At 62.7% G+C, this 97403-nt stretch carries 88 protein-coding genes, 2 tRNA genes and 2 pseudogenes; 41 read left to right on the top strand and 51 right to left on the bottom strand.

All coding sequences use genetic code 11. From position 1 onward, the window contains the following. Nucleotides 1-97: 97 nt before the first annotated feature. The gene (locus ACWTU7_RS21315) at nucleotides 98-967 is read left to right on the top strand and encodes an endonuclease/exonuclease/phosphatase family protein (protein ID WP_455840139.1); all 870 of its coding nucleotides are present in this window, start codon (nucleotides 98-100) and stop codon (nucleotides 965-967) included. A 10-nt stretch (nucleotides 968-977) separates the two neighbouring features. Here ACWTU7_RS21315 and ACWTU7_RS21320 read toward each other — a convergent pair whose 3' ends face one another. From ACWTU7_RS21320 to ACWTU7_RS21330, 3 genes are all read right to left on the bottom strand, one after another. Then, complete coding sequence (locus ACWTU7_RS21320) at nucleotides 978-1565, bottom strand: GNAT family N-acetyltransferase (RefSeq protein WP_065011195.1); 588 nt, start codon at nucleotides 1563-1565, stop codon at nucleotides 978-980. Between the two features lie 118 nt (nucleotides 1566-1683). Then, nucleotides 1684-1950 (bottom strand): 50S ribosomal protein L27, encoded by a 267-nt coding sequence (gene rpmA, locus ACWTU7_RS21325; protein WP_455840138.1) that lies wholly within the window; start codon nucleotides 1948-1950, stop codon nucleotides 1684-1686. A gap of 100 nt (nucleotides 1951-2050) precedes the next feature. Further along, entirely contained in the window at nucleotides 2051-2704 is a 654-nt protein-coding gene (locus tag ACWTU7_RS21330) for a 50S ribosomal protein L21 (RefSeq protein WP_455840137.1), read from the bottom strand. A 321-nt stretch (nucleotides 2705-3025) separates the two neighbouring features. Between ACWTU7_RS21330 and ACWTU7_RS21335 the strand changes: the two genes are divergently transcribed. Next, nucleotides 3026-3115, top strand: a tRNA-Ser gene (locus ACWTU7_RS21335). Nucleotides 3116-3762: 647 nt separating this feature from the next. On the opposite strand, the gene ACWTU7_RS21340 is transcribed toward ACWTU7_RS21335, so the two are convergent. From ACWTU7_RS21340 to ACWTU7_RS21365, 6 genes are read right to left on the bottom strand one after another with little or no spacing between them, the layout of a single operon-like run. Continuing rightward, complete coding sequence (locus ACWTU7_RS21340; RefSeq protein ID WP_455840136.1) at nucleotides 3763-5661, bottom strand: ATP-binding protein; 1899 nt, start codon at nucleotides 5659-5661, stop codon at nucleotides 3763-3765. Between the two features lie 11 nt (nucleotides 5662-5672). Then, complete coding sequence (locus ACWTU7_RS21345) at nucleotides 5673-6893, bottom strand: hypothetical protein (protein WP_455840135.1); 1221 nt, start codon at nucleotides 6891-6893, stop codon at nucleotides 5673-5675. 9 nt (nucleotides 6894-6902) lie between these two features. Further along, nucleotides 6903-7679, bottom strand: coding sequence for an ImmA/IrrE family metallo-endopeptidase (locus ACWTU7_RS21350; protein ID WP_455840134.1), 777 nt, complete (start codon nucleotides 7677-7679; stop codon nucleotides 6903-6905). Beyond that, nucleotides 7676-8056, bottom strand: coding sequence for a hypothetical protein (locus tag ACWTU7_RS21355; RefSeq protein ID WP_455840133.1), 381 nt, complete (start codon nucleotides 8054-8056; stop codon nucleotides 7676-7678). The genes ACWTU7_RS21350 and ACWTU7_RS21355 overlap by 4 nt, the downstream gene beginning before the upstream one ends. Then, the gene (locus ACWTU7_RS21360; RefSeq protein WP_455840132.1) at nucleotides 8056-8649 is read right to left on the bottom strand and encodes a hypothetical protein; all 594 of its coding nucleotides are present in this window, start codon (nucleotides 8647-8649) and stop codon (nucleotides 8056-8058) included. Before ACWTU7_RS21360 ends, ACWTU7_RS21355 begins: the two co-directional genes overlap by 1 nt. Continuing rightward, nucleotides 8646-10289: a DNA methyltransferase gene (locus ACWTU7_RS21365; protein WP_455846540.1), complete on the bottom strand. Its 1644-nt coding sequence runs from the start codon at nucleotides 10287-10289 to the stop codon at nucleotides 8646-8648. Before ACWTU7_RS21365 ends, ACWTU7_RS21360 begins: the two co-directional genes overlap by 4 nt. A gap of 225 nt (nucleotides 10290-10514) precedes the next feature. Here ACWTU7_RS21365 and ACWTU7_RS21370 point away from each other — a divergent pair, with 225 nt between their 5' ends. Further along, nucleotides 10515-11294 carry a LysR substrate-binding domain-containing protein gene (locus tag ACWTU7_RS21370; RefSeq protein WP_455840130.1) on the top strand — a complete coding sequence of 260 codons (780 nt, stop codon included), beginning with the start codon at nucleotides 10515-10517 and terminating at the stop codon, nucleotides 11292-11294. 191 nt (nucleotides 11295-11485) lie between these two features. On the opposite strand, the gene ACWTU7_RS21375 is transcribed toward ACWTU7_RS21370, so the two are convergent. Beyond that, nucleotides 11486-12460 (bottom strand): Tim44 domain-containing protein, encoded by a 975-nt coding sequence (locus ACWTU7_RS21375; RefSeq protein ID WP_455840184.1) that lies wholly within the window; start codon nucleotides 12458-12460, stop codon nucleotides 11486-11488. 180 nt (nucleotides 12461-12640) lie between these two features. Between ACWTU7_RS21375 and ACWTU7_RS21380 the strand changes: the two genes are divergently transcribed. Further along, the gene (locus ACWTU7_RS21380; RefSeq protein WP_455840129.1) at nucleotides 12641-13564 is read left to right on the top strand and encodes an alpha/beta fold hydrolase; all 924 of its coding nucleotides are present in this window, start codon (nucleotides 12641-12643) and stop codon (nucleotides 13562-13564) included. 90 nt (nucleotides 13565-13654) lie between these two features. Further along, a complete protein-coding gene (locus ACWTU7_RS21385; RefSeq protein WP_029349021.1) occupies nucleotides 13655-13978 on the top strand; it encodes a hypothetical protein in 324 nt (107 codons plus the stop codon). Between the two features lie 59 nt (nucleotides 13979-14037). Here ACWTU7_RS21385 and recQ read toward each other — a convergent pair whose 3' ends face one another. The 9 genes from recQ to uxaC all read right to left on the bottom strand — a co-directional run bounded on the left by recQ (nucleotide 14038) and on the right by uxaC (nucleotide 23428). Continuing rightward, nucleotides 14038-15876, bottom strand: coding sequence for a DNA helicase RecQ (gene recQ, locus ACWTU7_RS21390; RefSeq protein WP_455840128.1), 1839 nt, complete (start codon nucleotides 15874-15876; stop codon nucleotides 14038-14040). Nucleotides 15877-16294: 418 nt separating this feature from the next. Beyond that, complete coding sequence (locus ACWTU7_RS21395; RefSeq protein ID WP_455840127.1) at nucleotides 16295-16633, bottom strand: cupin domain-containing protein; 339 nt, start codon at nucleotides 16631-16633, stop codon at nucleotides 16295-16297. A 20-nt stretch (nucleotides 16634-16653) separates the two neighbouring features. Next, complete coding sequence (gene kduD / locus ACWTU7_RS21400; protein ID WP_455840126.1) at nucleotides 16654-17421, bottom strand: 2-dehydro-3-deoxy-D-gluconate 5-dehydrogenase KduD; 768 nt, start codon at nucleotides 17419-17421, stop codon at nucleotides 16654-16656. After that, complete coding sequence (gene kduI, locus ACWTU7_RS21405) at nucleotides 17418-18275, bottom strand: 5-dehydro-4-deoxy-D-glucuronate isomerase (RefSeq protein ID WP_455840125.1); 858 nt, start codon at nucleotides 18273-18275, stop codon at nucleotides 17418-17420. Before kduI ends, kduD begins: the two co-directional genes overlap by 4 nt. Nucleotides 18276-18302: 27 nt before the next feature. After that, on the bottom strand, nucleotides 18303-19079 hold the full coding sequence (locus ACWTU7_RS21410; RefSeq protein WP_455840124.1) for a FadR/GntR family transcriptional regulator: 777 nt from the start codon (nucleotides 19077-19079) through the stop codon (nucleotides 18303-18305). 9 nt (nucleotides 19080-19088) lie between these two features. Next, nucleotides 19089-20369 (bottom strand): TRAP transporter large permease, encoded by a 1281-nt coding sequence (locus ACWTU7_RS21415; RefSeq protein WP_127209765.1) that lies wholly within the window; start codon nucleotides 20367-20369, stop codon nucleotides 19089-19091. A gap of 4 nt (nucleotides 20370-20373) precedes the next feature. Next, complete coding sequence (locus tag ACWTU7_RS21420) at nucleotides 20374-20901, bottom strand: TRAP transporter small permease (RefSeq protein ID WP_029349033.1); 528 nt, start codon at nucleotides 20899-20901, stop codon at nucleotides 20374-20376. Nucleotides 20902-21004: 103 nt separating this feature from the next. Beyond that, nucleotides 21005-21982, bottom strand: coding sequence for a TRAP transporter substrate-binding protein (locus ACWTU7_RS21425; protein WP_029349035.1), 978 nt, complete (start codon nucleotides 21980-21982; stop codon nucleotides 21005-21007). Nucleotides 21983-22018: 36 nt separating this feature from the next. Next, nucleotides 22019-23428, bottom strand: a complete 1410-nt coding sequence (gene uxaC / locus ACWTU7_RS21430; protein WP_455840123.1) for a glucuronate isomerase — start codon at nucleotides 23426-23428, stop codon at nucleotides 22019-22021. Between the two features lie 175 nt (nucleotides 23429-23603). On the opposite strand from uxaC, the gene ACWTU7_RS21435 reads away from it, so the two are divergent. Continuing rightward, nucleotides 23604-25088, top strand: a complete 1485-nt coding sequence (locus ACWTU7_RS21435; RefSeq protein WP_455840122.1) for a mannitol dehydrogenase family protein — start codon at nucleotides 23604-23606, stop codon at nucleotides 25086-25088. 51 nt (nucleotides 25089-25139) lie between these two features. Here the strand turns inward: ACWTU7_RS21435 and lepB are convergent, their stop codons facing one another. The 9 genes from lepB to ACWTU7_RS21480 all read right to left on the bottom strand — a co-directional run bounded on the left by lepB (nucleotide 25140) and on the right by ACWTU7_RS21480 (nucleotide 34443). Beyond that, on the bottom strand, nucleotides 25140-26102 hold the full coding sequence (gene lepB / locus ACWTU7_RS21440) for a signal peptidase I (RefSeq protein ID WP_455840121.1): 963 nt from the start codon (nucleotides 26100-26102) through the stop codon (nucleotides 25140-25142). 94 nt (nucleotides 26103-26196) lie between these two features. Further along, entirely contained in the window at nucleotides 26197-26604 is a 408-nt protein-coding gene (locus ACWTU7_RS21445; RefSeq protein WP_455840120.1) for a F0F1 ATP synthase subunit epsilon, read from the bottom strand. Beyond that, complete coding sequence (locus ACWTU7_RS21450) at nucleotides 26604-26843, bottom strand: hypothetical protein (RefSeq protein WP_455840119.1); 240 nt, start codon at nucleotides 26841-26843, stop codon at nucleotides 26604-26606. Before ACWTU7_RS21450 ends, ACWTU7_RS21445 begins: the two co-directional genes overlap by 1 nt. After that, a complete protein-coding gene (gene atpD / locus ACWTU7_RS21455) occupies nucleotides 26843-28426 on the bottom strand; it encodes a F0F1 ATP synthase subunit beta (RefSeq protein WP_455840118.1) in 1584 nt (527 codons plus the stop codon). Before atpD ends, ACWTU7_RS21450 begins: the two co-directional genes overlap by 1 nt. A 73-nt stretch (nucleotides 28427-28499) precedes the next feature. Further along, nucleotides 28500-29384: a F0F1 ATP synthase subunit gamma gene (locus ACWTU7_RS21460; RefSeq protein WP_029349044.1), complete on the bottom strand. Its 885-nt coding sequence runs from the start codon at nucleotides 29382-29384 to the stop codon at nucleotides 28500-28502. Between the two features lie 33 nt (nucleotides 29385-29417). Further along, nucleotides 29418-30947: a F0F1 ATP synthase subunit alpha gene (atpA, locus tag ACWTU7_RS21465; protein WP_029349046.1), complete on the bottom strand. Its 1530-nt coding sequence runs from the start codon at nucleotides 30945-30947 to the stop codon at nucleotides 29418-29420. Next, a complete protein-coding gene (locus tag ACWTU7_RS21470; protein WP_455840117.1) occupies nucleotides 30947-31507 on the bottom strand; it encodes a F0F1 ATP synthase subunit delta in 561 nt (186 codons plus the stop codon). Before ACWTU7_RS21470 ends, atpA begins: the two co-directional genes overlap by 1 nt. 246 nt (nucleotides 31508-31753) lie before the next feature. After that, the gene (locus tag ACWTU7_RS21475) at nucleotides 31754-32149 is read right to left on the bottom strand and encodes an AGROH133_08824 family phage infection protein (RefSeq protein WP_065011182.1); all 396 of its coding nucleotides are present in this window, start codon (nucleotides 32147-32149) and stop codon (nucleotides 31754-31756) included. Between the two features lie 110 nt (nucleotides 32150-32259). Further along, nucleotides 32260-34443, bottom strand: coding sequence for a primosomal protein N' (locus ACWTU7_RS21480; RefSeq protein WP_455840116.1), 2184 nt, complete (start codon nucleotides 34441-34443; stop codon nucleotides 32260-32262). Nucleotides 34444-34534: 91 nt separating this feature from the next. On the opposite strand from ACWTU7_RS21480, the gene fsa reads away from it, so the two are divergent. Continuing rightward, nucleotides 34535-35188 carry a fructose-6-phosphate aldolase gene (gene fsa, locus ACWTU7_RS21485; RefSeq protein WP_029349054.1) on the top strand — a complete coding sequence of 218 codons (654 nt, stop codon included), beginning with the start codon at nucleotides 34535-34537 and terminating at the stop codon, nucleotides 35186-35188. Between the two features lie 125 nt (nucleotides 35189-35313). On the opposite strand, the gene lptE is transcribed toward fsa, so the two are convergent. Continuing rightward, nucleotides 35314-35901: an LPS assembly lipoprotein LptE gene (gene lptE / locus ACWTU7_RS21490; RefSeq protein ID WP_455840115.1), complete on the bottom strand. Its 588-nt coding sequence runs from the start codon at nucleotides 35899-35901 to the stop codon at nucleotides 35314-35316. Then, nucleotides 35888-38512, bottom strand: a complete 2625-nt coding sequence (leuS, locus tag ACWTU7_RS21495; protein ID WP_455840114.1) for a leucine--tRNA ligase — start codon at nucleotides 38510-38512, stop codon at nucleotides 35888-35890. Before leuS ends, lptE begins: the two co-directional genes overlap by 14 nt. Before the next feature lie 146 nt (nucleotides 38513-38658). On the opposite strand from leuS, the gene ACWTU7_RS21500 reads away from it, so the two are divergent. The 4 genes and pseudogenes from ACWTU7_RS21500 to ACWTU7_RS21515 all read left to right on the top strand — a co-directional run bounded on the left by ACWTU7_RS21500 (nucleotide 38659) and on the right by ACWTU7_RS21515 (nucleotide 41225). Beyond that, nucleotides 38659-39321 carry a YggS family pyridoxal phosphate-dependent enzyme gene (locus ACWTU7_RS21500; RefSeq protein WP_065011178.1) on the top strand — a complete coding sequence of 221 codons (663 nt, stop codon included), beginning with the start codon at nucleotides 38659-38661 and terminating at the stop codon, nucleotides 39319-39321. A gap of 68 nt (nucleotides 39322-39389) precedes the next feature. Next, nucleotides 39390-39644, top strand: coding sequence for a type II toxin-antitoxin system Phd/YefM family antitoxin (locus ACWTU7_RS21505; RefSeq protein ID WP_455840113.1), 255 nt, complete (start codon nucleotides 39390-39392; stop codon nucleotides 39642-39644). Beyond that, nucleotides 39644-40044 (top strand): annotated as a pseudogene (locus tag ACWTU7_RS21510) (PIN domain-containing protein). The gene ACWTU7_RS21505 and the pseudogene ACWTU7_RS21510 overlap by 1 nt, the downstream one beginning before the upstream one ends. Nucleotides 40045-40175: 131 nt before the next feature. Further along, nucleotides 40176-41225 carry an aldo/keto reductase gene (locus ACWTU7_RS21515; protein WP_455840112.1) on the top strand — a complete coding sequence of 350 codons (1050 nt, stop codon included), beginning with the start codon at nucleotides 40176-40178 and terminating at the stop codon, nucleotides 41223-41225. Nucleotides 41226-41296: 71 nt separating this feature from the next. Here ACWTU7_RS21515 and ACWTU7_RS21520 read toward each other — a convergent pair whose 3' ends face one another. After that, complete coding sequence (locus ACWTU7_RS21520) at nucleotides 41297-42205, bottom strand: LysR family transcriptional regulator (protein ID WP_455840111.1); 909 nt, start codon at nucleotides 42203-42205, stop codon at nucleotides 41297-41299. A 137-nt stretch (nucleotides 42206-42342) separates the two neighbouring features. Between ACWTU7_RS21520 and ACWTU7_RS21525 the strand changes: the two genes are divergently transcribed. Continuing rightward, a complete protein-coding gene (locus ACWTU7_RS21525) occupies nucleotides 42343-43518 on the top strand; it encodes an MFS transporter (protein ID WP_455840110.1) in 1176 nt (391 codons plus the stop codon). 56 nt (nucleotides 43519-43574) lie between these two features. Then, the gene (locus ACWTU7_RS21530) at nucleotides 43575-44609 is read left to right on the top strand and encodes an aldo/keto reductase (RefSeq protein WP_455840109.1); all 1035 of its coding nucleotides are present in this window, start codon (nucleotides 43575-43577) and stop codon (nucleotides 44607-44609) included. A 456-nt stretch (nucleotides 44610-45065) separates the two neighbouring features. Here the strand turns inward: ACWTU7_RS21530 and ACWTU7_RS21535 are convergent, their stop codons facing one another. Next, nucleotides 45066-45338, bottom strand: coding sequence for an usg protein (locus ACWTU7_RS21535; RefSeq protein ID WP_065011174.1), 273 nt, complete (start codon nucleotides 45336-45338; stop codon nucleotides 45066-45068). A gap of 304 nt (nucleotides 45339-45642) precedes the next feature. Between ACWTU7_RS21535 and acs the strand changes: the two genes are divergently transcribed. Beyond that, nucleotides 45643-47598, top strand: coding sequence for an acetate--CoA ligase (acs, locus tag ACWTU7_RS21540; RefSeq protein ID WP_455840108.1), 1956 nt, complete (start codon nucleotides 45643-45645; stop codon nucleotides 47596-47598). Between the two features lie 323 nt (nucleotides 47599-47921). Here acs and ACWTU7_RS21545 read toward each other — a convergent pair whose 3' ends face one another. The 3 genes from ACWTU7_RS21545 to ACWTU7_RS21555 form a co-directional block, all read right to left on the bottom strand. Continuing rightward, nucleotides 47922-49190 carry a class I SAM-dependent methyltransferase gene (locus ACWTU7_RS21545; protein WP_455840107.1) on the bottom strand — a complete coding sequence of 423 codons (1269 nt, stop codon included), beginning with the start codon at nucleotides 49188-49190 and terminating at the stop codon, nucleotides 47922-47924. Nucleotides 49191-49577: 387 nt separating this feature from the next. Then, nucleotides 49578-50996, bottom strand: coding sequence for a pilus assembly protein TadG-related protein (locus ACWTU7_RS21550; protein WP_455840106.1), 1419 nt, complete (start codon nucleotides 50994-50996; stop codon nucleotides 49578-49580). A gap of 343 nt (nucleotides 50997-51339) precedes the next feature. Then, nucleotides 51340-52209 (bottom strand): transglutaminase-like domain-containing protein, encoded by an 870-nt coding sequence (locus ACWTU7_RS21555; RefSeq protein ID WP_455840105.1) that lies wholly within the window; start codon nucleotides 52207-52209, stop codon nucleotides 51340-51342. Nucleotides 52210-52385: 176 nt separating this feature from the next. Between ACWTU7_RS21555 and ACWTU7_RS21560 the strand changes: the two genes are divergently transcribed. Then, nucleotides 52386-53057 (top strand): HAD-IA family hydrolase, encoded by a 672-nt coding sequence (locus tag ACWTU7_RS21560; RefSeq protein ID WP_455840104.1) that lies wholly within the window; start codon nucleotides 52386-52388, stop codon nucleotides 53055-53057. Between the two features lie 21 nt (nucleotides 53058-53078). On the opposite strand, the gene ACWTU7_RS21565 is transcribed toward ACWTU7_RS21560, so the two are convergent. Further along, entirely contained in the window at nucleotides 53079-53318 is a 240-nt protein-coding gene (locus ACWTU7_RS21565) for a DUF1674 domain-containing protein (protein ID WP_455840103.1), read from the bottom strand. Between the two features lie 108 nt (nucleotides 53319-53426). On the opposite strand from ACWTU7_RS21565, the gene htpX reads away from it, so the two are divergent. The 4 genes from htpX to purH all read left to right on the top strand — a co-directional run bounded on the left by htpX (nucleotide 53427) and on the right by purH (nucleotide 59540). Further along, nucleotides 53427-54443 (top strand): zinc metalloprotease HtpX, encoded by a 1017-nt coding sequence (gene htpX / locus ACWTU7_RS21570; protein ID WP_455840102.1) that lies wholly within the window; start codon nucleotides 53427-53429, stop codon nucleotides 54441-54443. Further along, nucleotides 54434-55828, top strand: a complete 1395-nt coding sequence (locus ACWTU7_RS21575; protein ID WP_455840101.1) for an RsmB/NOP family class I SAM-dependent RNA methyltransferase — start codon at nucleotides 54434-54436, stop codon at nucleotides 55826-55828. The genes htpX and ACWTU7_RS21575 overlap by 10 nt, the downstream gene beginning before the upstream one ends. A gap of 138 nt (nucleotides 55829-55966) precedes the next feature. Continuing rightward, nucleotides 55967-57691: a heparinase II/III family protein gene (locus ACWTU7_RS21580; protein ID WP_455840100.1), complete on the top strand. Its 1725-nt coding sequence runs from the start codon at nucleotides 55967-55969 to the stop codon at nucleotides 57689-57691. 232 nt (nucleotides 57692-57923) lie between these two features. Beyond that, nucleotides 57924-59540 carry a bifunctional phosphoribosylaminoimidazolecarboxamide formyltransferase/IMP cyclohydrolase gene (purH, locus tag ACWTU7_RS21585; protein WP_455840099.1) on the top strand — a complete coding sequence of 539 codons (1617 nt, stop codon included), beginning with the start codon at nucleotides 57924-57926 and terminating at the stop codon, nucleotides 59538-59540. A 203-nt stretch (nucleotides 59541-59743) separates the two neighbouring features. Here the strand turns inward: purH and ACWTU7_RS21590 are convergent, their stop codons facing one another. Both ACWTU7_RS21590 and ACWTU7_RS21595 read right to left on the bottom strand, forming a co-directional pair. Next, complete coding sequence (locus tag ACWTU7_RS21590; protein ID WP_455840098.1) at nucleotides 59744-61120, bottom strand: MFS transporter; 1377 nt, start codon at nucleotides 61118-61120, stop codon at nucleotides 59744-59746. A 93-nt stretch (nucleotides 61121-61213) separates the two neighbouring features. Next, a complete protein-coding gene (locus tag ACWTU7_RS21595) occupies nucleotides 61214-65998 on the bottom strand; it encodes an NAD-glutamate dehydrogenase (RefSeq protein ID WP_455840097.1) in 4785 nt (1594 codons plus the stop codon). 134 nt (nucleotides 65999-66132) lie between these two features. Between ACWTU7_RS21595 and ACWTU7_RS21600 the strand changes: the two genes are divergently transcribed. From ACWTU7_RS21600 to ACWTU7_RS21610, 3 genes are all read left to right on the top strand, one after another. Further along, a complete protein-coding gene (locus tag ACWTU7_RS21600) occupies nucleotides 66133-66696 on the top strand; it encodes a peroxidase-related enzyme (protein ID WP_029349094.1) in 564 nt (187 codons plus the stop codon). Between the two features lie 293 nt (nucleotides 66697-66989). Beyond that, on the top strand, nucleotides 66990-67658 hold the full coding sequence (locus tag ACWTU7_RS21605) for a hypothetical protein (RefSeq protein WP_455840096.1): 669 nt from the start codon (nucleotides 66990-66992) through the stop codon (nucleotides 67656-67658). 143 nt (nucleotides 67659-67801) lie between these two features. After that, nucleotides 67802-68125 carry a hypothetical protein gene (locus ACWTU7_RS21610; RefSeq protein ID WP_455840095.1) on the top strand — a complete coding sequence of 108 codons (324 nt, stop codon included), beginning with the start codon at nucleotides 67802-67804 and terminating at the stop codon, nucleotides 68123-68125. A 60-nt stretch (nucleotides 68126-68185) separates the two neighbouring features. On the opposite strand, the gene ACWTU7_RS21615 is transcribed toward ACWTU7_RS21610, so the two are convergent. Then, nucleotides 68186-68800: a LysE family translocator gene (locus tag ACWTU7_RS21615; protein WP_029349097.1), complete on the bottom strand. Its 615-nt coding sequence runs from the start codon at nucleotides 68798-68800 to the stop codon at nucleotides 68186-68188. A gap of 398 nt (nucleotides 68801-69198) precedes the next feature. On the opposite strand from ACWTU7_RS21615, the gene ACWTU7_RS21620 reads away from it, so the two are divergent. Continuing rightward, nucleotides 69199-69825 (top strand): DUF1062 domain-containing protein, encoded by a 627-nt coding sequence (locus ACWTU7_RS21620; protein WP_455840094.1) that lies wholly within the window; start codon nucleotides 69199-69201, stop codon nucleotides 69823-69825. A 23-nt stretch (nucleotides 69826-69848) separates the two neighbouring features. Here ACWTU7_RS21620 and ACWTU7_RS21625 read toward each other — a convergent pair whose 3' ends face one another. Then, nucleotides 69849-70055 (bottom strand): hypothetical protein, encoded by a 207-nt coding sequence (locus ACWTU7_RS21625; protein ID WP_455840093.1) that lies wholly within the window; start codon nucleotides 70053-70055, stop codon nucleotides 69849-69851. Between the two features lie 15 nt (nucleotides 70056-70070). Continuing rightward, nucleotides 70071-71900, bottom strand: a complete 1830-nt coding sequence (gene typA, locus ACWTU7_RS21630; RefSeq protein WP_455840092.1) for a translational GTPase TypA — start codon at nucleotides 71898-71900, stop codon at nucleotides 70071-70073. A 200-nt stretch (nucleotides 71901-72100) separates the two neighbouring features. Between typA and ACWTU7_RS21635 the strand changes: the two genes are divergently transcribed. Further along, entirely contained in the window at nucleotides 72101-72382 is a 282-nt protein-coding gene (locus tag ACWTU7_RS21635) for a hypothetical protein (RefSeq protein WP_455840091.1), read from the top strand. Nucleotides 72383-72519: 137 nt separating this feature from the next. Here ACWTU7_RS21635 and ACWTU7_RS21640 read toward each other — a convergent pair whose 3' ends face one another. Then, nucleotides 72520-74094 (bottom strand): alkaline phosphatase D family protein, encoded by a 1575-nt coding sequence (locus ACWTU7_RS21640; protein ID WP_455840090.1) that lies wholly within the window; start codon nucleotides 74092-74094, stop codon nucleotides 72520-72522. Nucleotides 74095-74383: 289 nt separating this feature from the next. Then, entirely contained in the window at nucleotides 74384-75667 is a 1284-nt protein-coding gene (locus ACWTU7_RS21645) for an MFS transporter (protein WP_455840089.1), read from the bottom strand. 82 nt (nucleotides 75668-75749) lie between these two features. On the opposite strand from ACWTU7_RS21645, the gene ACWTU7_RS21650 reads away from it, so the two are divergent. Together ACWTU7_RS21650 and ACWTU7_RS21655 are read left to right on the top strand one after the other, a co-directional pair. Continuing rightward, a complete protein-coding gene (locus tag ACWTU7_RS21650; protein WP_029349107.1) occupies nucleotides 75750-76355 on the top strand; it encodes a TetR/AcrR family transcriptional regulator in 606 nt (201 codons plus the stop codon). Between the two features lie 44 nt (nucleotides 76356-76399). After that, nucleotides 76400-76993 (top strand): hypothetical protein, encoded by a 594-nt coding sequence (locus tag ACWTU7_RS21655; RefSeq protein ID WP_455840088.1) that lies wholly within the window; start codon nucleotides 76400-76402, stop codon nucleotides 76991-76993. Between the two features lie 122 nt (nucleotides 76994-77115). On the opposite strand, the gene ppa is transcribed toward ACWTU7_RS21655, so the two are convergent. From ppa to ACWTU7_RS21680, 5 genes are all read right to left on the bottom strand, one after another. Beyond that, entirely contained in the window at nucleotides 77116-77649 is a 534-nt protein-coding gene (gene ppa / locus ACWTU7_RS21660) for an inorganic diphosphatase (protein WP_029349108.1), read from the bottom strand. Nucleotides 77650-77762: 113 nt separating this feature from the next. Further along, nucleotides 77763-78269, bottom strand: coding sequence for an N-acetyltransferase family protein (locus ACWTU7_RS21665; protein WP_455840087.1), 507 nt, complete (start codon nucleotides 78267-78269; stop codon nucleotides 77763-77765). 240 nt (nucleotides 78270-78509) lie between these two features. After that, nucleotides 78510-79148 carry a TPM domain-containing protein gene (locus tag ACWTU7_RS21670; RefSeq protein WP_065011158.1) on the bottom strand — a complete coding sequence of 213 codons (639 nt, stop codon included), beginning with the start codon at nucleotides 79146-79148 and terminating at the stop codon, nucleotides 78510-78512. An 8-nt stretch (nucleotides 79149-79156) separates the two neighbouring features. Further along, nucleotides 79157-79972 (bottom strand): TPM domain-containing protein, encoded by an 816-nt coding sequence (locus tag ACWTU7_RS21675; protein ID WP_455840086.1) that lies wholly within the window; start codon nucleotides 79970-79972, stop codon nucleotides 79157-79159. A gap of 89 nt (nucleotides 79973-80061) precedes the next feature. Continuing rightward, complete coding sequence (locus ACWTU7_RS21680) at nucleotides 80062-80706, bottom strand: LemA family protein (RefSeq protein ID WP_455840085.1); 645 nt, start codon at nucleotides 80704-80706, stop codon at nucleotides 80062-80064. 163 nt (nucleotides 80707-80869) lie between these two features. Here ACWTU7_RS21680 and ACWTU7_RS21685 point away from each other — a divergent pair, with 163 nt between their 5' ends. The 6 genes from ACWTU7_RS21685 (at nucleotide 80870) to ACWTU7_RS21710 (ending at nucleotide 86150) form a co-directional block, all read left to right on the top strand. Next, nucleotides 80870-81118: a hypothetical protein gene (locus ACWTU7_RS21685; RefSeq protein WP_455840084.1), complete on the top strand. Its 249-nt coding sequence runs from the start codon at nucleotides 80870-80872 to the stop codon at nucleotides 81116-81118. 7 nt (nucleotides 81119-81125) lie between these two features. After that, nucleotides 81126-82010: a pyridoxal kinase PdxY gene (gene pdxY, locus ACWTU7_RS21690; protein WP_455840083.1), complete on the top strand. Its 885-nt coding sequence runs from the start codon at nucleotides 81126-81128 to the stop codon at nucleotides 82008-82010. Continuing rightward, nucleotides 82007-82759: a DUF429 domain-containing protein gene (locus tag ACWTU7_RS21695; protein WP_455840082.1), complete on the top strand. Its 753-nt coding sequence runs from the start codon at nucleotides 82007-82009 to the stop codon at nucleotides 82757-82759. Before pdxY ends, ACWTU7_RS21695 begins: the two co-directional genes overlap by 4 nt. A 169-nt stretch (nucleotides 82760-82928) precedes the next feature. Continuing rightward, a complete protein-coding gene (locus ACWTU7_RS21700; protein ID WP_455840081.1) occupies nucleotides 82929-83573 on the top strand; it encodes a carbonic anhydrase in 645 nt (214 codons plus the stop codon). A gap of 9 nt (nucleotides 83574-83582) precedes the next feature. Then, entirely contained in the window at nucleotides 83583-83993 is a 411-nt protein-coding gene (locus ACWTU7_RS21705) for a nuclear transport factor 2 family protein (protein WP_455840080.1), read from the top strand. Nucleotides 83994-84095: 102 nt separating this feature from the next. Further along, complete coding sequence (locus ACWTU7_RS21710) at nucleotides 84096-86150, top strand: M3 family metallopeptidase (protein WP_455840079.1); 2055 nt, start codon at nucleotides 84096-84098, stop codon at nucleotides 86148-86150. A 215-nt stretch (nucleotides 86151-86365) separates the two neighbouring features. Here ACWTU7_RS21710 and ACWTU7_RS21715 read toward each other — a convergent pair whose 3' ends face one another. Further along, complete coding sequence (locus ACWTU7_RS21715) at nucleotides 86366-86680, bottom strand: DUF167 family protein (RefSeq protein WP_455840078.1); 315 nt, start codon at nucleotides 86678-86680, stop codon at nucleotides 86366-86368. Between the two features lie 12 nt (nucleotides 86681-86692). After that, entirely contained in the window at nucleotides 86693-86983 is a 291-nt protein-coding gene (locus ACWTU7_RS21720; protein ID WP_023800489.1) for a YggT family protein, read from the bottom strand. Nucleotides 86984-87145: 162 nt separating this feature from the next. Between ACWTU7_RS21720 and ACWTU7_RS21725 the strand changes: the two genes are divergently transcribed. Both ACWTU7_RS21725 and ACWTU7_RS21730 read left to right on the top strand, forming a co-directional pair. Then, nucleotides 87146-87221 (top strand) — tRNA-Ala (locus tag ACWTU7_RS21725). A 695-nt stretch (nucleotides 87222-87916) separates the two neighbouring features. After that, nucleotides 87917-89245, top strand: a complete 1329-nt coding sequence (locus ACWTU7_RS21730; RefSeq protein ID WP_455840077.1) for a hypothetical protein — start codon at nucleotides 87917-87919, stop codon at nucleotides 89243-89245. Between the two features lie 811 nt (nucleotides 89246-90056). Here ACWTU7_RS21730 and ACWTU7_RS21735 read toward each other — a convergent pair. Further along, a pseudogene (locus tag ACWTU7_RS21735) lies at nucleotides 90057-90189 on the bottom strand (gfo/Idh/MocA family oxidoreductase); the annotation flags it as partial. Nucleotides 90190-90300: 111 nt separating this feature from the next. Here ACWTU7_RS21735 and ACWTU7_RS21740 point away from each other — a divergent pair. The 7 genes from ACWTU7_RS21740 to ACWTU7_RS21770 all read left to right on the top strand — a co-directional run bounded on the left by ACWTU7_RS21740 (nucleotide 90301) and on the right by ACWTU7_RS21770 (nucleotide 97041). After that, nucleotides 90301-91083 (top strand): SDR family oxidoreductase, encoded by a 783-nt coding sequence (locus ACWTU7_RS21740; RefSeq protein WP_455840076.1) that lies wholly within the window; start codon nucleotides 90301-90303, stop codon nucleotides 91081-91083. Nucleotides 91084-91372: 289 nt separating this feature from the next. After that, nucleotides 91373-92287, top strand: coding sequence for a sugar phosphate isomerase/epimerase family protein (locus ACWTU7_RS21745; protein ID WP_455840075.1), 915 nt, complete (start codon nucleotides 91373-91375; stop codon nucleotides 92285-92287). Nucleotides 92288-92332: 45 nt separating this feature from the next. Beyond that, nucleotides 92333-92473, top strand: coding sequence for a hypothetical protein (locus tag ACWTU7_RS21750; RefSeq protein WP_455840074.1), 141 nt, complete (start codon nucleotides 92333-92335; stop codon nucleotides 92471-92473). A 20-nt stretch (nucleotides 92474-92493) separates the two neighbouring features. Then, the gene (locus tag ACWTU7_RS21755; protein ID WP_455846541.1) at nucleotides 92494-93261 is read left to right on the top strand and encodes a substrate-binding domain-containing protein; all 768 of its coding nucleotides are present in this window, start codon (nucleotides 92494-92496) and stop codon (nucleotides 93259-93261) included. Between the two features lie 290 nt (nucleotides 93262-93551). Further along, complete coding sequence (locus ACWTU7_RS21760) at nucleotides 93552-95090, top strand: sugar ABC transporter ATP-binding protein (protein WP_455840073.1); 1539 nt, start codon at nucleotides 93552-93554, stop codon at nucleotides 95088-95090. Next, complete coding sequence (locus tag ACWTU7_RS21765) at nucleotides 95087-96058, top strand: ABC transporter permease (protein ID WP_029349144.1); 972 nt, start codon at nucleotides 95087-95089, stop codon at nucleotides 96056-96058. Before ACWTU7_RS21760 ends, ACWTU7_RS21765 begins: the two co-directional genes overlap by 4 nt. Then, nucleotides 96055-97041, top strand: a complete 987-nt coding sequence (locus tag ACWTU7_RS21770) for an ABC transporter permease (RefSeq protein WP_065006571.1) — start codon at nucleotides 96055-96057, stop codon at nucleotides 97039-97041. The genes ACWTU7_RS21765 and ACWTU7_RS21770 overlap by 4 nt, the downstream gene beginning before the upstream one ends. Nucleotides 97042-97403: the final 362 nt, after the last annotated feature.

A 97403-nucleotide genomic window follows, 5' to 3' on the forward strand; every position in this document is an offset into this window, starting at 1 on the left:
CTAGGGGCCTTGCGGCATTGCTCTAAAACGTTCGGCACTGCTCTAAACCAAGGCGGGGCGAAGGGCGAGGCTGTTTATGAACATGGCCGGAGTCGCAATGAAGCTCGTAACCTACAACATTCACTACGGCGTCGGCCTCGACGGCCGCTACGATGTCGGCCGCATCGCCGATGCCGTGCGCGGCGCCGACGTGATCGCGCTGCAGGAGGTCTCGCGCAACAACCCCAACAATGGCGGCCGCGACATGGTGGCCGAGCTCGGCGAGGCGCTGCCCGAATACTTCGCCGTCTATGGCAGCAATTTCGAGGCCAATGTCGGCTCGCGCCTGGAAAACGGCCGCGCCATCACCACCACCTTTCAGCTCGGCAACATGGTGCTGTCGAAAACGCCCGTTCATCTGTCGCGCAATCTCCTCTTGCCGCGCAGCCGCAGTTTGGAAGTGATGAATTTCCAGCGCGGCGCGCTGGAGGCGCTGATCGAGACGCCGCTTGGTTTCATCCGCTTCTATTCCACGCATCTCGACCATCGCAGCCCGGTCGAACGCGCCAGCCAGATCCGGTTTCTGCGCCAGCGCCTGTTGAACTATGCGATCGAGGGGGGCGCGCTGTCGGGGCTTGCCGAGGTCGGCCTGCCGGACCTGCCCTGTCCCGAAGCCTTCGTCGTCATGGGCGACTTCAACATGCTGGCCGGATCGCCGGAATATGTCGAACTCGCCGGCCGCCTGGATCACGAATTCGGCATACCCATGACCGCCGACCTTGCCGTAGATGTGGCCCTGCGCCTTGCCGCCGCAGGCGCCGATCTCGTCTCCTGGATCGACCCCAAGCGACCTGACGACGCCAGCCGCTACAAGCGCATCGACTATGTCTTCACCAGCGCCTCGCTCGCCAAATCGCTGAAGCGCCTTTGGGTCGACCGGCAAGCGGTCGGCTCGGACCACCTGCCGGTCTGGGTCGAGATGGCCTGACCGGCGTCCATCAGAAATGCACCCAGTTTCGCAGGCTCGTCCAGGTCCTGCGATCGAGGCGGTAGCGCTCGACCGGCACCTGGCCGGCGACGATCGAGTTCAGCATGCCTTGGCCGGCATATTGGAAGCCGCATTTGTGGATGACCCGGCGTGAGGCCGGATTGATGACCCGCGTCGAGGCATGCAGCACCTGAATCGCCGTCTTCTGAAAGGCGAGGTCGACGAGCGCATGTGCGGCCTCCGTCGCATAGCCGCGCTTCCAGTAGGGCTCGCCGATCCAGTAGCCGAGCTCCAGCCCGCGATCAGTGGTGTTGAGGCCGGCGCAGCCGACGAAGGTTTCGGTACCGGCCAGCGTTAAGGCATAGGCAATCCCGGCCCGGCGCGATGCCGTCATCGCCAGGAAGGCGCGTGCCTCGGCCTCGCCATAGGGGTGGGGCATGCGGGCCAGCATTTCGGCGACGTGGCGGTTGTCGGCGAGCACCACCAGTTGCTCGATATCGCTTTCGCGCGGCGCCCGCAGGACCAGCCGCTCGGTCACCAGGACCGGGCAATCTATCGCGTAACTTTCACCGTCTGTGTCTTCCGCTTCGGCAACCATGTCAGTCCTCCAGGCACAAGAAAAAGGGGAGATGGAAACCCATCTCCCCTGATCCATTTCCTGGCTTGGCCAGACACCGGTTCCCGAGATGGGTGCCGGTGTTCTCGTACGGAACCGGCTACTCCGCGGCCTTCATCGGGTTCACCGATACGTAGGTTCGGCCATTGGCTTTTTTGTTGAAGGTGACTGCGCCAGCTTCGAGCGCAAACAGCGTGTGATCCGTGCCAATGCCGACATTGGTGCCGGGATGCCACGTCGTGCCGCGCTGACGAATGATGATGTTGCCCGGAATCACGGCTTCGCCGCCGAACTTCTTCACGCCGAGCCGCTTGGAATGGGAGTCGCGACCATTGCGCGACGAACCGCCAGCTTTCTTGTGTGCCATCTAACTAACTCCGATGCGCCGCAAGGGCGCTTAAAAGGTCTTATGAACGCGTTCGCGTTCCGTTTCAAGTCCGATCCGGCGACGATTGCGCCGGCTCGCTTTACTTCTTCGCCAATTCCTTGGCCTGCTCGCGCCAGTCCGTGATCTGGTCGGTGCTGAACGGCATATGCTCATCGATCCTGGCGACATCCTTGTCGGACAGCTTGGCGAGCTGGGCGAAGGTCGTGATGCCCTGCTCGTTCAACTGGCCGGCAGCAACCGGGCCGATGCCCTTGATCACGGTCAGATCGTCCGGCTCGCCTTTCGGCGCCTTGAACAGCGGAGCCGCGGTTTCGCTTGCCTTGGCTTCGGTTTCCTTCGGCGCAGCCTCTGCCTTGGCTTCCTTCTTCGGAGCAGCCTTTGCCTCGGTCTTGGCCGCAGCCTTCTTCGTCGGCTTGGCACCATCCAGCAGGATCTCGGCGATCCGCACGGTGGTCAAAAGCTGGCGATGGCCTATCTTGCGGCGCGAATTCTGCCGACGGCGCTTCTTGAAGGCGATGACCGTGCGGTTCTTGCCCTGTTCGACGACCTCGGCGGTGACCAAGGCGCCGTCGACGAACGGCGCGCCGAACGTGACATTCTCGCCCTCGCCATGCGCGAGCACGTGGCCGATCTCGACGATATCGCCGACCTGGCCTTCGACTTTTTCGATCTTCAGGAGATCGTTGGCGGCGACGCGATACTGCTTGCCGCCCGTTTTGATGACTGCGAACATTTTTTGCCTTTCGCTGTTCGGTCGGCCTTGATGAACCGCGTCAGGCGGTTCGGCCGTCTTTTTGTCAGTCTGCGGGTTCAAAAAGCAAGCGGCGCGGAAGAACCCTCCACGCCGATTGCGCGCTGTCCCTAACCGAAGGTTGGCCGCAAGTCAAGGCAAGCGGCCAGCGAGCAGCCGAACGTTCGGGCCAAGCGCGCGGCAACACAGAGAGCCGGGCGGCAGCCTGACAAGAAGCCGGTTCGCCGGGCAGATTGGCCCTTGTAACCTGTTCGCCCAGCCGTTATCTAGTGCGCCGCGCCGGCAACGGCGGACCATGACCGCGGAGAGGTGGCAGAGTGGTCGAATGCACCGCACTCGAAATGCGGCATGGGTGCAAGCCCATCGGGGGTTCGAATCCCTCCCTCTCCGCCATAAGCCCCGAAAAGCCCAGCTTTCTGCGGTTCTTACTTCTGCGGCACATCCTTCCCACCAGTTTTCCCACCAGCGCGTCAGTAGGGAGTGTCGCGCACGCTATTCCTTGCTAGGTGAAGCGCGTCAGCCACGCTCTCCAATTCGGACATTTTGATCGCTAGCTTGCCAGTCGCCGTTCGGCAAACGACATGTGGTTCGCGGCCGCTACGCGGGTCCGCCTTTGCGCCGCATAGCCCGTGCGCAAGGCAATTCCTGATATCAACCAGCGTCTCGATGTTGCTCCGGACCCGCAGCCAGACCTCTGGCTCAATTGCGCGCCAGTGCGCCCATATTGATCCCTTAGACAACAGGCGATCTGGCTCGATCGCCTTAATGCGCCCACGAACTCTTCCTCTAGCCATCCCCAATGCATGAGCACATATGCGACTGCGGCCATAAGATCGCGCATGTTCGGATTGGGTCGTCAGTCATGGTTGTTACTCCACCTACGTCGTGCCGCCAACATTCAGTAGCGTCGCGGCCAGCCCGACCCCGCCCCCCGGCCTGCCCCGCCGCGCGCTGGGAAGCCCATATATGCCGCACGAACAAAGCGGCGCTATTTTCGAACTTTCTGACAGGTCAGGCAGACGAGGCGCCACAGTGGTTTCCTAGTCCGTCATCCGTAGCATACCTGGAGACGGGTCCATCGCGGCAATCACTGGTCGTCGCATATGGGTGAAGCTCGCCAATGCCTGACCTTGGCCAAGGCTGCGCACCATATGCCATAGGCTTTCATCCGCATTCGGAACAAAACTGCGAAGGCGACGAGCTATCGGATCGTCGATCTTGTAGATGAGCCAGTTGTTCACGAGACCAAGTACCTCATCTGGCAGATCGTTCGGCGACTGCGTAACGAAGGTTAATCCGAGATGGCGCTTCCGACCACGCTTGGCGATGCGTACGAGTTGATCGCGTAGCGTCGGCATTTTCGTCACGCGCTTCGCGGAAAGGAACTCGTGCGCCTCCTCAATGATGACGTTCGTCGCGAGCGGCTTTTCCCCAGCGGCGGTTGCCTTGTCGTAGGCCTCTTGCTGGAAGATCAAAATTCCGCGAAGGATTTCAGCGATGGCCAAGTTACGAACGTCCATGTTCTCCAAGTCTGAGAGATCGATGACGTTCACTCGTCCAGGAGCGAGCATGTCGGCGTATCGCAGCGGCGAGGCGTTCCCGTTATCAAACACGCCTAGTCGGCGGAGCCGGCTCAGCCTGCTGGCAACTACCTTCCAGCTTCGAGTGTCCCCAAATTTTGGCCCGCCCTTGCGGCCTTTCTTGTCGTCATCCTCATCGTCGTGGACGCCGCCGATCTGTGCCATAATAGTTCGCTTGATCTGCGCCCAGTTACCTGTGAAACCCCGTGCACGATAGACCGGCTCGTCGTTTTGCCCTTCTGCCAGCCCGATGATACCGCTAACGAGATACCCAAGGTGATAAAGCGTCATGAAAGGCCAGCCGCGCTCGAACTCGTCGATTTCGAGCACAAGTTCTTGGTCGCGCTTCTCCCCCTCACGTGGAAAAATCTTTAGATCGCGCATCAGACCTTTGGCGATCTCGTAGACTTTTAGTAGCCGGTCCTCCTGGGCCTGACTGAGATCCATGATCTCGGTAAACGCAAAAGGAGAAATCTCAGACAACCGCAGCGAAAAGGCCGTCCGGTTCGGGTGACCAGGGTTTGCGCAGTCACGTCCCACCAAATGGTATAGATGGGTATTCTCGACACCATGGGCCTTTAGACCGCGTTCCGCCAATGCAGCCAAGAGATGCGGACTGTCCGTGGGCTCATTGAGCTTCGCGTATTCCCCTTCTACGTCGAACAAAAATGTGCACACGCCATTTTCCTGGAGGCCTGCGGTATAGCGTCCAACGCCTGTACTCTTACCGCCGCCCGTGGTGCCGACGACGGCAGTGTGACGAGGCAGGACCGACTTCTCGTGGCTCGGGACTTTTACTTCAACAGTGTCGTGCCCGTAGACGAGACCGAGGCGAATGTTGCCGTTCAGGCTGAGAATGTCCGCCATCTCAGCATCGGGAACCGAATGCACTGGCGAGTTCGGTTTTGGGCGATGTCGCGCTGCTGTTAGCCCGCTCCCCACCCGTTGGCCGATGATGGTTGCCTGTACCCGACCATGGTGGCGGGGCATAATCATGGCCCGATTTACGACAGACGCGATCAGGGCAGGAGCGTCGGCGCGCAGGCCATCTGGCTCGCAAAACGGACCAGCCGTCACGGTGGCAATGTATTCGCGCTGATCTGCGATGCTGCGAATTTTCAACAAACTTTGCGACGGGACAACGTCAACGTTCTCCGGCGGCAGCACCACCGTGACCGTGCCATCAGAACTCGACCTATCGTCGAAAGTCGTGCGGCCGATCGAGCCTTGGTATTCAGCGGGCTCTTCGTAGGCCCCACCGTTTGCTTCAGCGTCGCGCGCCAACGAGTTGCGCGCCTCTGCTGGCGATGGCGCAATGGTTGGCTCAGGCTTCGCAGTGTTATTTTGTTCGTTCAACATGTTCACTCCGATCATGCTCTAGTCGTGCGCTCGTCCAAATACCGGTAGGGCTGCCCGGCGTTGCTCAGCGCTGTAAGGCTTGGCCGGTTCAGGGTCTCAGCCCCGAAGTACGTGCCGCAGATCCCATCCGCCATATCGATCAACATCGGGAAGCCGCGATGTTCTTGAAGGACGCTATCGGCCATAGCGATGTGCGCCGCCTCGTGTGCATAGTCTCTGTGCGCGTAGAACATCCGCGCAGGTGCCATGGCCGAGGCGCGGTAGACGCCGGCGACCACCGCTGGTCCCGCCTCTCGACAGAATGGTGTTAGCTCATTGTCAGCGACCGACTTCCATTCGCCGCGATAGTTGCCTTCGAGAATGCGATCTAGGTCCGCGGTGGCGTCGTCGATGATTGCGTATTCAAGGGGATCGAGCGCGTCGCCTATCGTAAGGAAGTGTTCTTTCTTCGTTGTGCTAGGGATGAAAAGGAAGCGCTTATGTTGAAGGATCAGTCGATCGAGGACGGGAATGGACTTCTGGATCAATTCGGCGATGCCCGCGCCGCTCAAGAGCTCATAGGCCAGGGGGTTTCCGTGACCGACGCGCCACGGGGCTTGGGCCTTATCAGCCAGAACCACTCTTTCCATGTAAGTCATGACGCCCCGCCGCATCATGTCAGTAATCTTGCGACGCCCGCCGTTGTTTTCGGGTCCACCGGATCGGCGGCGCAGGATTTCAAGGGTCTCATCCAACACGGATGGTCCTCCCTTTAACGGGATGTCGCGCCGGTAAATCCGGTGCGCCCACATTTCCTCTTGACCGTAGTAGGAGGTTGTCGCGACGGCGATCTGGATGATTTGGATCGACAATGTATGAAAGAGGTGGCTATTTGCGTCGCACGCCTCGACAAGCCCATTAAAAAGCACGTTGTTTTGGGCCGCCTTTACGTCGGCGAGGGTGGCGCGAAAGACACCGGCACATAGAGGTGCGCCAGGAGAACGGATATGCGGGAAGATGTTTTCGCGGATCGACTTCCGCAGGCCACCGCTCAACTGCTCCGCTTGTTCAATCTCTTGCTCCAGGCGGTCGAATGCCTGGATCGCCCGGACCCCCGATTGCCAGGTATTGATATCGAGCGTATCACCCAGGCTTTCACCCGTTATTGCCTTGTACTCGGCCGGCTCGACTGCGATCTCGCCGACGGGTTCGAGGCCGTCGTCAGACAAATTGTTTGGGTTCAAATCCGACATCGGGGTTCCTTAAGGACGTTTGCTAGCGTTCTTCCGGCACAACCCGCTTGTTTCGACAGGCAGTTCAATTTTTTTGGCGGCGAGTTGTAGACGATCAAGAAACCGATCGGTGGTCCGACGAGCATCGATCCAGCGCGCCCACGCCAAGGCGCTTTCTGGCGGGAAGCCGTAGGCCAACTCTAAGAGCTCTCGACAGTCCTGGCCCGGCGCGGACGAACTCGCGATACGTCGGCTAGGCGCCAACAGCTCGTAACCAAGGAGGTCGGCCTCCGCCTCTAGCGTCAGGGTGTATTCATCGGGCCTTCCAACTTCATCCCTGCCGAGAGCATGGCGGTACGGACCCAAGGGCACGTCGCGGAGGATGCCAGCTACGCGTTCCGAGGCCGCTAATGGTCGATTTCCGTCTAAAGCTGCAGTCACCTCCGGCCCCAGCTTTCGAACCGCCATAAGGCGGGGGCGCTCATAGTGTCGGAGGAAATGAGCGACCTCATGCGCAAGCGTCACCCGCTCTTCGTCCGGGTCCATGGCTCCGTCGAGGAAGATAAATCCGTGCCCCCCGTGTGCCACTAAACATCCACGGAGGTCGCGGTCTGCCGCTGGAAAGGCGTCCTCTACTCCATGACGCGAAAGCCAGTCTTGGGCCTCACGGACACTCAGGCGAGGCAGATGGATTACGGCAAGAGAGAGTGTTCGTGTTGCGGCTCTCCTCAACTGTCTGGGAAATGGCTCGGCCTCGCCAACGCGGCGCCAAAATGCGGCGGCTTCTGGTCGGGGATCGAAGATCATCCGCGATCCGAACCCGGAACGTCTTCTTGCTTCCGATCGCGAGCAGCGGCAAGCAGGCCGTTTGTTGAGAGGCCGGCTCGGAAAGCTCTCAGGGCTTCCGCCTCCCGCAGGAACGCCAGCAGTGTGTCAAATTCCAACCCTGAGTGGCTGGCGATCTTGGCAACATCGCTCATGAAGCTTGGTTTCGATGACCATGGGCGGCGACACAGGCCCGCCTGAATGACGGCGTCCACGGTTGCCACTAGCTTCTCGGCAATCACGGTTAGGTCAACACGCGAGCCCGCCCAGTCCTGATAGGCAGACGCAATATAGTCGTCATCATGTTGTAATCGGTCGACTGCCCGCCGCAGCCCACTAGTATCTGCTGCCCAAACCATTAGAGCTTCAATCCAAGCCGCTGCAAGCGCTTCTCAATCTTATCGCGTCGTTGCTTAACGCAACGCCCTTGCTCGCTCTCGTCTAGTTTATCGAGGCCGAGCGCTCGGGCATATTCCTCAGTGGCGTCTTCTCCAGACAGGAAAAGGCGCAACACCGCTTCGTCCCCATCGTCGCGGATTATCTCGTGCCCGTGCTCTCTCATAATCCGCTCCGCATCAAGCCGGGCTAGGCTGCCCTCAACATGATCATTCCGGTCTACAACGGTCAGTTCGACAAAGCGGATATGTTTTTTTTTCGAGTTGGCTCGCGACACCGCCAAGTTGCGGGCGTCCCCTTTCGCGATCATTGCCAGATAGGTCGCCAGGCCGGACAGCTTGACGTCGTAGCGAGACGGATTTCTCACGTGCTCCACAATTGCGTCGGTCGCAAGATCGATCGCATCTTCCCACGTAATACCCATGGCTCGATGCTGCCGGTATACCGTCGCGGCAAGAGGGCGTTGAGCGATCCGAAATAGATCAGCCGAAGCGGTCGGTTCATTTGCGAGAAGTCGCTCGTGCGCCCGGATAAGTTGCTCGGCCCGGTCGGTCATTTGCCAGCCTTGCGAAGGGCGACATACAGTTCGCAAGTCATCCGTTTGTGGATGCTGGCAACGCGTTGGTTTCTATTCGGCGGCGGGAGCGACCGGTTTGTCGAACTTAGATCGCGCCGATCATGGCCCAAGGTTTCTAGACCTGCGACGCGAGCAATCTCGGTAAGAACTCGTGCCCCATCGTATTCGCGCCGGCTAAGAATGGAGGGCCCGACCACGAAGAGCGCTTGGCCCCCCGGTCGGAGTACCCTGGCCATCTCTTGAAGAACAGAAAGCATGTCATGCACATACCGGCGTAACAAGGGTTTTCGCCTCTCATCGGATACGCCGGCATCAACCATTAGCTCCAACTTGTCCGGCAATTCTCCGATCGCCAAGCCCCGTTCAGTCCCGACGGAAGCCGATCGAATTGCTCGCAAATCAATGAGTTCATGACCGAAGAAAATAAGGGTGAACTTGGAGGTCCGTAAGTAATCGATTGCGTTGACATAAGGCGGCGACGTTATCACGGCATCAACGCTCTCATCGCCCAGATCCAGGTCCCTTGCATCTCCCAGGCATATGTTTGCCGAGAATTTCTGTTCGCTCACGCTTTCAAGGTATTTTGCAACGTTCGCGCTGTTCCGAACCCAAAGTTCGAACGGTGGCTTCGGGGCTCTCGTAGGCACCCGGTGTGGTCGAGAGCGTGAGAGGTCCATTGCCATGGAAGCGCCACCCTCACGTGAGATGATGCATGCAGAAAACGTGACAGCCGCGAAGAGAAGCATGGGGGAGGGAGGCAGATCGTCGAGTGCTTCGGCAAGGGCAAACAACTCTGTCGCCGCACGCTCCTTGAACCAATAGCAAACGAATGCCTGGTCCTCTGCGGGTAAGGTGGAGAGCTTTTTAGCAAGGTAGCCCGTGCCTTCGGCGAGCACATGGGCCCGAGCGAGAACCTCATCTGAGAATGCCAGAAATTCTCTCGGAGGCGCCGCAGCGCACAGTCCCCGTGAAAGATAGATCGCGAGCGGATCAACGTCGCGAGCGATGGCCTTCCGGCCCTCAAGCTGTGCGGCCCTTGCAACCACGCCTGAGCCACACATGGGGTCCAGAATTGTGTCTCCGGGCTTGCTGAACTGTGTTACGGCTGCCCTCGCTACTTCGAGCGGCATTCGGGCCGGGAAAGGATGAGGAAACGGGCGCCGACCTCTTGTCGCTACACCCTTGGTTGCGACCACCGCCGCAAGTGACCTCTCTGCCGCGCTGAGATCGCCATCGTGGGATGGCCCGATAGTCTGAGGGAGCAGAGGAGGCGCAATAGTCAGTTCATCAACGATCGCCCACGCTGACACTTCAGCATCGGTCTCCAATCTGCGCATGATCCCCCCAGCAAAGTAAGGGCCGCACCTTAGGCGACCCAATTGGAACTGGTAACTCGTAGTTGAGAAAAGGCCAAATACTTCTCTAACGAGTGCCCTTGGCAGGCGCGTCGGCAGCCGCCAAATCCGCAGGGCGGCGCGTTTCAGCCGACGTAGAAGCGAATTTCGTGTGCATGTCTTATCGCGGCGGCCGCCGCAATGAAGCTCTTGTGGCGCGCAGGCCACCGTTCTTTCTGAGCCCTCAGCTTTGATCGCTTGGCCAGCGCATCTGACTGCTGCCATGTTCCCTTGCTGACTGCGATTGCGCCGCCATGCGCCTCGCGGTCGTCGCGCAGAACTGGCGTCTACTTAATCGTTTGGGGCTTTAAAGCAATTTTCAAGCGGGTCGTTGAACGGCGGTGAGGGTCCAACTTTGGGGGGGGGAACTCGCCCTCACTTTTAGGTGTGACTAGATCGGGCAGAGCCCCGGCGGCGCATGCCGGGGCTGTGCTCTGCGGTGACTTCCGCGTGGTCGGATGGCGCGTTGACGGACGTTACAATCACCTCGCCGAAGGTGGCGGGAGCGTAAGCCTCCAAATCAACGCGGCAGAGCTTTTGGAGCGGATTGGGCCTCACTTTGACCAGATCGAAGTCGAGGTCGATGCATTGAACGAATTGAGAGAAAAGCCCGCCGGAACCATCCGGCTCTCAGCGCCTGACTATGCAATCAGCAGCATCCTTTGGCCCAAGCTGAAACGCTTTCTCCCGAAATATCCCGACATCAAGGTCGAACTCCTGCTCGACAACGGCCTCACCGACATCGTGACAGAGCGCTATGACGCCGGGGTCCGCATGGGCGAGCAGCTTGCGAAAGACATGATCTCCCGCTCGCATCGGGCCGGATTTCCGGTTCGCGGTCGTCGGCGCCAAGTCCTACTTTGCCGAGCATCCCGAGCCGGAGACGCCGCAGGATCTCGTGCAGCACGATTGCATCAACTACCGTTTTCCAACGTCCGGGCTCTTTATGTATCGGAGTTCGAGGAGAACGGCCGCGAGATCAAAATTCGCGTCGATGGGCAGCTCGTCTTCAATAACATCTTTCATGTCCTGGACGCTGCGCTGGCCGGCCGCGGCCTCGGGTATGTTCCGGAAGAAATTGCCCTTCCTCACATCGCGAAAGGTCGGCTGGCCCGGATACTGGAAGGTTGGTCGCCATATTGGGATGGCTACCATCTCTATTATCCGAGCCGCCGGCAGTCCTCATTTTCTTTCGTGGCCCTGGTCGATGCGCTGCGCCATCGCGAGTAACGCAACGAAGGACGACGACAACCGTCTTTACATCACGGCTGGCAAGAGGACGTGAACGGCCGAGGCTGCGTCGAAACCCAGTCCTGTCCTGCTTTTTGGCGAAAGCCCGAGTGCAACAGCCGGTTGCAACCGGCGCCAATTCGCGTGCAGATCCGCGCTGTCAGATCTCGCTGTCAGATCTAATCCATCAGTCAGGGTTGCTGTATTGCTGCGAGCTTCCAGTCGCCACCGTTCTGGCGCGTGAAGGTCCACAGTTCGGTTGTTTCCGTGGGTCGATCGGCTTCGCCCGCGACGATCTTGCCGCTGGCGCGATCGCGCATCACGTCGTGAGACTCGTAGCGCAAGGCAGCCGTCGCGTAGTCGCGATCATCTTCCCGCCAGCTCTCCGCAATGTCGGCCTCCAACAGGCTGACATTCGAGGCATCATTCCTGATGCCCTTTTTGGCATTGTCGGCAAGTTCTTCGGACAGGTACGACACCATCTCGGGGGTTGCCAGCCGGCGCAAACCAGCATGATCTTCGCGCCCGAATGCTTCCTGAACCTCCGTCAACCGCTGCTGGAATATATCGAGGTCGGCCTGCGTCATTGTAATTTTATCGGAGGCTTGCGCCGTCCGGCCAAATCCGGATCCGATGCCTGGAATGGGGAAAGATGAGACGTTGTCCGACTCGGGCTGAGCTGCCGCGTTTCGCCCAAAGTTCCCCATGCTGCGCGGAACGCCGGCCATGGCGGGCGCTTGGTTGCGTGCCGATTGCGACCGGAAAAAGCGGATGGCCAACATGATCGCGCCGCCGATCAGCAGCCCTTGAAGCAGCAGGCCCAACATGCCGGCCAAGCCGCCGAACCCTTGGCCCAAAAGAAGTCCGATCAGACCACCGAGCAGCAGGCCGCGCATCATCGAACCGCCGAGGCCGCTGAAGATCCCTGGTCGTTGGGGTGCCTGTGACTGGCGGGCCGCATTGTTCGTTGCGGGCGTCATCGAGCGCTCCACCGGCGCGGCCGGCTGTGGCGCCGTCCTGGTCGGCGGGACCGACTGGAACGTGCGCGTGCCGCGGCTGCCGAAGCTGCCGCCACGCCGCGCCTCAGCGTAATCGGCCGTGACCATGGACAATGCCAGGAACAGTCCTGCAAACAAAACTGCAAACCGGCTCGAACGCGAAATCATCATGGCAAATCCCTAGGCGATACTCTTCGCGCTCATATGGGGTGCGCCGATCGAAATATCAGTGGGCCCACCTTCGATATTCAGAATTCCGGGGCCGCCTCGACTCCAGACACGGCAGCCGACCGTGATCCTTCTGCCACCTTGCGCGTTGTCGCCTGAGGCACAACGAGGAGACGAACGGTGTTTGCAGGTTTCAGAGCCACCAGCTTGCAACTGGACGACACGACCATTTTCGCAAGGGTCGGCGGAACCGGTCCGCCGCTGCTGCTGCTTCATGGTTTTCCCGAAACGCATCTGATGTGGAGGGATATCGCCGTGGCCTTGGCGCCCGACTTTACGGTGATCGCCGCCGATCTTCGAGGCTATGGGCAAAGCGGGTGCCCGGTCTCCTCTGCCGATCATAGCCCATACGCCAAGCGCGCCATGGCCGGCGACATGGTTCAAGTGATGAAACAGCTGGGATTTAAGCAGTTCATGGTTGCTGGACATGATCGTGGCGGGCGGGTCGCCTATCGCCTGGCGCTCGATCACCCCGATGAAATCTCCAAGATCGCGGTCCTCGACGTCATCCCCACCGCCGCCGCGTGGGATAGGGCGGACGCCAGACTGGCTCTCGGCTTCTGGCCCTGGAGCCTTCTTGCGCAACCGGAGCCTCTGCCGGAGCGACTGATAGGCGCCGCGCCGGATGCCATCGTCGACAATGCGATTGTGCAGTGGGGGTCGCCGGCAGAAATGTTCTCTACGGAGGTCAGGGACGCCTATGTCGAGGCGCTTCGCGATCCCGTTCATATTCATGCGATTTGCGAAGAGTATCGGGCCGCTGCCACGATCGATCGTGAGCATGACGCGGCGGACCAGGCAAATGGTCGTCGCATTGAGTGCCCGCTACTGGCACTGTGGAGTAGCGAAGGCGGCCTTGAGACCTGGTATGCAAGGGAAGGCGGACCGCTGGCTATTTGGAGAAAATGGGCCGACAGGGTTGAAGGAAGCCCTGTTCCGGGCGGGCACTTCTTTCCCGAAGAGCACCCTCACCAGACCGGAGCGGCTCTCTCGAAGTTCTTCGAGGACAATAGGGGGAATGACGCGTCGAACAGAGTATTGTAGAGGTCACATGCTTCCGTTACGCAAAACCTCGGGAACAATCGAGAACCCTCTGATATTCGCCCGGTCGGCGTCAAACCTGCTTGATAAAAAATGAAGGCGATCACTGCAGCCACGCCCCTGATTTGCAGCTTCGTATTTATCGGAGGTTGCGCATCGCCCTTCCACGCATCCTTTGATGCCGCGAAATACGACAAGATGAGCTGCGTCGAACTCAACGTGGCCATGGGCGAAGTCGCCAAGGAGATGTCGGCGACAGCGATCACTCGGGGCAAAGTCGCGAAAAGCAATATTCCGGACTGGCTATGGGGCGCCCGGCGTGTCGCCTCTGCCGTCACTGCCCGCCAGAGCGCAAAAATCGAGCAGCTGCGGCAGCAGGAGGCTGCGATCGCGGCGGTGAGACGAAGCAAGTGCTGATTGCGCCGCCGCAGTGGTCTAAGTGGCTACCCGTCGGCGCGATCGCCTTGATGCAATCTTCAGACCGACACCCCGGACTGGTGCGCGGCGATTGCGCCAAGGAATATCTGGCCGAATTCCCTGAGCTTCGCGGCGCCGACGCCATTGACTGCGGCGAAGGCGTCGAGGTCGCGCGGGCAGCGTTCGGCCATATCGATCAGTGTACGATCGGAGAAGATCACGAACGCCGGCACCTGGCGCTCCCGGGCAAGACGCAGCCGTACCGCCTTGAGCGTGGCCAAGAGGGCGGTATCCAGGTCTTCCGTACCCGCAGCAGCAGCGGGACGCGTCTTACCACGCGACGCGCGGCTCCGCACCTCGACGCGATAGCGGAACGAGACGTCGCCACGGGCCAGCTCAAGACCTTTTTCGGCGATGGCGAGGCCGCCATGGCCGCCTGAGTCCAGTGTCAGGAATCCTCCCGCGACGAGTTGGCGGACCAAGGACAGCCAGACATCCTTCTTGTGCGCCACACCGGTCCCGAAGCTGGCAAGCCTGTGGTGGTTCCTGGCCAGGACCTTCTCGGTTTCATGGCCGAGCAGAACGTCGACGATATGGGCAGCGCCAAAGCGCTCGCCGGTCTGCGCGATGGCCGCGAAGACGATCCGCGCCTCCGCCTCGCCATCCGCTTGCGGCGTCTGGTCAAGGCAGTTGTCGCAATTGCCGCAAGGCGTTGCTGTTTCGCCGAAGTAGCCAAGCAGGATCTGGCGACGGCACTGGGCCGTTTCGCAATAACCGATCAGCGTGTCGAGCCGGCCATGCGCGCGTCTTTTATGCTCCGCCGGTGCGTCCTCGTCGTCGATGAAAAGCCGCCGCATGCGGATATCGCCGAGACCGAAGAGCATATGTGCCTCGGCAGCCCGCCCGTCGCGGCCAGCACGGCCGATTTCCTGATAATAGGCTTCGAGGCTGCCCGGCAGATCGGTATGGAAGACATAGGCGACGTCAGACTTGTCGATCCCCATGCCGAAGGCGATGGTCGCCACCATCACGACGCCGGACAAGGTCATGAATGCGTTTTGATTCGCTTCACGCGCGTCCTTGCTCATGCCGGCATGATAGGCGAGCGCGCGCACGCCGTTCTTCTCGAGGAACGCCGCCATCTCTTCCGTCTTCTTGCGCGACAGGCAATAGACGATGCCGCTGCGGCCGGCATGACGCTGTACGAAGCTCAGCAATTGGCGCTTGCCGTCCTGCTTGGCCTCGATGCCAAGCTTGATGTTCGGCCGGTCGAAGCCCAGCACCAGGGTTTCGACGCAGCCAGCGAACAGCTGTGCGGCGATGTCGGTGCGCGTCGTCTCGTCCGCTGTCGCCGTCAGCGCAATGATCGGCACATCAGGAAAGATGCCGCGCAGCCGCGACAACTCTTCATATTCGCGCCGGAACGCCGGACCCCATTGGGAGATGCAATGCGCCTCGTCGACAGCGATCAGCCGGATGTCGAGCCTGGCCAGCGCCTCAAGCATCCGCGGGGTCATGAGCCGCTCCGGCGCCAGATAGAGCAGGCGAGTTTGGCCAGCCGCGACACGGCGCCATGCGGCGACATTGGCATCGCGATCGAGCGAGGAATTAATCGTATCGGCCGCCACGCCGGCAAGGCGCAATGCGGCGACCTGGTCCTGCATCAGCGCCACCAGCGGCGAAACGACAATGGTGAGCCCGCCAAGGACCAGCGCCGGGACCTGGTAGCAGAGCGATTTGCCAGCGCCGGTCGGCATCACAGCCAGCACATGACGCCCGGCCAGCAGTGCCTCCGTCACAGCATCCTGGCCGGGACGAAAATTATCGAAGCCGAACACATCCTTCAGGACACGCCGCTTGGGATCCTCCGCCCGGACGCTCGCCGTCGATACCTGCATCAGGGAATTTCTACGATCGGCGCCGCCTGAAAAGGTAGCGTGGGAGCGGCCACTTGCGATGTGACCTACCACAGCTCCCCCGCGAATCTGCAGATGCCTGCCTTGACCGCAGATTCGAATGCTCGATCACCCCTCAAGTCCCGTCTCCGTCGGCGCCGTCTGAAAGATCTCCCTCATTGGCGGATATGGGATCATGATTCCAGCCCCTATTCGCTTTGCCTGTGAATATCGCGTCGGCTCTGGCCGGGTTAATCCTATCTTCATCATAATTCGGCAGGTTCAGGTTCTGCGGTGATGTTTTGAGTACCGCGGCGCCACAAGCGCCCAGGCAACACGCCCGCGTCTCTCCGGAGGCGCGGGCTTTTCGTTTGCGAAGATAGCTGCCGCTGCGTAGTGACTTGCGTTCGTTCTTGTAGCGTCAGGCGAGGAAATCGGCGCGGTGCGGCGTAAAGCTGTCGACCAGGCGCCCGGCCTCGAGCGCCTTGACGCCATGGACCAAATTGGAAGGGACAATGAAGCTGCTTCCAGCTTCCAAGATCTCGGTCCTGCCGTCGATGGTGACCTCGAAGCGACCTTCGGCGACGTAGCTCGCCTGGACATGCGGGTGCGAATGCAGCGCACCGACACCGCCCTTGTCGAAACCGAACTCGACCATCATCAGTTCGTCCGTGTGCAGCAGCACGCGCCTGCGATTGCCATCCGGGGTCGGCGTCCATGCGCCCTCGCCGGCGTGCGAAAATATCTTGGTTCCAGTCATCGCCAAATCCTCATCTGGCCTCATCGCGCCAACCAGCCGCCGTCCACCGGCACCACTGCGCCATGCATGTAGTTTGACGCTGGCGCCAGCAGGAAGACGGCCGCGTCGCCGATGTCTTCCGGCCCGCCCCAACGCCCGGCTGGAATGCGCGCCAGAATGGCGGCGCTGCGGTCTGGATCGGCACGCAGCGCCTCGGTATTGTTGGTTTCGATGTAGCCGGGCGCAATGCTGTTGACGTTGATGCCTTTCGACGCCCATTCGCAGGCGAGCAACCGGGTGATGCCGAGCACGCCATGCTTCGACGCCGTATAGGAGGCGACGCGGATGCCGCCCTGGAAGCTCAGCACCGACGCGATGTTGACGATTTTGCCGCGCCGTTCCGGATCGGCAAGCACGCGCGTGGCGAAGCTCTGGCTGAGAAAAAAGACTGTCTTCAGGTTGACGTCCATGACGTCGTCCCAATCGGCTTGCGTCAGATCGACGGCGTCGGCGCGCCGGATGATGCCAGCATTGTTGACCAGCCCGTCGAGCGGCCCGGATTCGTCCCAGATGCGATCGAGTACCGCCTGGGCGGCTGCATGGTCGACAAGATCGCAGCGCACCGCCTCGAAGCGTCCGCCCGCCGCAGCGACCTTTTCCGCCGTCTCGTCCATCGCCGAACGGCCGACGCCGACCACCGCACCACCGGCGCGCGCGATCGACAGGGCGATGCCTTGGCCGATGCCGGTGTTGGCGCCAGTGACGAGGATGCGTTTGCCGGCCAGGCTGAATGCGGAGAGGTCGCTCACCGCAGCTCTTCCATCGCTATCGGATCGACGTCGGTATAGTCGACATTGTCGCCAGCCATCGCCCAGATGAAGGCGTAGTTGGAGGTGCCGGCGCCCGAATGGATCGACCATCCCGGCGACAGCACCGCTTCTTCATTGCGCATGACGAGATGGCGTGTCTCATCCGGTTCGCCCATGAAATGGAACACGCGCGCCGCTTCCGGCAGATCGAAGTAGAGGTAAGCCTCCATGCGCCGATCATGCACATGGCACGGCATGGTGTTCCAGACCGAGCCTGACGCAAGCTGGGTCATGCCGACGACGAGTTGGCAGGTTTTGACGCCTTCGGCATGGATGAACTGGAAGATCGAGCGTTCGTTGCAGGTCGCCTGGCTGCCGAGATCGAGCCGCTTGGCATCGCCGATGCGGATCAGCTGGCTGGGATGGCTCTGATGCGCCGGCGCGCTGAGCAGATAGAATTTAGCCGGCTCGGCTGGGTTGACTGAGGCGAACGACAGCTCGTTGGCGCCCATGCCGAGATATAGCATGTCGCGCGGCTGCAGCTCGTAGGATCGGCCGCCAGCTTTCACGATGCCGCTGCCGCCGATGTTGACGGCGATCAGTTCGCGGCGATCGAGAAAATTCTTTGTCCCGGTCGGCTTGATCGCTTCCAGCGGCAGCGGGATGCCCGCGGGCATGGCGCCGCCGACGATCATGCGGTCGTAATGAGTGTAGGTCAGGCCGATGCGGCCGAGCTGGAACAGGCCTTCGATCAGGAAATTATGACGGAGCTCGTCCGTCCCCATCGCCGCGGCAGTAACAGGGTCGATGGCGAAGCGCGAGGTGAAGTCAGTGTGATTGTCAGTGTGATTCATTGCTGTCCCATTGGGCTGCCTCATTGGTCATTCGGTTGCCGCGGCCTTGACAGACTCGGCATAAAAACTCTGACGCGCGTGCAAGCGCTCACGATAGCGCTGCTGGCTCGCGGTGAGATGCGCGCGCATGGCCTCGCGCGCGGCCTCGGCATCGCCTGATATAATGGCGTTCAGGATCACCAGATGCTCGCCTTGCAGCCCACGCTGGTAGAGGTCGGATTGGGCGAGCTCGGTGGACCACGGTGACGTCACGTCGCAAGGAATGGCACGCCGGCCGAGCACATCGAGCATCTCGACATAGAACGGATTGTTGGTGGCGCTGGCGATCGCGCGGTGGAAGGCAAGGTCGGCCGGACCTGTCGGCTCGCTGTTCAAGAGCAGCCGCTCGAACTCGAAGAACGCCTCCTGGATCGCTGCTTCCTGCGCGGCATTGCGACGGATAGCGGCGAGCCCGGCGGACTCGATCTCGATCGCCAGGCGCACCTCGAGCACGTTGAGGGCGATCGAATCCTTGCTGCCCATATCCGCGGCCAGCGTGCCGAACATCGTCGAGATATGCTCGGTGACGAAGACCCCGGCGCCTTGCCGCGGCTCGACCAGACCGTCGGCGGCAAGCTTGGCCAGCGCTTCGCGGATGACGGTGCGGCTGACCCCGAAAGTTTCGGTCAGCTGGCCCTCGGTCGGCAGCTTTTGGCCCGGCTGGATCTCGCCCGCCTGCAACTGCTTGCGGATCGACGCGACCACGGTCTCCGACAGCTTGGGCTTGCGTTCGACCTTCAGGCTGATCGCCGTATCCGATGCCATTGCCAACCCCTATTTGAAGACGCTCGGCAGCCATAGCGAGATGGCCGGAATGTAAGTGACGAGCCCCAGCACCACGAGGCCTGCGCCATAGAATGGCCAGATCGAGCGCATCGCTTCCCAGACGGATATCTTGCCCACTGCGCACGCCACGAACTGCACCGCGCCCACCGGCGGCGTGTTCAGCCCGATGCCGAAGTTGAGGATCATGATGACGCCGAAATGCACCGGATCGACGCCGTAGGCCTGCGCCACGGGCAGGAAGATCGGCGTGCAGATGATGATCGTCGGCCCCATGTCCATGAACGTGCCGAGGAACAGCATCAAGAGATTGAGCAGGAGAAGCACGACCAGCGGATCCTCTGAGATCGCGTTCATCGAGGCTATCAGCGCTGCCGGCACTTTCAGGAAGGCCATCAACCACGAGAACGCCGCCGCCATGCCGATGATAAGCAGCACCATGGCCGTGGTGCGCACCGCGCCATGGGTGGCATGAACGAAACCTTCCCAGGTCATCTGCCGGTAAACCAGGACCGTCACGAGCAACGCATAGATGACGGCGATGCAGGAACTCTCGGTGGCCGTGAAAACGCCCGATCGCACGCCGCCGAAGATGATCGCGATCAGCAGCAGGCCGGGCACCGCGATAGCGAGGAGATGCGCGACGGCGGCGAAGCCCGGAAACGGCTCGGTCGGATAACCGCGGGAGCGCGCCACGAAATAGGCGGTGATCATCAGTGCGAGAGCCAATAGCAGCCCCGGGATAATGCCGGCGGTGAACAGGTCGGCGATCGAAATCTTTCCGCCTGCCGAGATCGAGTAGATGATCATGTTGTGCGACGGCGGCAGGAGCAGCGCGATCAGCGCCGCCATCGAGGTGACGTTGACGGCGTAATCGGCTCCATATCCACGCGCCTTCATCTGCGGGATCATCAAGCCGCCTACCGCCGCTGCCTCCGCCACCGCGGAGCCCGAAATGCCGCCGAACAGTGTAGCGGTCGCGATGTTGACCTGCCCGAGGCCGCCGCGCATGTGGCCGACGAGCGAGCCGGCGAAGGCAACGATCTTGCTGGCGATGCCGCCGCGCACCATCAAGTCGCCGGCGTAGATGAAAAACGGAATGGCCAGCAGCGAAAAGACGCTCATGCCGGAATTCAGGCGCTGGAACACGATGAGCGGCGGCAGGCCCATGTAGAGGACGGTGGCAAAGCTTGCGACGCCGAGGCAGAAAGCGATCGGCGTGCCGATGAGCATCAGAACGGTGAAGACGCCGAAGAGTATCCAGAGTTCCATGGCGTCAGACCTTCACGTTCGCTGTGTCGAGTTCGGCTGCGACTTCCGCAGGCGGCAGTTCATCGAGCGCATCGTCGATCGGCGCACCGGAAAGGCGAAGCACGATGCGCTCCAGCGTGAAGAGCACGATGAGCGCGCCTCCCGCGACAAGCGGGACGTAGTCCCAGCCTCCTGATATGCCGAGCGACGGCAAGGTGGCACCCCAGGTCAATGCAACCAGCTGGCTGCCATACCAGATCATGCCGATGCCGAAGGCGAGCGCGACGAGGTCCGAGATCATCCTCAGCCAACGCTTGCCGCCCTTCGGCAGGACGTAGAGCAGGACGTCGAAGCCGAGGTGATAGTTCTCGCGCACCCCGACGGCCGCGCCGAGGAAAATGAACCAGCTCATCAGCATCACCGAGCCCTGCTCGGTCCAGCTCGGCGACCGGTTCAGAACATAGCGGCCGAACACCTGCCAGGCGACGAAGGCGGTCATCAGCACCAGCCCGACGCCGGCAATCCACAGCGCCGCCGTGCTGACACGCGACATCACCCGCGCGATGCCGGGCAGGGGCAGTCTCTGTTCTGAGCTGGAGGTCACCGGTTCTCTCCGCAAGAGGATGGCGGCGCGGAATGCCCGCGCCGCCGCTTGATCACTGCACGGCCTTGATGGCCTCGACCATCGCCTTCAGCTTGTCGTCCTTGACGTGCTTTTCGTAGACCGGACCCATCGCGTCGATGAAGGGCTGCTTGTCCGGTGTCGTGATCTGCGAACCGGCCGCCTCGACCTTGGCACGCGATTCCTTGACCTTGGCGGCCCACAGCTCACGCTGCTTGGCGACGCTTTCCTTGGCGGCCGCCTTGAAGATCGCCTGGTCTTCCGGCGTCAGTTTGTCCCAGCTCGACTTCGCCATGACGAAGGCTTCCGGCACCATCGTGTGCTCGTCGAGCGAATAGAACTTGGCGACTTCCGCATGCTTGGCGGTGTCGTAGCTCGGAAAATTGTTCTCCGCGCCGTCGATGACCCCGGTCTCGATCGCCGAATACACTTCGCCATACGGCATCGGCGTCGCGTTGGCGCCGAGTGCAGCCACCATGTCGACGAAGATGTCGGACTGGATAACGCGGAACTTCATGCCGGCCAGATCGGCTACAGTGTTGATCGGCTTCTTCGAATTGTAGAAGGAGCGCGCGCCGCCGTCATAAAAAGCGAGCAGCACCAGCCCGACCTGTTCGAACGCCGCCGCAATCTGGTCGCCGACCGGCCCGTCCATGACCTTGTGCATATGGTCTTCCGAGCGGAAGATGTAGGGCAGCGAGGGCACGGTGGTTTCCGGGATGAGTCCGTTGAACGGCGCCATCGAGACGCGGTTGAGGTCGATCACGCCGGAGCGCACCTGCTCGATCGTGTCCTTTTCCTCGCCGAGCTGCGCGGAATGATAGACATCGACCGAATAGCGGCCGGCCGTGCGCTCTTTGACAAGCTCGCCAAAATATTTGACCGCCTCGACCGTCGGATAGCCGTCCGGGTGCGTGTCGGACGAGCGCAGAACCGTCTGGGCGCTTGCCGTTCCGGCCATCAGTGCGGCGGCCAGTAGCGTAGCTCCCGCCAGTCTAGAAAAATGCAGCATTGGTTTCCTCCCGTTGAACGATGGCGGCAATCGCCCTTAGAGCCGGTACGCCTTTTTTGCGAGCGTATAGGCAAGTTCCTGCGCCAGCTCGTGCGCCTCGTCTTCGCGGAGCCGATGCTCGGCGACGAGACGCGCAAGAAAGGCGCAATCGACCCGACGCGCCACCTCGTGGCGAGCCGGGATGGATGGAAAGGCGCGGGTGTCGTCGTTGAAGCCGACGGTGTTGTAGAAGCCGGCCGTCTCGGTGGTCATCTCGCGAAACCGGCGCATGCCCTCAGGGCTGTCGTGGAACCACCAGGCCGGCCCGAGCTTCAGCGCCGGGTAGACGCCGGCGAGCGGCGCCAGTTCGCGCGCATAGCTGGTCTCGTCGAGCGTGAAGAGGATGATGGTGAGGTCGCGCTCCAGCCCGACGCAGTCGAGCAGCGGCCTCAGCGCCGTCACATAGTCGGTTCGGATCGGGATATCGAACCCCTTGTCCCTGCCGAACCTCCGGAAGACGGCAGGCGAATGATTGCGCCAGGAGCCGGGATGGATCTGCAGGACCAACCCATCGTCGCGGCTCATCTTGGCCATTTCGGTCAGCATCTGGGCACGAAACAACTTTCGCTCGCGCTCGTCGTCCGAGCCCCGGCGGATGCGGTTGAACAGCTCCTGTGCGGCGGCATCCGACAGATTGGCGGTCTCCGCTGTCGGATGGCCGTGATCCGACGCGGTGGCGCCAAAACTTTTGAAGAAGGCCCTTCTCTGGCGATGCGCATCGAGATAGCCGGCCCAGGTGCCGGTGTCGCAGCCGGTGATGTCGCCGAGCCGATCGAGATTGGCCGAAAAGCCTTCGAAGTCGGGATCGACGACTGCATCCGGCCGGTAGGCGGTGACGACGCGGCCCTCCCAGCCGCTGTCGCGGATCATCTGGTGCCATCTGAGATCGTCGAGCGCGCCTTCGGTCGTCGCGATGACCTCGATGTTGAAGCGCTCGAACAGTGCGCGTGGGCGAAAATTCTCCCACTGCAGCAGGGTCGCAATTATATCGTAGTGGCGGTCGGCCGTCGCCGCGTTCAGCGGCTCTTCAATGCCGAACAGATGGGCAAGCACATAGTCGAACCACAGGCGCGTCGGCGTGCCGCGGAACAGATAATAGTGCTCGGCGAAGCGCCGCCAGATCGTCCTGCCGTCGGTCTCCACCGGTGAGCCGTCGAGCGTCGGCACACCAAGGTCCTCGAGCCGGACGCCCTGGCTGAACAGCATGCGGAAGATATAATGGTCCGGCACGATCAACAATTGCGCCGGATCGGGAAATGCCTCGTTGAGCGCATACCAGCGCGGATCGGTGTGACCGTGCGGGCTGACGATCGGCAGATCCTTCACCCCGGCATAAAGCTCGCGGGCAACCGAACGCGGACGCGCCTCCGAGGGAAACAGCAAATCCGGATCGGTCAATGCGGCCACGTCGTTCCTCCCAACCCGGCCATCGGTAGGATCGGAAATAAATTATGTCAACATACAAAAAATAGATTGTTGTATGATGACTTTTACGCAACGTCAGCCCATTGTGCGGGAAAGAAACGGATGTTACGCCGCATGCTGGCCAACCCGGCACCAGCTCGATCAGACCCATCGCACGATGACACACAGTCGCCTTTCCAACACTACGCGGCAGGCATTGCCGGCCTCGGTCGCGGTCCCAGGATACGACCGCAACCGTGTCCTACCCGGCATCGTCCATCTCGGCGTCGGCGCATTCCACCGCGCCCATCAGGCAGCCTATGTCGACGATTGCCTGGCGGCGGGAGAGATGGATTGGGGCATTATCGGCGTCTCGCTGCGCAGCACCGAGACACGCGACGCGCTGGCGCCGCAGGACGGGCTCTACACGCTGGCGGTCAGGAGCAGCGACAGCGAAAGCCTGCGCGTCGTAGGCTCGATCGTGTCGATGCTGGTGGCCCCGGAAAATCCGGGTGCGGTGCTGGCCGCGCTGACTGACCCGCGCACCTCCATCGTCACGCTTACGATCACCGAAAAGGCCTATCTCAGGGCGGCGGGTGGCGGACTGGACACAGCCCATCCCGACATTGTCCACGATCTGGCCAACCCGCGCACGCCGCGAACGGCGCATGGTTTTCTCGCCGAATCGCTTGCGCGCCGGCGCGCCGCCGGTATCCAGCCATTCACCGTGCTGTGCTGCGACAATCTCCCGGCCAATGGCGCCACGCTGCACCGGCTGCTGGTCGAATTCGCCGCGTTGCGCGGCACCGATCTCGCCCGCCATATCGCCGACGAGGTGGCGTTTCCGTCGACCATGGTGGATCGCATCGTGCCGGCGACCACCGATGCCGACCGGGCACGGATATCAGGCCAGCTCGGCATCGAGGACGCCTGGCCTGTGATGACCGAGCCGTTCTGCCAATGGGTGGTCGAAGATGATTTCCCGGCGGGCAGGCCGGACTGGGAAAAGTTCGGCGTTACCATGGTCGGTGATGTCGGGCCGTTCGAGGACATGAAGTTGCGCCTGCTCAACGGCTCGCATTCGGCCATCGCCTATCTCGGCCTGCTCAGCGGCTATGAGACGGTCGACCGCGCCTTCGCCGATCCGGCGATCCGGCAATTCGTCGACGGATTGTGGGCCGAAGCCATCACAACGCTACCGAAAGACGCCGGGCTCGACACGGCCGACTACACCGCCCAGCTTGCCAAGCGCTATTCGAACACCGCGCTCGCCCATCGGACGGCGCAGATCGCCAATGACGGCAGCCAAAAACTGCCGCAGCGCATCGTTGCCTCGGCCATGGAGCGGATGAGTGCCGGTGCGCCGCCCGCGCATCTGATGCTGGTGGTAGCCGCCTGGATCGCTGCTTGCGAGGCGCGCGGCGAAGCATTGCCGGAAAGCCATTTCACCGACCCGCTCGACTTGGCCCTGGCTGCACTCGACACTCGGCATCTGTCGGCGGGCGAAACGGTGGCGGCGGTGTTCGACCTGGCCGGCTTCGCCAAGGGCGGTGCTGAGCGCCTGACGCTGATCGACCTCGCGGCCGCCCATCTCGAACGCTTGCGCCAGGGCGGCGTGGCTGCCGCTTTCACAGCGCTGGGCATACAGGGTGCGAAAACATGAGGCAGAACCGCGCGCCGTCGTGCGTGCGGTGGAGGCGGCGACGACTTGAAGCTATTTGCCTGTCAGACCGTCCAAGGTGTGCCGTGACGAGTAGTCGACACCTCTGGAGTTCCAAAACAGGCGAACGCCCTTGCCGACCAAATTCTCATACGGAATAGTGCCCATATCAAAACGGCTATCGGCGGAACTGTCGCGATTGTCGCCAAGCATGAAGTAGCGGCCGGCCGGAACGACAACAGGCTGGGTGTTGTCGCCCGTCGATCCGCCGATCACGTCGAGGACCGAGTAGGAGACGCCGTTCTGCAATGTTTCGCGCTGCACTTTGGCTGACCGGATTTCATCGGAGGAGTAAGAACCGGTCTCTTCAAGCTTCACCGCATGGTCGTTGATGTGAAGGACGCCGTCGATCATCTGGATCTTGTCGCCAGGAAGGCCGACAATGCGCTTGATGTAGTCGGTGCTGGGATCAGACGGCCGCCTGAAGACTGCGATATCGCCTAGCGCCGGCGCCGTGTCGAACGTCCGCCCTTCGATCGGCAGCAAGCCAAAGGGGACGCTGTGGCGGCTGTAGCCGTAAGCAAATTTGGACGCGAACAGATAGTCGCCGACCTCAAGCGTTGGCACCATGCTGCTGGCCGGTATTGAGAATGGCTGAAACAGGAACGACCGGATCGCAAACGCAGCCAGAGACGAGGCCAGAAAGGCCAGCACCAGAACCGAAAGTCCATGCGCGTACCACTTGTCCGGCTTGAATCGATGCGCAAAGGGAACAACGAGCACCACCGAAAATATCGCTATGCCGATACTTGAAAGATTGGCCAATCCGGAAAGATCGATGCCCGGCAAAACCGGGAACCCGATGTAGCAAAGGGCGATGCTTGCGGCACTGATCGCGACCAGACTTATGACCGCCAGCTTGCCGCTGCCGATCCAAAGAAATCCGCCGAACGGGCCGCCAAAGGCCGACACCAGGGCCGCCGACCATCCGGATCTCGACCTTGTGTCTTCAGTCACCGGGTACCGCCCCCAAGGCAAGCAAAGTCGGACTGTCCCTCAAACAAAAAAGCGAGGCAAGCCTCGCTTAGCAATTGCCGGACTGATCTTCGCTTCAAGCAGGCAGGATGGCGCCTTCGAGTGTGGTGAGTTGGCTAAGAAACTGCTCGGCCTTGCTGCGCGTCTGGTCGTCCTTGGCGTCGGCGACGTCTTCCCTGGCTTCCTGGATACGGCGGGTCAGGTCGGCGCGATCGATGTCGCCGACGGCTACTGCCGATTCGGCGAGCAGCGTGCAGCCGGCCGGAACGATGTCGGCAAAGCCGCCGAACACGACGTAGCGTTCTTCCTTGCCTGCCGCGGTCTTCACCGTGACGACGCCCGGCTTGATCGTGGTCATGACCGGCGCGTGATGGGCCATGACGGTCATTTCGCCTTCGGCGCCCGGAATGACGACGGACTCGACCTGCTCGGAAACCAGCAGGCGCTCCGGCGAGACCAGTTCGAATTGAAAGCTGTCGGCCATTATTGAATCTTCTCTTTGGCTAAGGCTTCCACGTCCTGAATGTGGGTGCCGCAGAATGGACAGTACGCCATTGCTTGGTCCATGTACGCCAGACCGTTTTCTGTCTCAATAATTCCCACGACCATCATCAATACCCCGTTTTCGGTAAGGTATATTGACGGCGACGCGGGCTCCGGAATATCTGCTGTCACTTCTCTCAGCGTGTGACAGCAGAAGTCCGGATCTACATCTTCGACCATTAAGCCGCTTCGGCCGCCAGGCGCTGTGCCTTCTCGACGGCTTCCTCGATGCCGCCGACCATGTAGAAGGCGGCTTCCGGCAGGTGATCATAGTCGCCATTGCAGAGGCCCTTGAAGCCCTTGATGGTGTCGGCGAGATCGACCAGCTTGCCCGGCGCGCCGGTGAACACTTCGGCGACGAAGAAGGGCTGCGACAGGAAGCGCTCGATCTTGCGGGCGCGGGCCACCGTCTGCTTGTCCTCTTCGGACAGCTCGTCCATGCCCAGGATGGCGATGATGTCCTGCAGCGACTTGTAGCGCTGCAGGATCGACTGCACCTGGCGCGCGACCTGGTAGTGCTCTTCGCCGACGACCATCGGGTCGAGCATGCGCGAGGTCGAATCGAGCGGATCGACGGCCGGATAGATGCCCTTTTCCGAAATCGCGCGGTTGAGCACGGTCGTCGCGTCCAGGTGGGCGAACGAAGTCGCCGGCGCGGGGTCGGTCAGATCGTCGGCCGGCACGTAGATCGCCTGCACCGAGGTGATCGAGCCCTTGGTCGTCGTCGTGATGCGCTCCTGCAGCGCACCCATGTCGGTGGCCAGCGTCGGCTGGTAGCCCACGGCCGAAGGAATACGGCCGAGCAGCGCCGACACTTCGGAGCCAGCCTGCGTGAAGCGGAAGATGTTGTCGACGAAGAACAGCACGTCCTGGCCCTGGTCGCGGAAATATTCGGCAACCGTCAAGCCGGTCAGGCCGACGCGGGCGCGCGCACCCGGTGGCTCGTTCATCTGGCCGTAGACGAGCGCCGCCTTGGATCCTTCGCCGCCGCCCTTCTTGTTGACGCCGGACTCGATGAACTCGTGATAGAGGTCGTTGCCTTCGCGGGTGCGCTCACCGACGCCGGCGAACACCGAGAAGCCGCCATGCGCCTTGGCAACGTTGTTGATCAGTTCCTGGATCAGCACCGTCTTGCCGACGCCGGCGCCGCCGAACAGGCCGATCTTGCCGCCGCGGGCATAGGGCGCAAGCAGGTCGAGGACCTTGATCCCGGTGACCAGGATCTGCGCTTCCGTCGACTGCTCGACATAGGCCGGAGCCGGCTGGTGGATGGAGCGCATCTCGATGCCGTCGACCGGGCCTGCCTCGTCGACCGGCTCGCCGATGACGTTGATGATTCGACCGAGCATGCCGGGGCCGACCGGCACGGTGATCGGTGCGCCGGTGTCATAGACGTCCTGGCCGCGAACCAGACCTTCGGTCGAATCCATGGCGATGCAGCGCACGGTGTTTTCGCCGAGATGCTGGGCCACCTCGAGCACGAGGCGATTGCCGACATTGGACGTTTCCAGCGCGTTCAGGATCGCCGGCAGATGTTCGCCGAACTGCACGTCGACCACGGCGCCGATGACCTGGCGAACCTTGCCGGCCAAGCCAGTCTTGTTGATGGCAACGGTCGGCGCCTTCGCCGCGGCAGCCTTGGCGGGCGCCGCCGCTTTCTTGGCCGGAGCGGCCTTCGCTGCCGCTGCCGGAGCCTTTGCCGGTGCTGCCGCCGTCGCGGCAGCCTTCGGGGCCGCCTTCTGGGGGGTCGCTGCTTTCGCCATCGTCTTTACCCTTTTCGTCTCTTTGTTTCTCACGCAATCCGCCTGAAGGTCGCTGACCTTCATCGGAGCGCGCCTAGAGCGCCTCGGCGCCCGAAATGATTTCGATCAATTCCTTGGTGATCTGCGCCTGCCGCTGGCGGTTGTAGGTGATCGACAATTTGTTGATCATGTCGCCAGCGTTGCGCGTCGCATTGTCCATGGCGCTCATCTTGGCGCCCATCTCGCCGGCCGCGTTTTCGAGCAGCGCACGGAAGACCTGTACGGAAATGTTGCGCGGAATGAGGTCGGAGAGGATTTCGCCCGGCTCCGGCTCGTATTCATAGACGGCATTGCCGCCACCGGCCACCTCGGCGGGGGCGGAAGCCACGCCTGCCGGAATGATCTGCTGCGTCGTTGGAACCTGGCTGATAACCGACTTGAACTGAGAATAGAACAGCGTGCAGATGTCGAAGCCGCCCTCGTTGAAGAGCTGGATGACTTTTTTGGCAATGGCATCGGCGTTGATGAAGCCGAGCGTCTTCACTTCGCGCAGGTCGACGCGCTCGAGGATCAGCGCCGCGTAGTCGCGGCGCAGGATGTCGAACCCCTTCTTGCCGACGCAGATGATCTTGACCTGCTTGCCATCGGCCAGAAGCTTGCGGATGTGGTCGCGGGCAAGGCGTGCGATCTGCGAATTGAAGCCGCCGCACAGACCACGCTCAGCGGTGCAGACGACGAGCAGATGCACGTCGTCCTTGCCGGTGCCGGTCATCAGCGCCGGGGCCTCGCCACCGCCGCCAATCGCCTGGGTGATGTTGGCCAGCACAGCGCCCATGCGCTCCGAATAGGGGCGCGCCGCTTCCGCCGCTTCCTGCGCGCGACGCAGCTTCGCCGCGGCGACCATCTGCATCGCCTTGGTGATCTTCTGCGTCGCCTTGACCGAGGCGATACGGTTACGAAGGTCTTTTAGTGAAGGCATGCTTCAAACCTGATCCCGTCCGTCCGGCTTCGTTCAAGCAAAGGTCTTGGCAAAGGTGTCGATCTCCGCCTTCAGCTTGGCACGCAGATCGTCCGACAGCGCCTTCTCCTTGCGGATGCCGTCGAGCACCTCTTTGCCGGCCGAGCGCATGTGGCTGAGCAAGCCATGCTCGAATTTGCTGACCTGGTCGATTGCCAGCTTGTCGAGATAGCCGTTCACGCCGGCGAAGATCACCGCGACCTGCTCCTCGACCTTGAGCGGCGAGAATTGCGGCTGCTTCAGGAGTTCGGTCAGGCGCGCCCCGCGATTGAGCAGGCGCTGCGTGGCGGCGTCGAGGTCGGAGCCGAACTGGGCGAAGGCCGCCATTTCGCGATATTGCGCGAGCTCGCCCTTGATCGAGCCGGCGACCTGCTTCATCGCCTTGATCTGCGCCGAGGAGCCGACGCGCGACACCGACAGGCCGACATTGACCGCCGGGCGGACGCCCTGGAAGAACAGATTGGTTTCCAGGAAGATCTGGCCGTCGGTGATCGAGATGACGTTGGTCGGGATGTAGGCCGACACGTCGTTGGCCTGGGTCTCGATGATCGGCAGCGCCGTCAGCGAACCGCCGCCATTGTCGTCATTTAGCTTGGCGGCCCGCTCCAGCAGGCGCGAATGCAGGTAGAAGACGTCGCCCGGATAGGCTTCGCGGCCGGGCGGGCGGCGCAGCAGCAGCGACATCTGGCGGTAGGCGACGGCCTGCTTCGACAGGTCGTCGTAGCTGATCAGCGCATGCATGCCGTTGTCGCGGAAATATTCGCCCATGGTGCAGGCGGTGAACGGCGCCAGGAACTGCATCGGCGCCGGATCGGAAGCGGTGGCGGCGATGATGATCGAATAGTCGAGCGCGCCGCGCTCTTCGAGAACTTTCACGAACTGCGCGACGGTCGAGCGCTTCTGGCCGACGGCGACGTAGACGCAGTAGAGCTTTTCCTTCTCCGGCCCGTGTTCGTGTACCGATTTCTGGTTGAGCATCGTGTCGAGGATGATCGCGGTCTTGCCGGTCTGGCGGTCGCCGATGACCAGCTCGCGCTGGCCGCGGCCGACCGGGATCAGCGCGTCGATGGCCTTGAGGCCGGTCGACATCGGCTCGTTCACCGATTTGCGCGGAATGATGCCGGGCGCCTTGACGTCGACGCGCTTGCGCTCGGTCGCCTGGATCGGGCCCTTGCCGTCGATCGGGTTGCCGAGCGCGTCGACGACACGGCCGAGCAGGCCCATGCCGACAGGCGTGTCGACGATAGCGCCGGTGCGCTTGACGATGTCGCCTTCCTTGATGTCGCGGTCGGCGCCGAAGATGACGACGCCGACATTGTCGGCTTCGAGGTTGAGCGCCATGCCGCGGATGCCGCCGGGGAACTCGACCATCTCGCCGGCCTGAACATTGTCGAGGCCATAGACGCGGGCGATGCCGTCACCGACGGACAGAACCTGGCCGACTTCGGAGACCTCGGCCTCCTTGCCGAAATTCTTGATCTGGTCTTTCAGAATTGCGGAAATTTCCGCGGCGCGGATGTCCATCAGCCGACCTCTTTCAGTGCAAGCTTGAGCGAATTGAGTTTGGTTTTAAGCGACGTGTCGATCTGGCGCGAGCCAATCTTGACCACCAGCCCACCGAGCAGCGACGGATCGACGGTCACGGTGATCGCGACATCCTTGCCGGCAACGCTTTTCAGCGCCGCCTTCAGCTCGGTTTGCTGGGCGTCGGTCAGCGCATGCGCCGAGGTAACTTCAGCGGCGGTCTCGCCACGGTGCTCGGCGGCGACCCGGCGGAATGCCTTGATCATGCCGGGAATGGCGAACAGACGGCGGTTCTGGGCGACGACGCGCAGGAAATTGCCGGTGAGGCCGGTGATCCCTGCCTTGTCGGCGATCGCCGCAATGGCCTTGGCCTGGTCCTCGCTGGAGAACACCGGGCTGTTGATCAGACGGGCAAGTTCCGCACTGCCTTCGAGCATTGCCGCGAAACTGTTGAGGTCGGCCTCGACCTGGGCCACCGAATTCGCCTGGAGCGCGAGCTCGAACAGCGAACCCGCATAGCGCTCTGCGACACCTGAGATTGGCGATGACGATTGGGCCACGGACCGTCTTTTCTCTTGTCTGACAGGCCGCAGATTGTTGGCGCGAGCGAAAACTCTAGCTAAATCTTTGACCTTACTGCGTTTTTCCAAGCACGGAGGCGCGGCTTCCGCTATCCCCGGCCGAAAGTCGATTGCCGTCTAGCACAGGCATTTTAAGACCGCAATGCGTCGTCCCGCATGGTTTTCAGGCACTATTGTCGCATCCGGCGGTGCGGTTCGACCGTCGGTCCCGAATTAGCCTTTGATTCAAGGCACAAAGCCGAAGGCGAAGGCAAGCGGCAGCGCCGCCAGCACCAGTTCCACCACGATGGACGCCCAGTTGAAAGGCGTGTTGGCGCCGTCCGACATCATCGACAGCAGGCGGCCGAAGGCGGTGAACAGCCAGGAAAAGCCAAGCGCCATGTAAAGCAGCGGTTGCGCCAGCAGAATGCAGCACAGGCTGACGCCAAGATAAAAACCCGACATCCGGCCGCGCCCTTCGGCGATCGCTGCCGCCTTCTCAGGCTTGACCTGCAGCCGCAGAATCCGGAAGGCCAGCCCCGGCGCCAGGAACAGCAGCAGGCCGAACAGCAAGGTCACAACGGCGCTCGACCACGCCAGCCACTCGCCCTGGCTCATCGGCCACGGAAACGCAAATTCCATACTGCCCCCTCGAAAATGGCTGGTTCGAAATTTCGGGCATTCTAGCGAAGGAAGAGACATGCGCCAGATGGCGTCGGCAAATTACGGAAAACCTGTGAGCTGACGGCCTCTCACAAAAAGCTCTGCGGGTCGATGTCGACCTGCACCCGCACCGAGCCCCGTATCTTCGGTCCCTCGGCCAGCATGGTGCGAATGAACCCCTGCATGTCGGCGCGCCGCTCGCCCTGGATCAGCAGGCGAAAGCGATGGCGGCCGCCGATCAGCGACAGCGGCGCCTCGGCCGGGCCGAGCACGAACAGGTCGGAGGCCTGGCGCGCCGCCCGCCGCAGGCCGCGGGCGTGCCCTTCGGCTTCCGCCCGCGTCGCCGCACTGACGATGACGCCGGCGAGCCGGCCGAAGGGCGGCAGCGCCGCCCGCTCGCGCTCGGCAATCTCGCGTTCGTAGAAGGCCTCGGCATCGCCGGAGACGATCGCCCGCATCACCGGATGGTCGGGCTGGAAGGTCTGCAGCAGGCCAAGGCTCTTCTTGCCGGTACGGCCGGCGCGGCCGGTCACCTGGCTGAGCAGCTGGAAGGTGCGCTCGGCGGCACGCGGATCGCCATTGGCCAGGCCAAGATCGGCGTCGACCACGCCGACCAGGGTCATGTTTGGGAAATTGTGGCCCTTGGCGACGAGCTGCGTGCCGATGACTATGTCGGCCTCGCCGTTGGCGATGGCTTCAAGCTCTAACCTCAGCCGCCGCACGCCGCCCATCAGGTCGGACGACAAGACGATGGTTCGGGCGTCGGGGAAATGCGCGACGACCTCTTCGGCGATGCGTTCGACGCCCGGCCCGCAGGCGACCAGATGATCAAGCGTGCCGCATTCCGGGCAGGCCTCGGGCCGTCGCTCATTGTGTCCGCAATGGTGGCAGACGAGCTGGCCGCGAAAGCGGTGCTCGACCAGCCAGGCCGAGCAGACCGGGCAGCCGAAGCGATGGCCGCAGACCCGGCACAGCGTCAGCGGCGCATAGCCGCGCCGGTTGAGGAACAGCAGCGACTGTTCCTTTTTCTCCAACGTCTGCCGCATATGGCCAAGCAGCACCGGCGACAGGAAACCGCCGCGCGCCGGCGGAGCGCGGCGCATGTCGATCGTCTTCAGGTCGGGAAGCGCCGCCTCGGCGAAGCGCGCCGAAAGCACCGCCCTGCTATAGCGGCCTTGGCTCGCATTGACCCGGCTTTCGACCGACGGCGTGGCTGAGGCGAGCACCACCGGAAAGCCGCCGATATGGCCGCGTACCACCGCCATGTCGCGCGCATTGTAGAAGACGCGGTCTTCCTGCTTGTAGGCCGGGTCGTGCTCCTCGTCGACGACGATCAGCCCGAGTTCCCTGAACGGCAGGAACAGCGCCGAACGCGCGCCGGCAACGACGCGGACGCCACCTTCCGCCACTTGCCGCCAGACGCGCTCGCGCATCCTTGGCGGCAGGTCCGAGTGCCATTCCGCCGGCTTGGCGCCGAACCGTTCCTGGAAGCGCTCGAGGAAGGCATGGGTCAGCGCGATCTCCGGCAGCAGGATCAGCACCTGCATGCCACGGTCGAGCGCCGCCGCAACCGCCTCGAAATAGACCTCCGTCTTGCCCGATCCGGTTACCCCGTCGAGCAGCGTGACGCCGAATGCGCCGGCGGCGACATTGGTGCGCAGCATCTCGGCCGCATCGCTCTGGTCCGGCATCAGCGAAGGCTGGGCGTAATTCGGATCGGGTGCTGCGACCACCGGTCGCGGCGGGATCATAACCGTATCGAACACGCCTTGCGCTTTCAGCCCGTCGATAACGGTCGACGAGACGCCGGCGGCATGCGCCAGACCGGACCGCGTCCAGGCGAGCCCGCCTTCGGCTGTTTCCAGCACGCGCATCCTCGCACCCGTCATCCGGTCGGGTTTAGCGAAGGTGCGTTGCAGCCCTTCGATCCACGGTTCCGGGTCGAAGGCCTCCGGCGCCCGCAGCAGCATGCGCGCCACCATACCGGGCGGCGACAGCGTGTATTGCGCGATCCAGTCGACGAAGCGGCGCATGGCGCGGTCGATCGGGGGGCAGTCGAAGACCTGCTCGATCGGGCGCAGCTTCTTGGCATCGACCTTTTCGACGGCGCCGTCCCAAACGATACCGGCGACCTGGCGCGGACCGAGCGGAACGCGCACGATCGAGCCCGGCACCACGCGCATGCCGGCGGGCACGGCATAGGTGTAAGGCCGCTCGGCGGGCATCGGCACCAACACCGGTGCGGCCGCGACAAAGGGCGAATCTTCGATCATGAGGCGTGACCTTGCCCCGACTTTGGTCTAGATCAAAGTCCGACCCCAAATGTGCGTGACATGCACATGAAAAAATCTTCAGGAGACCGTCATGAAATTTTTTGTCGACACCGCCGATGTCAAGGAAATCCGTGAGCTGAACGATTTGGGGCTGCTCGACGGCGTCACCACCAATCCCTCGCTGATCCTCAAATCCGGCGGCAAGATCGCCGACGTCACCAGAGAGATCTGCGAGATCGTCAAGGGCCCGGTCTCGGCCGAAGTCGTCGCCACCGAATACACGGACATGATGGCGGAGGCCAAGATCCTGGCCAGGATCGCCGATAATGTCTGCATCAAGGTGCCGCTGACGCTCGACGGCCTGAGGGCCTGCAAGGACATCCGGTCGGAGGGCCGCATGGTCAATGTTACTTTGTGCTTCTCGGCCACCCAGGCGTTGCTCGCCGCCAAGGCCGGCGCCTCCTTCATCTCGCCCTTCGTCGGCCGCATCGACGATTCCGGCTGGGACGGCATGGAACTGATTGCTGACATCCGCACCATCTACGACAATTATGATTTCCAGACCGAGATCCTGACCGCCTCGGTGCGCACGGTGAACCATGTCAAGCAGGCCGCACTGATCGGCGCCGACGTCATCACCGCCCCGCCGGCGACGCTGAAGGCGCTGGTCAAGCACCCGCTGACCGACAAGGGCCTGGAGCAGTTCCTCGCAGACTGGGCCAAGACCGGCCAGAAGATCGGCTGAAATCCAGAAGATCGGCTGAAATTAAGACGCCGCGTTCCCGTAAAAAGGCGAGCAATCGGCCTTTTTTGTGCGCGAGCAACTAGACCTCGGCGTAGCCGGAACGCCTCGATCCACGCCGAAAAGTTTTAACCCGCCACTGTCTTGCCGTGCTTGACCAGATCCTGGGCGATCGACAGGCGCACCAGGTCCGCTAGTTCGCGCGCCGCGCGGTTTTCGGCGTCGATTTGCGCCCGGTAGGAGGCAAATTCCTGACGGGGCCTGTCGAAGGACGACGCTATCGAGCGCCTGCCGGTCGCGATGGTCTTGCCGGTCTTGGCGTCGGTCAGCACATAATTCGCGGTCAGTGTCACCGTGCCCGCTGTCGGCTCGTCGTCATCGGTCGTGACCTGCACGGTCGCAGCGGATTCAACAAGTTCGGTAACGCCGAGATCGAGCGAATAGGCTGGCGACGCCGGCTCGCCCGCGCCCTGGCCAAGCGCGAAGATCAGATTGTTGCGGACCTGCTGGGCGTAGCGGGTGTTGACCGGCTTGACAGAGATGGACCCGAGTTCGGCGGCAGCCCGGACTTGCGAACCGGCCGACAGCGGCGCGCTCGAATAGAGCGGGCGCACCGTGCAGGCCGAAACCAGCGCAACCGAAGCGACCAGGCCATACAGCGCGGTACGGCGCAGCAAATGCGCCACTTCTGTCTTCCTCGGATCAGGCAACGACATTGACGATCCTCTGCGGGACGATGATCACCTTGCGCGGTGCCTTACCTTCGAGCGCTTTCTGCACGAAGTCGAGAGCCAGAACCGCTTTTTCGACGGCACCTTGGTCCGCGTCGCGGGCAATTGTCAAATCGCCGCGTTTCTTGCCGTTGACCTGGACCGGCAGCACGATCTCGCTGTCGACGACAAGCGACGGATCATAGACAGGCCAGGGCCGTTCGGCGACCAGATCGGTGCCGCCGAGCGTCTGCCAGCATTCCTCGGCCAGATGCGGCATGACCGGCGCAATCAGATGCACGAGGATGTCGACGGCTTGCCGGCACGCAGCCTTGAGCGCCGGATCGGCCTTGCCTTCGGCCGCCTCGTTGAGCGGCGTGGTGAGCGCGTTGGCGAGCTCGTAGATGCGGGCGATGGCGCGATTGAAGGCGAGCTTTTCGATATCCTCGCCGACCGATTTCAACGCCTTGTGCGCGGCCTTGGAAACAGTTCCTGCCTCGCTCTCCTTCGCCGCTGCCGGCTGGACTGCAGCGAGCGATTCGGCAGCTGTCGACACCAAGCGCCAGATACGCTGGATGAAGCGGTGCGCGCCGGCAGCACCCTCGTCGGTCCATTCCACGTCACGCTCGGGCGGCGAGTCCGACAGCATGAACCAGCGGGCGGTGTCGGCGCCGTAGCCGTCGGTGATCTCTTCCGGGCTCACCGTGTTCTTCTTCGACTTCGACATTTTTTCGAGCGGGCCGATCACCGCCTCTTCACCGGTGGCGATTTCGATGGCCCGGCGTTTGCCGTCGACGTCCTCCAGCCGAACCTCGCTGGGCGCAAGCCAGCGGCTGTTGGAGCCACTGCCGACCCGATAAGTCTCGTGCACCACCATACCTTGCGTGAACAGGCCCTTGAATGGCTCGGCCAGATCGACATGTCCGGTCTCGCGCATGGCGCGGGTGAAGAAGCGTGAATAGAGAAGGTGCAAAATGGCGTGCTCGATGCCGCCGATATACTGGTCGACCGGCAGCCATTCGGTAGCTGCCTTGGGATCGGTCGGGTCGTTCGCCCAGGGCGCGGTGAAGCGCGCGAAATACCAGGACGAATCGACGAAGGTGTCCATCGTGTCGGTTTCGCGGCGTGCATCCTTGCCGCATTGCGGGCATTTCACATGCCGCCATGTCGGATGGCGGTCGAGCGGATTGCCCGGCCGGTCAAACTCGATATCGTCAGGCAGCCTGACCGGCAGGTCCGCCTTCGGCACCGGCACCACGCCGCAATCCTCGCAGTGGATCATCGGGATCGGACAGCCCCAGTAGCGCTGGCGCGAAATTCCCCAGTCGCGCAGGCGGAAGTTGACCTTGCGCTCGGCCATCGGCCGATTGCCGATGGTCTTTTGTTCCAGCAGCTTCGCCACCTCGTCGAACGCCTGATCAGGTTTCATGCCGTCGAGGAAGCGCGAATTGATCATCACGCCGTCGCCGACATAGGCCTCGTCGATGATCTGGAAGTTTCCCTGGTTCTCGCCTTCCGGCATCACCACCGGAATGACCGGCAGGCCGTATCTGTTAGCGAAGTCGAGGTCGCGCTGGTCACCGGACGGGCAGCCGAAGATGGCGCCGGTGCCGTACTCCATCAGCACGAAATTGGCGACATAGACAGGCAGCGTCCACGCCTCGTCGATCGGATGGACGACGCGGATGCCGGTATCGAAACCCCTCTTCTCGGCTGTCTCCAGTGCCGCCACTGAAGTGCCCATATGGCGAACCTCGTCGATGAACTTGGCCAGCGCCGGATTGCTTTCGGCCGCCTTCTTTGCCAGCGGATGATCAGCTGCGACCGCCATGAAGGAGGCGCCGAAGATGGTGTCGGGCCGCGTCGTGTAGACTTCCAGCTCATCTTCGCCGTCGACTGGAGTGGCCAGCGGCCAGCGGATCAGCAGGCCTTCCGAACGGCCGATCCAGTTCGCCTGCATCAGCTTCACTTTTTCCGGCCATTCGTCGAGGCCTTCCAGCGAGTCCAGCAGATCCTGCGCATAATCGGTGATCTTGAAGAACCACTGCGTCAGCTCGCGCTGTTCGACCAGCGCGCCCGAGCGCCAGCCGCGTCCGTCGATGACCTGCTCGTTGGCAAGCACCGTCATGTCCTCCGGATCCCAATTGACCTTGGAGGATTTGCGCGTCACCAGCCGCTTCTCGACGAAATCGAGGAACAGCATCTGCTGGCGGTGGTAGTAGTCGACATCGCAGGTGGCGAATTCGCGTGCCCAGTCGAGCGACAGACCCATGACCTTGAGCTGCTCGCGCATGGCGGCGATGTTCTGGTAGGTCCAGTCCTTGGGATGGACCTTGTTCTGCATCGCCGCGTTCTCGGCCGGCATGCCGAAGGCATCCCAGCCCATCGGGTGCAGCACGTTGAAACCCTTGGCTCGCTTGTAGCGCGCCACCACGTCGCCCATCGTGTAGTTGCGGGTATGGCCGATATGGATGCGCCCCGACGGATAAGGGAACATCTCGAGCACGTAGTATTTCGGGCGCGGGTCGTCGTTGTCAGCCTCGAACAGCTTCTTGGCGTCCCAGGCCTTCTGCCATTTGGGCTCTGATGCGCGCGGATTGTATCGTTCGGTTGCCATCGGATGTTTTTCACTTAAAAAGCAGGCGCGAACGGCCGGACAATGCCCGGCGGCTCAGGAAATGACGTCGCGGTGTTCACCATGGATTGCCGGACCCGTCAACTGCGGCGATCCGGTGAGGATAGAAACTAGGGGCAGATATAGGCATGGCGAGCGCCGTCGAACAGTTTTTCACGGTCAAGGCGAAGATCACCGCCGCCGAGCGCGAGGCAGGACGGCAAGCCGGCGCGGTGACGCTGGTCGCGGTCTCGAAGACCTTCGACGCCGCCGATATCAGCCCGGTCATCGAAGCCGGCCAGCGTATCTTCGGCGAGAACCGCGTCCAGGAAGCACAAGCCAAATGGCCGGCGCTGAAGGAAGCCTTCCCCGACATCGAACTGCATCTGATCGGTCCACTGCAATCCAATAAGGCGAAGGAAGCCGTCGCGCTGTTCGACGTCATCGAGACGGTCGATCGCGAGAAGATCGCTGCCGAACTCGCCAAGGAAATCGCCAGACAAGGCCGATCACCAAGGCTCTACGTTCAGGTTAACACCGGCTCGGAACCGCAAAAGGCCGGCATCGAACCCCGCGAAGCCGTCGCCTTCGTCACCCGCTGCCGCGACGTCCACGGCCTCGCCATCGAAGGTCTGATGTGCATTCCGCCGGCCGATGAGAATCCCGGTCCGCACTTCGCGCTGCTGGAAAAGCTCAGCACGGAGGCAGGTGTGGAGGAGCTTTCGATGGGTATGTCCGGCGACTACGAAACCGCGATCGCCTTCGGCGCGACAAGCGTCAGGGTGGGATCGGCGATTTTCGGCAGCCGCTAGCGGGCATTTGGCTTAGAGATCCATTTTGGCTCCCGCCTTGATATCCAGGCGTGTCGAGTTCACCGTCCATGAACTGGCACCTTCAGGATGCGAAAAACAACTTTTCCAAAGTGGTTCAGCGCGCCCGCAGCGAGGGACCGCAGACGGTGACCCTGCGTGGCGAGCGCTCGGCGGTGGTGCTTTCTGCCGAAGACTGTGACCGCTTGCCGGGAAAAAAGAAGTCACTGGCGGAATATCTTCTGACCGGTCCGGTCTGGGATGGTGATTTTGCCGAGGAGGTCAACCGTCGCTCGGATACGATGATCCGCGACATCGACCTCTAATGTACCTGCTTGATACGAACATCGTTTCGGATGTGCAGAGGCGTCTGCCCAAGCCGACCGCCTGGCTAGCTTCAGTGGATCCGGCCACGATCAATCTCAGTGTTATTACCCTCGGCGAGATCGAACGGGGGATCGTCAAGCTGCGCAAGGTCGATCCCGAACGGGAAACACGGCTCGACCTCTGGCTGCGAGAGCTTCGGCGGGACAAGCCGACCGGATCCTTGCAGTCACTGAAAATGTCGCATTGTCGTGGGGTCGCTTCTCGGCTGGCCGCACGCGAGGCAGCGCCGACATGCTCATCGCCGCCACCGCGGTCGTCCACGACCTCATTCTGGTTACGCGCAACATCGCCGATTTCGACGATACGGGGGTGACGGTCCTCAGTCCCTGGACAATCTGACCTGTTCCCCACGCCGGATCGTCGGGTCGCAGAACTTGGTCCAGAACCATTAGGCCTTTACGCCAACAATGGAAACGAACCGTATCGTTCCTATATCGGTCGGGTCATCCAAAACTTTCCGGAGCTGCACCATGCGCTATAGTCAACTTGGAAACACGGGGATGTTCGTCTCCGAACTTTGCCTCGGCACCATGACCTTCGGCGCCGCAGGTGAAAACGCCCAATGGGGCCTGATCGCCAGCCTCGACCAGAAGGCCGTCGACGAGATCGTCGCCCGCTCGCTCGCCGCCGGCGTCAATTTCTTCGACACGGCGGACGTCTATTCCTTCGGCGCATCGGAACGGCTTCTTGGCCAGTCGCTGAGGAATCTCGGCGTCGAGCGGCAGGATGTGATCATCGCCACCAAAGTCCATGGCGCCATGGGCGACGGCCCCAACCAGCGCGGCTCCTCGCGCGGCCACATCATGGACTCGGTCGAGGGCAGCCTCGAACGGCTGCAGCTCGACCATATCGATCTCTATCAGCTTCACGGCACCGATGCGGTGACGCCGATCGACGAGACGCTGCGGGCGCTCGACGATCTGGTTGCAAGCGGTAAGGTCCGCTATGTCGGCGTCTCGAACTGGGCGGCCTGGCGCATCGCCAAGGCGCTCGGCATCGCCGAACGCAAGGGCTTCGCCCGTTTTGAGACGGTCCAGTCCTACTATTCGATCGCCGGCCGTGATCTGGAGCGCGAGATCGTTCCGCTGCTCAACGAGGAGAAGCTTGGGCTGATGGTCTGGTCGCCGATGGCGGGTGGTCTGCTCTCCGGCAAATACGGACCCGGTGCCCCCGGCAATGGCGAGGGCCGTCGCGCCAGCTTCAATTTCCCGCCGGTCAATGAAGACCGCGCCTGGGCGGCGGTTGCCGTCATGCGCGAGATCGCCGGCAAGCATGGCGTCAGCGTCGCCACGGTCGCTTTGGGCTATGTGCTGGCCAAACCCTTCGTGATGAGCGTGATCATAGGCGCCAGCCGTATGGAGCAGCTCGAACAGAACCTTGCCGCCACCGAGTTGAAGCTCGACAACGACGATCTTGTTCGCCTCGACGAGGTCAGCGCGCTGCCGGCTGAATATCCGGGCTGGATGCTTGAGCGTCAGGCAGCGGGCCGGCGTCCGGCGCCCTTTGCGCCGAAAAAGTAATTCAATCTGATCTTCGATTTTCGGGAGCCGGCGGCTCCCGATCTTCTTTTGGCTCCCGATCTTCTTTAGGCTCAGGTCAACCGGACAGTCTCGACCAAAAAGTCGAGAAAGGCCCGCACCCGTGCCGGCAAGTGCTTGCCCTGCCCGACATAGACGGCGTGGGTGAGCTCCTCGTCGCCGGGGTTGAAGTCTTCCAGAAGCGGTATCAGCCGCCCGGCGGCGATGTCGGGCTCCACATGCCAGCGCGCCAGCCGGGCGATGCCAGTGCCCGAGAGCGCCATCAGCCGCATCGCCTCGCCGTCACTGACCAGCGCATTTCCGGTGATCGGGACGACAACCGCCTTGCCGGCCGCGTCGACGAAAGGCCAGCCGTCGATATGGCGCACGAAGCAGAAACCCATCCGGTTGTGATGATCGAGATCGGCCGGCGTTCGGGGTGCGCCGTGCTTCCTTAGGTAAGGTGGCGCGGCGACGACGACCACCCGGCTCTGCCCGAGCTTGCGCGCCACCAAACGTGATTCACCGAGCGGCCCGGCGCGGATGGCGACATCGGCGCGCTCCTCCATCAGGTCGATGACATTGTCGGTCAAAACCAGATCGATGGCGATTTCCGGATAGCGTTCGAGAAACCGCGGCATGAGCGGGATCAGCCGGTGCTGCCCGAACGGCACGTAGCTGTTGACGCGCAGCCGTCCACGCGGGGCAGCACCGGCCGCCGCCTCGCGCTCCGCTGCCGCCATATCGGCCAGGATGCGCACGCCGCTGTCGAAGAAGGCCACCCCCTCCGGTGTCAGTTGCAGCTTGCGTGTCGAACGGCTGACCAGCCGCGCGCCAAGACGCGCCTCCAGCCGCGCAATCAGCTTGCTCACCGCCGACGGCGTCATGCGCAACATCCGCGCCGCAGCCGAAAAGCTGCCCGCCTCGACGACGCGGACGAACACTTCGATCTCGCCGGAACGGTTCATGTCGGGTCTTGCCATTCGTGAATCTATTTCACAGATGATGTGCCCGACGCAAGGCTGGTTCACAGCACATCGTGACACGATCTTCCGGGTCGGGGCGTGGGGGGACACGGCGTCCCATCATTAAAACGCCTGTGATCGAAGTGGGAACCGCCATGCCTCTTGCTCTTTATGCCCTCGCCGCCGGTGCCTTCGGCATCGGTGTCACCGAATTCGTCATCATGGGCCTGCTGCTCGACGTCAGCACCGATCTCGGCGTCTCGATATCGGCCGCCGGCCAGTTGATTTCCGGCTATGCGCTGGGCGTCGTTGTCGGCGCGCCGTTGCTGACGATCGCCACCGGCCGCTGGCCGCGCAAGACCGTGCTTCTGGCGCTGATGGCGATCTTCACACTGGGCAACCTCGCCTGCGCGCTGGCCCCCGACTACTGGACACTGATGGGCGCCCGCGTGCTCACCGCCTTTGCCCACGGCACCTTCTTCGGCGTTGGTTCGGTCGTGGCGACCGGCTTGGTTGCGCCCAACAAGAAGGCCTCGGCGATCGCCCTGATGTTCACCGGCCTGACCATCGCCAACATCCTCGGCGTGCCCTTCGGCACATGGCTCGGCCAGGCCTTCGGCTGGCGGGCGACATTCTGGACGGTAACCCTGGTCGGCATCGTCGCCTTCGCCATCATTCTCCTGCTGGTGCCACGCAGCCAGGCAGCGCCTGAGAAGAGCGACCTGCGCAGCGATCTCGCGGTGCTCGGCCGCACGCCGGTCCTGCTTGGCTTCGCCACCACCGTGCTTGGCTATGCCGGCGTCTTCGCCGTCTTCACCTATATCGCCCCCTTGCTGACCGAGATCACCGGTTTTGAGGAAGCAGCCGTGTCGCCGATCCTGCTTGTATTCGGCGGCGGCCTCATCGCCGGCAATCTGCTTGGCGGCAAATTCGCCGACCGCTGGCTGGTGCCTTCCGTTCTCGGCAGTCTCGTTGTGCTGGCGGTTGTGCTCGGCTCGATGACCTTCGCCCTGCACAGCCAGGCGATGGCCGTCATCTATGTCGGCCTGCTCGGCGCCGCTGCCTTCGCCACCGTAGCGCCGCTGCAGATGTGGGTGCTGGAAAAGGCTGAAGGCGCCGGCCAGAGCCTCGCCTCATCCTTCAACATCGCCGCCTTCAATCTCGGCAACGCCGCCGGCGCCTGGCTCGGCGGCGTGGTCATCGCCCATGGTCCCGGCCTCGGCGCGGTCACCTGGGTCGCGGCGCTGCTGCCGCTCTCGGCATCGGCCGTGGCGGTGCTGGCGCTGCGCCTCGACCGCGTCCTCGCCACACCGGAAATCGCGCGGTCGTAGCTCGGCAAGCCTCAATCACTCTTCAAAAAACCCATCCGACATCAAGGAGCAAAACCATGGATTATCGACGTCTTGGCGCCTCGGGCCTGAAGGTCCCGGCGCTCTCGTTCGGCGCTGGAACCTTCGGCGGTTCGGGGCCGCTGTTCGGCGCCTGGGGCAATAGCGATGCGACGGAAGCGCGGCGGCTGGTCGACATCTGCCTGGAGGCCGGCGTCAACCTGTTCGACACCGCCGACGTCTATTCGAACGGCGCCTCCGAAGAGGTGCTCGGCGCGGCCATCAAGGGCCGCCGCGATGCCGTGCTGATCTCGACCAAGACCTCGCTGCCGATGGGCGACGGACCCAACGATGCCGGCTCCTCCCGTTCGCGTCTCATCAAAGCCGTCGAGGACGCGCTCAAGCGTCTCGGCACCGATTACATCGACCTGCTGCAACTGCACGCTTTCGACGCCGCAACGCCGATCGAGGAGGTGCTGTCGACGCTGGACAGTCTCGTGCGCGCCGGCAAGCTGCGCTATGTCGGCGTCTCCAACTTTTCCGGCTGGCAAGTGATGAAATCGCTCGGCCTGGCGGACAAACACGGCTACCCGCGCTACGTTGCCCATCAGGTCTATTACTCGCTGGTCGGGCGCGACTATGAATGGGAGCTAATGCCGCTCGGCCTCGACCAGGGTGTCGGTGCGCTGGTGTGGAGCCCGCTCGGCTGGGGCCGGCTGACCGGCAAGATCCGCCGCGGCGAGCCATTGCCTGAAAAAAGCCGGTTGCACGACACCGCAAGTTTCGGGCCGCCGGTCGAGGATGAGCAGCTCTACAGGGTCGTCGATGCGCTCGACACTGTCGCCAAGGAAACCGGCAAGACCGTGCCGCAGATCGCCATTAACTGGTTGCTGCAGCGGCCGACCGTCGCCTCCGTCATCATCGGCGCGCGCAACGAAGAACAGCTGCGCCAGAACCTCGGCGCCGTCGGATGGTCATTGACATCAGACCAGATGAAGAAGCTCGACACGGCAAGCGAAGTCACCGCGCCCTACCCGTATTTCCCCTATCGCCGCCAGGAAGGCTTTGCCCGGCTGAACCCGCCCCTGGTCTAACTAGCGAAACCGCTACGGGGGGCAGTTTGTCTTTCACTGGGACGGGCGCGCGCAAAGCGCGTCGCGCCTCGACAGTACCGACCAATCTGCATATCGTGTTGTAGTGGATAAACTGAACCTAAGTGCTGACTACTACGCCACGTCCGATGCAGATGGACGGTTCCAAAATGGCGTGATTTTCCACATCGCGCGCAACAAGGCTGGTGGGTCTATCAGCACTCCGGTGGGTCGCTTTTATACATGGCGACCAGAGATCCAACCGGAGGGGTATCTCACGCACTCTAGAGTAGACTGCTACGTAGACGATGATCGCCTTGCACCAGAGCCAAGCTGGCTTGCGCGCACACTTCTAGGTGCCCTTGTAGAACTAGGCAGCGTATCAGAGCCAATATGGTTGGGGTGGCATCGATCCAAAGAGTTGGGTGGCGAAGAACGGGGTGAGGTCTTCGATCTCGACTAATGCAGCACGAACTCGCCGTCGACCTTGTGCCATTCGTTGGGCGCGATCAGCTTCTGGTGCGTATAGCTCACCGAATGCAGCGGGCCATCGAGCTTGGTCTGCCAGAACTCGATGAACCGGATCAGCACCGGAAATTTCGGAGCGATGTCGTAGTCCTGCCAGATGAAGCTCTGCAGCAGATGCGGATGATCGGGAAAATGATAAAGGATCTTGGCCGTGGTCAAGCCATAGCCCTTGAGCATCAGGTCCATTTCGGAATGGTCACGCATCGCGGTCCCCTGGTTGATTCTCCTTTCCTCCCATTTGAAATTGTGCGCGCTATTTGCTTAATCGTCTATTGATATTTCGTAGTTAGAGGCCAGGTTTACGACGCGAAAACATGCAGTTAGCAGCGATCGTAGTCGAGTGCTGATAGCGGCGAAAACGACGTCTGCGGCATCCCGCCGCGCGAATCCAACGTCTAATGTTGCCGTCACCGCGGAACTGTTAATAATGCGCGCGAATTCGCGGCCGCTGCGCCGCGATGCTGCTCGGCGGGCAAGCTGGCAGTTGGTCTTGGGAGGGAATGGAAAAATGTCCGAGGTTCATGTCCATCGCGTCCAGCCGGCGTGGAAGAAGAACGCGCTGATCGACAATGACACCTATTTGAAATGGTACACCGACAGCGTGAAGAACCCGGATAAATTCTGGGGCAAGCACGGCAAGCGCATCGACTGGTTCAAGCCCTACAGCAAGGTCAAGAACACCTCCTTCGACGGCAAGGTCTCGATCAAATGGTTCGAGGATGGCGAGACCAACGTTTCGTGGAACTGCATCGACCGGCATCTGAAGAAGGGCGGCGATCAGACCGCCATCATTTGGGAAGGCGACAATCCCTACGATGACAGGAAGATCACCTATAACGAGCTCCACGCACATGTCTGCCGGCTCGCCAATGTGATGAAGAAGCACGGCGTCAAGAAAGGCGACCGCGTCACCATCTACATGCCGATGATCCCGGAAGCCGCCTATGCAATGCTCGCCTGCACGCGCATCGGCGCTATCCATTCGGTGGTCTTTGGCGGCTTTTCACCGGACGCGCTGGCCGGCCGCATCGACGATTGCAAATCAACCTTCGTCATCACCGCCGACGAAGGCCTGCGCGGCGGCAAGCCCATCCCGTTGAAGGACAATACCGACAAGGCGATTGAGATCGCCGCCAAGGCCGGAACGAAAGTCGAGAAGGTCGTCGTCGTGCGCCGTACCGGTGGCAAGACCGGCTGGGTCGCCGGACGCGACGTCTGGTACCACGACGAGGTCGCGACGGTGAAAGCGGAGTGCAAACCCGAGAAGATGAAGGCCGAGGACCCGCTGTTCATCCTTTACACATCGGGTTCGACCGGCAAACCGAAGGGCGTGCTGCACACCACGGCCGGCTATCTCGTCTATGTCTCGATGACCCACCAATATGTCTTCGACTACCATGACGGCGACATCTACTGGTGCACCGCCGATGTCGGCTGGGTCACCGGCCACAGCTACATCGTCTACGGGCCGCTCGCCAACGGCGCCACCACGCTGATGTTCGAAGGCGTGCCGAACTACCCGTCGCAGTCCCGGTTCTGGGAGGTCATCGATAAGCACAAGGTCAACATCTTCTACACCGCCCCGACGGCGTTGCGGGCGCTGATGGGCGCCGGCGACGCCCATGTCGCCAGGACGTCGCGCAAATCGCTGCGCGTGCTGGGCACGGTCGGCGAGCCGATCAATCCGGAGGCCTGGGAGTGGTATTTCAACGTCGTCGGCAACGGCAAGGTGCCGATCGTCGACACATGGTGGCAGACCGAGACCGGCGGCATCCTGATTACGCCGCTGCCCGGCGCCACCCACCTTAAGGCAGGTTCCGCGACGCGGCCGTTCTTCGGCGTCAGGCCGCAACTGGTGGACGGCGACGGCAAGGTGCTGGAAGGTGTTGCCAGCGGCAACCTCTGCATCGCCGATTCGTGGCCGGGCCAGATGCGCACCGTCTATGGCGATCACGAGCGCTTCGTGCAGACCTATTTTTCCACTTACAAGGGCAAATATTTTACCGGCGACGGCTGCCGGCGCGACGCTGATGGCTACTACTGGATCACGGGCCGCGTCGACGACGTCATCAACGTTTCCGGCCACCGCATGGGCACGGCCGAGGTCGAATCCGCGCTGGTTTCGCACGAGAAAGTCTCTGAAGCCGCCGTCGTCGGCTATCCGCACGACATCAAGGGCCAGGGCATCTACTGCTACGTCACTTTGATGGCCGGCGAGAAGCCGAGCGAGGAGTTGCGCAACGAACTCGTCGCCCATGTCCGCAAGGACATCGGCGCCATCGCCACGCCCGACAAGATCCAGTTCGCTCCGGGCCTGCCGAAAACCCGTTCGGGCAAGATCATGCGGCGCATCCTGCGCAAGATCGCCGAGGACGATTTTGCCGCGCTCGGCGATACCTCGACGCTGGCCGACCCGGCGGTCGTCGACGACCTCGTCGCCAACCGGCAGAACAAGAGGGCTTGATGCAGGCAGCAACCGCCACAACGTGCACAAGTCTCGGCGTCTACTGCGTGGTCGACCGGCCCGTGTCGGGGTGGGCGAGATGATGCGGTTCGTTTAGGCGGTGCAGAACATTTGAGATGCAAGCGGGAAAGCGCCCTCCTCTGTCCTGCCGGACATCTCCCGCACTTGGGGGGAGATCGGCAGTTCGGGCGCCGCGCCCACAACACCACGCTGGCGATTGGCGAAAACCGGGGTGACAGCCAATCTCCCTCCTTGTGGGGGAGATGTCCGGCAGGACAGAGGGGGGCGCGAAGGATCGCGGCAGAACGCAATACGCATGCTGATCATCGATAAAGGTCCGCTCGCGTCGGTGGCAGTCCGCTCGGGCCCCGCGCGCGCTTGGTGACGACGGTCTGGAAAATCTGCGCCGAGGCGCGTTCGAAAGTGATCGAACATCCGGTGAGATAAAGCAGCCACAGGCGCGCCTTGGCTTCGCCGACCTCGGCGATCGCTTCGTCGAAGCGTGCGTGGAGGCGCTCGGCCCACAGACGGCAGGTGCGGGCGTAGTGCTCGCGCAAATTCTCGACATCGTAGACAAGGAAGCCGTGCGCTTCGAGATTGCCGAGCGTCATGCCGATCGTGTCGAGCTCACCGCCGGGAAAGATGTATTTGATCAGCGCCTTGAATTCCGGGCCCTTGCGCAAGGTCTTCTTGATGCTGCCCTTGTCGCGCCGGGTGATGGCATGATGCAGGTAGATGCCGCCCGGTTTGAGCAGGCGATGGATGGTCGAGAAATAGGCAGCGTGGTTGGCGAGCCCCAGATGCTCGAACATGCCGATCGAGGATATCTTGTCGAAGGAGCCGGACAGCTCGGCGTAGGATTTTATCTCGATGGTGATGCGATCTTCCAGCCCCTCGGAGCGGATGCGCTCGCGGGCAAGTTCGGTCTGGGCTTCCGACAGCGAGACGCCGTGGCCGACGACGCCGTAATTTTTCGCGGCATGGATGAGCATGGCTCCCCAGCCGCAGCCGATGTCGAGCAGTCTTTCGCCCGGCTTCAGCCGGAGCTTGCGGCAGATATGATCAAGCTTGTCTTTCTGCGCCTGGTCGATGCCGTTGGCGAAATCGGTGAAATAGCCGCAGCTATAGACCATGCGTTCGTCGAGGAAGAGCCGGTAGAAGGCGTTCGAAATGTCGTAGTGGTGCTGGATCGCTTGCCTGTTCGACCCGCTGACGAAGGGGTTGCGCCCGGAAAGGTCGGTCCGCGCCGTCATCTGTTTTCTCGAAAACAGCACGGCCGGCAGGTCGCGCAGGACCGCGAGCTTGGGCAACGACTTTAGCTTCGTCCTGAGCTTGCCGTGCGAAGGCAGAGCGTAGAAATCGAACAGCGATCCGCCTTCCACATCGATGGTCTTGGAAATCCACATTTCGATCAGCGTCGAGAGATTGGGCCGACGCATCACCTGCCAGACGATGTCCTGGTCGTTGATGGTGAGCACGGGGCCGGTGACGGGCCCGATCCGCTCGCCAGTCCACAGCCTGACCGCGAAACCCGGCTGCAACGTCTCGATAACCGTTCGAACGATCCGTGCGGCTCTCTCGGCTGCCTCCATCCCCGTCCTCCCCTGCTCAGTACGCTGGCGGTCCACGGCGACTTTGCCTGTCCGATCGGACAGTCGCAAGCCGCCAGCGACAAGCTCGCACGGCATTTTCACCATCGCGCCTTGCCATTTGCGGATCGACACCCCATCATGAGGGCGTGTTCAACAAATCGAAAGGAGGTGATCCGATGTCGAGTGATTTCGTTTTCCAGAACGTGGCCTCAGCGGATTGCACTTTCGGGAAGCAGTCTTCCCGTTAAGGCGCGAGATGCGCGGCTGGCGACGCAAACCGTCGCTGCCATGAGCCGCGCCATGGACGGAAACACGGAAGGCCGCCGGCTTCGAAAGAAGCGGCGGCCTTTTCCTTTTGGTTTCGTGTTTCAGTCCCGACAAGAAAGGTCAGCGTTTGATGGTAAGCTTCTCGATATTCCCGGTGATCTCGTCGAAGGCGGCAGCCAGTTCCGTGCCCGTGGCGGCCTCGTAATAGTGCTTCAGCGAGGACGTATCCGCTGTGGAGCAATTCTTGAGCACGCTCTTTGCCTGGTCCCGCTCGGTTACCGTCATGGTCGGATCGTTCAGGTCAAAGCCGATCGTGAATATCTCGATCCCATCGCGCTTCATGTTGGCGCAGACGGCTTCGGCATTGTTTCGTGAGGTCTGTTCCTGACCCTGTGTTGTGGGCGCACCACGCCCTTTGGCAAAAGCAGTGTTGAACCTGCCGTCCGTCATCAGGATGGCGACCTTGGTCACTTTTCTTTTATCGAAATTGGCGGGACCGGCACCCAGACCGGCATCGGCTATCGCCGAGCGCCACGACGGCGAAAGCATGTAATAACCCCATTGCGCGGCGATGCCGCCGGCGGTGACGCCATCCGCCCTGAAATTCGTGATTGTGTCGAGCAGTTTGTCTTCGTCGGCCGTCAGGGGGATGAGCGCGGCAGACGGACATGTCCTCATGCGATAGTCCCGATTAACTTTGGCCAGATAGGTTTTGCCGTTGTTGTCCAGGCGCGGCGTATAAGGCCCGTCGGGCGAATAGTCGGCGTAGCCATCCTTGTCCTTGCGCTCGGTGGCGCATTTGTCCGGCGCCAATGTCAAGGACACCGAAACCGGAGCATCGATCGGCGGCGGCACTTTTGATCCATATCTCGTCTCTACGAACACTGTGCTGGCCAACCCGCCTGTGTTGACTGCTTCGGCGTAGGGAACGATTGCCACCCGCACGCGGGGATCGTTCTTGTCGTAGTTCGATCTAAGCAGATCTCTCACAGCCTTCGAAGCCGCGACCTGCAGGTCGCCAATTTTGTTGGTCCTCCTATACCAGCTGGCCGCCATCGATCCGGTCACGTCGAGCATCATCGCCACTTCTATCTGCTTGTCCGAATAGAGCGCTGTCGTCGATGCAGCGACACGTTGCATGTCGCCCGTGCTGAAAATCGGAAAATAAAGGCCGACATCGACATGGACGTCCGCCTGGACCGTCTTGGCGATCTTGTCGACGGTCAATTTCTCGAGGACGATCCGGTCGGCGCTCAGGATGCCCGCTTGGCTGTTGGCGCTGAGAAACGCCTGCACCGATGCGTTGGCATCGGCCTCCCTGACGACGCCGGTCGTCAGGTCGCGTGCCGTCGAGGTCACCGCAGCATCGACCACGCCTTGCAGGCTCGATTTGGCATTGTAGAGTTGGGAAACGTTGATGGCAAAGCCGACGCCCAACGCCAGCACGGACGCGACCATGCCGAGCAGAACCGCTAAGTTTCCGCTTCGATCTCCGGCAAAGCCACCGATCGCGTGAACAAGACCCCCAAGATGCCGCATGCTTCCGCCTCCATTCGCCACGACCTAGAGGCCGTGTGAGGGCGCATTGCAGGATTCCGGCCGGATGGCGCCGTCAACGCACCAAAAGCCGGCGGCTCATCTCAAATCGTTGTTTCTGCTTAGTTTCGAAATGCGGCAGGGTGAACAATCGGTAAACGACAAGCCGCTGCGGCAGTTTCGTTTACGAAGCGCTTACCATGATCCCGACGTCTGCCGTGGAGCACAAGAACTCGATCCCGATCCGGCACAGAGGTTCTGTGCCGGATCGGATCAGGCACACCAGATCCGTAGGACAGCCCGGATGATCGTTACAGCGGGACGCACGCCGTTCGCGCTTGCGTTTCTATGCCAGCATCTGCGCGCTGGCGGTCCTGTCGACGCCGCGATGGGGCGGGTTGAACAGATTGCTTTCCTGCTCGTAGGTCCAGACCTTGAACAGGCTGAGCCGGTGCGGGCCGAAACTGTGCAGCAACGGCACGTCGGTCGCGTCACGGCCGCGCGCGATGACGACGCGGCCGATCCTCGGCATGTTGTGGCGGGGGTCGAACGTGTACCATTTGCCGTCGAGGAATACTTCCAGCCACGCCGAAAAATCCATCGGTGCCGGGTCGACCGGTACGCCGATGTCACCGAGATAGCCGTTCACGTAGCGGGCGGGGATGTTCATGCAGCGGCAGAGCGTGATCGCCAGATGAGCGAAGTCGCGGCAGACTCCGACGCGCTCCTCATGCGCCTGCGCCGCCGTGCGGGTCGGGCGCGCATAGCCGTAACCGAACGACAGACGGTTGTGGACATAGTCGACGATCGCCTGCACCCGCGCCCAGCCGGATGGAACAGGGCCGAAAACCTGCCAGGCGAGATCACTGAGATGATCGGTCTCGCAATAGCGGCTGCCGAGCAGATAGCAGAGCACATCGTCGGGCAACTCTGCTACCGGCATTTCCCTGGCCAGCGGGTTGACCTCGTCGGTCTCGCCGCTGTCCTCGATGACGGCGTCGTAAAGGATGCGAAAGCCACCGCCAGGCGCCGTGAAGCGGCGGCAGGTGTTACCATAGAGATCGTGATAGAGCCGGGTTGGGACGGAAGGCGAGGTCAGCAAGCGCGTCTGCCGCTTGATATCGGCCTGGCGCTCCTTGTGGATCTCGAGCAGCGAAATCACCGGGGTGGCTTCAGCACAGTCGATGGCGATTTCGTAGCCGAGCCGAATCAGCATCGCGGTTCCCCCGCTTTTGAGCATCGTGGAAGGCGGTTTGATCAACGCGAGACGGCTCGCCGTGGTTCCCTGGTATTGTCGAAAAGGCGATCTCGCGCCTTCCCATGCAGCCGACGGGACGTTACGGTCGATCGACAGACTTTTGGTCCCTCCGAAACAACCTCCCGGGATAGCAGATGTTCGCAGGCAAAAAATTCGCAGCCTTCCTGTTCGACATGGACGGCACGGTGGTCAATTCGATTGCCGCTGCAGAGAGGGTGTGGGCGGATTGGGCACACCGGCAAGGTCTCGACGTTGTCGCATTCCTGCCGTCGATCCACGGCGTGCGGGCAATCGAGACCATCACCCGGCTGGCGCTTCCCGGCGTCGACCCGATGCGCGAGGCCGATGCGCTTCTGCAGGCCGAGGCGGCCGACGTCGACGGCATCGTCCCGATCGCCGGCGCCGCGGCGTTTCTGGCGTCGCTGCCGCCAGAGCGTTGGGCCATCGTCACATCCGCGCCGCGCGAGTTGGCTCTCCTGCGCATCGCAGCCGCCGGCATCCCACTTCCCGCCATCCTTGTCGCGGCGGAGGATGTCTCCCGCGGCAAGCCGGCGCCGGATTGCTTCCGGCTGGCGGCCGAGCGGCTGGGCGTCGATGCGTGCGACTGCCTCGTCTTCGAAGATGCGCCCGCCGGAATATCGGCAGCCGAGGCCGCAGGGGCTACGGTCGTCGTGATCAGCGCCACGCACCAGCATCCGTTGCAAACGCGGCACGCCGCGATCGCCGGTTATGACGCGATCGGCATTGCTGTCGACGACCGCGGCTGGATCGCCATTGAGCCGGAGCGCACGGCCGAGGTCTGCTGACCCTCCGGTATCCTGTCGTGCCTAAAAATCGCTGGTCAGGCCCTTGACCTCCCAGTCACCATAGCGGCCCGGTTCCTTGCCGCCACGGCCGCCGATCTCCTTCGGCACCGCGACTTCCTGCTGGCGATAGCGTTCGCGCCGTGCTTCCGCCTCCGCCAAAGCGCGGCGGGCTGCCGGCGTCAGCGTCTTTTGCGGCGCGCCGTAACCGGGATCGGCGTTTGTATTGCTGGCTTCGCCTGTTTTACTGGTTTCGTCGATCATGCGATTTTCCCGGCGGATTGAAACAGGGCCACACGTTTCCCATCATATAACGATGAGCCGACAAGGATCGACTATTTTTCCGCAGCGCCGGCAGAAACGGAGCAGACAATGAACACACTTCGCACCGCTATGCTTTTGGCAGCGATGACGGCGCTGTTCATGGGCGTCGGCTATCTGATCGGCGGGTCGGGCGGCATGGTGATCGCCTTGCTGATTGCCGCCGCTATGAACCTGTTCAGCTATTGGAACGCCGACAAGATGGTGCTGTCGATGAACCGCGCCGTCGAGGTCGACGAAAGGAACGCGCCGGAATATTACGCTATCGTGCAGAGCCTCGCCAGACAGGCCGGCCTACCGATGCCGAAAACCTATCTGATCGACAACCCGCAGCCCAACGCTTTCGCCACGGGTCGCAACCCGCAGAATGCCGCGGTCGCCGCCACCACCGGACTGTTGCAGCAACTGTCGCATGAGGAGGTCGCGGCTGTCATGGCGCACGAGCTCGCCCATGTGCAGCACCGCGACACGCTGACCATGACGATCGTCGCCACGCTTGCCGGCGCGATCTCGATGCTCGGCAATTTCGCCTTCTTTTTCGGCGGCCACCGCGACAACAACAATTCCTTTGGCATTATTGGCGTGCTGGTGGCGATGATCGTGGCGCCCTTTGCCGCGATGATCGTGCAGATGGCGGTCAGCCGCACCCGCGAATACGAGGCCGACCGGCGCGGCGCCGAGATCTGTGGACAGCCGCTTTGGCTTGCCTCGGCCCTTGACAAGATCGCCCGCGGCGCCGAACGCATCCGCAACCCGGATGCCGAGCGCAATCCGGCGACCGCCCACCTCTTCATCATCAATCCTCTTTCCGGCGAGCGCATGGATAGCCTGTTTTCCACCCACCCGAGCACCGACAACCGCATCGCGGCGCTGCAGGCGATGGCGCGGGATATGGCGTCCGCCCCCGCTCAGCGGCAGGCCCCGATGCCGCGGCAGGCGGACGGGCAGCGCCCGTCGGGCCCGTGGGAGAGGGCAGCCGAGCAGCCTGAGCAGTCGACTGAACCGGCCAGGCCGAAATCCAATCCCTGGGGCCGCAATCCGACCGGACCCAAGGGTCCTTGGTCGTGAGCCAAGCGAAACGCCGGCACCGAATTTCAGGCGATCATGAAAACAATGCAGCGAGCCCCGACGAGCCCGTCGCTGGTCTCGCCGCGCGCAAGGCGGCGGCACGGCTGCTTGCCGCCGTCGTCGATGCGAGGACGCCGCTAGACGGACTGACCGACCATGAGAACGGCCATCCGCAATACAAGGCGCTCGAGCTGCGCGATCGAGCGCTGGTGCGCGCCATACTGGTTACTGCGCTGCGCTTCCGCATGACCATATCAGGGTTGCTGGCCCGTCGCCTGGAAAAGCCGCTGCCGCCCAACGCCACCGCGCTTTCGCACATTCTGCATGTAGCAGCGGCACAGATCCTGTTCCTCGACATTCCCGACAGCGCCGCCGTCGACCTTGCCGTGACCCACGCCAAATCCGATCCGCGCACAGTGCGCTTCTCCGGTCTCGTCAACGGCGTGCTGCGCACGCTGGCGCGGTCCAAGCAGGCCGAGTTGGCTGCAGCGCTTGCCGCCACCGACGAAGCGCCGAAGTGGTTTTCCGACCGGCTGAAAGCCGCCTATGGCGTGGACAAGGCCAGGCAAATTCTCGCCGCTCACCGGCACGAGGCACCAGTCGACTTCACCATCAAGTCCGACCCCGCGCTGTGGGCCGAGCGGCTCGGCGGCATCGTGCTGCCGACCGGCACGGTGCGAGTGGAGAAGCTCAGCGCCTCCGTCACCGAACTTCCCGGCTTCGAAGACGGTGCCTGGTGGGTTCAGGATGCCGCCGCCAGCCTTCCGGCCCGGCTCTTCGGCGACATCAAGGGTTTGCGCGTCGCCGACCTCTGCGCCGCCCCCGGCGGCAAGACCGCTCAGCTCATTCTCGGCGGCGCCAATGTAACCGCCGTCGATACCTCGAAGAACCGGTTGGCGCGGCTATCGCAGAATCTCGAACGGCTTGGTCTGTCCGCAGAGATCGTCCGTGCCGATCTGCTCAAATATGAGCCGGAACAACTGTTCGACGCCGTTCTCCTCGATGCACCGTGCTCTTCGACCGGCACGGTGCGGCGGCATCCCGACGTGCCCTGGACGAAGACAGCGGCCGACATCGAAAAACTCGCCGATCTGCAGCGAAGGTTGCTCGCCCGAGCCGTCACCCTGGTCAAGCCCGGCGGCCGCATCGTCTTTTCCAACTGTTCGCTCGACCCGCTCGAAGGCGAGGCGCTTTACCGCGCCTTCCTCGCCGGGACGGCGGACATCGTCGACGATCCGCTCCGCCCGGGCGAGATCGCCGGCATCGATCCGTTCCTGACGCCGCAAGGCACGCTGCGCACCACGCCCGCCGATCTGGAGCTCGGCTCACCGGAACGGTCCGGCCTGGACGGCTTCTTCGCCGCCCGCTTTCGCAGAGCCGGCTAATGCTGACAATTTGTCGAGTATTTTAGGAAGAATCCTGCGGAAAACAGGCTGAACGCCAAGGCCTCCATGGAATTCGCCTTCGCATAAGTTCTTGAAGCATATAACTTGTCTTCGGGTTGAGGGGTATGAGGAGGGCTTTTGGCGATCGCTGCCGGCAGCACGACGCGTCTATGGACGCTTGTCGCGAAGGAGTTCTGGCGCAAGGCGCGCCGGCGCCTGCGTGCCGGGCCGCTCCATCGCTGGCGCTACTCCGGCCGCACGCCGGAACGGGTGTTGATCGCTCCGCCGGACCTGCGCCTGGCCGACCCGCAGATCGCGCTCGAGATCTATTATGGCCGCTATCCGCTGTCGGGGCATCTGGTCGAGACCGGCGGCAAGTCGCCCTTCCAGATTGCCGTGCCCAATCCCGGCTGGCAAAAGGCGCTGCACGGTTTTCGCTGGCTGCGCCATATGCGCGCCGCCGGCACCGAGCTTGCCGCAGCCAATGCCCGCGCGCTGGTCTCCGACTGGATCACTATTCATGGCAGCAACATTTCCGGTGTCGCCTGGGAGCCCGGCACGACGGCCAAGCGCGTCATTGCCTGGCTGCAGCATTCCTCGGTGGTGCTGCAGGGCGCTGAATTTCCCTTCTACCGGGCCTTCCTGAAATCGCTGGCCATGCAGATCCGCTATCTCAGGGCGATGGCACGCGAAATGCCGGACGGCAATGACAGGCTGCGCGCCCGCATCGCGCTTGCCTTCGCCGCTCTGTCACTGCCGGCACCGCCATCGGCGCTGCGCGGTGCGACACGCAACCTCGCCGAGGAGCTCGACCGTCAGATTCTGCCGGATGGCGGCCATATTTCCCGCAATCCGATGGCCGTTCTTGAAACCCTCGCCGATCTTCTGCCGCTGCGCCAGACCTATGCCAATCAAGCCGAAACGCCGCCGGCGGCGCTGATGGGCGCCATCGACCGTATGCTGCCGGCGCTTCGCTTCTTTCGCCACCAGGACGGCAGCCTCGCCCGCTTCAACGGCATGGGCGCGACCATCCACGACCGCATCGCCACCATTCTGCGCCACGACGACACCGCCGGCGCGCCGTTGCTGCACGCACCGCATTCGGGCTACGAGCGCCTCTCCATGGGCGGCGTCACCGTGATCGCCGATACCGGCCCGCCACCGCCTATCGATGTTTCCAACGCGGCGCACGCCGGATGCTTGGCCTTCGAGCTGTCTTCCGGCCGCCGCCACTATGTCGTCAACGCCGGCGTCGATACCTATGGCGCCGCCGAATTCCGGCCGCTTGCCCGCGCCACGGCCGCCCATTCGACCGCCACCATCAACGACACCTCGTCGGCGCGTTTCAGCCACTCGCTGCGCGTCAACGATCTGCTCGGCACGCCGTTGATCGGCGGCCCGCAGCATGTGCTTTGCAAGCGCACCGACCAGCAAGGCAGCCAGGGTTTTCTGGCTCGCCACGACGGCTATGTCGCGCGCTTCGGCTTCCTGCATGAGCGCGAACTGAAATTGTCGACGAACGGCAATGTGCTCGCCGGCAGGGATCGCCTTCTGCGGCCGGGCAATGCTGCGATCCGCAACAACGGCCGCGATTTCGTCACCGTACGCTTCCACATCCATCCCGACATAGGCCTGCTCCAGGACGAGCACTCCCGCCTGGTGCTGACCGCCGAACAGGCCGACACATGGGTGTTCACCTGCACCGAGGTAGCCCCCGAGGTCGAGGAATCGATTTATTTCGCCGGTCTTGGCGGCCCGCGCCGCAGCCGGCAGATCGTGCTGGCCTTCAAGGCATCGGAGGTTTCCGAAGTCCATTGGCAACTGACGCGAACGGCCATCGCCGGTCATTCGGCAAAAAGCTGAGACTGCAGGTGGCAGCGGAGCGAATGGTCCAGGCCTGGAGCAAAGGATGCTGTAACGCATCGGCCCGAAAATCGGAACGATTTTCGGAAAGTACGATGCGTAGGCCGAAAAGTGTTAGAGCGTACTCTGTGCGTCCAAGTGGACGCACGTCGCTCTAACGGCTTGATTTCCGGTCGCCATGTGCTACGGCGCGCGGACACTTTCCCAACCAGCCGTGAAAGGCCGCCAGCCCATGGCCGTCGCCGCCAAGAACATTCCCGCGCCCGACCTCGTTCCCGTTCGCCGCGCGCTGCTCTCCGTCTTCGACAAGACCGGGCTCATCGATTTCGCCAGGGCTCTGGCCGGGGCCGGCGTCGAGCTGGTCTCCACCGGCGGCACGGCAAAGGCGATCGCGGAGGCAGGCATGGCCGTGCGCGACGTCTCCGACCTTACCGGCTTTCCCGAGATCATGGACGGCCGCGTCAAGACGCTCCATCCGTCCGTGCATGGCGCGCTGCTCGGCGTGCGCGACGATCCCGAACACGCCGCGGCGATGCGCGATCATGGCATTGAGCCGATCGATCTCGTCGTCTCCAATCTCTATCCTTTCGAGGATGTCCGCCGCTCCGGCGCCGCTTACGCCTCGATCGTCGAGAACATCGACATAGGCGGCCCGGCGATGATCCGCGCCTCGGCCAAGAACCACGCCTATGTCGCCATCGTCACTGACCCCGAGGACTATGCCTCGGTGCTCAACGCACTGGAGATGAATTTCGGCTCGCTCTCGCTGGATTTCCGCAAGAAACTGGCGGCCAAGGCTTTCGCCCGCACCGCCAGCTATGATGCGGCGATCTCCGGCTGGTTCGCCGAAGCGCTGGAGATCGAGCATCCCACCTGGCGCGCCTTCGGCGGCAGGCTGGACCAGGTGATGCGCTACGGCGAAAACCCGCACCAGAGTGCCGGCTTCTACGTCGATGGCGATAAGCGGCCGGGCGTCGCGACGGCGCGCCAGCTTCAGGGCAAGCAGCTTTCCTACAACAACATCAACGACACCGACGCCGCCTTCGAACTGGTCGGCGAGTTCGATCCGGCCCGCTCCGCCACTGTCGCCATTATCAAGCACGCCAACCCGTGCGGCGTCGCCGAGGGCGCTTCGCTGAAGGCGGCCTACGCCAAGGCGTTTGCCTGCGACCCTGTTTCGGCTTTTGGCGGCATTGTCGCGATGAACCGTACCCTCGATGCCGAGGCCGCCGAAGAGATCGTCAAAACCTTCACCGAGGTCATCATCGCGCCGGGTGCCTCGGAAGAAGCAATCCGCATCGTCGCCGCCAAGAAGAATCTGCGCTTGCTTGTCACCGGCGGCCTGCCCGATCCGCGCGCGGCCGGCTCCACCGTGAAATCCGTTTCCGGCGGGTTGCTCGTCCAGCGCCGCGACAATGCGGTGGTCGATGACCTCGACCTGAAAGTGGTGACCAGGCGCGCGCCGACGCCGGCCGAGATGGCCGATCTCAAATTCGCCTTTCGCATCGCAAAGCACGTCAAGTCGAATGCCATCGTCTATGTCAGAGACGGTGCCACCGTCGGCATCGGCGCCGGCCAGATGAGCCGGGTCGATTCCTCGCGCATCGCCGCGCGCAAGGCGCTCGACGCGGCCGAAGCTGCCGGCCTGGCCGAGCCGCTGACCAAAAATTCTGTCGTCGCCTCGGATGCTTTTTTCCCGTTTGCCGACGGGCTGCTGTCTGCGATCGAAGCCGGCGCTACCGCCGTCATCCAGCCGGGTGGCTCGATGCGCGACGACGATGTCATCGCCGCCGCCGACGCCCACGGCATCGCTATGGTGTTTACCGGCGTGAGGCATTTCAGGCATTGAGCAGCCCTCCTTCTCCCCTTGCGGAAGAAGGAGGCCGAGCGAAGCTCGGCCGGATGAGGGGTGTTGGCAGGATCGCCACGATGAAGACGTAAGGGATTCAAATCCCTTGATGTTTTCACGTCTCGTTTCCTCCAGCACCCCTCATCCGTCTCGGCGCTATCGCGCCGATCCACCCTTCTCCCACGGGAGAAGGGAAGAGCAGTTCACTCTGCCGGCTGGTCCGCTGGATAAGGCGTGCGGACCAGGATCGCCAGGCCGACGCCGAGGAACAGCACGATTGCCGCCATGCCTAGCCGCGACGAGCCGCTGGCCAAGGTGATCGTGGCCACCATGAATGGCGCAGCAAAACTGGTCGCCCGTCCGGCCAGCGCATAGATGCCGAAATAGCGGCCCGATTCGGCAGCGGTGACGCTGCGCGCCATGTACGAGCGCGACGATGCCTGCACCGGCCCAAAGGCAAGCCCGATCAGCAGACCGAAAAAGATGTAGGCTTTTTCGGCGGGTGTACCGAACAACCCGCCGCTATCGGCTCCGGGCATCATCCAGGCACCGAACAGCGTGTAACCCGGCCCGGTCGAGACGATGCCGATCGTGGCAATGCTGAGCAAGACAAGCGAAATCATCACTATGGCCTTGGAGCCGAGCGCCACGTCGAGGCGTGCGGCAACCAGGCAGCCGAAGATGGCGACGACGTTGAGGATGATGCCGAACAGGCCGATCTCGGTGATCGACCAGTGGAACATCGCCGCCGCAAAGGCACCGCCCAGCGCAAGCAACGCATTGACGCCATCCTGATAGATCATGCGGGCGACGAGAAAGCGGAAGATGCCGCTGCGCTTGCGTATTTCGCCCAGCGTCGATTTCAATTCCGACAGCCCCTCGCGCACCGCCGGTCCAAGGGGAATACCCTTGGCCGCATCCGGCGTGAAAAAGAACATTGGCAGGATGAACAGGAAATACCAGGCCGCTGTGAGGGGTCCGGTCGCCCGTGCGTCCTCGCCGAGTTTCGGATCGAGCCCGAGGATCGGGTCGAGGCCGACGATCGTCTTGCCGGATTCCGGTGAACTGGCCATGAAGGCGACGACGACGATCAGCGCGATCATGCCGCCGAGATAGCCAAGGCCCCATGCCATATTCGAGATTCGGCCGATTTCGCTCTTCGGCACCAGACGCGGCATCATCGAATCGTTGAAGACGGTCGAGAATTCCGCCGCGACCGAGGCCAGCGAGAAGAACAGCACGACCAGGAAAAGGTTCGAGCCGGGAGCAGCGAACCACAGCAGGCAAAGACTGGTGATCTTGATCGCAGCGAAGAGTGCGATCCACGGTTTTCGCGGGCCGGTCTGGTCGGCGACCGAGCCGAGGATCGGCGACAGAACGGCGATGGCCAGACCCGCCGCGGCGATGCCGTAACCCCATGCCGCCTGCCCCGTTTCAGGATCGCTCGCCATGCGCGAGACGAAATAGGGCCCGAAGATGAAGGTGGTGATGACCGTGAAAAACGGCTGCGCCGCCCAGTCGAACAGCATCCACCCCCAGATGCCGCGTCTCGACGTCCGCTGCACTGCTATTTCGGCCATATCCCCTCCCACGAAACGGTGCCCCGAAGCGGGGAACCGCTTCGCTCTATAGCGCAGTTCTTGCCGGCAATCGCGCGCGATTTGGAAGGCTTCTCACAGCACCGTCAGGTCGCTGATCAGCCCCGATGCCACCGACAGCCGCGACACCGTGATGTCGCCGCCCTCGGTCAGCGCCTGCAGCCGCTCGCGGATGCGCCCGACCCTCTCGCCGCCGGCCTCCAGCCACGCCGTCACCGGATCCGCCGCCTTGGCGTGGCCGGTGAGCGCCGCCACCGCGATGCCGCGCCTGGCCGCGCCGATCGTGTCGGTGGCGCGGGACAGCGCCAATTGGTCGTAGTAGTCGGACGGCGCGATCGAGCGCGCCGCATCCTCGACGCGCGGAATGCGGAAGGCATCGCTGACCGCGAAAAACGCCTTCGCAGCGACGACGATGTCGGCGTTCGCCGTTCGGGCCGTCAGCGCGATGTCAGGGACGACGCCCGCCACATCGGTCAGCGCCAGCTGTTCTGCCAGTCTTTCGGGCGCGCCGCCCTTGGACAGACCATGCCGCCGCTCCTCGATCCGCTCGCGCGAGAAGGCCGGCAGCAGCGAAACCAGCTTCGGCTCCAGTGCCTTGCGCGCGTCCTGCAACTCGGCGATCCGTTGGCCGAGCGGTGCGGTGCCGCTATCGTTCTTGAGATACCAGCCGCTGGCCACATAGGTGAGCCGGCTAACCGCCTGATAGAGGTCGAGCTGCACCTGCCCGTCGATCTGGTTATCGAGCGCGTCGATCTGGCGATAGAGCGCCGGCAAGCCGAAGCCGTCGCGCACCACGGCGAAGGTCCGGACCACGTCGGCCGCACTGCGTCCGGTTGCTTCCTGCAGCCTGTTGACGAAGGATGGGCCGCCCCGGTTGACCAGATCGTTGGCGACGACACGGGCAATGATTTCGCGGCGCAGGCGATGGCCACGGATCTCGGCCGCGTATTTCTTCGCCATACGGTCCGGAAAATAGCCCATCAGGTCACGGTCGAAATGCAGATCGTCCGGCACGTCGCTGGCGACGATGTCGGAAAACAGCACGATCTTGGCATAGGCCAACAACACGCCGAGCTCGGCCCTGGTCAGCGGCTCGGCGCGCGCGTCGCGCTCGGCAAGGGCTGCCGGCCACGGCAGAGCTTCGACATTGCGGTCGAGCAGACCGCGCGCCTCGAGCGCTGCCATGAAACGGCTCTGATGGGCGATGTCGGCAAGGCCGCGCTTGCGGGCAAGGGACAGCGCCAGCGTCTGCTCGTAATTGTTGGACAGCACCAGCGCGCTCACCTCGTCGGTCATCTCGGCAAGAAGCTTGTTGCGCGCTGGGCGGGTCAGCGCCCCCTTGCGCATGGCGGAAGCCAGCGCGATCTTGATGTTGACCTCGACGTCCGAGCAGTTGACGCCGCCCGAATTGTCGATGGCGTCGGAATTGCAGCGCCCGCCATTCAGCCCGAACTCGATGCGGGCTCGCTGCGTCGCGCCGAGATTGGCGCCCTCGCCGATGACCTTGGCGCGCACATCGAGCGCGGTCACCCGAATAGCATCGTTGGCGCGGTCGCCGACATCCTGGTTGGTTTCCGTCGATGCCCTCAGATATGTGCCGATGCCACCGAACCACAAAAGGTCGACCGGCGCCTTGAGGATGGCGCTCATGATCTCGACCGGCGAAGCGGTCGTCTTGCCGAGGCCGATCGCCGCGGCCGCGGCGGGCGGCAGCGTGATCGACTTCTGGCTGCGCGAGACGATGACGCCGCCTTCCGACAGTTTTGTCTTGTCATAGTCCTGCCAGCTCGAACGGGTGAGGGCAAACATGCGCCGGCGCTCGGCCATCGAAGCCGCCATGTCGGGAGCGGGATCAATGAAGATGTCGCGATGGTCGAAGGCGGCGATCAGCCGGGTCATTTCGGACAGGAGCATACCGTTGCCGAACACGTCGCCCGACATGTCGCCGACGCCGACGACGGTGAAGGGCGTGGTCTGGATATCCCGATTCATCTCGCGGAAATGCCGCTTGACTGCTTCCCAGGCGCCCTTGGCGGTGATGCCCATCTTTTTATGGTCGTAGCCGGCCGAGCCGCCGCTGGCGAAGGCGTCGTCGAGCCAGAAGCCATGTTTCTCGCTGATGGCGTTGGCGGTGTCGGAGAAGGTCGCCGTGCCCTTGTCGGCGGCGACCACGAAATAGGGATCATCCTGGTCGCGCCTGATCACACCGGCTGGCGGAATGACGCCGTCTAGGCCGATATTGTCGGTGATCGACAACAGGCTGGAGACATAGTTCTTGTAGGCGGACGCGCCGGCTTCGAAGATGGCGTCGCGGCCGGCGCCCATCGGCAGCTTCTTCGGATAGAAACCGCCCTTGGCGCCAACCGGCACGATCACCGCATTCTTGACCTGCTGTGCCTTGACTAGGCCGAGCACTTCGGTGCGGTAGTCCTGGGCGCGGTCCGACCAGCGCAGACCGCCGCGGGCGACTGGGCCGAAGCGCAGATGCACGCCCTCGACCACGGAACCGTAGACGAAGATCTCCCGCCACGGCCGCGGCGCCGGCAGGCCGTCGACCGCTTGCGAGTCGAGCTTGATCGCCAGCGACTGGCCCTTCTCCTTCAGATCGGGGACGAAATGATTGGTGCGTAGCGAGGCTTCGATCAGGTTGAGGTAGCGACGGATGATCGTATCGTCATCGATGTTGGGAACCTCTTCCAACGCATCCCTGATCTTAGCCTTGAGGTGCTTGGCTGCGACTACGCCTTCCGTCTCGGCCATCGGTCCGAGGCGGGCGACGAACAGCTCATGCAGGCCACACGCGATCTCCGGATAGCGGTTGAGCGCGGCGGCAATGAAATCCTGGCTCTGCGGGATCCCGGCCTGCTGCAGATAGCGGCCATAGGCGCGCAGGATGGTGACCTCGCTCGACCACAGGCCGGCGGTCTGGGCAAGGCCGTTATAGCCGTCATTGTCGATGTCGCCGCGCCACACGGAAAGGAACGCGTCCTCGAACAGCGCGCCGCGGTCGCCAAGGTCGATCGGCTTGCCGTAGCTGTTTTCGAGCTCCATGTCGTGGATGAAGACCATGCCGGAAGCTTCGTCCCCGACCTCGAAGGTGCGCTCGCTGATAACGCGGAAGCCGATGTTCTCCAGCACCGGCACCCGCCGCGACAGCGCCACCGGGCTGCCATGGTGATAGATCTTCAGCGCCGCTTGATGCGGTTCTTGGTTGGCATGACGGTAGTAGTCGATGGCGATCGGATTGGCCGCGCTGATCTTGGCGATGCGCCCGGCATCGGCCAACGCCTCCGCCGGCGAGAAGCTGTCGCGATAGCTTCCCGAGAAGCGCGAAGCGATCGCCGTGAGCGCCGCATCGGCGCCGCTCTCGGCCGCGGTCTCCCGCAGAATGTCGTCCCAGGTCCGCACGATGGCGCGGATCGCTGCCTCGATCGTCGCCTGGTCGATCTTCGGCGTCCTGCCGCCGGAACGGCCGATGATGAAGTGGACACGCGCCAGCCCGCCTTCCGGAAAGGCGGGGTAGTAGGCCGACAGCCGGCCTTGGAACACCGTCTTCAGATAGGTGCCGATCTTCTCGCGTACGACGCTGTCGTAGCGGTCGCGCGGCACGAAGACGAGGATCGAGACGAAGCGGTCGAACTGATCGGCGCGCACCAGCGCTCTGACGCGCGGCCGCTCGATCAGCCCCAGAATGGCTTCGGCGTGCTTGCGCAGGATCGGCACCGGAACTTGGAACAGCTCGTCGCGCGGATAGCTCTCCAGCACGTTGATCAGTGCCTTGCCGGAGTGATCTTCAGGGTTGAAACCGGATTTGGCGATGATGGTTTCGGCTTTCGACCTGAGATAAGGGATCTTCATCACCGAGCGCGTGTAGGCAGTCGAGGTGAACAGGCCGACGATGCGCAGCTCGCCGGCAAGCACGCCCTTGGCGGTGTAGGTCTTGACGCCGATGTAATCGAGATAGATGCGGCGGTGCACCGACGATTTGGCATTGGCCTTGGTGACGATCAGCGGTTCCGGCCCGTGCAGGAAGGCGCGAATTTCCGGCGTCGTCGACACCGCTTCGGTGCCGCGCCGCAGCACCAGCACGTCGGGATCGGAGAGGATGCCAAGGCCGGGCTTGTCGGTGCGCTCCAGCATGCCACTCTTCTCGCCGCCGGTGTATTTGAACTCGCGCATGCCGAGGAAGGTGAAATTGTCGTCGCGCAGCCATTCGAGAAAGGCGATCGCTTCAGTGACATGGGCCTTGTCGAGCGGCACCGGAGCGTAGCGGAACTCCGAGATTGCCTGGTCGAGGCGGGCCAGCATCGGCTTCCAGTCGGTGACAGCGGCGCGCACCTGGCCTAATATTTTCTTCAGCCGCTCGGCCAATGCGTCGGCCTGATCGGCCGAAAGACGGGCGATATGGACGTGGATGACGCTCAGCCGCTCATGACTGTGATCGCCCTTGGCGAAGCCGCCATCGCCGAGGATTTCATCGACGCCGCTCTTGCCGTGCCTGACGACGATGACTGGATGGGTAACCAGCAACGGTTCGCCGGCGCTCTCAGTGATCTCGCCGAGGATGGAATCGAACAGGAACGGCATGTTGTCGTTGACAACGGTGATCACGGTAATCGGCCTGCCCTGGCGGACGACACCGGAATCAAACTCTATGGCGACGACGCAATCGCCCTTCTTGTGCCTGGCGACGGCGCGTCCGGCGAGATCGGCTGCGCGTTCGAGGGCGGTGACCTCATAGGCGGCGACATCTTCGGCCGGCGCTCGGGCCAGCAGGTAGTCGGCAAGCCTGCCGGGTTTCTCGCTGCCTTTGGCCGTGCTCATCTTTTTCAACTGGCTTGCGGATTTCAGGCCGGCCATGTCGCTAGTCCCTCCCGTCATATGTTTTATAACTATGATAGCAGATGGCCGATGTTGGCGACAAAGGTTTGACCGCTTGCGACGAAATGTCGGAATTCGTCAGCAAATTACCGACGAACAAGGAAAAACAGCCCATGGCCGGAAAAATCACTGCACTTGGCCTCGCACCCGCGGAACTGAGCGAGGCGACGAGGGCCTATTTCGCCAAATGCGAGGAGAAGCTCGGCCTCGTTCCCAATGTGCTTTTGGCCTACGCTTTCGACGAGACGAAGCTGCGTGCCTTCACCGATATGTACAACGATCTGATGCTGGGCCAATCCGGCCTGTCCAAGCTGGAGCGCGAGATGATCGCGGTCGCCGTCTCCTCCATCAATCATTGCTACTATTGCCTCGCCGCCCATGGCGCGGCGGTGCGCCAGCTTTCCGGCGACCCGGGCTTTGGCGAGATGATGGTGATGAACTTCCGCGCCGCCGACCTTTCCGCTAGACAGAAAGCGATGCTTGAATTCGCGGTGAAGCTGACCGAGCAGCCGGACAAGATCGTCGAGACCGACCGGGCAGCGCTGCGTGAGGCCGGCTTTTCCGACCGCGACATCTGGGACATCGCCTCGACCGCCGCCTTCTTCAACATGTCGAACCGGGTGGCGGCGGCGGTCGATATGCGGCCGAACGATGAATACCACGCGATGGCAAGGTGAGAGTGTTAGATGCTTCGAGTTTGCGCCTTCGTCACAGCTCTTGCTTTGGCCATCTTGCACAGCGTTCGTGAATCGACAGCGCAACCAGCAGATCCCGGACCCGCATCTATTGCCATTCCGTATTCACCAATCGTCGGCCAGAGCTGGCGTATCGAGATAGAAGAACGAAAACGACAACTTACAAAAGGATCTCGACCAGGGAAAGTGGCAAAATATATGGTCGCTATGAAGTAACCGGGGCCAATGAGGGCGGCTATAGTTCGGCATGGACGGCAACTGAACTGACCGTTGGAGTGGCTCCGCTCTACGATTGGTCGACCGTCCACGCGTTGCGGGGGATTCGTCTCGAATTCGATACCGACATCCGCGGAGCGCCGGTTTCCATAAAGAACTGGCCACGCCTTCGCGATTTGCTTGAGAAGAAAACCCTTAGCCTGCCCCAATACGTCAATCGGCCAGTCGCCCAAAACAAGATCCGGGAATTTCTTCTGGGTCTCACTTCAAAGACAGCCGTACCTTACCTCCTGAAAGACCTTGACGTAGCAGCTGCATGCCAAGGCACTGATCTCCCGTTAGGCCACGAACTGAACTCGACGGACACGACATCAAATTCGTCTGGCGTACCTTTTGTCAATTTGCGCTCACATTTGTTGGTCGGGGTTGATGAAACAGCCAGGACCGCAACACTGAAGATGCGGATAACGTCGGATGCCGACAACCTTCCAGGAGCTATTGTTGACACGATAGAAAAGTACAATCCGGATTCGAAACAAATGGAATGGCAAACGGTTCGCACCGATGCGGCCGTCCACCGATCGTTCGACGCGGATTGCACAGTCGATATCGACGGAGGCACGACGCGCCAAATTCAGTATGAGGAAAAGCTGGTGGCAGCTGCCCGTGATCGAACAAACGTCTATGTCGACACATGGAGTATTACGGTTAGGCCTGCAGCCAAGTAGCAAAGCTATAGTGCGTTTGCGACCCGACTGCTCCGAATATTAGCTGTTGCGCATTTTCGTTGCCTGCTCGCCTTTTTGGTCCGATGATCGCCGGGCGGCAGGGCCGCATGCCGGTTCGATGCCGCTGGATCAAGGAGGAGAACATGGCGAAATTTCTATACGTTTATCATGGCTCCGGGAAGATGCCGACCGACGAGGCCGAGCGGCAAGCAGCGATGGATGCCTGGAACGGCTGGTACGGCAAGCTCGGCTCGGCCGTTGTCGACGGCGGCAATCCGGTCGGCATGTCGAAGACCGTGCTGCCCGGCGGCAAGGTCGAGAACAATGGCGGCAGCAATCCGACCGCCGGTTATACAATCATCGAGGCGAACGACATCGACGACGCCGTCAGCAAGGCCAAGGATTGTCCTATCCTGAGGGACCCGGCTTTCAGCATCGAGATCGCGCCCATCATCGAAATGGGCTGACGCGTAGCTTGGTTGAGCATGATCTTTCCGAAAACCGGTTTCCACTTTTCGGGATCATGCTCAGGACCGCGCCGCGATCGCCGCCGCGGCGCCGGCCATGGTGGTGGCGCTGACGCGGTTGGCGATCTTCATCGCCCGCTTGCTCTTCAGCAGTTTCCGCGCCTGCGCTGCGGCAAGCACCCAAGCCAGATCGATGGCGACCAGAACCACGGCCATGGTCAGCGTCAGCTCGACCCAGCCGACGATCGTCACCGACGCGAGATCGATGATGGTCGGCAGCAGCGCCAGATAGAACATCATGATCTTGGGATTGCCGAGCGTCACCGCCATGCCGGCAAAGAACAGTTTGACGGCCGACTCTTCGCGCGGCATCTCGCCCTCGCGCGCCTCGACCGGCGCCGTCCACATCTTCCAGGCGAGGTAGGCGAGATAGGCGACGCCGACCCACTTCAGCACGACAAAGGCGAGATGGAAGGTCTGCGCCACCACCGCCAGCCCAAACACCGCCAGCGACAGCCAGATACCCTCGCCGATCCACATGGCGAGCAGGAACGGAAACACATCGCGAAAGCCTTTTGCGATAACCCGCGCCACCAGAGCGGCAATCGAGGGGCCGGGCGAGCCGGCGGCGACGAAAAGGGCGGCGGCGAAGATCAGAAGCGATGTGAAGTGCATGACCGATATCTCTGTTTTCGGGCGTTGGCTCTTACGCAAGACTAGCCCAACTGGCCGGGCAACGGTAGCGCTCACCGAGAAGAGCCTTGCCGGCCAAACTTCTCGCGGCTAGAAGTTCCGTCCCGACACATTTTCGAGCTTCACTTTGCCTACGTAACCGCCGGTCTCGTCAACTCCCCCGACACAATGCATGGCGCCGTTTTCGCGACGTCTCTTCATTTCATGTGTTCCTCAGGGTGGCGGTTCGAGACCGGTTTGGCACTGCTGAACCGTTGTTGCGTTTCACCACCCGCGACACCTGATTTCCGACCACCGCAGCCTCTCGCCACGCCGTGCCCAGCATGGGCATCTCGACATCGCCGATCTGACGAACTTCCCGACGGGAAGGGCTTTTCGGCATGTCTTCGATACTGCGCATGCGCTGGGTGATCGCGCCCAAAACCGCACCTCGACCTCTGATCAATTGCAACCGCTGCAACGGCCTCAAGGCTTACCACAGCAGTGGGAAATTCCGCGTCAACGCCAACGGCAAGCGCATCGATGCGTGGCTGATCTACCGATGCGTCGATTGCGACAATTCCTGGAATTTCGGCATTCTGGAGCGGTGCAACCGCCGCGACATCGAGCCTGCGCTGCTGCAGGCGCTCGCAAGCAACGACCCGGCCCTGGCGCGTCGCCATGCCTTCGATGTTGTTGCACTACGCAGCAGGATCGGGCGCGTCGAGGAGTTTCCTGAAGCCGCCATTCACAAGGAGGTGCTTGGCGACAGGCCGGAAAACACCACCGCTCTCGAACTCCAGCTCGGGCTCGAAACGCCGACAGCGCTGCGGCTAGACCGGTTGCTGGCCAGCGAACTCGGCATCTCGCGATCGCGGCTTCAGGCCTGGGAAGAGAAGCGATTGCTGGTCGTTGGTCCGGACGGGGCCAAAGCCTTGCGCAAGCCGCCTCGAGCGGGGATGGTGATCCGCATCGAGCTCGTCGGTGAGCCCGACCGGGAAGCCATCATCTCGGCTGCAGGTGGATAAGGCGAGATAACTGCGACCAGGGGTCAGTCGCCCTCTTCTGGGACCGAGCCAATCAAACCCTTGGCCGCTTCGACATCACTGTCAACGACTTGCACATGGATCAGGCCGAGCCTGCTGTCGGTCATATGAGTCGCGAGGGCATAGATCCCATACGCTTCGAGCATCGAAACGCAAACTTCGGCCTCGGGCCGATTGTCGTATATGACAGCCGTGACGAGGTTGCCGCTCATTGCGCGGTATTGCCCTTAGGCCGCGCCGACCACTTTCGCCGACTTCTCAAAACGCTTGCGCTCGTTCGGGTCGAGATAGAGCTTGCGCAGGCGGATGGTCTTCGGCGTCACCTCGACCAGTTCGTCGTCCTGGATCCAGGCCAGCGCGCGTTCCAGCGTCATGCGAATCGGCGGCGTCAGCTTCACCGCCTCGTCCTTGCCGGCGGCGCGGATGTTGGTCAGCTTCTTGCCCTTCAGCACGTTCACTTCGAGGTCGTTGTCGCGCGAATGGATGCCGATGATCATGCCCTGATAGACCTTGACGCCGGGATCGATGACCATCGGACCGCGGTCTTCGAGGTTCCACATGGCATAAGCCACTGATTCACCCTGCTCATTGGAGATCAGCACGCCGTTGGTGCGGCCCGGCAGCTCACCCTTGTAAGGCTCGTAGGCATGGAACAGCCGGTTCATGACAGCGGTGCCGCGCGTGTCGGTCAACAGTTCCGACTGGTAGCCGATCAGGCCGCGCGTCGGCGCGTGGAAGACGATGCGCTGGCGGTTGCCGCCTGAGGGGCGCAACTCGACCATCTCGGCCTTGCGCTCCGACATCTTCTGCACGACGACGCCGGCATGCTCCTCGTCGACGTCGATAACGACTTCCTCGACCGGCTCCAGCAATTCGCCGTTGTCACCCTGCTGCATGACGACGCGCGGTCGCGACACGGCGATCTCAAAACCTTCGCGGCGCATCGTCTCGATCAGCACGGCAAGCTGCAATTCGCCGCGGCCGGAGACGAAGAACGAATCCTTGTCCGGCGACTCCTCGATCTTCAGAGCGACATTGCCTTCGGCCTCGCGCAGCAGGCGGTCGCGAATGACGCGGCTGGTCACCTTGTCGCCCTCGGTGCCGGCCAGCGGGCTATCGTTGACGAGGAACGACATCGTCACGGTCGGCGGATCGATCGGCTGCGCATGCAGCGGTTCGGTCACCGATGGGTCGCAGAACGTGTCGGCGACGGTGCCCTTCGACAGGCCGGCGATGGCGACGATGTCGCCCGCCTGCGCTTCGTCGATCGGTTGGCGATCGAGCCCGCGGAAAGCCAGGATCTTCGAGATGCGGCCGGTTTCGACCTGGGTACCGTCATGATGCAGCACCTTGACCGCCTGGTTGGATTTCAGTGTGCCGGATTCGATGCGGCCGGTGATGATGCGGCCGAGGAACGGATTGGCTTCCAGGATGGTGCCGATCATCCGGAACGGGCCGGGATGGACGGTCGGCGCCGGCACATGCTTGATGACGAGGTCGAACAGCGGCGCCAGGCCCTGGTCCTTCGGACCTTCGGGGTTTTCCGAGACCCAGCCGTCGCGGCCCGAGCCGTAAAGGATCGGGAAGTCGAGCTGCTCGTCGGTCGCGTCGAGCGCTGCAAACAGGTCGAACACTTCGTTGACCACCTCAACGTGGCGGGCGTCCGGCCGGTCGATCTTGTTGATGACGACGATCGGCTTCAATCCGACCTTGAGCGCCTTGCCGACGACGAATTTGGTCTGTGGCATCGGCCCTTCGGCGGCGTCGACCAGCACGATGGCCGAATCCACCATCGACAGAATGCGCTCGACTTCACCGCCGAAATCGGCGTGCCCAGGGGTGTCGACGATGTTGATGCGAGTGTCCTTCCAGTCGACTGAGGTCGCCTTGGCCAGGATGGTAATGCCGCGTTCCTTTTCCAAGTCGTTCGAATCCATGGCGCGTTCGGCGACGCGCTGGTTGTCGCGGAACGAGCCGGACTGTTTCAGGAGCTGGTCGACGAGGGTGGTTTTTCCATGGTCGACGTGCGCGATGATCGCGATATTACGAATTTTCATGTTGTGGTCTCGGGAATGTTGCAGGCAGCAGGCCAAAAGGCGCTGCCTCTTTCGGTTGGGCGGCTCATACAGGGTTTTTCGCAATTGCGAAAGAGGAGGCGTGCCACCAAATACATGGTCACCAAATCTTAAGCGTCTTGGTGTGAAATGGAATTATTAACCAAAGCGGAACCTTTCGCGGTCGGGACAGTTCAAATTTCATGAGCAATACGGGCACCAGATACCGGCCAATCTTCGCATGGACGGCCCTCGCCGTTCTCCTCGCGGCAGGCGCGGCACAGTCGGCCGCGACGTCGAAGGAAACGCGGCCTGTCCTGCCGTCCGACACACGAGCGGCGGAGCAGTTATTTGCCGATGCTCCCGATGGCGTCGACCCGGTGGTGACCGGGCCGGTTAGCGCCGCCTTCAAGGAGAGGCAGGCGGCCGCCAACTGCGACAGCGCTGTGTGGCCCCAAATTCCGACCGTTTGCTATCCGGACTGACGACCGCCGACGGCGGCTGTCATCCCAGGGCGCAGCAGATCTCCGGAAGAATGCAACGGCGCTGAATGAGGCCGTTCTAATCACTCCGTCGTGCCCCTCCGCCCACCGGCTCCCGCCCATGCGACGCTTCGACGCCTTCACGCCGACTGTATCGGATCGAGCGTGACCTTGTAGAGTTCATTGTCGTCGCGATCCATCAGCCGCACCGTCATCTGTTCAGTGGCGCCATCGATGTCGACAAGGCCGAAGAACTGCAGGCCGGCCGAGGGTGGCAGGTTCTGCCCCTGCTCGGCGGTTGGCGCCTTGATGAATTTCAGCTCCGGGCCGAAGGTCATGTCGAAATCATTGGGTCCATAGGTGCCGGCGTGAAGCGGACCCGAAACGAACTCCCAGAACGGATTGAAGTCCTGAAACTGCGCCTTATCAGGATTGTAGTAGTGCGCCGCCGTGTAGTGCACGTCAGCTGTAAGCCAGACGGTGTTGGTGATGCCAGCATTCCTAATATAGCGAAGGAGGTCGGCAATCTCCAGCTCGCGGCCTTTAACCGGACCATTGTCGCCATTGCTGATGGCCTCGGCGCCGGCCTTCCTGGTGGCGTCGTTCCAGACGACGAGACCGAGCGGCATGTCGGCGGCGATGATTTTCCAGGTCGCGTTGGAGTTTGCCAGTTCGCGCTTCAGCCATTTCATCTGCTGTTCGCCGAGGATGCGCGATTGCGGCGTCACCGTATCCTGCATGCCAGGACCATTGGAGCCGCGATAGGAACGCATGTCGAGGAAGAACACGTCGAGCAGCGGCCCGTAGGCGATCTTGCGATAGACGCGGCCCGGTTCCGACGGCTCGTAGCGGATCGTCGTCATCTCGTGGAAGGCGCGTGCCGCGCGTGCCGCCAGCACATGGATGTTTTTTTCCGAATAGCGGTCGTCGGCGCTCAGGTCCTTCGAATCCGACCAGTTGTTCACCACCTCGTGGTCGTCCCACTGGTAAAAGGTCGGGCAGATGGCGTTGAGCCCCAACACGTTCCTGTCCATCATGTTGTATTTCCACTGACCCCGGTACTCGTCCAGCGTCTCGGCAACCTTGCGCTTTTCGTCGATGAGGACGTTGTTCTTCCACTTGCTGCCGCCGGGCAGGTCGACCTCGTCCTTCATCGGGCCGTCGGCATAGATGGTGTCGCCGGAATGCAGGAAGAAGTCGGGCGTATGCTTGCCGATCGTGGCATAGGTCTTCATGCCGGTGGCGTCGATGCCCCAGCCCTGGCCGGCGGTATCGCCCGACCAGGCGAAGCGAATGTCGCGCTTCGAGGCCGGCGCCGTGCGGAAGCGGCCGACGATCGGCTCGGAGACGGCGTTGATGTCGGCGAGATCGGCCGCGATCATGCGGTAGAAGATGTCCTGGTCGGAGGCGAGATCGGTGAGCAGCCGCTTTACCGTGTAATCGCTGGCCGGCGACGTATCGAGCGGCGCAAGACGGGCGGCGTTGGCGAAATTTTCCGTCGACGACACTTCGAACATGACGCGCGAAGGGCGGTCGGTGCGAGTCCACACCACGCCGCTGGTTGCGTCGACATCGCCCGACTGGATGCCATGGGTGAAGGCGGGCCGCTGATTGGCGCGCGAATAATAGGGAAGCGCGAGGCCCGATACGCCGACGAGGCCGGCGGCGCTCACGGACGTGACGAAGGCGCGCCGGGTCATCGAAATCTTGTTCATGGCTGTCTCCTGGATGGCGTTGAACGTCGCCGCCAAGGTCCAGCCTCAATGTTTCAGGCACATCTCGAAACCATGAAGGTTTCGTTACAACCAACAGACTGGCGAATCTCTCTCTTGAGGGTCTCTTGAGGGGGAGATGTCGCCAGAGGCGACAGAGGGGGGGCGCTCGCGTGGAGCGCCGACCACCTGCGCCTGCGATAAGGCGCCGAGTCCGGTCGGACCGACCCCCTCTGGCCGCTTCGCGGCCATCTCCCCCTCAAGGGGGAGATTAGCGCTCAGCCGTCACAACTCAAGCCGCCTGCGGTTCCGGCTCGAAGGCTGGACGGCTGGTGTTGATCAACAGCGAGATGCAGGCTGCGGCTATCGCCGTCATGCCGGCTATGAGGAAGGCAAGCTCGTAATTGCCCTGCAATTCACGCATGGTGCCGCCGAAGAAGGCGGCAGCCGCAGCGCCCACCTGATGGCCCGCGACGATCCAGCCGAAGACGATCGGCCCGCTGCGGTCGCCGAACGCCTCGTTCGACAGCCTGAGCGTCGGCGGCACGGTGGCGATCCAGTCCAACCCGTAGAGCACGGCGAAGATGATAAGACTGGTCGACGAGAAGCCGGAATAAGGCAGATAGATCAGCGACAGGCCGCGGATGCCATAATAGACGCCGAGCAGCTTGCGCGGGTCGAAGCGGTCGGTGAGCCAACCCGACAGCGTCGTGCCGATCAGATCGAAGATGCCCATCAGCGACAGCAGGCCGGCGGCTTGCACCTGACCGATACCCATGTCGCCGCAAAACGCGATCAGGTGCGTGCCGACCAGTCCGTTGGTGGTGAAGCCGCAGATGAAGAAGGTGGCGAACAGATACCAGAACACGCGGGTGCCGGCGGCACGGCGCAGCGTGCTGAGTGTGTGCGTGAGAAAATTGCCCTGCGAGGCCGGCGGAACCGGCGGCACGTCGTCGGCGTCAGCGCCGTAGCGCACCATGCCGATCGAAGCCGGACGCTCCGGCACCAGCAGCCAGACCAGCGGCACGAGGCAGGCAGTGGCGACCGCAATGGCGATGGCGACAGGCTTCCAGCCGCCCGACTGGGCGAGCGCCGCGAGCAGCGGCAGGAACACCAGCAGGCCGGTGGCGGCGGAGGCCGACATCAGTCCCATCATCAGGCCGCGATTGGTCTTGAACCAGCGGTTGACGATGGTGGCGCCGAGCACCGTGGCGACCGCGCCGGAACCGACGCCGGAGAATACGCCCCAGGTGAGAAGCAGGTGCCACGGCTCGGTCATCAACAGGCTGAGCGCCGTCGAGCCCGACATCAACACCAGCGACGCCAGCAGCGTACGGCGCAGTCCGATCCGTTCCATCAGTGCCGCGGCAAACGGCCCGGTCAGGCCGTAGAGGAAGATGCCGATGGCCGCGGCGAGCGAAACGACATCGCGCCGCCAGCCGAAACTCTCCTCCAGCGGCAGCATCATGACGGCCGGCGCCGACCGCAGGCCCGCCGCGATCAGGAGACAGAGGAAAATGACGGCGACCACGACGAAAGCGTAGCGCTGGCCAAACGGACGGGATTGAGCTATCATGTTACTGACCGGTACGTTGCAATTGCAGCGAGGTATACGTACCGATCGGTAACATTGTCAAGCAGGCAACGGCACATCCTAGATGAAAAGCATTGAACCAAGGATCAAAGCGGATGAATTGGCACAGCCCCGCGCCGGCGAAAAAATCCTTCGCGTTGCCCGCGACCTGTTCTACCGGCAAGGCATCAGGGCGATCGGCGTCGACGAGATCGTGCGGCGTGCCGGCGTCACCAAGCCCAGCCTCTATCGCAGCTTTCCCTCCAAGGACGAATTGGCCGCGTCCTATCTCCGGCAATACGACCTCGAGTTCTGGGCCCGCTTCGACGAGGCGGTGGCTGCCCATCCCGGCGATCCGCGCGCGCAGATCGCTGCCTTCCTGACACGCATCGGCAAGCGCACGCAAAAGCCAGACTATCGCGGCTGTGGCATGACCAATGCGGCCGTCGAATATCCCGAGCACGGCCACCCGGCCCGCGTAGTGAGTGAGGCCAACAAGCAGGAATTGCGACGACGCCTGCGCGCCATGGCGGCGGCAATGGGTGCCGGCGACGCCGATACGCTGGGCGACGGGCTGCTGCTTCTGATCGAAGGCGCCTATATCAGCGGCCAGCTGTTCGGTGCCGGCGGACCGGCGAAGTCTGTAGCCCGGAACGCGGACCTGCTGATCGAAGCGAGCTTGAAGAAATAGCGTTTAACGATACCGTGCGGCAGCCCGAAACGGAGTTGTCCGCGATGCGTAGCCTATTGATGATCCCGGTTGCCCTTGCCGGCCTCTGCCAGGCTGCCCAGGCCGGCGACATTTCCAGCGCCTACACCGATCTCGACTGGAAGAAGGACTGCGTGACCTACGCGCAAGCGCAAGAAGGCGAAGGCGACTGGGCCAGTCTTGCCTGTTCGGGCTATCGCGGCTACCCGGTGCTGATCGCCTACGACGATGCCCGGGAATCGCTGTTCTATGGATTTCCCTCCAGCGACATGACCGCGGTCTGGGAAAGTTTCATCGCCTTCAATTCGGCTGCACCCAAACTCGAGTGGCGCATCGAGACGAACAGCGATCTTGCCATTCCTTTCGCGGTCATCCACCGTCGCTCGATCAGCAATCCCGAGGGGGAGAACAAACCAACCGACGTGCTGGTCGTCGCCAAGGTCGCCCAGCCGGAGAACTATGAGGGCTGCACCGTCGGCCTGGTGCTGGCCACCGGCAATCCGGCCGCCAATGATGAGGCGCGAAAACTCGCCGACGAGAAGGCACGCACCTTTGCCTGCGGCAAGGACAAGCGCGTGGTGATCGGCAACGCACCCGATTTCGGCCGTGTCGATAACTGACTTCGTCATCCCTGGGCGGAGCGACGCGAAGCGGAGCGCAGACCCCAGGATGACGAAGCTGAGGGCCTCTGCCAACCTCCACGGTTGCGATAGCCCATTTCTTCGAACACTTCAGGCTTCGGCTACTTGCTTGCCTTAGCCCGCTCGATCGCCTCGATGATCATCTTCTTGGCATAGGCGGCGTCGTGCCAGCCCTCGATCTTGACCCATTTGCCGGGTTCGAGATCCTTGTAGTGCTCGAAGAAGTGCTGCACCTGCTGGCGGGTGATGTCGGGCAGGTGCGTGTATTCGGTGACGTTCTCGTAGCGCAGCGTCAGCTTGGGCGAAGGCACCGCGATGATCTTTTCGTCCAGACCGGAATTGTCCTCCATCACCAGCACGCCGATCGGCCGCACATTGATGACGCAGCCCGGCACCAGCGCGCGCGTGTTGCAGACCAGCACGTCGATCGGGTCGCCGTCACCTGACAGCGTGTGCGGCACGAAGCCGTAATTGCCGGGATAGCGCATCGAGGTGTGCAGGAAGCGGTCGACGAACAGCGTGCCGGCCTCCTTGTCCATCTCGTACTTGATCGGCTCGCCACCGATCGGCACCTCGATGATGACGTTGATGTCCTCCGGCGGGTTCTTTCCGATGGCAATGGCTTCGATACGCATGGCTTTGTCCCTCTTTCGATAGGAGACCGATAGCGGGCAGCGGCGCATGGTGCAATGCGGCGAATGGTACTGAAAGCAGCTGAGGGGGTGTTAGCGAGAGGCGTGTCGAGCCGTCATTCCCAGACGAAGGCGACCTTCTTCAGCGCCTTCTGCTCGAAGACCTCGACGCCCTCGGCGACGTCGCGGCCGCCGGCGCCAGCATAGAAGGCGAGCGCGTTCTGATTGTCTTCCAGCGCCCACACCACCATGCCTTTCAGGCCATGATCCGCCAGTCGCGCCCGTGCGGCCGAGAATAGCCGGCTGCCGAGCCCGATGCCCTGGTATTCCGGGCGCACGTAAAGTTCGTAAATCTCGCCCTGCTGCTTGAGCTCGCGGGCGCGGTTCTTGCCGATCGTGGCGTAGCCGGCGACCTTGCCGCCGATCTCGATGACCAGAACGGTGGCGGCACGGCGGATGGCGTTCGCCCACCAGTCGGCGCCGCGGCGGTTGATCATCGATGTCAGGGTGCGATGCGGGATGATGCCGGAGTAGGCGCCGCGCCAGGCCAGCAGGTGCACGTCGGCGATGGCGCTTGCGTCGCGCGGCTCGGCTTTCCTGATGTCGATACTCAGCGTCTTCATGATTGGTTAACCATAAACCCGCATCGCCCGATTGCAAGAGTCCGGTCACCGGCTCCCAAGCTTTCGCACAGACGATAGACGTGCCTGCGACACGAAAGAGCCTGTCTGAAAACGCGCACTGCCGAGGCGAATGGCGCGGTTTTCGAGAACCGAAGCGCAGCGGACATTTAAGTCCGTGAGCATCTGAAGCGCAGAAAATAGCGTCAGGCGCCCGGCAGAGTAGCGTTTGCAGGCAGGCTCTTAGATTTCGACCAGATGGTCGTCCAGCTCGTTGCTGTCGCCGGTAGAAACCGGGAAATGCTCGGCCAGCACCGCGCCCGTCGCTTCGATTGCCCTGATGAAGCCGTCGGCGAGACGATCGTCGCCAGCATGCGCGGTAAGGTCGCGGACGACGCTGTCCCAGACATCCTGGCCGACACGGCTGTCGATGCCGCTGTCGGCGATCACTTCGGCGTAGTGCTCGGCAATCGAAACGAACACCAGCACGCCGGTGCGCGCAGTGGTGCGGTGGACGTTGCGGGCGAGGAACTGCTTTATCGCATTGGCATGCGCGGCTTGGTAGCGCAGCCGCCTCGGCACCAGGTAGATGCGCAAGCCGGGCACCGCCCACAACAGGACAAGTACCGAGACCATCGCCAGAAGCTGCGCGATGACGAAATGCGGCACGCGGATCGACAGCCACCATGCTTCCAGCCCGTAGCTGACGGCGAGGCTGACGACGAGCATGGCCAGCGTCGCCATAAAGGCCGCCGGAAAGAAATAGCCGTCGCTGGCATAGGCCACGACGCAGTAGATTTCGCCGTCGGTCTTTGATTCGGCGGCGCGGATCGCTTTGGCGATGCGGTCATGATCCCCGGGGCTGATCGGTCGTGTTGCCATGTTGTGTCTCACCAGCTTCCTGAAGAACCGCCACCACCGGACGAGCCGCCGCCGCCCGAAAACCCGCCACCGGAACGGCCCGACGACCAGCCGCTGCCGGTGCCGGTGGCGGTTGTCCAGACGCGGCCCGAGGACGCGGAACCCGACCTTTGGCCATAGCGGAATGTCATGCCCAGCCATTTATACACGCCCGGCGACAGCTTTGTGCCGAAGATCGGCGGCAGGAATGCCATCGCCAGGCCGCCTAAGAACAGCATCGCCCACACGATGATGAACAGCGCGACAATGGGATCGACAGAATTGCTGTCGGCCGGATTGCGGGTGCCGCGCGCTTCCAGCTCTTCCGGATTGCCTTGCAGCACCATGACCATGTCGTCGACAGCCTTGGCTATGCCGCCGGAGAAGTCGCCGGCGCGGAATGCGGGCACCATGTCGTTTTCGATGATCAACCTCGTGTGCAGGTCGGTCAGCGTGCCTTCCAGCCCGTAGCCGACCTCGATCCGCATCTTGCGGTCGTTGTTGGCGACCAGCAAAAGCACGCCATTGTCCTCGCCGGCCTGGCCGAGCTTCCAGGCGCGAAACAGACGATTGGCGTAGGGCTCGATCTCCTCGCCGTCGAGGCTAGGAACCGTCGCGACGACGATCTGGTCAGAGCTCTTGGCTTCGAAATCCGCAAGCTTCCGGGTCAGCGCCGCCTCGGTCGCGGCATCGATGATATCGGCATTATCGACAACCCGCCCGGTCAGAACAGGCAATTCGGCGGCGAGAGCGGTGAGGGGGAGGAAGAGCGTCAGGCAAAAAAGGCCGAGAAGGAAGCGCAGCAATGAAGGGTTTGCATTCCTTCGCGCCCCCCTCTGTCCTGCGGTCCGTCTCGTCGCAAGGATTAGCACTACGAGGACTTAGGCTTCGCTGATCACCCACCCTGCGTCGTGTTCGTGCCGAAATCGACCTTCGGCGTCTGCATCTTGTCTTCCTCGATGGTGAAGTTCGCGAACGGCTGATTGCCGCGGAACCACAGGGTGGCCCAAAGCACCGAAGGGAACGTCCGCAGCGTCAGATTGTACTCCCGCACCGCCTCGATATAGTCGCGGCGGGCGACCGCGATGCGGTTCTCAGTGCCTTCGAGCTGCGCCTGTAGCGCCAGAAAATTCTGGTTGGCCTTGAGGTCGGGATAATTCTCCACCACTGCCAGCAACCGCGACAGCGCGCTGGTCAGCCCGGCTTGACTGTCCTGGAATCTCTTGACGGCTTCCGGATCGCTCAGCGTTTCGGGCGTCACCGTCACTTGCGTCGCCTTGGCGCGCGCCTCGACCACGGCATCGAGCGTATCCTTCTCGTGCGCGGCATAGCCCTTGACCGTCTCGACCAGGTTGGGGATGAGATCGGCGCGGCGTTGGTACTGGTTCAGCACCTGGCTCCATGCGGCCTTGGCGCTTTCCTCCGCCGTCGGGATGGTGTTGTAGCCACAGCCGGCAAGCAGCGGCAGCACGATCGTCATCATCAGCAAGGCAGGCAGATTGCGGAAGGAGAAAGGGGAGGAAAGACGCTGAGCAAGCATGGAAAGATCCCTCAATATGACTGGCAGCCGAAGCAGTACCACAATCCGCGTGCAAGAACATGACCTCCGCCTGGGAGCCTTGCTGGTTCTTTATCATTCACTGCCAGGCCCTGTAATTGCCCGGGCGAACAGGTTAAAGTCGCCGCGAAATCAGGGCATCGCCATGGCGGAACGCCAGGACAGTGACGACGAATCGCGCCGCATCATCGAGCGCGTGGCACGTGAAACCGACCCGGGCGGCACCTCGTTCATGGCGCGGACCGCGAAGGGCGCGCGTGATCACGTCACTGCTGCAGACGCCGACCAGTCGGACCCGATCGAATATTGGGGCACGCGCATTGGCCGGGCGCTAGGTCTCGTTGTCGCCATTGGCCTGTTGATCTGGCTCGTGCTTTTCATCAGCCAAAGTTAGGAACCTCGTGAGCACCGAAGAACACGACGCGCCGCGCGCGGTCATCGTCATTTCCAGCCATGTTGCGCGCGGTTCGGTCGGCAACCGCGCCGCGGTCTTTGCGCTGGAGACGCTGGGCTTTCCAGTGTGGGCGGTGCCGACCGTCATCCTGCCCTGGCATCCGGGCCATGGACGGGCGACGCGCATGGTGCCGCCGCTCGATCAATTCAAGGCCCTGATGGCCGATCTCGAGCGCGCGCCATGGCTGGGCGAGGTCGGCGCGGTGCTGTCCGGCTACCTCGGCGAAGGCGGTCAGGCCGACGCAGTCGCCTCGCTGGTCGGCGCGGTCAAGGCGAAGACGCCGGACGCCGTCTATATCTGCGACCCGGTGATGGGCGATTCGGGCGGGCTCTATGTGCCGGAGACCACCGCCATTGCCATGCGCGACCGGCTGATGCCGATCGCCGACATCGCCACGCCAAACCGCTACGAGCTGGAATGGATGGCGGGAGCGCCGCTGCCCGATCTCAAGGCGGTGATGGCGGCCGCCCTTGATGCCGGGCCGTCCACCATGCTGGTCACTTCGGCGCCGGCGATGATGGCCGGCGGCACCGGCAATCTGCTGCTCAACGGCAACCAGGCGCTGCTCGCCGAACATCGCCTTATCGAAAAGCCGCCCAAAGGGCTCGGCGACCTGACGGCAGCCGTCTATCTGGCGCGCATCCTGTCCGGCCAGCCGGCGGTCAAGGCACTGCAATCGACCACGGCGGCGGTCTACGAAATCCTGGCGCGCACCGCCAAGCGCGGCGGCGACGAATTGCAGCTCGAAACTGACGCGCAGAGCCTGTCGCACCCGATGGCGATGGTGCAACTTCGCCATCTCCTGCATCCGGGGCGGGACAAAAGAGCGTGACTGTTGTCGGCGTCGACGGCTGCAAGGCCGGCTGGATCGCCGTTCGCCGCGATCCGGGCGCAGTGCCCTCGGCGGCCGTTTTTCCAAACTTCGCAGCACTGCTCGACGCATTGCCGGCCGATGCGACAGTCGCCGTCGACATGCCGATCGGCCTGCCCGATCTTTCGCAAAGGGGCGGACGCGGGCCCGAAGCGCTGGTGCGGCCGCTGCTTGGTAACAGGCAATCCAGTGTCTTCGCCATCCCGTCGCGTGCGGCGCTTTATGCGCAAACAGATGGCTTCACCACGATCGAGGCCTGGTATGCCGCGCATCGCCAGGCGAGCGAAGTGGCGAAGGTGACCTCCGATCCGCCGCGCGGCGTCTCGATCCAGGCCTTCGGCATCTTTGCCAAGATCCGCGAGATCGATGCCATGCTGATCGCGCGTCCCGAACTGCGCAGCCGCGTCTTCGAATCGCACCCGGAAGTCGCCTTCTGCCGGCTGAATGGCGATCAGCCAATGCGCCTGCCGAAAAAGGTCAAGGGCGTCAACCCGGCCGGTATGGCGGAACGCAAGGCGCTGCTTTGCCGGCACGGTTATACCAGGGGCTTTCTCGACCAGACGCCGCCGCGAGGCGCTGCTGGCGACGACTTTGTCGACGCCGCAGCGATGATGCTGATTGCCGGCCGCATCGCCAGCGGCGAGGCAAGGCCGCTTCCGGATCCGCCGCTCGCCGACCGTTTTGGCATCCCTGTCGCCATTTGGGCATGACAACCTGGCCTGCAAGGGCATGACCTCACCAGGCCGAGGCTTGTTTGCTGCATGCCTGTTGCTTCCAGTCCTCTGCGATTCGGCATTGCCCGTGACCCGCTTTTGCCGCTAGAGCCTTCCTGACTTGAAAGAGCTGCCGCCTAACCCGGAAAGGCTCCAGACGCCGCCTATGCCTCATCTCCCTGACCATTTGCTCACCGGCTACCGCAATTTCATGAGCGGCCGCTATCTCGCCGAAAGCGGACGCTATCGCTCGCTCGCTCGCGAGGGCCAGTCCCCCGAAACGATGATCGTTGCTTGCTGCGACTCCCGCGTGGCTCCGGAGGCGATCTTCGATGCTGGCCCCGGCGAACTCTTCGTGCTGCGCAACGTCGGCAATCTGGTGCCGCCTTATGCGCCCGACGACCAGTTCCACTCGACCTCGGCGGCGCTCGAGTTCGCCGTGCAGAGCCTCAAGGTGAAGAACATCGTGGTCATGGGCCATGGCCGCTGCGGCGGCATCCGCGCGGCACTCGACCCCACGGCCGCGCCCTTGTCGCCCGGCGACTTCATCGGCAAGTGGATGAGCCTGATTGCGCCGGCGGCCGAGACCGTGTCCTCCAGCACGTTCATGACGGCGACGGAGCGCCAGACCGCGCTGGAGCGCATTTCGATCCGCTATTCGATCGCTAATCTCAGGACCTTTCCTTGCGTCTCGATCCTGGAAGGCAAGGGACGGCTGTCGCTGCACGGCGCCTGGTTCGACATCTCGACCGGCGAGCTCTGGGTGATGAACAAGGACACCGGCGACTTCGAGCGGCCGGAGATGACATAGGAGGGTTGCATGGCATGCCGTTCGATCGCCTTCGCCACAACGGCGCTACTGTTTTCAGTCATGTCCGCCCTTGCCGACGACGGCGCGCTCATCGGCCGCTGGTATGCGGCGCTGCTGGTCGCCGATCGCACCGAACTGTCGGACCTGCTTGCCGACGACGTCCGGATAAAACTCGACGATCTCGGCGTCGTCCAGACCAAGCAGGAATTCATCGCCTCGATCGACGACTGGCAAGGCGCTGTCGCCGGGGCTGAAATCCGGCATCGGATCGAGAAGACCGAGGGTGGCGTCACCACGGTGATCGCCTGCTATGATTTCCCCAACAACGACGCGCTGATGCAGGAAACCTTCGCGATCGCCGACAACCGCATCACCGCCAGTTCGCAGGCGGCGATCGCGGAAAACTGCGACGCCTATTGAGCGGTTACCGATATTGCGTACGGCAAGCCAGCGCCTTACATCGGTGATGATCTCGCCCTGCCTCTACAGCCACTCAGCGAAAGCCCCTCACTCAGCGAAAGATTGCCCATGCCGTCCGCCGTCGACCTCGCCGCCCATCCGCTGACCATTTGGCAAGGGCCTCTCGGCCTGCCCGATTTCACCCGCGTCGGCGACGGCGATTTTTCCGGGGTTTTCGATGCGGCATTGAAGGCGCATGAGGCCGAGATCGAGGCAATATCAGGCAATGCCGAGGCACCGACCGTCGAGAATACGCTTGCAGCACTGGAGCTTGGCGGCGAGGCGCTCGACCATGTCTCGTCGATCTTCTGGTGCCGGGCCGGCGCCCACACCAACGAGGCGATCCAGGCGCTGGAGCGCGACATCTCGCCAAAGATGTCGCGGCATTTCTCGGCGATCTCGATGAACGAAAGGCTGTTTGCCCGCATCGACGATCTCTATCAGCGCCGGGAAACCCTAAAGCTCGATGCCGAGACGCTGCGGGTGCTGGAAAAGACCTGGAAAGGTTTTGTCCGCTCCGGCGCCAAGCTCGACGCGGACGGCAAGAAGCGGCTTGCGGCGATCAATGAGGAACTGTCGTCGCTCGGCACCACTTTCGGCCAGAACCTGCTTGCCGACGAGCGCGACTGGGCGCTGTTCCTCGACGAGGACGACCTTGTCGGCCTGCCGGAATTCCTGAAAAGCGCGATGGCGGAGGCTGCCGAAATGCGCGGCCAGAAAGGCCGCTATGCGGTCACCCTGTCGCGCTCGATCTACGAGCCGTTCTCGACCTTCTCCGAGCGCCGCGACCTGCGCGAGATCGCCTTCCGCGCCTTCACCATGCGTGGCCAGAATGGCGGCGCCACCGACAACACCGCCGTGGTGCGCGACATGCTGCGCCTGCGCGCCGAAAAGGCGAAGCTGCTCGGCTACGCTTCCTTCGCGGCGCTGAAGCTCGACGATACCATGGCAAAGACGCCGGAGGCGGTGCATATGCTGCTCGACCCGGTCTGGGAAAAAGCCTTGGAAAAGGCCGCAAGCGACCAGGCGGAGTTGCAGCGGTTGGCGGTCGAGGCCGGCAGCAACGAAAAATTCGCCGCCTGGGACTGGCGCTTCTATCAGGAGAAGCTTCGCGCCGAGAAATTCGCCTTCGACGAGGCCGAACTGAAGCCTTATCTGCAACTCGACCGCATCATCGATGCCTGTTTCGACGTGGCGACACGATTGTTCGGCATCACCTTCGAGGAGAAGAAAGGCATCGCCACCTGGCATCCGGACGCACGCGTTTTCGTCGTCAGGAATGCCGACGGCAGCGAGCGCGGACTCTTTCTTGCCGACTATTTCGCGCGGCCCTCCAAACGCTCCGGCGCCTGGATGAGCGCGCTGAAATCCGGCTATAAGCTCGGCCATGGCTCCAAGCCGGTCATCTACAACATCATGAATTTCGCCAAGCCGCCGGAGGGCGAGGCAGCACTTTTGTCGGTCGACGAAGCCAAGACCCTGTTCCACGAATTCGGTCATGCCCTGCACGGCATGCTGACCGACGTCACCTGGCCGTCGGTTTCGGGCACCTCCGTCAGCCGCGATTTCGTCGAATTGCCCTCGCAACTCTACGAGCACTGGCTGACCGTGCCGGCGGTGCTGGAAAAGCATGCGCTGCATGTGAAGACTGGCAAGCCGATGCCGAAGGCGTTGGTCGACAAGATGCTGGCGGCGCGCACCTTCGGCGCCGGCTTCGCCACGGTCGAGTTCACCGCCTCGGCGCTGGTCGACATGGCCTACCATGCGCGGCCGGATGCACCGGAGGAGCCGCTTCGGTTCGAAGCCGAAACGCTCGAGAGGCTCAACATGCCCGACACCATCGCCATGCGCCATCGCACCCCGCATTTCGGCCACATTTTTGCCGGCGACGGCTATTCGGCCGGCTATTATTCCTACATGTGGTCGGAGGTGCTCGACGCCGACGCCTTCGCCGCTTTCGAGGAGACCGGCGACCCGTTCAATCCGGCGCTGGCCGAGCGGCTGAGGAAGAACATCTATGCCGCCGGCGGTTCGAAGGACCCGGAAGAGCTCTACACCGCCTTCCGCGGCAAGATGCCGTCGCCCGAAGCGATGATGATCAAGCGCGGCTTGGTCTGAGTATCCCAGCGGCGCAAGCCTTTCTAGACGGAGAGACAGCACCCCCTACCGGGCATCCCCCCGCAAGTGGGGAGAACGGTAGCTTGGGCTCCAGCGCTTTTCTTCAACGTTGAAAATTGGCGAAAGCCATCGTGACATCCGATCTCGCCCTTGCGGGGGAGATGTCCGGCAGGACGGAGGGGGGTGGAATGAGGCGTGCAGGAAGCGAACCCGCTTCAAACGACGCTGAGCGCCTCGATGCCTTTCGCCAGCGCCGCCGGATCGCCCGAAATGCGCAGCGTCTTCAGCCGGGCCGTGCCACCGGCGATGACCGAGACGGCCGATCGCGGCACTCCCAGCGCCTTGGCGACCAGCCGTTCGAGCGCTTGATTGGCGGCGCCGTTTTCCGGTAGGGCGCGGACGCGAGCCTTCAGATGGCTGCGCCCGTCCGCCGAGATCTCGATGCCTTCGAGCCGGTCCATCGCCGTTTTCGGCGTCAGCCGAACGAACATTTCGACGCCGTCGTCGCGCAGGCGAAACGGCGCAGTCATCGAACGACCAGCTCAGACGACCAGCGGCGCCACCGTGGTGAGCAGGAACTGCCGGAGGAAGAACAGGATCAGAAGCAGGATGATCGGCGAAATGTCGATGCCGCCGAGATCGGGCAAGAAGCGGCGGATCGGCCGCAGCGCCGGCTCGGTCAGCCGGAAGAGCATGTTGCTGACGCTATCGACGAACTGGTTGCGCGAGTTGACGACGTTGAAGGCGTAGAGCCAAGAGAAAATCGCCGAAGCGATGATAATCCACCAATAAATGTCAAGCGCCAGGACAATGGTCTGAATGAGGGCTATCATGCCGGTCTCCAATTGTTGCCGACATGTAGCCATTGCAGGCGAAAGCGGCAAGAGCCAGCTTCCGCGGCACGCCAGGCTGGTGGCTGGTCGTCCGGCTTTTTGGGCAAAACGCCGTCTTGACAGGAAACCGCCGCGCCCGATAAATGCGCCCATCCGCTGGACGGGGCTGTAGCTCAGCTGGGAGAGCGCGTCGTTCGCAATGACGAGGTCAGGAGTTCGATCCTCCTCAGCTCCACCAGCGGGATATCATAACCGATTGAACTAGCAATTGCTTTTCGCGGCAGATTTTGGCGTCGCCACTTCCATCCCCATTTCAGCTGTTCGTGCCCGGCTAAATTGGCCTCTCCTAGGTCGGGAAAAGAATGCCTACCGAAGGCAGTTGCCGAACGGTATTCTCTCCAGCTGTTCTGCCGCTGTTTTCAGCGCGAAAGGCATCATCAAGGCCCGCTGAATTCCCAGTGTTCCTCCACTGTTCTCAGCGGTGATGGCGCCGAGGCTTCAGCTGCATGTCCAACTGTTCCGCAACTGTTTCAGTTGGCTGTCGCGCAGGCAAATCCCCACTGTTCGGCCACTGTTCTCAGTGGGTAAGCCGTTATTTTCCCTTTCTTCAAGGGTCTGGCCCGTTGCAAGCCGGCCTCTGCGCCAGGGCACGTGCGGATCGGCGCGTCTCGTCATCACAATGAAGGGCGACATTCGCAGGCGTGTACGGGATCATCCTGTCCGGAGGGGGAAAATAGGGAACACCGCGGATGGCACGCGGATGGCAGCAGTCGGTCTTCACAGATGCCCCGGTGATTCTATCTTGGGTTGTGCTGGAAGGGGCGAAAGGCAGCTACGGCGCAGAGAACCTTTACCGCGAAGGTGTCTGCCAGCCGGACTGTGGCAAGTGCCCTGTCCCGCCAGCTAGCCGTTGATCTTGAGGAGTCTTTCATCATGAAGATCTCGTCCAGATTTCGTGCAGTCGCGGTTGGCGTCATCGTCGCCGCGGGAGTCGGCATTGCCAGCGCCGCGCAACTCAAGGAGGGTGTGCAAACGCCGCCCGGCGAGCATGAAGTGGCTTTACGCCGCGAACTTGCCGCAGCACGAGCGGAGCTAGAAATTATGCAGCGCGCGGTACGTGACGCAAGCGCCCAGGCACACGCATTGGCAACCACGGTGGCTAAGCAGGCAGCACAAACCCTGAAAGAGCAGCAGCAAATAGACGAAGCGCTGGAGACGGCGCAGCGCGTTATCGAAGACTTTAGGGCCGAAGCCATTCTCTGGGACCGCGAGCAGGCAGCCGGAGCGCACCCCTCCATGGAAGCCTCTCAGCTTGCTGTGAAGCGAGCGCTTGATGAGGAGAGGCGCAAGGTTGAACTGTTGCAACAAGAACTCACCACGGCTCGCCAAACTATCGACGCTCTTAAGACAGACGCAAACCTCGCCGCGGTCGAGAAGACCAACGCCATAAAGGACCGGTCGGTGGCCGAGACCGCTCTAAAGCAAGCTGGAGAAGCACTCGGACTGGAACGCGAACGAGCAGATTCAGCCGTACGCGACCTCGATATCGTCCGCCACGAACGCGATGCTTCAAAGCAGGTCTCGGCAGAGTTGAGTGCGGCGCTGGAACAAGAGCGTGAAAGGGCCGCCGGAGCGCACCCCTCTGTGGCAGCCTCTCAGCTTGCTGCGAAGCGAGCGCTTGATGAGGAGAGGCGCAAGGTGGAACTTCTGCAACAAGAACTCACCACGGCTCGCCAAACTATCGACGCTCTTAAGACAGGCGCAAACGTGGCCGCGGTCGACAAGACCAACGCCATAAAAGACCGATCGGTGGCCGAGACCGCTCTAAAGCAAGCTGGAGAAGCACTCGAACTGGAACGCGAACGAGCAGATTCAGCTGTACGCGACCTCGATATTGTCCGCCAGGAACGCGACGCTTCAAGGCAGGTCTCGGCAGAGTTGAGTGCGGCGCTGGAACAAGAGCGTGAAAGGGCTATCGATCTTGCCCGCAGCCTCAGTGCCGCGCGTAAGGCAATTGACCTCGTGAAGGATAAACGTCGCACTGCGGCTGTGGAGCGCGCGCCGAAAGCCCGTAACCCCGCGAGTGGACTTGGGAATACATTATCGCGTTCGGACGGCCAAACAGGCGGTAAACCGCGCTTGCAGGAAAAACGGAAAGTGAAGGTCCAAAAGTCGCCGCAACCTGTTCTGCGGGCAACCATCGCTCTTCCCGCCGCATTGCTCCCAACGCGACCACCGAAAAAGCTCAACCTGCGCCAGTAGAAAGACCAGGGAGCGTACGCCGCAGAGGAGTATGATGATGAAAAAGTACATCGAGGCCGCGTTGACGATCGGGATCGCAATCGGGCCTGCCTCGGCTCAAGACACAGGCATCGGCGGTAAGGTCGGCGGTCTCGGAGTCGGTGCTGGAGTGAGCGCCGGTTCGCAAGGCGCATCTGTGGGGGCGGGCGCGAGCGTCGGCGGTGTAGGGGTCGGTGCTGGAGTGAGCGCCGGTTCGCAAGGCGCATCTGTGGGGGCGGGCGCGAGCGTCGGCGGTGTAGGGGTCGGTGCTGGCGTGAGCGCCGGTTCGCAAGGGGCATCTGTGGGGGCGGGCACGAGCGTCGGCGGTGCGAGTGGAGCAAACGTTGGAGCTTCGGTCGGCGCAGGTAAGGGCACTCCCGGTAGTCCGGCCGCAGTCACCACAACCACTGCCCCTGCCAAGACCGCCAAGCAATCGATCGTCCTGCCACCCGTTCTCATGCCTTCTAAACCTGGTGAGGGTGACTCCACCAAGGGGTATCCCTTTCGATCTGTTGGATCGCTGAAAGCGAAACCCGGTACGCCAGCTGCGGTCGTGCAAGCCTGCCGCGCGGCGATCATGTCCGCCGCGACGCCGCTTGGCGCCGTCCGTGTCCACGCGGCAAGCGCAGGTGCCTTGCGTCAACGTCGAGGCGCCCTCACGGCGCCGATCGAGGTGCGAATAGACTACGCGAGACAAGGCGGCATCGAAGTTCGGCGGGCGCGAGTCGGCTGTCTCCTCGATGCGGCAGGCAGGGTCACCGCAGTGATATAGCACCAAGCCTGTCAGGCACTTTTCGGGATCCGAGGACAATGCGCCGGCAACCAGCGCAATCTGGTCGTCGAGGCGCATGGCCAGCCGGTGCACGGCGCCGATAAAGGCGTTGCGGCTGCCACGCACCATGCCGACCCCGCAAGCATTCACGCATGGATCCGTCAGCAATTGCGTAAGACCATGATTTGAAAACTCCCTCCTGGAGATTGACTATCGGGAATTGGCGTTCCCTATTCTGGAAGAAATGAAAACTTTGGGAGGAGGAGTGGAGCTTCGGCTGGAAAGCAAGGTGGTGCTGGTCACCGGCGCGACGCAAGGCATCGGCCGGGCGATCGCCGAGACGCTTGCGCACTCAGGCGCCGGCGGCCTGCTGGTCACCGGCCGCGAGCCCGTGCGTGGCAACGACGTGGCGACGGCGCTCTCCCAGGCAGGCACGCCAACCACATTCGTTGCCGCCGATCTGGCTGATACCACGGCGCCGGCGCGGCTGGTGGAGGAATGCGTCGGCCGCTTCGGGCGCATCGACGCGCTGGTCAACGCCGCCGGCCTGACCAACCGCGCCTCGTTTCTCGATGCCGACCTCGACGACTGGGCGGCGCTGTTCGCCGTCAATGCGCGGGCGCCCTTCTTCCTGATGCAGGCGGCCATCACGCAGATGCGCAAGCAAGGTCAAGGCGGCGCCATCGTCAACATCCTGTCGATCAACGCGCATTGCGGCTCGCCGGAACTCGCCGTCTATTCGGCCACCAAGGGTGCGCTCGCTACGCTGACCCGCAACGCCGCCAATGCGCATCGTTTCGACCGCATCCGCGTCAACGGCATCAATGTCGGCTGGACCGACACCCCGGCCGAGCGCAGCATGCAGGCCGAGACGCTCGGGCACGGCCCGGGCTGGATCGACGCCGCCAATGCGTCGCAGCCTTTCGGGCGCCTGCTGGCGGCCGACGAGGTGGCGAACCTCGCGGTCTTCCTGCTCTCCGACGCCTCCGGGCCGATGACCGGCGCCCTGATCGACCAGGAGCAATGGGTCGTAGGGGCGAACCGGTGAAGGCTGCTGTCGCAGCTCTCGAAGCAATCGGCCCGGCACTGCTTAGCCGGCTTCCTTCCCCGGGTCCAAAAACCGTCTTACGACCGGACGGCGCTGGCCCGCAGGAAATAGCCTGGCGGACTGGATCGCCATCAACGATTTCCGCACGGCCCACAGCCGGTCTCGACGGCCTGCTCTGCGACGATCCGATGGCATTCGTCAGACAGCTTTGCGCATTGCCGACCAGTCGCACGGTTGAAGCGGACCGCACAATCGGCATAGTAGGTCGCCACGACCAGGGGAGAGCAATATGAAGCTCGGACTGCTCACCGCACCGTTTGCCGATACCCCCCTCGCCGATGTCGCCGACTGGGCAAGTTCTGCCGGCTTCGAGGCGCTGGAGATCGCCTGCTGGCCGAAATCCTCCGGCGCCGCCCGGCGCTATGCCGGCACCAGCCATATCGACGCCGCCTCGACCTCGGCCTCGAAGGCGAAGGAAATCGCGGCCGCAATGACGGAAAACAAGCTGTCGATCTCGGGCCTCGGCTTCTACCCCAATCCGCTGCATCCCGATGCCACCCACCGCAAGACCGTCATCGACCATCTGAAGAAGGTGATCGTGCTGGCGAGCCATATGGGCGTTCCGCTGGTCAGCACCTTCTGCGGCGGCGACGCTGCAAAAACCATCGACGCCAACTGGCAAGAGGCACTGACAGTCTGGCCCGATATCATCGCCCATGCGCGCGACAACGGCGTCAAGCTGGCATTTGAGAACTGCCCGATGATCTTCAGCTATGACGAGTGGCCGGGCGGGCACAACATCGCCTATTCGCCTTATATCTGGCGCCGCATCCTCGAGGCGTGGGACGGCGACGTCGGCATGAACTTCGACCCGTCGCATCTGGTCTGGCAGATGATCGACCAGGCCCGCTTCATCAAAGAATTCGGTCCGCACATGCTGCATGTTCATGCCAAGGACCTGATGATCGATCATGATGGACTTTACGAACGCGGTATTCTCTCGGCCGGCATGGGCTGGCAAGTGCCGCGCATGCCGGGGCTTGGCGATGTCGACTGGAATGTGATCTTCTCCGGCCTTTACCGGGCCGGCTACGACGGGCCCATCATCATCGAGCACGAGGACCGGCGGTTTGAGGGGAGCGATGAAAGCCTCAAGCGCGGCTTTCTGCTGGCCCGCGACGTGCTGCGCCCCTTCGTGAAATGAGCCCCTTTTCGAACTGAAACGAGATCAATGTGGAGGAAGACTGGAATGAAAAAATATCTGGCAATGGTCCCGCTGCTTGCCGGCGCGGCGTTTCTGGCTTCGGTGGGCGTCTCGTCCGCTGAAGCCAAATACACGATCGGCGTTTCCAACACGGTGCAAGGCAGCTCGAGGACATCCGCAACCTGATCAGCGCCAAGGTCAACGCCATCGTCGTCAACCCGGCCGATCCGGCCGGCATCAAGTCAGCCCTCGAAGAAGCCACCAACGCCGGTATCGTCGTCGTCGCCGTCGACCAGGCGGTCACCGAGCCCTCGGCCTATATCATCTCCAACAACCAGGAGCAGTACGCCTATCTCGGCGCCAAATGGCTGTTCCAGCAGATCGGCGGCAAGGGCGACGTCGTCTATATGCGCGGTGCCGCCGGCGCCTCGGCCGACAGCGATCGCGACAAGGGTTTTAAGAAGGCGCTTGCCGAATTCCCCGATGTGAAGGTCGTGCATGAGGTCTTCACCGGCTGGCAGCAGGATCAGGGCAAGCAGCAGATCCTCGATTTCATCGCCACCGGATCGCCCTTCAACGGCATCTGGACCTCGGGCATCGACAATGTGATCGTCGACGCGCTGGTCGAGTCGCAGACGCCGCTGGTGCCGGTGGTCGGCGCCGACAATGCCGGCTTCGTCGGCCAGCTGAACTCGGTCGAAGGCCTTGTCGGCGCGGCGGTGACCAATCCCGGTTCGATCGGCGGTGCCGGCGTGACGCTGGCTCTGCAGATCCTGAACGGCAAGAAGCCGGCGGAGCAGACCGTGCTGGTCGAGCCGCAGCTTTGGGAGAACGCCACCGAAGAGGGCAAGGCCAAGCTGAAGAGCGTAGCCGATCCGTCGCTGAGCCCGGAATGGCCGGTCTCGATCTCCATTCCGGAGTGGACCACCTACACCAAGGACCAGATCATCGCCTGCAAGGGCCCGGGCGAGTAAATATGGGCTTTCGCTGCAGACCATGACCGTTTCCAACTTGTGCGGAGACGGTCAATTGCCGAGGTTGACGCCGCCCCTCTCGCCCTGCCGGGCACTTCTCCCCGTATAGTGACGGGGAGAAGGGGCCGGCCGCAGCTCCGGCGCTCTTCCTGCGACGGTGATGATTGGCGAAACCGGCGATGACAGCGCCCTCTCCCCGTCTCTATACGCGGAGAGGATGCCGGCAGGCAGGTGAAGGGCGGCGCCAGCGCGAAATGATTTGAGCCGGCATAAATCGAGAGCAAAGCGATTTGACTACAAACCCCCTCCTGGACGCCACCGGCGTCGTGAAGACCTACGGCGCAGTGGTGGCGCTGCGCAACGCGTCGCTGTCGGTCCTGCCGGGTGAGGTTCACGCCCTGATGGGCGCCAATGGCGCCGGCAAATCGACGCTCGTCAAGATCCTGACCGGCGCCACCCGCGCCGATGCCGGGCATATCCTGATCCGCGGCGAAGCCCGCGACGTGCGCTCGCCCGCCGATGCGCGCCGCGCCGGCCTGCTTCCCGTCTATCAGGAACCGTCGCTCATCCCCGATCTCGACGTCGCCTCCAACCTTCGCCTGACCGACACGCCGGTCGAGCCGTTCCGCGCCTGGGTGCGCGAACTCGGCATTCCCGACCTCGACATCCGCGAGACTGCGCGCGACATCCCGCTTGCCGTGCTGCGCGTGCTCGATCTGGCGCGGGCTTTGGCGGTCGAGCCCGACGTTTTGCTGCTCGACGAGATGACCGCGGCACTGCCGGCAAACCTGGCCGAAAAGGTGCTCGAAGTCGTGCGCAGCCAGGGCGACAGCGGCCGTTCGGTGATCTTCATTTCCCACCGCTTTGTCGAGATATCGGCGCTTTGCGACCGCGCCACCGTGCTTCGCGACGGCGAGACCGTCGGCGTCGTCGACATCGAGCCGGGCGTCGAGGAGCGCATCGTCGAGATGATGCTCGGCGCCAGGATCGAGAAAACACGCGTGGCGGCGCGCCAGGCGAGCCAGGCCGCTTCGCCTGGGGATAGCCGCCCGCGCCTCGGCGTGGCGAACCTTCGTGTCGGCACCAAGCTCAACGACGTCTCGTTTGATCTGGCCAACGGCGAGGTCGCGGGCATCGTCGCGCTCGAGGGCCAAGGCCAGGACGAGCTCTTCGCCGCGTTGGCCGGCTCCATCCGCCCGTCCGGCGGCACCATCGAGGTGGACGGGAAGCCGGTGAAATTCGCGCATCCGGCCGATGCGATCCGCGCCGGCATCGCCTATGTGCCCGGCGACCGCACCGAGGCTTTGACCATGCAGCGTTCGGTGCGCGAAAACATCGCGCTCCCCTTCAGCGCCGCCTTGCGCAACTGGGGGCCGATCAACATGGCGCAGGAACGCTCCAGGGTCGTCAGTGCGATCGAGCGGCTGCAGATCGACACACGCGCCCAGCGCGAGGTGCAGCGCCTGTCCGGCGGCAACCAGCAGAAGGTGACGATCGCCCGCTGGATCGCCGCCGAAGCACAGACCATCCTCTGCTTCGACCCGACGCGCGGCATCGATGTCGGCACCAAGCAGGAGATCTATAAGCTGCTGCGCGAACTCGCCGACCAGGGCAAGTCGGTGCTGTTCTATACATCCGAGCTCGAGGAGGTGCAGCGTGTCTGCGATCGCGTCATCGTCATTTTTGGGGGGCGCGTCGTCGACGTCTTCCCCGTCGAACTCGCCGACGAGCCGGCACTGATGCGCGCCGCCTACGGCTTGCCGCGCGGCGCCAAGGAGGACGTCGGCATCCTTGCCGATATCCACTCGAGCCCGGTGGCGAAACCTTGACCCGCCTCGTCCGTCGCCAGGGCTGGGTCGCCGGCCTGCTTGTCCTCTTCGTGGTCCTGTTCGTGATCACCAGGCTCATCCAACCGGGCTATGGCAGCGGCGATTTCGGCTCGTTGGTGCGCGCGGTGCTGCCTTACGCCTTTGCCGTGGCCGCCCAGACGATTGTCGTCATCGCCGGCGGCATCGATCTTTCCGTCGGCGCCATGATGGCGCTGACCAGCGTCACCGCCGCCTCGATGATGGACGGCGCCAGCGAGGAATATGCGCTTTTCGTCGTGCCGTTCGTGCTGACCATGGGACTGGTGCTGGGCGCCGTCAACGGCATGCTGATCGTCGTCACCCGCGTGCCCGACATCGTCGTCACGCTGGCCACCCTCTTCGTCCTGCAGGGCGCGGCGCTGCTGGTCCTCGGTGCGCCCGGCGGCGCGGTGGCCGAATGGCTGAGGGCGACCATCGTCGGGACAGTCCCGATCCCGGGGCTGCCCGGGATTTCTGCCTGGATACCGAAGGCGCTGGTGCTGCTGGTCGTCTGCCTCTGCATCATCTGGATACCGCTCAAGCGCTCAAAACTCGGTCTTTCGATCTACGCCATCGGCAGCAGCGAGCTCGCGGCATTTCGCAGCGGCGTGCCTGTCGCGCGCACCAGGATCATCGCCTATGCGCTGTCGGGGCTTTTCGCTGCCATGGGCGGGCTGGCGCTGACCATGAGCACAGGCATCGGCGCCCCCATTCCCGGCCCTTATCTTCTTGCCAGCGTGGCGGCGGTCGTGCTCGGCGGCGTCGCACTTGGCGGCGGCAAGGGCGGATTGCTCGGCCCGATCGTCGCGGTCTTCGTGCTGCGGCTGGTACGCACCGACCTGACGCTGCTGGCCATCGATCCCAACGTCACAGCGATCATCGAGGGCGCGATCATGGTCGCCGTCGTCATGTTCGGCGCCTTCATCACAATGCGGAGCCGCCCATCATGAGCAATGCCGCCACGGTCTCTCAACCCGTACCCTTCGGCCGCCGCCTCAAGCGGTTCATGGCCGACCGGCCGCTGATCCCGCTGATCATCCTGCTGGTCATGCTGGTGGTGATCCTGCAGATCCTGCGCCCCGGCATCGTCAATGAGCGGTGGCTCGCCAACACCGTGAAGTTCGCCATCCCGCTGGCGATTCTTGCCGGCTGCCAGACCATGACCATGCTGACCGGCGGCATCGACCTGTCGGTCGGTACGGTGGCGACGATGAGCGCCTTCATCATGGCGACGCAGGTCGTCAATCATGACCCGGCGGTGGCGATCCTCATCGCATTGGTGCCGGCGGTGCTGATCGGCCTGGTCAACGGCATCGGTGTCGGCGTCTTTCGCGTGCACCCACTGATTATGACGCTCGGCACCAGCCTGATCGGCACCGGCTGCCTGCAGGTCTATCAGCGCACCGTCATCGCTTCGGGCGCCAAGATCCCGCCCTTCCTGGCCTGGCTCGGCACCGGCCTCACCTATGGCGTGCCCAATGCGCTGCTGCTGTTCGTGCCCATCGCCGTCCTCATCGTCTTCACCTTGCGCCGCACCGGCTTTGGCCGCCTGCTTTACGCTGTCGGCGACAATGAAGGAGCAGCACGCCTGTCCGGCGTCCGCTACTGGCAAGTCATCACAGCGCTCTACGTCATCTCGAGCGTGCTCGCCGGCATTACCGGGCTGCTCTATATCGGCCTGATCAAGGCGCCGTCGCTGTCGCTGGCCGAACCGCTGGTGCTGCCTTCGGTGGCCGCCGCCGTGATCGGCGGCACCTCGATCTTCGGCGGCCGCGGCGGCTACACCGGCACCATCATCGGGGCGCTGATCCTCACCGTTCTGACGACACTGCTGACCATCCTGCAAATGCCCGAAGGCGCGCGGCGGATTCTGTTTGGGCTGATCGTGCTGTTTGTGACGGCGGCTTATTTGCGGATTATCGAGGATCGGTAGGGGGCGTTGAGACGTACGGCTGCTCTTGCACCGATGGCGACTTATGTCTGTCAGACTGCGAATGGCAGCTTTGCGCCCAATCTCAGCCGTTCGTCGACGCTCAGCTCGATCCCGAGTCCCGCCGTTCGCTCAGTCGTTATGATGGGCTCGAGTCAATACCGTGCAATCCAATGGGTTGGCGGCTATCCGCCGGCATGATCCCGTCGGAAGAGCGAATTCGAACCAACGGCCGCTCGATGAACAGTCGAGATCTCTACCGGTGGGCTCGCGGGGAGCTGCTGACACCAAACTCAACCTAATTCGGATCGGGCTATAAGGCATTTGCCGAATATGGCGGCGCCGTCGCATCTTTCTGCTTGCCG

It is taken from the genome of Mesorhizobium sp. BHscii, assembly GCF_053848065.1.

Coding starts and splice junctions, on each gene's coding strand:
- ACWTU7_RS21315 (WP_455840139.1), top strand. CDS start 98: ATGAAGCTCGTAACCTACAACATTCACTACGGCGTCGGCCTCGACGGC.
- ACWTU7_RS21320 (WP_065011195.1), bottom strand. CDS start 1,565: ATGGTTGCCGAAGCGGAAGACACAGACGGTGAAAGTTACGCGATAGAT.
- rpmA (WP_455840138.1), bottom strand. CDS start 1,950: ATGGCACACAAGAAAGCTGGCGGTTCGTCGCGCAATGGTCGCGACTCC.
- ACWTU7_RS21330 (WP_455840137.1), bottom strand. CDS start 2,704: ATGTTCGCAGTCATCAAAACGGGCGGCAAGCAGTATCGCGTCGCCGCC.
- ACWTU7_RS21340 (WP_455840136.1), bottom strand. CDS start 5,661: ATGTTGAACGAACAAAATAACACTGCGAAGCCTGAGCCAACCATTGCG.
- ACWTU7_RS21345 (WP_455840135.1), bottom strand. CDS start 6,893: ATGTCGGATTTGAACCCAAACAATTTGTCTGACGACGGCCTCGAACCC.
- ACWTU7_RS21350 (WP_455840134.1), bottom strand. CDS start 7,679: ATGATCTTCGATCCCCGACCAGAAGCCGCCGCATTTTGGCGCCGCGTT.
- ACWTU7_RS21355 (WP_455840133.1), bottom strand. CDS start 8,056: ATGGTTTGGGCAGCAGATACTAGTGGGCTGCGGCGGGCAGTCGACCGA.
- ACWTU7_RS21360 (WP_455840132.1), bottom strand. CDS start 8,649: ATGACCGACCGGGCCGAGCAACTTATCCGGGCGCACGAGCGACTTCTC.
- ACWTU7_RS21365 (WP_455846540.1), bottom strand. CDS start 10,289: ATGGCAGCAGTCAGATGCGCTGGCCAAGCGATCAAAGCTGAGGGCTCA.
- ACWTU7_RS21375 (WP_455840184.1), bottom strand. CDS start 12,460: ATGATTTCGCGTTCGAGCCGGTTTGCAGTTTTGTTTGCAGGACTGTTC.
- ACWTU7_RS21385 (WP_029349021.1), top strand. CDS start 13,655: ATGAAGGCGATCACTGCAGCCACGCCCCTGATTTGCAGCTTCGTATTT.
- recQ (WP_455840128.1), bottom strand. CDS start 15,876: ATGCAGGTATCGACGGCGAGCGTCCGGGCGGAGGATCCCAAGCGGCGT.
- ACWTU7_RS21395 (WP_455840127.1), bottom strand. CDS start 16,633: ATGACTGGAACCAAGATATTTTCGCACGCCGGCGAGGGCGCATGGACG.
- kduI (WP_455840125.1), bottom strand. CDS start 18,275: ATGAATCACACTGACAATCACACTGACTTCACCTCGCGCTTCGCCATC.
- ACWTU7_RS21410 (WP_455840124.1), bottom strand. CDS start 19,079: ATGGCATCGGATACGGCGATCAGCCTGAAGGTCGAACGCAAGCCCAAG.
- ACWTU7_RS21415 (WP_127209765.1), bottom strand. CDS start 20,369: ATGGAACTCTGGATACTCTTCGGCGTCTTCACCGTTCTGATGCTCATC.
- ACWTU7_RS21420 (WP_029349033.1), bottom strand. CDS start 20,901: ATGTCGCGTGTCAGCACGGCGGCGCTGTGGATTGCCGGCGTCGGGCTG.
- ACWTU7_RS21425 (WP_029349035.1), bottom strand. CDS start 21,982: ATGCTGCATTTTTCTAGACTGGCGGGAGCTACGCTACTGGCCGCCGCA.
- ACWTU7_RS21435 (WP_455840122.1), top strand. CDS start 23,604: ATGACACACAGTCGCCTTTCCAACACTACGCGGCAGGCATTGCCGGCC.
- ACWTU7_RS21445 (WP_455840120.1), bottom strand. CDS start 26,604: ATGGCCGACAGCTTTCAATTCGAACTGGTCTCGCCGGAGCGCCTGCTG.
- ACWTU7_RS21450 (WP_455840119.1), bottom strand. CDS start 26,843: ATGGTCGAAGATGTAGATCCGGACTTCTGCTGTCACACGCTGAGAGAA.
- atpD (WP_455840118.1), bottom strand. CDS start 28,426: ATGGCGAAAGCAGCGACCCCCCAGAAGGCGGCCCCGAAGGCTGCCGCG.
- ACWTU7_RS21460 (WP_029349044.1), bottom strand. CDS start 29,384: ATGCCTTCACTAAAAGACCTTCGTAACCGTATCGCCTCGGTCAAGGCG.
- atpA (WP_029349046.1), bottom strand. CDS start 30,947: ATGGACATCCGCGCCGCGGAAATTTCCGCAATTCTGAAAGACCAGATC.
- ACWTU7_RS21475 (WP_065011182.1), bottom strand. CDS start 32,149: ATGGAATTTGCGTTTCCGTGGCCGATGAGCCAGGGCGAGTGGCTGGCG.
- ACWTU7_RS21480 (WP_455840116.1), bottom strand. CDS start 34,443: ATGATCGAAGATTCGCCCTTTGTCGCGGCCGCACCGGTGTTGGTGCCG.
- fsa (WP_029349054.1), top strand. CDS start 34,535: ATGAAATTTTTTGTCGACACCGCCGATGTCAAGGAAATCCGTGAGCTG.
- lptE (WP_455840115.1), bottom strand. CDS start 35,901: ATGTCGTTGCCTGATCCGAGGAAGACAGAAGTGGCGCATTTGCTGCGC.
- leuS (WP_455840114.1), bottom strand. CDS start 38,512: ATGGCAACCGAACGATACAATCCGCGCGCATCAGAGCCCAAATGGCAG.
- ACWTU7_RS21500 (WP_065011178.1), top strand. CDS start 38,659: ATGGCGAGCGCCGTCGAACAGTTTTTCACGGTCAAGGCGAAGATCACC.
- ACWTU7_RS21505 (WP_455840113.1), top strand. CDS start 39,390: ATGAACTGGCACCTTCAGGATGCGAAAAACAACTTTTCCAAAGTGGTT.
- ACWTU7_RS21515 (WP_455840112.1), top strand. CDS start 40,176: ATGCGCTATAGTCAACTTGGAAACACGGGGATGTTCGTCTCCGAACTT.
- ACWTU7_RS21520 (WP_455840111.1), bottom strand. CDS start 42,205: ATGGCAAGACCCGACATGAACCGTTCCGGCGAGATCGAAGTGTTCGTC.
- ACWTU7_RS21525 (WP_455840110.1), top strand. CDS start 42,343: ATGCCTCTTGCTCTTTATGCCCTCGCCGCCGGTGCCTTCGGCATCGGT.
- ACWTU7_RS21530 (WP_455840109.1), top strand. CDS start 43,575: ATGGATTATCGACGTCTTGGCGCCTCGGGCCTGAAGGTCCCGGCGCTC.
- ACWTU7_RS21535 (WP_065011174.1), bottom strand. CDS start 45,338: ATGCGTGACCATTCCGAAATGGACCTGATGCTCAAGGGCTATGGCTTG.
- acs (WP_455840108.1), top strand. CDS start 45,643: ATGTCCGAGGTTCATGTCCATCGCGTCCAGCCGGCGTGGAAGAAGAAC.
- ACWTU7_RS21545 (WP_455840107.1), bottom strand. CDS start 49,190: ATGGAGGCAGCCGAGAGAGCCGCACGGATCGTTCGAACGGTTATCGAG.
- ACWTU7_RS21550 (WP_455840106.1), bottom strand. CDS start 50,996: ATGCGGCATCTTGGGGGTCTTGTTCACGCGATCGGTGGCTTTGCCGGA.
- ACWTU7_RS21555 (WP_455840105.1), bottom strand. CDS start 52,209: ATGCTGATTCGGCTCGGCTACGAAATCGCCATCGACTGTGCTGAAGCC.
- ACWTU7_RS21560 (WP_455840104.1), top strand. CDS start 52,386: ATGTTCGCAGGCAAAAAATTCGCAGCCTTCCTGTTCGACATGGACGGC.
- ACWTU7_RS21565 (WP_455840103.1), bottom strand. CDS start 53,318: ATGATCGACGAAACCAGTAAAACAGGCGAAGCCAGCAATACAAACGCC.
- htpX (WP_455840102.1), top strand. CDS start 53,427: ATGAACACACTTCGCACCGCTATGCTTTTGGCAGCGATGACGGCGCTG.
- purH (WP_455840099.1), top strand. CDS start 57,924: ATGGCCGTCGCCGCCAAGAACATTCCCGCGCCCGACCTCGTTCCCGTT.
- ACWTU7_RS21590 (WP_455840098.1), bottom strand. CDS start 61,120: ATGGCCGAAATAGCAGTGCAGCGGACGTCGAGACGCGGCATCTGGGGG.
- ACWTU7_RS21595 (WP_455840097.1), bottom strand. CDS start 65,998: ATGGCCGGCCTGAAATCCGCAAGCCAGTTGAAAAAGATGAGCACGGCC.
- ACWTU7_RS21600 (WP_029349094.1), top strand. CDS start 66,133: ATGGCCGGAAAAATCACTGCACTTGGCCTCGCACCCGCGGAACTGAGC.
- ACWTU7_RS21610 (WP_455840095.1), top strand. CDS start 67,802: ATGGCGAAATTTCTATACGTTTATCATGGCTCCGGGAAGATGCCGACC.
- ACWTU7_RS21615 (WP_029349097.1), bottom strand. CDS start 68,800: ATGCACTTCACATCGCTTCTGATCTTCGCCGCCGCCCTTTTCGTCGCC.
- ACWTU7_RS21620 (WP_455840094.1), top strand. CDS start 69,199: ATGTCTTCGATACTGCGCATGCGCTGGGTGATCGCGCCCAAAACCGCA.
- ACWTU7_RS21625 (WP_455840093.1), bottom strand. CDS start 70,055: ATGAGCGGCAACCTCGTCACGGCTGTCATATACGACAATCGGCCCGAG.
- typA (WP_455840092.1), bottom strand. CDS start 71,900: ATGAAAATTCGTAATATCGCGATCATCGCGCACGTCGACCATGGAAAA.
- ACWTU7_RS21635 (WP_455840091.1), top strand. CDS start 72,101: ATGAGCAATACGGGCACCAGATACCGGCCAATCTTCGCATGGACGGCC.
- ACWTU7_RS21640 (WP_455840090.1), bottom strand. CDS start 74,094: ATGAACAAGATTTCGATGACCCGGCGCGCCTTCGTCACGTCCGTGAGC.
- ACWTU7_RS21645 (WP_455840089.1), bottom strand. CDS start 75,667: ATGATAGCTCAATCCCGTCCGTTTGGCCAGCGCTACGCTTTCGTCGTG.
- ACWTU7_RS21650 (WP_029349107.1), top strand. CDS start 75,750: ATGAAAAGCATTGAACCAAGGATCAAAGCGGATGAATTGGCACAGCCC.
- ACWTU7_RS21655 (WP_455840088.1), top strand. CDS start 76,400: ATGCGTAGCCTATTGATGATCCCGGTTGCCCTTGCCGGCCTCTGCCAG.
- ppa (WP_029349108.1), bottom strand. CDS start 77,649: ATGCGTATCGAAGCCATTGCCATCGGAAAGAACCCGCCGGAGGACATC.
- ACWTU7_RS21665 (WP_455840087.1), bottom strand. CDS start 78,269: ATGAAGACGCTGAGTATCGACATCAGGAAAGCCGAGCCGCGCGACGCA.
- ACWTU7_RS21670 (WP_065011158.1), bottom strand. CDS start 79,148: ATGGCAACACGACCGATCAGCCCCGGGGATCATGACCGCATCGCCAAA.
- ACWTU7_RS21680 (WP_455840085.1), bottom strand. CDS start 80,706: ATGCTTGCTCAGCGTCTTTCCTCCCCTTTCTCCTTCCGCAATCTGCCT.
- ACWTU7_RS21685 (WP_455840084.1), top strand. CDS start 80,870: ATGGCGGAACGCCAGGACAGTGACGACGAATCGCGCCGCATCATCGAG.
- ACWTU7_RS21700 (WP_455840081.1), top strand. CDS start 82,929: ATGCCTCATCTCCCTGACCATTTGCTCACCGGCTACCGCAATTTCATG.
- ACWTU7_RS21705 (WP_455840080.1), top strand. CDS start 83,583: ATGGCATGCCGTTCGATCGCCTTCGCCACAACGGCGCTACTGTTTTCA.
- ACWTU7_RS21715 (WP_455840078.1), bottom strand. CDS start 86,680: ATGACTGCGCCGTTTCGCCTGCGCGACGACGGCGTCGAAATGTTCGTT.
- ACWTU7_RS21720 (WP_023800489.1), bottom strand. CDS start 86,983: ATGATAGCCCTCATTCAGACCATTGTCCTGGCGCTTGACATTTATTGG.
- ACWTU7_RS21730 (WP_455840077.1), top strand. CDS start 87,917: ATGAAGATCTCGTCCAGATTTCGTGCAGTCGCGGTTGGCGTCATCGTC.
- ACWTU7_RS21745 (WP_455840075.1), top strand. CDS start 91,373: ATGAAGCTCGGACTGCTCACCGCACCGTTTGCCGATACCCCCCTCGCC.
- ACWTU7_RS21750 (WP_455840074.1), top strand. CDS start 92,333: ATGAAAAAATATCTGGCAATGGTCCCGCTGCTTGCCGGCGCGGCGTTT.
- ACWTU7_RS21770 (WP_065006571.1), top strand. CDS start 96,055: ATGAGCAATGCCGCCACGGTCTCTCAACCCGTACCCTTCGGCCGCCGC.